This window comes from Exiguobacterium sp. N4-1P (assembly GCF_002214325.1).
In genome coordinates this window covers 1-113,613 of record NZ_CP022236.1, presented here as the reverse complement: position 1 = coordinate 113,613, position 113,613 = coordinate 1, and the positions used below count along the sequence as shown (strand labels likewise).

Annotated in this window: 128 protein-coding genes, 5 tRNA genes, 3 rRNA genes, 1 other RNA gene and 5 other annotated features (1 of these 142 only partly in view); of the genes, 6 read left to right on the top strand and 131 right to left on the bottom strand. The window is 46.9% G+C overall.

Annotation, left to right across the window (positions count from 1 at the left end; genetic code table 11):
• From rplM to metG, 101 genes are all read right to left on the bottom strand, one after another.
• A protein-coding gene (rplM, locus tag A0126_RS00690; RefSeq protein ID WP_012369041.1) for a 50S ribosomal protein L13 crosses the window boundary here: on the bottom strand, positions 1–369 show its 5' portion. The gene continues 69 nt to the left of window position 1, outside the view; 369 of the gene's 438 nt are visible here — the first part of the coding sequence; it begins with the start codon at positions 367–369; its stop codon lies beyond the left edge, outside the window.
• Positions 370–524: 155 nt separating this feature from the next.
• Positions 525–1,274 (bottom strand): tRNA pseudouridine(38-40) synthase TruA, encoded by a 750-nt coding sequence (truA, locus tag A0126_RS00685; RefSeq protein WP_029332277.1) that lies wholly within the window; start codon positions 1,272–1,274, stop codon positions 525–527.
• Positions 1,274–2,065, bottom strand: a complete 792-nt coding sequence (locus A0126_RS00680) for an energy-coupling factor transporter transmembrane component T family protein (RefSeq protein ID WP_088836011.1) — start codon at positions 2,063–2,065, stop codon at positions 1,274–1,276. The genes truA and A0126_RS00680 overlap by 1 nt, the downstream gene beginning before the upstream one ends.
• Entirely contained in the window at positions 2,062–2,919 is an 858-nt protein-coding gene (locus A0126_RS00675; protein WP_029332275.1) for an energy-coupling factor transporter ATPase, read from the bottom strand. The genes A0126_RS00680 and A0126_RS00675 overlap by 4 nt, the downstream gene beginning before the upstream one ends.
• On the bottom strand, positions 2,907–3,737 hold the full coding sequence (locus tag A0126_RS00670; RefSeq protein ID WP_088836010.1) for an energy-coupling factor ABC transporter ATP-binding protein: 831 nt from the start codon (positions 3,735–3,737) through the stop codon (positions 2,907–2,909). The genes A0126_RS00675 and A0126_RS00670 overlap by 13 nt, the downstream gene beginning before the upstream one ends.
• A gap of 95 nt (positions 3,738–3,832) precedes the next feature.
• Positions 3,833–4,204, bottom strand: coding sequence for a 50S ribosomal protein L17 (gene rplQ, locus A0126_RS00665; protein WP_023466649.1), 372 nt, complete (start codon positions 4,202–4,204; stop codon positions 3,833–3,835).
• Between the two features lie 34 nt (positions 4,205–4,238).
• Entirely contained in the window at positions 4,239–5,183 is a 945-nt protein-coding gene (locus A0126_RS00660) for a DNA-directed RNA polymerase subunit alpha (RefSeq protein ID WP_029332273.1), read from the bottom strand.
• A 137-nt stretch (positions 5,184–5,320) separates the two neighbouring features.
• On the bottom strand, positions 5,321–5,716 hold the full coding sequence (gene rpsK, locus A0126_RS00655) for a 30S ribosomal protein S11 (protein ID WP_029332272.1): 396 nt from the start codon (positions 5,714–5,716) through the stop codon (positions 5,321–5,323).
• A gap of 16 nt (positions 5,717–5,732) precedes the next feature.
• Positions 5,733–6,098, bottom strand: a complete 366-nt coding sequence (gene rpsM / locus A0126_RS00650) for a 30S ribosomal protein S13 (RefSeq protein ID WP_012369033.1) — start codon at positions 6,096–6,098, stop codon at positions 5,733–5,735.
• Between the two features lie 20 nt (positions 6,099–6,118).
• On the bottom strand, positions 6,119–6,232 hold the full coding sequence (gene rpmJ / locus A0126_RS00645; RefSeq protein WP_003156543.1) for a 50S ribosomal protein L36: 114 nt from the start codon (positions 6,230–6,232) through the stop codon (positions 6,119–6,121).
• Between the two features lie 33 nt (positions 6,233–6,265).
• A complete protein-coding gene (gene infA, locus A0126_RS00640; protein ID WP_012369032.1) occupies positions 6,266–6,484 on the bottom strand; it encodes a translation initiation factor IF-1 in 219 nt (72 codons plus the stop codon).
• Between the two features lie 150 nt (positions 6,485–6,634).
• Positions 6,635–7,387: a type I methionyl aminopeptidase gene (gene map / locus A0126_RS00635; RefSeq protein WP_088836009.1), complete on the bottom strand. Its 753-nt coding sequence runs from the start codon at positions 7,385–7,387 to the stop codon at positions 6,635–6,637.
• On the bottom strand, positions 7,387–8,034 hold the full coding sequence (locus A0126_RS00630) for an adenylate kinase (protein WP_026834297.1): 648 nt from the start codon (positions 8,032–8,034) through the stop codon (positions 7,387–7,389). Before A0126_RS00630 ends, map begins: the two co-directional genes overlap by 1 nt.
• 72 nt (positions 8,035–8,106) lie before the next feature.
• Positions 8,107–9,396 carry a preprotein translocase subunit SecY gene (secY, locus tag A0126_RS00625; RefSeq protein ID WP_088836008.1) on the bottom strand — a complete coding sequence of 430 codons (1,290 nt, stop codon included), beginning with the start codon at positions 9,394–9,396 and terminating at the stop codon, positions 8,107–8,109.
• Positions 9,396–9,836 carry a 50S ribosomal protein L15 gene (gene rplO / locus A0126_RS00620; protein ID WP_029332269.1) on the bottom strand — a complete coding sequence of 147 codons (441 nt, stop codon included), beginning with the start codon at positions 9,834–9,836 and terminating at the stop codon, positions 9,396–9,398. Before rplO ends, secY begins: the two co-directional genes overlap by 1 nt.
• A 35-nt stretch (positions 9,837–9,871) precedes the next feature.
• The gene (rpmD, locus tag A0126_RS00615; protein WP_012369027.1) at positions 9,872–10,057 is read right to left on the bottom strand and encodes a 50S ribosomal protein L30; all 186 of its coding nucleotides are present in this window, start codon (positions 10,055–10,057) and stop codon (positions 9,872–9,874) included.
• A gap of 18 nt (positions 10,058–10,075) precedes the next feature.
• On the bottom strand, positions 10,076–10,576 hold the full coding sequence (rpsE, locus tag A0126_RS00610) for a 30S ribosomal protein S5 (protein ID WP_012369026.1): 501 nt from the start codon (positions 10,574–10,576) through the stop codon (positions 10,076–10,078).
• A 22-nt stretch (positions 10,577–10,598) separates the two neighbouring features.
• Positions 10,599–10,949: a 50S ribosomal protein L18 gene (gene rplR, locus A0126_RS00605; protein WP_029332268.1), complete on the bottom strand. Its 351-nt coding sequence runs from the start codon at positions 10,947–10,949 to the stop codon at positions 10,599–10,601.
• Between the two features lie 37 nt (positions 10,950–10,986).
• Positions 10,987–11,523 carry a 50S ribosomal protein L6 gene (gene rplF, locus A0126_RS00600; protein WP_029332267.1) on the bottom strand — a complete coding sequence of 179 codons (537 nt, stop codon included), beginning with the start codon at positions 11,521–11,523 and terminating at the stop codon, positions 10,987–10,989.
• A 31-nt stretch (positions 11,524–11,554) separates the two neighbouring features.
• Positions 11,555–11,953: a 30S ribosomal protein S8 gene (rpsH, locus tag A0126_RS00595; protein ID WP_012369023.1), complete on the bottom strand. Its 399-nt coding sequence runs from the start codon at positions 11,951–11,953 to the stop codon at positions 11,555–11,557.
• A 31-nt stretch (positions 11,954–11,984) separates the two neighbouring features.
• The gene (gene rpsN / locus A0126_RS00590) at positions 11,985–12,254 is read right to left on the bottom strand and encodes a 30S ribosomal protein S14 (RefSeq protein ID WP_012369022.1); all 270 of its coding nucleotides are present in this window, start codon (positions 12,252–12,254) and stop codon (positions 11,985–11,987) included.
• 14 nt (positions 12,255–12,268) lie between these two features.
• Entirely contained in the window at positions 12,269–12,808 is a 540-nt protein-coding gene (rplE, locus tag A0126_RS00585; protein WP_029332266.1) for a 50S ribosomal protein L5, read from the bottom strand.
• 31 nt (positions 12,809–12,839) lie between these two features.
• On the bottom strand, positions 12,840–13,151 hold the full coding sequence (gene rplX / locus A0126_RS00580; protein ID WP_029332265.1) for a 50S ribosomal protein L24: 312 nt from the start codon (positions 13,149–13,151) through the stop codon (positions 12,840–12,842).
• A 34-nt stretch (positions 13,152–13,185) separates the two neighbouring features.
• A complete protein-coding gene (gene rplN / locus A0126_RS00575; protein ID WP_012369019.1) occupies positions 13,186–13,554 on the bottom strand; it encodes a 50S ribosomal protein L14 in 369 nt (122 codons plus the stop codon).
• A 48-nt stretch (positions 13,555–13,602) separates the two neighbouring features.
• Entirely contained in the window at positions 13,603–13,866 is a 264-nt protein-coding gene (rpsQ, locus tag A0126_RS00570; RefSeq protein ID WP_014969155.1) for a 30S ribosomal protein S17, read from the bottom strand.
• Between the two features lie 31 nt (positions 13,867–13,897).
• Positions 13,898–14,101, bottom strand: coding sequence for a 50S ribosomal protein L29 (gene rpmC, locus A0126_RS00565; RefSeq protein ID WP_012369017.1), 204 nt, complete (start codon positions 14,099–14,101; stop codon positions 13,898–13,900).
• Complete coding sequence (gene rplP, locus A0126_RS00560; protein WP_012369016.1) at positions 14,088–14,525, bottom strand: 50S ribosomal protein L16; 438 nt, start codon at positions 14,523–14,525, stop codon at positions 14,088–14,090. The genes rpmC and rplP overlap by 14 nt, the downstream gene beginning before the upstream one ends.
• Positions 14,526–14,558: 33 nt before the next feature.
• Positions 14,559–15,215: a 30S ribosomal protein S3 gene (gene rpsC, locus A0126_RS00555; protein ID WP_026834299.1), complete on the bottom strand. Its 657-nt coding sequence runs from the start codon at positions 15,213–15,215 to the stop codon at positions 14,559–14,561.
• Between the two features lie 12 nt (positions 15,216–15,227).
• Positions 15,228–15,560, bottom strand: coding sequence for a 50S ribosomal protein L22 (gene rplV / locus A0126_RS00550; RefSeq protein WP_029332264.1), 333 nt, complete (start codon positions 15,558–15,560; stop codon positions 15,228–15,230).
• 20 nt (positions 15,561–15,580) lie between these two features.
• Positions 15,581–15,859, bottom strand: coding sequence for a 30S ribosomal protein S19 (rpsS, locus tag A0126_RS00545; protein WP_012369013.1), 279 nt, complete (start codon positions 15,857–15,859; stop codon positions 15,581–15,583).
• A 63-nt stretch (positions 15,860–15,922) separates the two neighbouring features.
• On the bottom strand, positions 15,923–16,753 hold the full coding sequence (gene rplB / locus A0126_RS00540; protein ID WP_029332262.1) for a 50S ribosomal protein L2: 831 nt from the start codon (positions 16,751–16,753) through the stop codon (positions 15,923–15,925).
• Between the two features lie 32 nt (positions 16,754–16,785).
• On the bottom strand, positions 16,786–17,070 hold the full coding sequence (gene rplW, locus A0126_RS00535; protein WP_029332261.1) for a 50S ribosomal protein L23: 285 nt from the start codon (positions 17,068–17,070) through the stop codon (positions 16,786–16,788).
• A complete protein-coding gene (gene rplD / locus A0126_RS00530) occupies positions 17,070–17,693 on the bottom strand; it encodes a 50S ribosomal protein L4 (protein ID WP_029332260.1) in 624 nt (207 codons plus the stop codon). Before rplD ends, rplW begins: the two co-directional genes overlap by 1 nt.
• A 29-nt stretch (positions 17,694–17,722) precedes the next feature.
• Positions 17,723–18,349, bottom strand: coding sequence for a 50S ribosomal protein L3 (gene rplC / locus A0126_RS00525; RefSeq protein WP_029332259.1), 627 nt, complete (start codon positions 18,347–18,349; stop codon positions 17,723–17,725).
• Between the two features lie 68 nt (positions 18,350–18,417).
• A complete protein-coding gene (gene rpsJ / locus A0126_RS00520; RefSeq protein WP_029332258.1) occupies positions 18,418–18,726 on the bottom strand; it encodes a 30S ribosomal protein S10 in 309 nt (102 codons plus the stop codon).
• A gap of 316 nt (positions 18,727–19,042) precedes the next feature.
• Positions 19,043–20,230 carry an elongation factor Tu gene (tuf, locus tag A0126_RS00515; RefSeq protein WP_088836007.1) on the bottom strand — a complete coding sequence of 396 codons (1,188 nt, stop codon included), beginning with the start codon at positions 20,228–20,230 and terminating at the stop codon, positions 19,043–19,045.
• Between the two features lie 117 nt (positions 20,231–20,347).
• Positions 20,348–22,426, bottom strand: coding sequence for an elongation factor G (gene fusA / locus A0126_RS00510; protein ID WP_029332256.1), 2,079 nt, complete (start codon positions 22,424–22,426; stop codon positions 20,348–20,350).
• A gap of 124 nt (positions 22,427–22,550) precedes the next feature.
• Positions 22,551–23,021 (bottom strand): 30S ribosomal protein S7, encoded by a 471-nt coding sequence (gene rpsG / locus A0126_RS00505; RefSeq protein WP_023466623.1) that lies wholly within the window; start codon positions 23,019–23,021, stop codon positions 22,551–22,553.
• Between the two features lie 49 nt (positions 23,022–23,070).
• Positions 23,071–23,493, bottom strand: a complete 423-nt coding sequence (gene rpsL, locus A0126_RS00500) for a 30S ribosomal protein S12 (protein WP_012369004.1) — start codon at positions 23,491–23,493, stop codon at positions 23,071–23,073.
• 125 nt (positions 23,494–23,618) lie between these two features.
• Positions 23,619–23,870 carry a ribosomal L7Ae/L30e/S12e/Gadd45 family protein gene (locus A0126_RS00495; RefSeq protein ID WP_088836006.1) on the bottom strand — a complete coding sequence of 84 codons (252 nt, stop codon included), beginning with the start codon at positions 23,868–23,870 and terminating at the stop codon, positions 23,619–23,621.
• 80 nt (positions 23,871–23,950) lie between these two features.
• Positions 23,951–27,550: a DNA-directed RNA polymerase subunit beta' gene (rpoC, locus tag A0126_RS00490; protein ID WP_088836005.1), complete on the bottom strand. Its 3,600-nt coding sequence runs from the start codon at positions 27,548–27,550 to the stop codon at positions 23,951–23,953.
• Between the two features lie 20 nt (positions 27,551–27,570).
• Positions 27,571–31,128, bottom strand: a complete 3,558-nt coding sequence (rpoB, locus tag A0126_RS00485) for a DNA-directed RNA polymerase subunit beta (protein ID WP_088838389.1) — start codon at positions 31,126–31,128, stop codon at positions 27,571–27,573.
• A 231-nt stretch (positions 31,129–31,359) separates the two neighbouring features.
• Positions 31,360–31,956 carry a class I SAM-dependent methyltransferase gene (locus A0126_RS00480; RefSeq protein WP_088836004.1) on the bottom strand — a complete coding sequence of 199 codons (597 nt, stop codon included), beginning with the start codon at positions 31,954–31,956 and terminating at the stop codon, positions 31,360–31,362.
• Positions 31,957–32,037: 81 nt separating this feature from the next.
• Positions 32,038–32,403, bottom strand: coding sequence for a 50S ribosomal protein L7/L12 (gene rplL, locus A0126_RS00475; protein ID WP_012368999.1), 366 nt, complete (start codon positions 32,401–32,403; stop codon positions 32,038–32,040).
• A 76-nt stretch (positions 32,404–32,479) separates the two neighbouring features.
• Complete coding sequence (gene rplJ / locus A0126_RS00470) at positions 32,480–32,986, bottom strand: 50S ribosomal protein L10 (RefSeq protein ID WP_029332251.1); 507 nt, start codon at positions 32,984–32,986, stop codon at positions 32,480–32,482.
• Positions 32,987–33,036: 50 nt separating this feature from the next.
• Positions 33,037–33,191: a sequence feature (ribosomal protein L10 leader region), on the bottom strand.
• A 54-nt stretch (positions 33,192–33,245) separates the two neighbouring features.
• A complete protein-coding gene (rplA, locus tag A0126_RS00465) occupies positions 33,246–33,932 on the bottom strand; it encodes a 50S ribosomal protein L1 (protein ID WP_029332250.1) in 687 nt (228 codons plus the stop codon).
• 117 nt (positions 33,933–34,049) lie between these two features.
• The gene (gene rplK, locus A0126_RS00460) at positions 34,050–34,475 is read right to left on the bottom strand and encodes a 50S ribosomal protein L11 (RefSeq protein ID WP_012368996.1); all 426 of its coding nucleotides are present in this window, start codon (positions 34,473–34,475) and stop codon (positions 34,050–34,052) included.
• Positions 34,476–34,624: 149 nt separating this feature from the next.
• Positions 34,625–35,176 carry a transcription termination/antitermination protein NusG gene (nusG, locus tag A0126_RS00455; protein ID WP_088836003.1) on the bottom strand — a complete coding sequence of 184 codons (552 nt, stop codon included), beginning with the start codon at positions 35,174–35,176 and terminating at the stop codon, positions 34,625–34,627.
• 18 nt (positions 35,177–35,194) lie between these two features.
• Positions 35,195–35,365: a preprotein translocase subunit SecE gene (gene secE, locus A0126_RS00450; protein ID WP_029332248.1), complete on the bottom strand. Its 171-nt coding sequence runs from the start codon at positions 35,363–35,365 to the stop codon at positions 35,195–35,197.
• A 44-nt stretch (positions 35,366–35,409) separates the two neighbouring features.
• Positions 35,410–35,556, bottom strand: coding sequence for a 50S ribosomal protein L33 (gene rpmG / locus A0126_RS00445; RefSeq protein ID WP_029332247.1), 147 nt, complete (start codon positions 35,554–35,556; stop codon positions 35,410–35,412).
• A gap of 156 nt (positions 35,557–35,712) precedes the next feature.
• Positions 35,713–36,357: an RNA polymerase sporulation sigma factor SigH gene (gene sigH / locus A0126_RS00440; RefSeq protein ID WP_088836002.1), complete on the bottom strand. Its 645-nt coding sequence runs from the start codon at positions 36,355–36,357 to the stop codon at positions 35,713–35,715.
• A 179-nt stretch (positions 36,358–36,536) separates the two neighbouring features.
• Positions 36,537–37,067, bottom strand: coding sequence for an NYN domain-containing protein (locus tag A0126_RS00435; protein ID WP_088836001.1), 531 nt, complete (start codon positions 37,065–37,067; stop codon positions 36,537–36,539).
• Positions 37,064–37,825, bottom strand: coding sequence for a 23S rRNA (guanosine(2251)-2'-O)-methyltransferase RlmB (gene rlmB, locus A0126_RS00430; protein ID WP_088838388.1), 762 nt, complete (start codon positions 37,823–37,825; stop codon positions 37,064–37,066). The genes A0126_RS00435 and rlmB overlap by 4 nt, the downstream gene beginning before the upstream one ends.
• A gap of 79 nt (positions 37,826–37,904) precedes the next feature.
• On the bottom strand, positions 37,905–38,309 hold the full coding sequence (locus A0126_RS00425; RefSeq protein WP_088836000.1) for a Mini-ribonuclease 3: 405 nt from the start codon (positions 38,307–38,309) through the stop codon (positions 37,905–37,907).
• Positions 38,306–39,703: a cysteine--tRNA ligase gene (gene cysS / locus A0126_RS00420; protein ID WP_088835999.1), complete on the bottom strand. Its 1,398-nt coding sequence runs from the start codon at positions 39,701–39,703 to the stop codon at positions 38,306–38,308. The genes A0126_RS00425 and cysS overlap by 4 nt, the downstream gene beginning before the upstream one ends.
• Positions 39,657–40,340 carry a serine O-acetyltransferase gene (gene cysE / locus A0126_RS00415; protein WP_088835998.1) on the bottom strand — a complete coding sequence of 228 codons (684 nt, stop codon included), beginning with the start codon at positions 40,338–40,340 and terminating at the stop codon, positions 39,657–39,659. Before cysE ends, cysS begins: the two co-directional genes overlap by 47 nt.
• Positions 40,341–40,385: 45 nt before the next feature.
• Positions 40,386–40,603, bottom strand: a binding site (T-box leader).
• Positions 40,603–42,048, bottom strand: coding sequence for a glutamate--tRNA ligase (gene gltX / locus A0126_RS00410; protein ID WP_088835997.1), 1,446 nt, complete (start codon positions 42,046–42,048; stop codon positions 40,603–40,605). Its footprint overlaps the feature before it by 1 nt.
• A gap of 44 nt (positions 42,049–42,092) precedes the next feature.
• Positions 42,093–42,575: a 2-C-methyl-D-erythritol 2,4-cyclodiphosphate synthase gene (gene ispF, locus A0126_RS00405; protein ID WP_029332239.1), complete on the bottom strand. Its 483-nt coding sequence runs from the start codon at positions 42,573–42,575 to the stop codon at positions 42,093–42,095.
• Positions 42,576–42,577: 2 nt separating this feature from the next.
• Positions 42,578–43,261, bottom strand: coding sequence for a 2-C-methyl-D-erythritol 4-phosphate cytidylyltransferase (gene ispD, locus A0126_RS00400; RefSeq protein ID WP_088835996.1), 684 nt, complete (start codon positions 43,259–43,261; stop codon positions 42,578–42,580).
• Positions 43,262–43,312: 51 nt separating this feature from the next.
• Positions 43,313–44,404, bottom strand: coding sequence for a PIN/TRAM domain-containing protein (locus tag A0126_RS00395; protein ID WP_088835995.1), 1,092 nt, complete (start codon positions 44,402–44,404; stop codon positions 43,313–43,315).
• 130 nt (positions 44,405–44,534) lie between these two features.
• On the bottom strand, positions 44,535–45,911 hold the full coding sequence (gene radA, locus A0126_RS00390; RefSeq protein WP_029332236.1) for a DNA repair protein RadA: 1,377 nt from the start codon (positions 45,909–45,911) through the stop codon (positions 44,535–44,537).
• Positions 45,912–45,988: 77 nt separating this feature from the next.
• The gene (gene clpC, locus A0126_RS00385; RefSeq protein WP_088835994.1) at positions 45,989–48,436 is read right to left on the bottom strand and encodes an ATP-dependent protease ATP-binding subunit ClpC; all 2,448 of its coding nucleotides are present in this window, start codon (positions 48,434–48,436) and stop codon (positions 45,989–45,991) included.
• Complete coding sequence (locus A0126_RS00380) at positions 48,436–49,509, bottom strand: protein arginine kinase (RefSeq protein ID WP_088835993.1); 1,074 nt, start codon at positions 49,507–49,509, stop codon at positions 48,436–48,438. The genes clpC and A0126_RS00380 overlap by 1 nt, the downstream gene beginning before the upstream one ends.
• Positions 49,502–49,930 (bottom strand): hypothetical protein, encoded by a 429-nt coding sequence (locus A0126_RS00375; protein ID WP_088835992.1) that lies wholly within the window; start codon positions 49,928–49,930, stop codon positions 49,502–49,504. The genes A0126_RS00380 and A0126_RS00375 overlap by 8 nt, the downstream gene beginning before the upstream one ends.
• Before the next feature lie 17 nt (positions 49,931–49,947).
• Positions 49,948–50,403 carry a CtsR family transcriptional regulator gene (locus A0126_RS00370; RefSeq protein WP_088835991.1) on the bottom strand — a complete coding sequence of 152 codons (456 nt, stop codon included), beginning with the start codon at positions 50,401–50,403 and terminating at the stop codon, positions 49,948–49,950.
• Between the two features lie 140 nt (positions 50,404–50,543).
• A 5S ribosomal RNA gene (gene rrf / locus A0126_RS00365) occupies positions 50,544–50,659 on the bottom strand.
• Between the two features lie 59 nt (positions 50,660–50,718).
• Positions 50,719–50,817, bottom strand: a sequence feature (23S ribosomal RNA rRNA prediction is too short).
• Between the two features lie 504 nt (positions 50,818–51,321).
• A complete protein-coding gene (lysS, locus tag A0126_RS00360) occupies positions 51,322–52,803 on the bottom strand; it encodes a lysine--tRNA ligase (protein WP_157898521.1) in 1,482 nt (493 codons plus the stop codon).
• Positions 52,804–52,973: 170 nt separating this feature from the next.
• On the bottom strand, positions 52,974–53,969 hold the full coding sequence (gene dusB / locus A0126_RS00355; protein ID WP_088835990.1) for a tRNA dihydrouridine synthase DusB: 996 nt from the start codon (positions 53,967–53,969) through the stop codon (positions 52,974–52,976).
• 31 nt (positions 53,970–54,000) lie between these two features.
• Positions 54,001–54,498 (bottom strand): 2-amino-4-hydroxy-6-hydroxymethyldihydropteridine diphosphokinase, encoded by a 498-nt coding sequence (gene folK / locus A0126_RS00350; protein WP_088835989.1) that lies wholly within the window; start codon positions 54,496–54,498, stop codon positions 54,001–54,003.
• Positions 54,495–54,866, bottom strand: a complete 372-nt coding sequence (folB, locus tag A0126_RS00345) for a dihydroneopterin aldolase (protein WP_088835988.1) — start codon at positions 54,864–54,866, stop codon at positions 54,495–54,497. The genes folK and folB overlap by 4 nt, the downstream gene beginning before the upstream one ends.
• A 2-nt stretch (positions 54,867–54,868) precedes the next feature.
• Entirely contained in the window at positions 54,869–55,660 is a 792-nt protein-coding gene (folP, locus tag A0126_RS00340; protein ID WP_088835987.1) for a dihydropteroate synthase, read from the bottom strand.
• Positions 55,657–56,496 carry an aminodeoxychorismate lyase gene (gene pabC / locus A0126_RS00335; protein WP_088835986.1) on the bottom strand — a complete coding sequence of 280 codons (840 nt, stop codon included), beginning with the start codon at positions 56,494–56,496 and terminating at the stop codon, positions 55,657–55,659. Before pabC ends, folP begins: the two co-directional genes overlap by 4 nt.
• Positions 56,480–57,061, bottom strand: coding sequence for an anthranilate synthase component II (locus A0126_RS00330; protein ID WP_088835985.1), 582 nt, complete (start codon positions 57,059–57,061; stop codon positions 56,480–56,482). Before A0126_RS00330 ends, pabC begins: the two co-directional genes overlap by 17 nt.
• Complete coding sequence (locus A0126_RS00325; protein ID WP_088835984.1) at positions 57,058–58,446, bottom strand: anthranilate synthase component I family protein; 1,389 nt, start codon at positions 58,444–58,446, stop codon at positions 57,058–57,060. The genes A0126_RS00330 and A0126_RS00325 overlap by 4 nt, the downstream gene beginning before the upstream one ends.
• 92 nt (positions 58,447–58,538) lie before the next feature.
• A complete protein-coding gene (gene cysK / locus A0126_RS00320; RefSeq protein ID WP_088835983.1) occupies positions 58,539–59,483 on the bottom strand; it encodes a cysteine synthase A in 945 nt (314 codons plus the stop codon).
• A gap of 80 nt (positions 59,484–59,563) precedes the next feature.
• A complete protein-coding gene (locus A0126_RS00315) occupies positions 59,564–59,875 on the bottom strand; it encodes a SurA N-terminal domain-containing protein (protein ID WP_029332222.1) in 312 nt (103 codons plus the stop codon).
• Between the two features lie 12 nt (positions 59,876–59,887).
• Positions 59,888–60,814 carry an Hsp33 family molecular chaperone HslO gene (hslO, locus tag A0126_RS00310; RefSeq protein WP_029332221.1) on the bottom strand — a complete coding sequence of 309 codons (927 nt, stop codon included), beginning with the start codon at positions 60,812–60,814 and terminating at the stop codon, positions 59,888–59,890.
• A gap of 11 nt (positions 60,815–60,825) precedes the next feature.
• Positions 60,826–61,587 carry a type III pantothenate kinase gene (locus A0126_RS00305; RefSeq protein WP_088835982.1) on the bottom strand — a complete coding sequence of 254 codons (762 nt, stop codon included), beginning with the start codon at positions 61,585–61,587 and terminating at the stop codon, positions 60,826–60,828.
• A 161-nt stretch (positions 61,588–61,748) separates the two neighbouring features.
• Positions 61,749–63,755 (bottom strand): ATP-dependent zinc metalloprotease FtsH, encoded by a 2,007-nt coding sequence (gene ftsH / locus A0126_RS00300; RefSeq protein ID WP_088835981.1) that lies wholly within the window; start codon positions 63,753–63,755, stop codon positions 61,749–61,751.
• A 120-nt stretch (positions 63,756–63,875) separates the two neighbouring features.
• Positions 63,876–64,421, bottom strand: coding sequence for a hypoxanthine phosphoribosyltransferase (hpt, locus tag A0126_RS00295; protein ID WP_012368964.1), 546 nt, complete (start codon positions 64,419–64,421; stop codon positions 63,876–63,878).
• A gap of 33 nt (positions 64,422–64,454) precedes the next feature.
• Entirely contained in the window at positions 64,455–65,699 is a 1,245-nt protein-coding gene (gene tilS / locus A0126_RS00290; protein ID WP_088835980.1) for a tRNA lysidine(34) synthetase TilS, read from the bottom strand.
• A 76-nt stretch (positions 65,700–65,775) separates the two neighbouring features.
• Positions 65,776–65,847: transfer RNA gene (locus A0126_RS00285), tRNA-Glu, on the bottom strand.
• A 9-nt stretch (positions 65,848–65,856) separates the two neighbouring features.
• Positions 65,857–65,933 (bottom strand) — tRNA-Met (locus A0126_RS00280).
• A 153-nt stretch (positions 65,934–66,086) separates the two neighbouring features.
• Entirely contained in the window at positions 66,087–66,611 is a 525-nt protein-coding gene (locus tag A0126_RS00275) for a S1 domain-containing RNA-binding protein (RefSeq protein WP_088835979.1), read from the bottom strand.
• 83 nt (positions 66,612–66,694) lie between these two features.
• Complete coding sequence (locus A0126_RS00270; RefSeq protein WP_088835978.1) at positions 66,695–67,075, bottom strand: FtsB family cell division protein; 381 nt, start codon at positions 67,073–67,075, stop codon at positions 66,695–66,697.
• Positions 67,076–67,140: 65 nt separating this feature from the next.
• Positions 67,141–67,413, bottom strand: a complete 273-nt coding sequence (locus tag A0126_RS00265; RefSeq protein ID WP_088835977.1) for an RNA-binding S4 domain-containing protein — start codon at positions 67,411–67,413, stop codon at positions 67,141–67,143.
• Positions 67,410–68,840, bottom strand: a complete 1,431-nt coding sequence (mazG, locus tag A0126_RS00260) for a bifunctional methyltransferase/pyrophosphohydrolase YabN (protein WP_088835976.1) — start codon at positions 68,838–68,840, stop codon at positions 67,410–67,412. The genes A0126_RS00265 and mazG overlap by 4 nt, the downstream gene beginning before the upstream one ends.
• A complete protein-coding gene (locus A0126_RS00255; RefSeq protein WP_088835975.1) occupies positions 68,837–70,387 on the bottom strand; it encodes a polysaccharide biosynthesis protein in 1,551 nt (516 codons plus the stop codon). Before A0126_RS00255 ends, mazG begins: the two co-directional genes overlap by 4 nt.
• On the bottom strand, positions 70,384–73,902 hold the full coding sequence (gene mfd / locus A0126_RS00250) for a transcription-repair coupling factor (RefSeq protein WP_088835974.1): 3,519 nt from the start codon (positions 73,900–73,902) through the stop codon (positions 70,384–70,386). Before mfd ends, A0126_RS00255 begins: the two co-directional genes overlap by 4 nt.
• A gap of 55 nt (positions 73,903–73,957) precedes the next feature.
• Positions 73,958–74,515: an aminoacyl-tRNA hydrolase gene (gene pth / locus A0126_RS00245; protein ID WP_088835973.1), complete on the bottom strand. Its 558-nt coding sequence runs from the start codon at positions 74,513–74,515 to the stop codon at positions 73,958–73,960.
• Positions 74,516–74,615: 100 nt separating this feature from the next.
• On the bottom strand, positions 74,616–75,572 hold the full coding sequence (locus tag A0126_RS00240) for a ribose-phosphate diphosphokinase (protein ID WP_029332210.1): 957 nt from the start codon (positions 75,570–75,572) through the stop codon (positions 74,616–74,618).
• Between the two features lie 69 nt (positions 75,573–75,641).
• The gene (gene glmU, locus A0126_RS00235; RefSeq protein WP_088835972.1) at positions 75,642–76,991 is read right to left on the bottom strand and encodes a bifunctional UDP-N-acetylglucosamine diphosphorylase/glucosamine-1-phosphate N-acetyltransferase GlmU; all 1,350 of its coding nucleotides are present in this window, start codon (positions 76,989–76,991) and stop codon (positions 75,642–75,644) included.
• Positions 76,992–77,317: 326 nt separating this feature from the next.
• Positions 77,318–77,629, bottom strand: coding sequence for a septation regulator SpoVG (spoVG, locus tag A0126_RS00230; protein ID WP_088835971.1), 312 nt, complete (start codon positions 77,627–77,629; stop codon positions 77,318–77,320).
• A 162-nt stretch (positions 77,630–77,791) separates the two neighbouring features.
• Positions 77,792–78,631: a pur operon repressor gene (gene purR / locus A0126_RS00225; protein WP_029332207.1), complete on the bottom strand. Its 840-nt coding sequence runs from the start codon at positions 78,629–78,631 to the stop codon at positions 77,792–77,794.
• A 69-nt stretch (positions 78,632–78,700) separates the two neighbouring features.
• Positions 78,701–79,561 carry a 4-(cytidine 5'-diphospho)-2-C-methyl-D-erythritol kinase gene (gene ispE / locus A0126_RS00220; RefSeq protein ID WP_088835970.1) on the bottom strand — a complete coding sequence of 287 codons (861 nt, stop codon included), beginning with the start codon at positions 79,559–79,561 and terminating at the stop codon, positions 78,701–78,703.
• 96 nt (positions 79,562–79,657) lie between these two features.
• A complete protein-coding gene (locus A0126_RS00215) occupies positions 79,658–79,897 on the bottom strand; it encodes a Veg family protein (RefSeq protein ID WP_012368950.1) in 240 nt (79 codons plus the stop codon).
• An 84-nt stretch (positions 79,898–79,981) separates the two neighbouring features.
• Positions 79,982–80,860, bottom strand: coding sequence for a 16S rRNA (adenine(1518)-N(6)/adenine(1519)-N(6))-dimethyltransferase RsmA (gene rsmA / locus A0126_RS00210; RefSeq protein WP_029332205.1), 879 nt, complete (start codon positions 80,858–80,860; stop codon positions 79,982–79,984).
• Positions 80,857–81,414 (bottom strand): ribonuclease M5, encoded by a 558-nt coding sequence (gene rnmV / locus A0126_RS00205; protein WP_088838386.1) that lies wholly within the window; start codon positions 81,412–81,414, stop codon positions 80,857–80,859. Before rnmV ends, rsmA begins: the two co-directional genes overlap by 4 nt.
• A gap of 69 nt (positions 81,415–81,483) precedes the next feature.
• Positions 81,484–82,764, bottom strand: coding sequence for a 3D domain-containing protein (locus A0126_RS19770; RefSeq protein ID WP_088835969.1), 1,281 nt, complete (start codon positions 82,762–82,764; stop codon positions 81,484–81,486).
• Positions 82,761–83,528 (bottom strand): TatD family hydrolase, encoded by a 768-nt coding sequence (locus A0126_RS00195; protein ID WP_088835968.1) that lies wholly within the window; start codon positions 83,526–83,528, stop codon positions 82,761–82,763. The genes A0126_RS19770 and A0126_RS00195 overlap by 4 nt, the downstream gene beginning before the upstream one ends.
• Positions 83,529–83,586: 58 nt before the next feature.
• Positions 83,587–85,539, bottom strand: a complete 1,953-nt coding sequence (gene metG / locus A0126_RS00190) for a methionine--tRNA ligase (RefSeq protein ID WP_088835967.1) — start codon at positions 85,537–85,539, stop codon at positions 83,587–83,589.
• A gap of 341 nt (positions 85,540–85,880) precedes the next feature.
• Between metG and A0126_RS00185 the strand changes: the two genes are divergently transcribed.
• Positions 85,881–86,177, top strand: a complete 297-nt coding sequence (locus A0126_RS00185) for a transition state genes transcriptional regulator AbrB (RefSeq protein WP_012368944.1) — start codon at positions 85,881–85,883, stop codon at positions 86,175–86,177.
• A 41-nt stretch (positions 86,178–86,218) separates the two neighbouring features.
• On the opposite strand, the gene rsmI is transcribed toward A0126_RS00185, so the two are convergent.
• The 16 genes from rsmI to tadA form a co-directional block, all read right to left on the bottom strand.
• Positions 86,219–87,076, bottom strand: a complete 858-nt coding sequence (gene rsmI / locus A0126_RS00180; protein ID WP_088835966.1) for a 16S rRNA (cytidine(1402)-2'-O)-methyltransferase — start codon at positions 87,074–87,076, stop codon at positions 86,219–86,221.
• Positions 87,073–87,327, bottom strand: coding sequence for a GIY-YIG nuclease family protein (locus tag A0126_RS00175; RefSeq protein ID WP_088835965.1), 255 nt, complete (start codon positions 87,325–87,327; stop codon positions 87,073–87,075). Before A0126_RS00175 ends, rsmI begins: the two co-directional genes overlap by 4 nt.
• Positions 87,320–88,057: a tRNA1(Val) (adenine(37)-N6)-methyltransferase gene (locus A0126_RS00170; RefSeq protein ID WP_088835964.1), complete on the bottom strand. Its 738-nt coding sequence runs from the start codon at positions 88,055–88,057 to the stop codon at positions 87,320–87,322. Before A0126_RS00170 ends, A0126_RS00175 begins: the two co-directional genes overlap by 8 nt.
• A gap of 49 nt (positions 88,058–88,106) precedes the next feature.
• On the bottom strand, positions 88,107–88,469 hold the full coding sequence (gene yabA / locus A0126_RS00165) for a DNA replication initiation control protein YabA (protein ID WP_029332197.1): 363 nt from the start codon (positions 88,467–88,469) through the stop codon (positions 88,107–88,109).
• Positions 88,466–89,296: a PSP1 domain-containing protein gene (locus A0126_RS00160; protein WP_029332196.1), complete on the bottom strand. Its 831-nt coding sequence runs from the start codon at positions 89,294–89,296 to the stop codon at positions 88,466–88,468. The genes yabA and A0126_RS00160 overlap by 4 nt, the downstream gene beginning before the upstream one ends.
• 6 nt (positions 89,297–89,302) lie before the next feature.
• A complete protein-coding gene (locus A0126_RS00155) occupies positions 89,303–90,295 on the bottom strand; it encodes a DNA polymerase III subunit delta' (protein WP_088835963.1) in 993 nt (330 codons plus the stop codon).
• Positions 90,295–90,624 (bottom strand): cyclic-di-AMP receptor, encoded by a 330-nt coding sequence (locus A0126_RS00150; protein WP_029332194.1) that lies wholly within the window; start codon positions 90,622–90,624, stop codon positions 90,295–90,297. The genes A0126_RS00155 and A0126_RS00150 overlap by 1 nt, the downstream gene beginning before the upstream one ends.
• Positions 90,621–91,259, bottom strand: a complete 639-nt coding sequence (gene tmk / locus A0126_RS00145) for a dTMP kinase (protein ID WP_088835962.1) — start codon at positions 91,257–91,259, stop codon at positions 90,621–90,623. Before tmk ends, A0126_RS00150 begins: the two co-directional genes overlap by 4 nt.
• Complete coding sequence (locus A0126_RS00140) at positions 91,256–92,677, bottom strand: aminotransferase class I/II-fold pyridoxal phosphate-dependent enzyme (RefSeq protein ID WP_088835961.1); 1,422 nt, start codon at positions 92,675–92,677, stop codon at positions 91,256–91,258. The genes tmk and A0126_RS00140 overlap by 4 nt, the downstream gene beginning before the upstream one ends.
• Positions 92,678–92,745: 68 nt before the next feature.
• Positions 92,746–92,861, bottom strand: a 5S ribosomal RNA gene (gene rrf, locus A0126_RS00135).
• Positions 92,862–92,921: 60 nt separating this feature from the next.
• Positions 92,922–93,020 (bottom strand) — a sequence feature (23S ribosomal RNA rRNA prediction is too short).
• A gap of 469 nt (positions 93,021–93,489) precedes the next feature.
• On the bottom strand, positions 93,490–93,708 hold the full coding sequence (locus tag A0126_RS00130) for a YaaL family protein (protein WP_029332191.1): 219 nt from the start codon (positions 93,706–93,708) through the stop codon (positions 93,490–93,492).
• Positions 93,705–94,304, bottom strand: coding sequence for a recombination mediator RecR (gene recR, locus A0126_RS00125; protein ID WP_029332190.1), 600 nt, complete (start codon positions 94,302–94,304; stop codon positions 93,705–93,707). Before recR ends, A0126_RS00130 begins: the two co-directional genes overlap by 4 nt.
• Before the next feature lie 18 nt (positions 94,305–94,322).
• Entirely contained in the window at positions 94,323–94,643 is a 321-nt protein-coding gene (locus A0126_RS00120) for a YbaB/EbfC family nucleoid-associated protein (RefSeq protein WP_012368932.1), read from the bottom strand.
• Positions 94,644–94,665: 22 nt separating this feature from the next.
• Positions 94,666–96,348 carry a DNA polymerase III subunit gamma/tau gene (gene dnaX / locus A0126_RS00115; RefSeq protein WP_088835960.1) on the bottom strand — a complete coding sequence of 561 codons (1,683 nt, stop codon included), beginning with the start codon at positions 96,346–96,348 and terminating at the stop codon, positions 94,666–94,668.
• 97 nt (positions 96,349–96,445) lie between these two features.
• Positions 96,446–96,712: signal recognition particle sRNA large type (gene ffs, locus A0126_RS00110), an RNA gene on the bottom strand.
• 47 nt (positions 96,713–96,759) lie between these two features.
• A complete protein-coding gene (tadA, locus tag A0126_RS00105; RefSeq protein WP_088835959.1) occupies positions 96,760–97,266 on the bottom strand; it encodes a tRNA adenosine(34) deaminase TadA in 507 nt (168 codons plus the stop codon).
• A 110-nt stretch (positions 97,267–97,376) separates the two neighbouring features.
• On the opposite strand from tadA, the gene A0126_RS00100 reads away from it, so the two are divergent.
• On the top strand, positions 97,377–98,006 hold the full coding sequence (locus A0126_RS00100; RefSeq protein WP_088835958.1) for a deoxynucleoside kinase: 630 nt from the start codon (positions 97,377–97,379) through the stop codon (positions 98,004–98,006).
• On the top strand, positions 98,003–98,680 hold the full coding sequence (locus A0126_RS00095; RefSeq protein WP_029332186.1) for a deoxynucleoside kinase: 678 nt from the start codon (positions 98,003–98,005) through the stop codon (positions 98,678–98,680). The genes A0126_RS00100 and A0126_RS00095 overlap by 4 nt, the downstream gene beginning before the upstream one ends.
• A 464-nt stretch (positions 98,681–99,144) precedes the next feature.
• Here A0126_RS00095 and A0126_RS00090 read toward each other — a convergent pair whose 3' ends face one another.
• From A0126_RS00090 to pdxS, 8 genes are all read right to left on the bottom strand, one after another.
• The gene (locus tag A0126_RS00090) at positions 99,145–99,609 is read right to left on the bottom strand and encodes a DinB family protein (RefSeq protein ID WP_157898458.1); all 465 of its coding nucleotides are present in this window, start codon (positions 99,607–99,609) and stop codon (positions 99,145–99,147) included.
• 105 nt (positions 99,610–99,714) lie between these two features.
• A tRNA-Ser gene (locus A0126_RS00085) sits at positions 99,715–99,804 on the bottom strand.
• A 34-nt stretch (positions 99,805–99,838) separates the two neighbouring features.
• Positions 99,839–99,929, bottom strand: a tRNA-Ser gene (locus tag A0126_RS00080).
• A gap of 35 nt (positions 99,930–99,964) precedes the next feature.
• A tRNA-Ser gene (locus A0126_RS00075) sits at positions 99,965–100,055 on the bottom strand.
• A gap of 137 nt (positions 100,056–100,192) precedes the next feature.
• A complete protein-coding gene (gene serS / locus A0126_RS00070) occupies positions 100,193–101,470 on the bottom strand; it encodes a serine--tRNA ligase (RefSeq protein WP_088835956.1) in 1,278 nt (425 codons plus the stop codon).
• A gap of 61 nt (positions 101,471–101,531) precedes the next feature.
• Positions 101,532–101,739 (bottom strand) — a binding site (T-box leader).
• 12 nt (positions 101,740–101,751) lie between these two features.
• Positions 101,752–102,996, bottom strand: a complete 1,245-nt coding sequence (locus A0126_RS00065; protein WP_088835955.1) for a D-alanyl-D-alanine carboxypeptidase family protein — start codon at positions 102,994–102,996, stop codon at positions 101,752–101,754.
• 87 nt (positions 102,997–103,083) lie between these two features.
• Positions 103,084–103,665 (bottom strand): pyridoxal 5'-phosphate synthase glutaminase subunit PdxT, encoded by a 582-nt coding sequence (gene pdxT, locus A0126_RS00060; RefSeq protein ID WP_088835954.1) that lies wholly within the window; start codon positions 103,663–103,665, stop codon positions 103,084–103,086.
• Complete coding sequence (gene pdxS, locus A0126_RS00055; protein WP_369834776.1) at positions 103,659–104,546, bottom strand: pyridoxal 5'-phosphate synthase lyase subunit PdxS; 888 nt, start codon at positions 104,544–104,546, stop codon at positions 103,659–103,661. The genes pdxT and pdxS overlap by 7 nt, the downstream gene beginning before the upstream one ends.
• Positions 104,547–104,675: 129 nt before the next feature.
• Between pdxS and A0126_RS00050 the strand changes: the two genes are divergently transcribed.
• A complete protein-coding gene (locus A0126_RS00050) occupies positions 104,676–106,067 on the top strand; it encodes a MocR-like pyridoxine biosynthesis transcription factor PdxR (protein ID WP_088835952.1) in 1,392 nt (463 codons plus the stop codon).
• A gap of 144 nt (positions 106,068–106,211) precedes the next feature.
• On the opposite strand, the gene guaB is transcribed toward A0126_RS00050, so the two are convergent.
• From guaB to mobV, 3 genes are all read right to left on the bottom strand, one after another.
• Positions 106,212–107,678 (bottom strand): IMP dehydrogenase, encoded by a 1,467-nt coding sequence (gene guaB, locus A0126_RS00045; RefSeq protein WP_029332179.1) that lies wholly within the window; start codon positions 107,676–107,678, stop codon positions 106,212–106,214.
• Positions 107,679–107,836: 158 nt separating this feature from the next.
• Positions 107,837–107,952, bottom strand: a 5S ribosomal RNA gene (gene rrf / locus A0126_RS00040).
• A 151-nt stretch (positions 107,953–108,103) separates the two neighbouring features.
• On the bottom strand, positions 108,104–108,940 hold the full coding sequence (mobV, locus tag A0126_RS00035) for a MobV family relaxase (protein WP_088835951.1): 837 nt from the start codon (positions 108,938–108,940) through the stop codon (positions 108,104–108,106).
• A gap of 388 nt (positions 108,941–109,328) precedes the next feature.
• Between mobV and A0126_RS00030 the strand changes: the two genes are divergently transcribed.
• Positions 109,329–110,027 (top strand): hypothetical protein, encoded by a 699-nt coding sequence (locus tag A0126_RS00030; protein WP_088835950.1) that lies wholly within the window; start codon positions 109,329–109,331, stop codon positions 110,025–110,027.
• Between the two features lie 55 nt (positions 110,028–110,082).
• Here A0126_RS00030 and A0126_RS00025 read toward each other — a convergent pair whose 3' ends face one another.
• The gene (locus tag A0126_RS00025) at positions 110,083–110,268 is read right to left on the bottom strand and encodes a hypothetical protein (protein WP_088835949.1); all 186 of its coding nucleotides are present in this window, start codon (positions 110,266–110,268) and stop codon (positions 110,083–110,085) included.
• Between the two features lie 584 nt (positions 110,269–110,852).
• Between A0126_RS00025 and A0126_RS00020 the strand changes: the two genes are divergently transcribed.
• Positions 110,853–111,398 (top strand): winged helix-turn-helix domain-containing protein, encoded by a 546-nt coding sequence (locus A0126_RS00020; RefSeq protein ID WP_088835948.1) that lies wholly within the window; start codon positions 110,853–110,855, stop codon positions 111,396–111,398.
• A gap of 62 nt (positions 111,399–111,460) precedes the next feature.
• Here A0126_RS00020 and A0126_RS19075 read toward each other — a convergent pair whose 3' ends face one another.
• The gene (locus A0126_RS19075; protein ID WP_157898457.1) at positions 111,461–112,399 is read right to left on the bottom strand and encodes a hypothetical protein; all 939 of its coding nucleotides are present in this window, start codon (positions 112,397–112,399) and stop codon (positions 111,461–111,463) included.
• Positions 112,400–112,754: 355 nt separating this feature from the next.
• Positions 112,755–113,513: a hypothetical protein gene (locus tag A0126_RS00005; RefSeq protein WP_088838384.1), complete on the bottom strand. Its 759-nt coding sequence runs from the start codon at positions 113,511–113,513 to the stop codon at positions 112,755–112,757.
• Between the last annotated feature and the right edge of the window lie 100 nt (positions 113,514–113,613).

Here is a 113,613-nt window from a genome sequence, read left to right as displayed (position 1 = left end):
GAGTTTGTTGAACATTTGACGACCGAGGCTACCTTTTGGAAGCATCCCTTTGATCGCGAGTTCAAGCATACGCTCAGGTTTGTTAGCGAGTAAGTCGCGTGCGACAGTCTGCTTCAAGCCGCCTGGATGACCAGAGTGACGGTAGTAGACCTTTTTGTCGAGTTTGTTACCAGTTAATACGATTTTCTCAACGTTGATGAGGATAACGTGATCCCCACAGTCAACGTGTGGTGTGAACGTAGGTTTGTGCTTACCGCGGAGAAGTGAAGCCACTTCGCTCGAAAGACGACCGAGTGTTTTGCCTTCTGCGTCGATAAGGAGCCATTTGCGTTCTACATCAGTAGCTTTCGCCATGAAAGTTGTGCGCATGTAAAATACCTCCTAAGGAATTTAAAAGTTTCTTTTTTGATTTTTCATTTATTCACTGTGTGAATCTATCAGAATCTTAGGTGTACGGGGCTAAGATTGTGGTTTCATAATAAATGAAATGCCAATAAACATTGTATGTTTTTTAGCGGCTAATGTCAAATGCCTTTTTTAGACTCTGGGTAGAAAACTTCCCAAAGGTACAACCCGTGCGGTGGTGCCGTCACACCAGCGACGTTTCGATCCTTCGCGGCAAGCATCTTCTTGATGTCCGTAGCGGCAAAACGTCCGCGTCCGACATCAAACAAAGTCCCGACCATGATACGAATCTGATTATAAAGAAAACCGCTTCCTTTAAACCGAAAGATTAGCTCTTCCCCGTACTCAATCAACTCCGCTTCATAAATCGTCCGGATTCGATTATCCGTTTCCGTCTTCGCGACACAAAACGAACTGAAATCATGGGTGCCGACTAAATACGTCATCGCTTGACGCATCACGTCGAGATCAAGCGCGTACGGAATCAATACCGATTGATGACGTCGAAACGCATCTTCGGTCCGGCGTACGAAGTACCGGTACTCTTTCCCCACTACATCATACCTTGCTTCGAAGTCAGAAGCGACCTCTTTACAGTCCCGGACACGAATATCGTCCGGTAATAACGTATTTAAGGCCTTGACCATGCTGTCCGGCGCAATCGCAAGTTCCGTATCGAAATGGATGACTTGCCCCTGTGCGTGCACACGAGCGTCTGTACGCCCTGATCCAATCACCTTGACCGGGTGCTTGTGCATCCGCGCAAGCGTCTTCTCGACGACCTCCTGGATCGTTACACCATTCGGTTGGACTTGGTAACCAGAGTAACCCGTCCCGTCATATTGAATCGTACATTTAAAACGTCGCATCAGAAACCTCCCCGTAAGTAAACAAGCAGGAGCGCGACGACGACGAGGAGACCCATCAAACCGGTATCACGTGCCGTCCATTTCGATTCCCGAAGACGCGTCCGTCCTTCTCCCCCACGGTAGCCGCGTGCTTCCATCGCAATCGCGAGGTCCTCTGCCCGCTTAAAGGCCGAGATGAACAATGGAATCAAAAGTGGGATGATTGCCCGCAGACGCTCTTTAATCGGTCCTGCCGCTAAATCAACACCACGTGCCTGCTGTGCTTTCATGATCTTCTCCGTCTCTTCTGCCAGTGTCGGTAAGAACCGCAGCGAAATCGAGAGCATCAAGGCAATCTCATGCGTCGGAACGCGGACGACCTTGAATGGCTTCAAAAGCAACTCAATTGCATCTGTCAGCTCGATCGGTGACGTCGTCAAGGTGACGAGTGTCGTGATCGAGACCAAATAGAAGAAGCGGAGCGAGACGATGATGGCGAGACGCAGACCTTCCGAATAAATTTTAAACCATCCAAATTCGAACAAGACGGTTCCTTCTCGCGTAAAGAACAGTTGAACGATGAAGGTGAAGACGATTAGGAAAAGAATCGGACGTAAGCCCTTCAAGACGTAGCGGAGTGGCAATTTACTACTCGCTAACGCTAAAAACGTAAAGATGAGTAAAAAAATGTTCGTCGCTGCATTGTTCGCGAGGAACACGAGCGGGATGAAACAAAATGCAAAAATAATTTTTGCAAGCGCAGAAGAACGATGAAGATAGGACGTACCCGGAATATGTTGTCCGACGATCATATACGTCCCCCCTGTACCTGTAGAATCCAATCCACGACTTCCGGTTCCGTTCGTAAGTTCGGACGCGAAAGTCCGAGTCGGTCTGCCACCGGCCAGGCAAGTGCTAAGACGTGCGGAAGATCAAGATGGAACTGCTTCAGCAGCTCCGCCTGTTGGAATAATCCAATCGGCTCTCCATCATACGCGACTTGTCCATGCTCCATGACGACGACACGATTCGTATATTCGAGCACTTGATCCATATCATGCGTGATCAAGAGTAATGTCAAACCCGTTTCCGCATGAAGCCGGGCGAAAAGACTCAGCATTTGCTTACGTCCTTGCGGATCGAGTCCAGCGGTCGGTTCGTCGACGATCAACACGTCTGGTTGACTAGCGAGTACGCCTGCGATCGCAACACGCCTCATTTGCCCACCAGACAAGTCAAACGGCGATCGGGACCAGAAGACTTCGTCTAGCCCTACTGTGCGTAATGCCTCTTTTGCGAGCCGTTCCGCCTCTTCCTGCTCATGCCCGAAGTTCATTGGACCGAACATGACATCCTTTAAGACTGTTTCTTCAAACAGCTGGTACTCAGGATACTGAAAGACGAGACCGACACGTTTTCGTAGTGCCTTTAAATCTTGTTTTCGTTTTGGTTCAATGATGATGTCATCGACTTGGACTTTTCCTCTCGTCGGTTTCAGCAATCCATTGATGTGCTGGACGAGCGTCGACTTCCCAGACCCAGTGTGCCCTACAAACGCAACAAGCGCCCCTGACGGAATCTCAAGATTCACATCACGCAGCGCGACTCGTTCGAACGGACTATTAAGTTGGTACGTATAGTTCAATTCCTGGATTAGGATTGGCATAAGCGGTTCACCAATTCACTTTCATCTAGTATCGTGTCCCCATACGAGAGACCTCGCGCCCGCAATTGCTCCTGAACTCGAACGATGAAAGGAACATCGAGACCGATTTCTTGGAGAAACGCCGATTTCGCAAAGACTTGTTGAGGTGTACCTTCTAATACGATTTTCCCGGCATCCATCACGATGACACGACTGGCCTGTAAGACCTCGTCTAATTCATGTGTAATGGCGACTACCGCCATCGGATGTCGTTCATATAATTCTTGAACGGTCGACATAACCTCTTCACGTGCGAGTGGATCAAGCATCGATGTTGCTTCATCAAGCACGAGAACATCAGGGCGCATCGCAAGTGCCGAAGCAATTGCGACACGCTGCTTCTGTCCGCCGGATAGTTGATGGGGTTCCCGATCAACAAAATCCGTAAGGCCAACGCGCGCTAGACTGTCGTCAATACGACGAACCATTTCCTCGCGTGGCACACCCCAATTTTCAAGGGCAAATGCCACGTCGTCGCGCACGGTCGTGCCAACAAATTGATTATCTGGATTTTGAAAGACGATGCCGATTGCCCGACGCATCTCCCATAGTTGCTCCGGATTCGCACTCGAGAATGTCTCGCCTACGGTCACCGTTCCTGATTCAGGAAGCAACAAGCCATTAAACAATTTAGTCAGCGTTGATTTTCCAGAGCCGTTGTGTCCAACGATGGCGACCCATTCACCAGAATGAATCGTCAGAGAGACATCTTGTAACGCAGCTTGTTCCTGTTCCGGATACCGATACGTAACGTGATCCAGTTCAATTAGCTTCGTCATGTCTACTCCTCCTTCATCAAATCAATTAATTCCATTTGTAACAAAAGGGCAGAAGCGAGTTACGCACTGCCCTTTTATAACGAATCATTTAAAAATTAAACGAGTTCGATGATGACCATTTCTGCGCCGTCACCACGACGTGGTCCCATTTTCATGATGCGTGTGTAACCACCTTGACGCTCAGCAAAACGTGGAGCAACATCAGCGAATAATTTTTGGATCGCGTCTTGTGCTTTGCCCTCTGCGTTTTGACCAGCAGCTTCACGGCGAACGAACGATGCAACTTGACGACGAGCGTGGAGATCACCGCGTTTACCTAAAGTGATGAGTTTCTCAACGACTGGACGAAGTTCCTTCGCTTTTTGTTCTGTAGTTTGGATACGCTCATTGATGATGAGATCAGTCGCAAGGTCACGCAAAAGTGCCTTACGTTGTGAGCTTGTACGGCCTAATTTCGAGTATGCCATGGATGGATTCCCTCCTTCGTGCAATTAATAGTTTTTAGTCTTCTTTACGCAAACCAAGTCCGAGTTCGTCGAGCTTCGCTTGAACTTCTTCGAGTGATTTACGTCCGAGGTTACGAACTTTCATCATCTCGTCTTCGCTCTTATTCGCGAGTTCTTGAACCGTATTGATACCAGCGCGTTTCAAACAGTTGTACGAACGAACTGAAAGATCGAGTTCTTCGATCGTCATTTCAAGTACTTTTTCTTTTTGATCTTCTTCCTTTTCGACCATGATTTCGGCATGGAGCGCTTCGTCCGTAAGACCAACAAAGATGTTTAAGTGTTCTGTCATGATTTTCGCACCGAGTGACACTGCTTCTTCAGGGCGGATTGAACCGTCCGTCCAAACATCAAGCGTCAATTTATCGAAGCTCGCATCTTGACCGACACGTGTTTTTTCAACTTGATAGTTTACACGTTGAATTGGCGTGTAAATCGAATCAATTGGGATCACACCGATTGGCATATCGTCCCGTTTGTTATCTTCAGCCTGAACATACCCACGACCGCGACGAGCTGTCAGACGCATATGAAGTGATGCACCTTCTGCAAGTGTTGCAATGTGAAGTTCTGGGTTGAGGATTTCGACGTCGCTGTCATGCGTAATGTTTGCCGCAGTAACAACGCCAGCGCCTTGAATATCGATCTCAAGTGTTTTCTCTTCTTCCGAGTAAACTTTGAGGGCGAGTTTCTTAAGGTTCAAGATGATTTGGGTAACGTCTTCTACAACGCCATCAATCGTCGAGAACTCATGAAGAACGCCATCGATTTGGACTGCAGTGACTGCAGCACCCGGAAGTGAAGATAATAGGATACGACGCAATGAGTTACCAAGCGTTGTACCGAATCCACGCTCAAGCGGTTCTACTACGAATTTACCAAACGTAGCGTTTTCGCTTAATTCGACCGTTTCAATCTTCGGTTTTTCGATTTCGATCATCTGAACCCCTCCTTGAATATCGTCCTGTTGGCCATCGCGTTCAATCGCCAACCGTCTCGTGTACGTGTCTACTGCTTGATTTGGTCAAACGATCAACAAAAGTCTACTCGATTTCCCGCTTTGCAGTACAAGACGGGTTACACGCGACGACGTTTTGGAGGGCGGCAACCGTTGTGTGGAACTGGAGTTACGTCACGGATCGCTGTAACTTCGAGACCGATTGCTTGAAGCGCACGGATAGCAGCTTCACGACCTGCACCAGGACCTTTAACGTTGACTTCTACAGTACGCATACCGTTGTCCATTGCAGTTTTTGCAGCTGTTTCAGAAGCAAGTTGTGCTGCGAATGGAGTCGATTTACGTGAGCCTTTGAAGCCCATGTTACCTGCAGTTGCCCAAGAGATTGCATTCCCTTGCACATCAGTGATCGTAACGATTGTGTTGTTGAATGTTGAACGGATATGCACGATACCAGACTCAATATTCTTTTTGACTTTACGTTTACTACGAACGTTCTGTTTACGTTTTGCCATATTAGTTTACCCTCCCTTACTTCTTCTTGTTCGCTACTGTACGGCGTGGGCCTTTACGAGTACGCGAGTTGTTTTTAGTGTTTTGACCACGAACTGGAAGACCACGACGGTGACGAACACCACGGTAGCAACCGATTTCGATCAAACGTTTGATGTTGAGTGAGATTTCACGACGAAGGTCACCCTCAACTTTTACTTTATCTAAACCATCACGAAGTTGGTTGAGTTGTTCTTCAGTCAATTCACGAGTACGAGTATCTTCAGAGATACCAGCTTCTTTCAAGACTTTCTGAGCAGTCGTTTTACCAACACCATAGATGTAAGTGAGTGAGATAACGATGCGTTTCTCACGTGGAATATCTACACCAGCAATACGTGCCATGTGTGCACCTCCTTGTTTAATTACCCTTGTTTTTGTTTATGCTTAGGGTTTTCGCAAATAACCATTACTTTGCCTTTACGGCGGATAACTTTACACTTTTCACAGATCGGTTTAACCGAAGGTCTTACTTTCATTGTGAATACCTCCTCCTGAAAAAATCGGAGTTTTTATTTGAAACGGTATGTGATCCGTCCGCGAGTTAAGTCGTATGGTGACAACTCAACTGTTACTTTATCTCCTGGTAAGATCCGAATGAAGTGCATCCGAATTTTTCCTGAGACGTGCGCGAGGACCGTGTGGCCGTTTTCTAACTCCACCTTAAACATCGCATTTGGAAGTGGTTCGATAACCGTACCTTCCACTTCGATTACATCTTGTTTCGCCATCAATTATACCCCTTTCTCTATAAAGTTGATTGGGAGCCCAGACGATTTGTAGCGCTTAGGGGCTTTCTACAGTAGCCGTTGAGAGATCATCGGTCACAAACACGAGTGGATAGCGGCTTATAGAAAGGTGACACCAATAACGCGCACAGCTCACTCTGCATCGACCGTTAAGATCTCGTAGCCGTCGTCTGTGATGGCGATGGTGTGCTCAAAGTGGGCGCACATGCTACCGTCCACTGTCACTACCGTCCAATTGTCGGATAGTGTGCGAACATAGCGTTTCCCGACGTTGACCATTGGCTCAATCGCCAGTGTCATGCCGGTTTTCAGGCGCGGCCCTTTCCCCGGTGGTCCATAATGTGGGATTTGCGGATCTTCATGCAAATTTTGTCCCACGCCGTGGCCCACATATTCGCGGACTACAGAAAAATTCGCTGCTTCGACATGTGACTGAATCGCATGCGAAATATCTGTCAGGTGCACACCAGCTTTGGCGCGCTCCAATCCTTTATACAGAGATTCTTCAGTTACGTCAAGTAACTGCTTTGTCTCTTCAGAGATTGTACCGACCGGATATGTCCAGGCTGAATCTCCGTGATATCCATTATACTCCGCCCCGATATCAATCGAGATGATGTCTCCATCGTGGAGTACGCGGTCACCCGGAATACCATGGACAAGTTCTTCATTTACTGATGCGCAGATGCTACCAGTAAACCCATTATAACCTTTAAACGATGGTGTTGCCCCTTGACTTCGAATATAACGTTCAGCGATCGCGTCGAGTTGCCCCGTCGTGATGCCTGGACGAATGTGAGCTTTAAGCGCCTTATGCGTCCGAGCGACGATTTGTCCTGCCTTACGCATAATGTCGATTTCACGCGGCGCTTTCGTAATGATCATTACTGACCACCAAGAAGTGCTTGAACATCGGAGTAAACTTCATTAATCGGACGATCACCGTCCAAATTACGAAGATACCCTTTTTCAGCGTAAAAGTCAATCAAAGGTTGCGCTTGCGCGACGTTGACTTCAAGACGACGGCGAACCGTTTCTTCTTGATCATCTTCACGTTGAACAAGTGCTGATCCGTCGATATCACAGACACCTTCCACTTTTGGTGGGTTATAGATGACGTGATACGTTGCTCCACATGTCGGGCAAATCCGGCGGCCTGTCAAACGAGGGACAAGTTTCTCCGGGTTGACACCGATGTGAATGACGTGATCGATTTGTTTGTTAAGATCCGCAAGTAATGCTTCAAGAGCATCTGCTTGTTTCACTGTGCGTGGGAAACCGTCAAGAAGAAAACCATTTGCACAGTCTTCTTTGGCGAGACGTTCACGTACGATGCCGATTGTGACTTCATCCGGAACGAGTTCCCCTTTATCCATGTACGATTTCGCTTCCTGCCCGAGCGGTGTTTGATCTTTGATCGCCGCGCGGAACATGTCGCCTGTCGAGATGTGTGGAATGGCGTAGTCTTCGATAATTTTCGCAGCCTGCGTCCCTTTTCCAGCACCCGGCAAGCCCATCAATACAAGATTCATGTCGGTAGCCTCCACTTCTATAGACTCTATAGACACAACAGAAAGGAAAGGGATGGTCCCCTTCCTCCCGCCTTATCGGATAAAGCCTTTGTAGTGTCGTTTAACCAGTTGACTTTCAATCTGTTTCATCGTCTCAAGACCTACACCGATGACAATCAGCAAGCTTGTTCCACCAATTTGCACCGAGTTCGGTAAACCAGCGAACTTAATAAAGAACGTTGGCGTTACCGCGATGACAGCAAGGAAGAGCGAACCGAAGAATGTCAGACGATAGAGGATCTTCGTGATGTATTGTTCCGTTTGCTTACCAGGACGGATACCAGGAATGTACCCGCCTTGTTTTTGAAGGTTCTCTGCCATTTGTTCCGGGTTGACCTGAACGAATGTGTAGAAGTACGAGAAGGCGATGATCAATGCAACATAAATCGACATTCCGATTGGACTCGTATAGTCGAAGATGTCACGAATTTTCGTCGCGTTTTCCGGACTCGCAAAGAAACTTGCAATCGTTGGTGGAGTCACCATGAACGATACCGCGAAGATAACTGGGATAACACCAGCAGCATTCAGCTTCATCGGCAAGTGTGTCGATTGGCCGCCTACTGGCGCACGGTTCACCGTACGCTTAGCGTACTGAATCGGAATCTTACGTGCAGCTTGCTGCACATAGATGACACCGACGATGACCGCAATGATGATTAAAAGCAACAGTACGATATAAAGCACATTGACGAACAAAGCATCCCCTGCATTTTGGAGCTTTGTTTCGTAAATCTGGCGGAACGCGTTCGGGAAGCCTGCGACAATCCCAGCGAAGATGATCATTGATATCCCGTTACCAATGCCCTTCTCCGTAATGAGTTCACCGAGGAACATCAAGAACGCTGTACCAGCCGTCAAAACAAGTGCAATCATAACGTACGTCCAGGTGCCAAAATCTTCATTGACAAGACCTGGATAGATACGGTTAAATCCAAGCGCGATTCCAAACGCTTGGACTAAGCCGAGTACGATCGTTCCATAGCGCGTTACCGTTGCTAACTTCTTACGGCCCGCCTCTCCTTGTTTTGCCCATTCGGCAAACTTTGGAACAACGTCCATCTGTAAGAGTTGGACAACGATCGAGGCCGTAATATACGGCATGATTCCCATCGCAAAGAGTGAGAAATTCTGCAAAGCATTCCCGCCGAAGGAGTTCAAGAATCCGAGAATACCATTCTCGTCAATCTTGAATACTTCAGTGTTTACCATCGGCACTGGGATATGCGCTCCGATCCGGAACACGATAATCAGGGCCAAGGTAAAGAGAATGCGCCGACGGATGTCGGCTACGCGCCACATATTGGAGATCGCTTGAAACATTAGATCACCTCAACCGTACCGCCGGCAGCTTCGATCGCTTGCTTCGCAGCTTCGGAGAACTTGTGAGCTTTTACTGTCAGTTTCTTTTCAATCTTGCCGTTTGAAAGGATCTTAACGCCGTCTTTCATACCTTTGACTGCGCGAGTCTCGATAAGAAGTTCAGGAGTTACTTCAGTTCCTTCTTCAAAACGGTTAAGTGTGTCAAGGTTGATAACCGCGAACTCTTTACGAGTCGGGTTGTTGAAGCCGCGTTTTGGTAAACGACGGAAAAGTGGGTTTTGTCCACCTTCGAAACCTGGACGAACACCACCGCCTGAACGAGCTTTTTGACCTTTGTGACCACGGCCAGAAGTCTTACCGTTACCAGAAGACATACCGCGACCTACACGGTTGCGTTCTGAACGTGAACCAGCAGCTGGTTTCAATTCATGGAGTTTCATAGTGGGGCACCTCCTCATAAAATTATATCGTTCTATTACTCTTGAATTTCTTTAACTGTCAATAAGTGTGACACGTGGTTAATCATCCCACGCATAGCAGCGTTGTCAGGTACGACAACCGTTTGGTGCATCTTACGGAGACCAAGCGTACGAGTAGTAACGCGTTGGTTCTCCGGACGACCGATCATGCTGCGTGTGAGGGTAACTGCGAGTTTCGCCATCTGTATTCCCTCCCTTTCTTAACCGCGAAGTTCTTCGACGGTTTTACCGCGGAGTTTCGCAACGTCTTCAGCACGTTTAAGTGAAGTGAGACCTTTAACAGTCGCACGAACCATGTTGATTGGAGTGCTTGATCCAAGTGATTTCGAAAGAATGTCGTTGATTCCCGCTAATTCGAGAACCGCACGAACTGGGCCACCAGCGATGACTCCAGTACCTTCAGAAGCAGGTTTCAAGAAGACGTGACCTGCACCGAAAATTCCGTTGATTTCGTGTGGAATTGTAGTGTTAACGATTGGGACGTTAACCATGTTTTTCTTTGCATCTTCGATTGCTTTACGGATCGCTTCAGGCACTTCCTGAGCTTTACCCGTACCGAAACCTACGTGACCATTCTTGTCACCTACGACGACGAGTGCAGCAAAACGGAAGCGACGGCCACCTTTTACTACTTTCGCGACGCGGTTTACAGTAACAACGCGTTCTTCGAGTTGATCCATGTTAATTTCTAACTGGCGCATGTAGAGGTTCCCTCCTTTTCTATTAGAATTTGAGACCAGCTTCACGAGCTGCTTCAGCTACAGCTTTGATACGTCCATGATAGAGATATCCTCCACGGTCGAAAACGACTGTTTCAATACCTTTTTCAAGAGCGCGTTCAGCTGCGAGCTTACCGACTGCTGTTGCAGCGTCAGCTGTGTTGCCTTTTTCAAGATCGAGTGATGATGCAGATGCGAGTGTTGCATGTGTTGCATCGTCAATGACTTGTACGTAAATGTTCTTGTTCGAACGGAATACGTTCATGCGTGGACGTGTTGCAGTCCCGATGATTGTACGACGTACACGACCATGACGCTTTTTACGCGTAGCGTTTTTGTCTGCCTTTGAGATCATTTATGCCACTCCTTTCCGGTCAATTCGTATCAACGAATTACTTACCTGTTTTACCTTCTTTACGACGAACGACTTCATCACTGTAACGAATTCCTTTACCTTTGTACGGCTCAGGTTGACGGTACGAACGAATCAATGCAGCAACGTGTCCAACACGCTCTTTGTTGATTCCGCGGATGATGATTTGCGTATTCGTAGGAACTTCGACTTCAATGCCTTGTTCCGGAGTGTACTCGATTGGGTGTGAGTAACCGAGGTTGAGTACGATTTTGTTACCTTGCTTTTGAGCACGGTAACCAACACCTTGGATATCAAGTGTCTTAGCAAAACCGTTGTTTACACCTTCGACCATGTTCGCGATAAGCGCACGAGTCGTTCCGTGAATTGTACGGTTAGCCTTTTCGTCGTTTGGACGAACGACAGTCAATTCATTACCTTCTACGTTGATAGCCATAGTCGGGTTGAACTCACGTGTGAGTTCACCTTTAGGACCTTTTACTGTAACTGTGCTGTTTTCAACTGTTACTGTAACGCCTGCTGGGATAACGACCGGCTTTTTACCAATACGTGACATTTAAGACACCTCCGTTCTTTTTATGCGTGAATTACCAGATGTATGCGATCACTTCGCCGCCGACTTTTTGTTGGCGAGCTTCTTTGTCTGTCATAACACCTTTAGATGTTGAAACGATAGCGATTCCGAGACCACCGAGTACTTTCGGGATTTCATCAGCTTTCGCGTAAACGCGAAGACCTGGTTTCGAGATACGTTTGAGTCCAGTGATAACGCGTTCGTTGCTTGCGCCATACTTAAGGAATACGCGGAGCGTACCTTGTTTGCTGTCCTCGAGATATTCAACATCGCGGATGAAACCTTCACGTTTGAGGATTTCAGCGACTTCACGTTTGATTGTAGAAGCTGGCATTTCCAACTTCTCATGGCGAACCATGTTTGCATTACGAATGCGTGTAAGCATATCTGCAATCGGATCTGTCATAACCATGCGATGTACCTCCTTTCACAACTTTAATGAATTACCAGCTTGCTTTTTTAACACCAGGGATTTGACCTTTATGAGCAAGATCACGGAACTTAATACGGCTGATACCGAATTTACCAATGTAACCGTGTGGACGGCCAGTGATACTGCAACGGTTGTGTAAACGAACCGCTGAAGAGTTACGTGGGAGTTTGCTCAAGCCGATGTAGTCGCCTTGTGCTTTCAATTCTGCGCGTTGTTCAGCGTAGCGCTCTACGAGTGCTTGGCGTTTTACTTCACGTGCGATCATTGATTTCTTAGCCATGTGTGCGGCCTCCCTTATTTTTGGAATGGCATGCCGAGTGCTGTGAGAAGCTCACGAGACTCTTCATCCGTATTAGCAGTAGTTACGATAACGATGTCCATACCACGGACTTTAGATACGCGATCGTAGTCGATCTCTGGGAAGATCAATTGTTCCTTCACGCCTAGCGTGTAGTTACCACGGCCATCGAATGATTTCTTCGATACACCACGGAAGTCACGTACACGTGGAAGTGACACGTTGATCAACTTGTCGAGGAATTCGAACATGCGCTCTCCGCGAAGTGTAACCTTCGCACCGATTGGCATACCTTCACGAAGTTTGAAACCAGCGATTGATTTCTTAGCTTTCGTGATGAGTGGCTTCTGACCAGTGAGGAGCTGAAGCTCTTCTACTGCCATGTCAAGTGCTTTCGTGTTCGTAACAGCGTCACCAACACCCATGTTGATTACGATCTTATCGACTTTCGGCGCTTGCATTACAGAAGTATAGTTGAATTTCTCCATCATTACTTTGACGATTTCGTCTTGGTATTTAGCTTTTAAACGGTTCATCAGAAAGTGGACCTCCTTTCTTTAAATCTTCTTATTTATCTAAAGCTTCGCCCGATTTTTTAGCGATACGTACTTTCTTGCCGTCAACCACAGTGAAACCAACGCGTGTTGGAGTTCCTGTCTTAGGGTCGATGAGCATAACGTTCGATACGTGAATCGGTGCTTCTTTCTCGACAATTCCGCCTTGCGGGTTAAGTTGAGAAGGTTTTGTGTGTTTTTTGATCATGTTAACGCCTTCGACGATAACGCGATCTTTTTTAGGCATAGCAGTAAGAATAACGCCTTGTTTGCCTTTATCTTTACCAGTCATAACCTGAACTTTATCACCTTTTTTGACATGCATCGTTAGAGCACCTCCTTGTAGGAATTCTTTGGAATTAAAGTACTTCCGGTGCCAACGAGACGATCTTCATGAAGTCTTTTTCACGAAGTTCGCGTGCGACTGGTCCGAAGATACGTGTGCCACGTGGGCTTTTATCATCTTTGATGATGACTGCTGCATTTTCGTCAAAACGGATGTACGAACCGTCTTTACGACGAACGCCACGTTTAGTACGAACGACTACTGCGCGTACAACTTCACCTTTTTTGACAACGCCACCTGGTGTTGCTTGTTTAACTGTGCAAACAATTACGTCACCGATGTTAGCAGTTTTGCGACCAGATCCACCGAGGACTTTGATCGTCAAGACTTCACGAGCTCCTGAGTTGTCTGCTACTTTCAAGCGAGATTCTTGTTGAATCATACGATTGTACCTCCCTCCGGATGTTTATTCATCCGAACTAATTAGAGTTTAGATGATTACTGCTTTTTCGACGACTTCTACGAGACGGAAACGTTTGTCCTTAGAAAGTGGACGTGTTTCTTGAATGCGTACAACATCACCGATTTTAGCTGTGTTGCTTTCATCATGCGTTTTATACTTCTTAGAGTAGTTTACGCGTTTGCCGTAGAGCTTGTGCTTTACTTTAGTCTCAACTGAAACAACGATCGTTTTATCCATTTTGTCAGATACGACGCGTCCAGTTAATACTTTGCGGTTGTTAGTGCGTTCCATTGAGTGTTCCTCCTCTCAGAATCCGAGTGAATTATGCGTTGTTGATGCCGAGTTCGCGTTCACGAAGAACGGTTTTCGCGCGTGCAATCGACTTGCGCACTTCACGGATACGAGCAGGGTTCTCAAGCTGACCAGTCGCGAGTTGGAAACGAAGGTTGAACAACTCTTCTTTCCACGAACCGACTTTACCGTTGAGCTCTTCTGTAGTTTGCTGACGGAGATCAGTTGCTTTCATTCGTATCACCACCATTTTCTTCACGTTTTACGAACTTACATTTTACTGGAAGTTTGTGTGATGCAAGACGGAGAGCTTCGCGTGCGATCTCTTCCGATACTCCTGCGATTTCGAACATTACTTTCCCCGGTTTAACGACTGCAACCCAGCCCTCCGGAGCACCTTTACCTGAACCCATTCGGACTTCAAGAGGTTTTTTAGTGTATGGTTTATGTGGGAAAATCTTGATCCACACTTTACCACCACGTTTCATATAACGAGTCATCGCGATACGCGCTGATTCGATTTGACGGCTAGTGATCCAGCTAGCTTCTTGAGCTTGGATACCGAACTCGCCGAAGTGTACTGTAGTACCACGTTTCGCTTTACCACGCATGTTGCCGCGGTGAACACGACGATATTTTACACGTTTTGGTAACAACATGTTGTGTTGCCTCCTTCCCTAGACGGATGTGGATTATTGTTCGTTAGATGCTGCTTTTTTAGTAGGAAGCACTTCACCGTGGTGGAGCCATACTTTTACGCCAATTTTGCCGTAAGTTGTATCAGCTTCAGCAGTACCGTAATCGATGTCTGCACGGAGTGTATGAAGTGGAACTGTTCCTTCTGAATACTTCTCTGAACGAGCGATATCAGCGCCACCAAGACGACCAGAAACTTCAGTCTTGATTCCTTTGATACCTGAACGCATAGAACGTTGGATTGATTGCTTCATTGCACGACGGAAAGATACGCGGCCTTCAAGTTGGCGAGCGATGTTTTCAGCGACAAGTTTAGCAACTGCATCCGGGTTTTTCACTTCAACGACGTTAACGTGAACGCGTTTGCCTTTTGCAAGGTTAGTGATGTCTGTACGAAGTGTTTCGATTTCAGAACCGCCTTTACCGATAACCATACCAGGTTTAGCAGTGTGAAGTGAAATGTTCAAGCGGTTTGCAGCGCGCTCGATTTCAATTTTAGAAACACTAGCGTCTTTAAGACGTTTTTCGATATATTCACGAACTACGTAGTCTTCATGAAGGAGATCAGCATAGTCTTTATCTGCGAACCAACGTGATTCCCAGTCTTTGATGATACCTACGCGAAGACCAGTTGGGTTAATCTTCTGACCCACGGTAATCCCTCCTTATTTTTCAGATACCACGATGTGAACGTGGCTCGTACGTTTGTTGATACGGCTTGCGCGACCCATTGCACGTGGGCGGAAACGTTTGAGCGTTGGACCTTCGTTGACGTAAGCCTCTGTTACTACGAGGTTTTCGATGTTCATGTCGAAGTTGTGCTCAGCGTTCGCGATTGCCGATTTCAATGCTTTTTCAACGATTGGCGTTGCTGCCTTGTTCGTGTAAGCAAGAATCGAAAGAGCTTCGCCGATTTGCTTCCCGCGGATTAAGTCTACTACGAGACGTGCCTTACGAGGAGCAATGCGAACCATATTAGCCGATGCTTTTGATTGCATAATGAGTACCTCCCCTCAGATTAACGTTTCGTCTTCTTATCGTTACCAGCATGTCCTTTATAAGAACGAGTTGGCGCGAATTCACCAAGTTTGTGACCGACCATATCTTCTGTCACGTAAACCGGTACGTGTTTACGACCATCGTAGACAGCGATCGTGTGACCGATGAACTCTGGGAAGATTGTCGAGCGGCGTGACCAAGTTTTGATAACATGCTTGTCACCAGCTTCGTTGGCTTTATCAACCTTAGCGAGCAAATGGTGATCTGCAAATGGACCTTTTTTCAAGCTGCGACCCATAGTTGTACCTCCCTTTGGCATGATTCAGGAACGGTTCCTACGAACCGTTCAGAAATCACGTAATTATTTTTTAGAACGGCGGACGATGTATTTATCGCTCGCTTTGTTTTTCTTACGAGTTTTGTATCCGAGTGCCGGTTTACCCCAAGGAGTAAGTGGGCCCGAACGACCGATTGGAGCACGTCCTTCACCACCACCGTGTGGGTGATCAACTGGGTTCATTACAGAACCACGAACTGTAGGACGTTTTCCGAGCCAGCGTGAACGACCAGCTTTACCGATATTGACGAGCTCATGCTCTTCATTACCGACAGCGCCGATTGTAGCACGGCAAGTAGCAAGGATCATACGTGTTTCGCCTGATTGAAGACGAACAATCGCGTATTTACCATCTTTACCGAGAAGCTGAGCAGAAGTACCAGCTGAACGAACGAGCTGACCACCTTTACCAGGCTTAAGTTCGATGTTGTGGATCAACGTACCAACTGGGATGTTTACAAGTGGAAGAGCGTTACCGACTTTAATGTCAGCTTCTGCTCCTGACATGATTTGCATGTCAACTTTCAATCCTTTAGGTGCGAGGATGTAGCGTTTTTCACCATCGATGTAGTGTACAAGAGCGATGTTTGCAGAGCGGTTCGGATCGTACTCGATTGTAGCGATACGGCCAGCGATGCCATCCTTGTTACGTTTGAAGTCGATGATACGGTATTTACGTTTGTGTCCGCCACCTTGGTGACGTACTGTCAAGCGACCTTGGTTGTTACGTCCGCCCTTTTTCGAAAGCTTTTCAGTTAACGATTTTTCAGGACGTGAAGCCGTAATTTCAGCAAAGTCGAGTGCAGTCATGTTACGACGACCGTTAGTGGTCGGTTTAAACTTTTTAATTCCCATCGAGAGTTCCCTCCTTTTCTACAGAGTACCGATTAACCGAGGTAATCGAGTTCTTTGCTATCTGCAGTAAGCGTGACGACCGCTTTTTTGCGGCGTGCTGTGTAACCAGCGTGACGACCTACGCGTTTTGCTTTTGGTTTTGAGATAAGTGTGTTGATTTTTTCAACTTTAACGCCGAAGATCGCTTCAACAGCATCTTTGATTTGAGTCTTAGATGCCTTCACGTCTACTTCGAACGTGTACTTTTTCTCAGCCATTTGGTTCACTGAGCGTTCAGTAATTACAGGACGTTTGATAATGTCGTGTGTATGTGCCATTATGCAAGCACCTCCTCTACTCTCGCAACTGCATCCTTCGTGAAGATGACTTTGTCGTGTCCGACAAGATCAAGGACGTTTACTCCAGCAGCGTCAACGACTGTGACACCAGGAATGTTGCGTGTTGAAAGAACGACTGTCTCGTTGTAATCAGCAGTAACGACAAGAACTTTACGTTCGATTGAAAGAGCAGCGAAGACCGAAATCATATCTTTTGTTTTCGGAGCATCGATTGTCAAACCTTCAAGAACGATGAACTCGTTGTTAGCGACTTTCGAAGAAAGTGCTGAACGTAATGCGAGACGACGAACCTTTTTAGGAAGTTTATAAGCGTACGAACGTGGTGTTGGACCGAAGACTGTTCCACCGCCAACCCATTGTGGCGAACGGATCGAACCTTGGCGTGCACGACCAGTACCTTTTTGTTTCCATGGTTTACGGCCGCCACCGCGAACTTCCGAGCGACCTTTTGTATCATGTGTACCTTGGCGACGTGAAGCTTGTTGCATGACGATTGCATCGTATACGACTGCTTCGTTTGGCTCGATTCCGAAAACGGCATCTGCGAGCTCAATATCTCCAACTTGTGTACCTGTTTGGTTAAGCAAAGCTACTTTAGGCATTCGTTATTCCTCCTTTCCTTGCAAACGGATTAGTTGCCTTTAACCGCAGTTTTGACGACAACTTGGCTCTTACGCGCGCCTGGGATAGCACCCTTGACGAGGAGTAAGCCACGTTCTACATCAACTTTTACGATTTCAAGGTTTTGAACAGTGATTTGTTCTCCACCCATGCGTCCTGGGAGCAATTTCCCTTTGAATACACGGTTTGGAGCGACAGGACCCATTGAACCTGGGCGACGGTGGTAACGCGAACCGTGAGCCATTGGACCACGTGATTGGTTGTGACGCTTGATTGCTCCAGCGAAACCTTTACCTTTCGACGTACCTGTTACATCAACCATTTCGCCTGCAGCGAAAGTATCTGCTTTAATCTCTTGACCGATTTCGAAATCTGTTACAGATGTACGGATTTCTTTAATGAAGCGCTTAGGTGTCGCACTTGCTTTCGCAGCGTGACCTTTTTGCGGTTTGTTTTGACGACCTTCTTTGATATCACCAAAGCCGAGTTGGACTGCTTCGTAACCGTCCACTTCCATTGTCTTCAATTGAAGAACAACGTTACCTTCTACTGAAACGACAGTAACTGGTACTACTTCGCCTGACTCGTTGAAGATTTGTGTCATACCGAGTTTAGTTCCTAAGATTCCTTTAGCCATGAGATACACCTCCTAATATTGAATGATTTTGATCTTCTGGCTAGTATCAACTATTTATAGAAGAAAAATTAAAGTTTGATTTCAATGTCAACGCCCGATGGAAGTTCAAGACGCATAAGCGCATCAACTGTTTTCGGTGTTGGGTTAACGATGTCGATCAAACGTTTGTGTGTACGCATTTCGAACTGCTCACGAGCATCTTTGTACTTGTGAACGGCACGAAGTACTGTGTAGATCGCTTTCTCCGTTGGGAGTGGGATCGGTCCAGATACAGTAGCACCAGAACGTTTTGCTGTGTCGACAATTTTCTCAGCCGATTGATCAAGCACGCGGTGATCGTATGCTTTCAAACGGATCCGAATTTTTTCATTTGCCATGTTGTTTCCCTCCTTTTCGCCTATTTCGTAAATAGACATTCTCCGCGGAAATTTCCACACTAGCCATGGCAATGCCGCCTGGTGTGTCATAACCTCCCGCTTCATCGCGTTGTGTTTGTGACCAACATATTCTAGTTTACTTAATTCCAAGCAAGAATGCAAGCAAAATAAATTAGAACTTGTTTTCAAGTCTCTCACCACTCGCACAAACACTTTCCTCAGTATATAAGATGTCTGACCATGTTGCAAGACTGTTTTTCAGAAAACAAAAAAAGGTCTTCCGTCACGGGAGACGGAAGACCTTTTTGCTTAAAAATTACTCAACGATTTCTGTAACTGATCCAGCGCCTACTGTACGGCCACCTTCACGGATTGAGAAACGAGTTTCTTTTTCAAGAGCGATTGGTGCGATGAGTTCAACAGTCAATTCGATGTTGTCCCCAGGCATAACCATTTCAGTACCTTCAGGAAGTTGGCACATACCAGTTACGTCAGTTGTACGGAAGTAGAACTGTGGACGGTAGTTACCGAAGAATGGCGTGTGACGGCCACCCTCTTCTTTTGAAAGGATGTAAACTTGCGCTTTGAAAGTTTTGTGCGGTGTGATTGTGTTTGGTTTCGCGAGAACTTGTCCACGCTCGATGTCGTCACGTGATACACCACGAAGAAGAGCTCCGATGTTGTCGCCAGCTTCAGCATAGTCAAGAAGCTTACGGAACATCTCTACACCAGTACATACTGATTTTTTAGTTTCTTCGTGAAGACCAACGATTTCGATCTCGTCGTTGACTTTAAGAACTCCACGCTCAACGCGGCCAGTAGCTACTGTACCACGACCAGTGATTGAGAAAACATCCTCAACTGGCATCATGAAGTCTTTTTCAGTGTCGCGAGTTGGCTCAGGGATGTACTCATCAACAGCTGTCATGAGTTCCATGATTTTTTCTTCCCATTTAGCTTCGCCGTTAAGCGCGCCGAGAGCAGATCCTTGGATAACTGGGAGGTCATCGCCTGGGAAGTCATACTCAGAAAGAAGTTCGCGGATTTCCATTTCAACGAGTTCAAGAAGCTCTTCGTCGTCAACCATGTCGACTTTGTTCATGAATACTACGATGAAAGGAACACCTACTTGACGTGAAAGCAAGATGTGCTCACGTGTTTGTGGCATTGGACCGTCAGTTGCAGAAACAACGAGGATCGCGCCGTCCATTTGTGCAGCACCAGTGATCATGTTTTTAACATAGTCAGCGTGACCTGGGCAGTCAACGTGTGCATAGTGGCGTTTTTCTGTTTCGTACTCGATGTGAGCTGTTGCGATAGTGATACCGCGCTCGCGCTCTTCTGGAGCACCATCGATTTGGTCAAACTTAGTTGCAGCTTTACCTTGTGATTTTGCAAGTACAGCTGAGATAGCTGCTGTTAAAGTTGTTTTACCGTGGTCGACGTGGCCAATTGTACCAACGTTAACGTGCGGTTTAGAACGGTCGAATTTTTCTTTACCCATTCTGAATTCCTCCTCTATGTGTCTAATAATTTTTTATAACTAGGAAGGTGAATCGTCGAATAACGTACACCTTCCTTAGCTTACACTAATCAAATAATCGTGACAACCTGTGAAGGATTAGCCGTTTGATTTTTTGATGATTTCTTCAGCAACTGATTTCGGTACTTCTTCGTAGTGATCGAAGTGCATTGAGTACGTACCGCGACCTTGTGTGCGCGAACGAAGTCCTGTTGCATATCCGAACATTTCCGAAAGTGGAATCATCGAGCGAACGACTTGTGCGTTCCCACGAGCTTCCATACCTTCAACGCGTCCACGGCGTGACGTAACGTCACCCATGATGTCTCCCATGTATTCGTCTGGGATGACGATTTCAACTTTCATCATTGGCTCAAGGATAACAGCGCCGCTCTTATCTTTAAGTTGTTTGACTGCCATTGAAGCCGCGATTTTAAATGCCATCTCGTTTGAGTCGACATCGTGGTATGAACCGAAAACGAGTGCTGCTTTAACGTCAACTACTGGATAACCAGCAAGGATACCGTTTTGAAGTGCTTCTTCGATTCCGTTTTCAACCGCTGGGATGTATTCACGCGGAACAACACCACCGACGATTTTGTTGTTGAACTCGAAGCCAGCACCTTCTTCGTTCGGCTCGAATTCTACGACGACGTGACCATACTGACCACGACCACCTGATTGACGAGCGAACTTAGAATCGATTTTCGCTGCTTGGCGAATCGTTTCACGGTAAGCTACTTGTGGAGCACCAACGTTAGCTTCGACTTTGAACTCGCGACGCATACGGTCAACGATGATGTCGAGGTGAAGCTCACCCATACCTGAGATGATCGTTTGACCAGTCTCTGGGTTTGTTTCAGTGCGGAACGTTGGATCCTCTTCAGCAAGCTTAGCAAGTGCTTGACCCATTTTATCTTGGTCGGCTTTCGTTTTTGGTTCGATTGCGACCGAGATAACTGGTTCTGGGAATGTCATTGATTCGAGAACGACGTTGTCTTTCTCAGAACAAAGCGTATCACCAGTAGTCGTATCTTTAAGACCTACAGCTGCAGCGATGTCACCAGCGAAGACCATTGGGATCTCCTCACGGCTGTTCGCGTGCATTTGAAGGATACGTCCAAGACGCTCACGTTTACCTTTTGTTGAGTTCTTAACGTATGATCCTGCCGAAGCTGTACCAGAGTACACACGGAAGAACGTTAATTTACCAACATACGGGTCAGTCATAACTTTGAATGCAAGTGCAGAAAATGGCGCTTCGTCAGTAGACTCACGAACGATCTCTTCATCTGTATCCATGTTAATTCCTGTGATTGCTTTTACGTCGACTGGTGATGGGAGGTAGTCAAGGACTGCGTCAAGCATAAGCTGGACACCTTTGTTCTTGAATGCCGAACCAACGAGTACAGGGTAGAAATCAACTGTAAGAGTCGCTTTACGGATACCCGCTTTTAACTCTTCGATTGAAATTTCCTCGCCCTCGAGGTATTTCATCATCATTTCTTCTTCGTAATCCGCAACAGCTTCGATTAATGATGCACGAAGTTCTTCAGCTTCGTCTGCGAATTCTGCAGGGAAACCATCCGTTACTTCGATATCAGTACCGATGTCGTTACCGTACATGTATGTTTTCTTTTCAACGAGGTCGATGATTCCTTTGAATTCATCTTCAGCGCCGATTGGAATTTGGATTGCGTGTGCGTTCGCTTGAAGGCGATCGCGGAGCGTTCCGACCGAGTACAGGAAGTCTGCACCGATTTTATCCATTTTGTTTACGAAAACGATACGTGGTACGCCGTAAGTTGTAGCTTGGCGCCATACTGTCTCAGTTTGTGGCTCAACACCAGACTGAGCATCAAGTACTGCAACCGCACCATCAAGTACACGGAGTGAACGTTCAACTTCAACAGTGAAGTCTACGTGTCCAGGAGTATCGATGATGTTTACGCGGTTACCTTTCCATTGTGCAGTTGTTGCTGCCGATGTAATCGTGATTCCACGTTCTTGCTCTTGCTCCATCCAGTCCATTTGTGAAGCACCTTCGTGCGTTTCACCGATTTTGTGGATACGACCCGTGTAATAGAGGATACGCTCAGTCGTTGTTGTTTTACCAGCATCGATGTGGGCCATGATCCCGATATTACGGGTGTTCTTAAGGGAGAATTCTCTTGCCATCTTTAAACATTCTCCTTTCGCATTTTAATTTAGTGTACGTGCGTTGCCACACGTCATGACTATACCCGAAAGCCACCTCATATTTCCATACAAAATGGCATAGATGAGGTGGTTAATTCCGGATTTACCAGCGGTAGTGAGCAAACGCTTTGTTCGCTTCCGCCATTTTGTGCATATCTTCGCGCTTCTTAACAGAAGCACCAGTGTTGTTTGCAGCGTCCATGATTTCATTAGCAAGACGAGCATCCATAGTTTTCTCGTTACGGAGACGTGAGTAGTTCACGAGGTAACGAAGTGCGAGTGTCGTACGGCGCTCAGGGCGGACTTCGACAGGAACTTGATAGTTAGCTCCACCTACACGGCGTGCTTTTACTTCAAGAACTGGCATGATGTTGTTCATCGCCTCTTCAAAAACTTCCATTGCATCGCGACCTGAACGTTCAGCGATAGTTTCGAAAGCTTTGTATAAGATTTGTTGAGCAGTACCTTTTTTACCATCTAACATAAGACGGTTGATAAGGCGGGTAACGAGTTTAGAGTTGTAGATCGGATCAGCCATTACATCACGACGTTCTGCTTGACCTTTACGTGGCATTCCGAGTCCCTCCTTTCATATAGTGAGGTGATATCTTCAGATATCTAGATTATTTTTTTGCTGCTTTTGGACGTTTAGTACCATATTTCGAGCGACCTTGCATACGGCCGTCAACTCCAGCTGTATCAAGTGCACCACGAACGATGTGATAACGTACCCCTGGTAAGTCTTTTACGCGGCCTCCGCGAATAAGAACAACACTGTGTTCTTGCAAGTTGTGGCCGATACCTGGGATGTAAGCTGTTACTTCCATTGTGTTCGTCAAGCGTACACGTGCGTACTTACGAAGAGCCGAGTTCGGTTTCTTCGGAGTCATTGTACCTACACGAGTACAAACACCACGTTTTTGTGGTGAGCTGATGTCAGTACGAGCTTTAATGAAGCTGTTGTACCCTTTGTTCAGCGCTGGCGAATCTGATTTCACAACTTTTGATTGACGTCCTTTACGGACCAATTGATTGATAGTAGGCATCTTTGAGATCCTCCCTTCCTGAATTCATGACAAGTTTCAAAACCACCGAGCCGGGTGGTTCATCGAAAGTCATAATGAAACGTTTTGCGTGGCTCAGGCATTCCATCGCCACACAAAACGTATTATCAAACTTTCTTAATGGCAACAGCAGTTGCCGCGACATCGATTCCACAAACCTTACCAAGCTCAAGCTTAGAAGGCACGTTCACAACCGGAACGTTAGCTTGTTTCGCCGCATCGAGCAATGCTTGTTTTACGTGTTCATCTGCGTCATCCGCGATGATCACTTCCGACGCCTTGCCAGATCGCAATGCTTTGAGCGTTTGCTTTTGACCGACAAACTTCAAATCTGCGCCGACTACTTTTTTGTAAGACATGAAGATATCCTCCAAAATAACACGGCCGGTTGGCAACACTATATCATAGTAGCACCGCCATACCGACGTGTCAAGGCGTTTTATTCTACAGGAGAATCTGCTTCTACAGGTGCTTCACCAGCTACTTCGAGTCCGATTTGACGGTAACGTGTCATTCCTGTACCAGCTGGAACTAGTTTACCGATAATAACGTTCTCTTTCAAGCCGCGAAGGTAGTCGCTCTTCCCTTTGATTGCTGCATCCGTAAGGACACGAGTAGTTTCCTGGAACGAAGCAGCTGATAGGAACGAGTCTGTCTCAAGCGATGCTTTTGTAATACCAAGGAGAACTGGTTTAGCGGAAGCGAGTGCTTTTCCTGCACGGAGCGCTTCTTTACATGCTTCTTTAAAGGTACTGATATCAACGAGTGAACCAGGGAGAAGTGTTGTCTCACCTGACTCGATGACGCGAACGCGGCGGATCATTTGACGAACCATGACCTCGACGTGCTTGTCACCGATTTCAACTCCTTGCATCCGGTATACTTTTTGAACTTCCTGAAGAAGGTAGTTCTGAACACCAGATACACCTTTAACGTTTAAGAGTTCTTTCGGATCAATCGATCCTTCTGTGAACACTTGACCGGCAATGACTTCTTCACCGAGTTGAACACGTAGACGCGATCCGAATGGAATCGTGTATGTGCGTGTTTCGCTCAGACCTTGAATCGTCAATTCACGTTTGTCACGCGACTCTGTAAAGTCGATGACTTGTCCGTCGATTTCCGAGATGACCGCTTGACCTTTCGGGTTACGGGCCTCGAACAACTCTTGGATACGTGGAAGACCTTGCGTGATATCATCTCCGGCAACCCCACCTGTGTGGAAGGTACGCATTGTAAGCTGCGTTCCTGGCTCACCGATTGATTGTGCCGCAATGATTCCGACTGCTTCACCGACTTCAACATCGTTACCCGTTGCAAGGTTACGTCCGTAACATTTCTTACAGACACCATGACTCGTGTTACAAGTGAAGGCAGTACGAATTTCAACGTTGTCGATACCAGCGTCCGTAATTGTACGCGCGATATCTTCGTCGATGAGTTCGTTAACAGAAACAAGAACTTCTCCCGTTTCCGGGTGAACGACTTTTTCGAATGCCGTACGTCCGACGAGTCGGTCGTAAAGACTTTCGATTTCTTCCGTTCCTTCGCGAAGAGCCATGACACGGATACCACGATCCGTTCCACAATCATCTTCACGAATGATAACATCTTGCGCTACATCAACGAGACGACGAGTCAGGTAACCTGAATCGGCAGTTTTCAAGGCTGTATCGGCAAGACCTTTACGCGCACCGTGCGTCGAGATGAAGTATTCCTGAACCGTCAGACCCTCACGGAACGAAGATTTGATCGGGAGCTCGATGATCCGTCCACTTGGAGCGGCCATGAGTCCACGCATCCCTGCAAGCTGCGTAAAGTTTGACGCGTTACCACGGGCACCAGAGTCACTCATCATGAAGATCGGGTTTAGACGGTTGAGGGATTTCATCAGACGAGACTGAATTTCATCCTTCGCGTCGTTCCACGACTTGACGACACGCTCATAGCGCTCGTCTTCCGTGATGAGACCACGGCGGTACGATTTCATAACGCGATCCACGTTATCTTGTGCTTCGACCAGGATTTCCTGTTTGTCCGGAAGTACGATGATATCCGAGATACCAACCGTGATACCGGCACGTGTCGAGTGTTTGAAACCAAGGTTTTTCATGCGGTCGAGCATACGGCTCGTCTCCGTCGTTTCGAAACGTTTGAAGACTTCCGCGATGACATTTCCAAGGAATCCTTTTTTGAATGGCTCAATGATTGGACGGTTCTTGATTTCAGCAGCAACATCCGTTCCATTTTCAAGGAAGTACTTCTCAGGCGTTGCTTCCTGTAAGTTGCTCATTGTTGGCTCATTCAAGTATGGGAAAGTCGTTGGGAGGATCTCGTTGAAGATCAACTTACCGACAGTCGTAACCAATAATTTCTCGTTTTGTGACTCTGTAAACGTCGGGTTCTTAAGAACGCCGGCAGGAATCGCAACACGTGAATGGAAGTGAACATACCCGTTTTGGTAGGCGATGAGTGCTTCATTCACAGTCGAGAAGATTTTACCTTCACCGATCGCGTTTTCGCGTTCGAGTGTGAGGTAGTAGTTACCGAGGACCATATCCTGCGATGGTGTAACAACAGGCTTACCGTCTTTCGGGTTCAAGATGTTTTGTGCAGCGAGCATGAGAAGACGTGCTTCTGCTTGTGCTTCTGCAGAAAGTGGTACGTGGACCGCCATTTGGTCACCATCGAAATCGGCGTTGTAAGCCGTACATACGAGTGGGTGTAGGCGAATCGCGCGACCCTCGACAAGTGTTGGTTCGAACGCCTGAATACCGAGACGGTGAAGTGTCGGTGCACGGTTCAAGAGAACCGGATGCTCGCGGATGACTTCTTCAAGTACATCCCAGATTTCAGGTTGAACGCGTTCGATTTTACGTTTCGCACTCTTAATGTTTGGTGCGATACCACGTGAGACGAGTTCTTTCATAACAAACGGTTTGAAGAGCTCAAGGGCCATTTCTTTTGGAAGACCACATTGATACATCTTCAAGTTTGGACCAACGACGATAACCGAACGACCAGAGTAGTCGACACGTTTACCGAGTAAGTTTTGACGGAAACGTCCTTGTTTCCCTTTCAACATATGTGAAAGAGATTTTAATGGACGGTTACCTGGTCCAGTGACCGGACGGCCACGACGACCATTATCGATCAAGGCATCAACCGCTTCTTGTAACATCCGTTTTTCATTCTGAACGATGATGTTCGGAGCGCCAAGGTCAAGAAGACGCTTGAGACGGTTGTTACGGTTGATAACACGACGGTATAAATCGTTTAAATCTGATGTCGCGAAACGTCCACCATCAAGCTGGACCATCGGACGAAGTTCCGGCGGGATGACTGGCAATACTTCGAGAACCATCCATTCCGGGTTGTTGCCTGAGTTGCGGAAAGCATCTAAGACTTCAAGACGTTTGATCGCACGTGTACGACGTTGTCCTTGAATCATTCGAAGGTCTTCACGTAAACCAGCTACTTCTTTTTCGAGTTCAACGTCGCGGAGCAATTTACGAACTGCTTCCGCACCCATTTCAGCTGTGAATGAGCTACCGAATTTCTCACGGTATGCACGGTATTCTTTTTCTGAAAGGAGTTGTTTTTTCTCGAGTGTCGATTCGCCCGGATCTGTAACGACGTACGATGCGAAGTAAATGATCTCTTCGAGCGCACGTGGTGACATATCTAAGACAAGACCCATACGACTTGGGATTCCTTTGAAGTACCAAATGTGCGAAACCGGTGCTGCGAGCTCGATGTGACCCATGCGCTCACGACGGACTTTCGACTTCGTGACTTCAACGCCACAGCGGTCACAAATGATTCCTTTATAACGGATTCGTTTGTATTTCCCACAGTAACATTCCCAGTCTTTCGTTGGACCAAAAATCCGTTCACAGAACAAACCGTCTTTCTCTGGCTTGAGCGTACGATAGTTGATCGTCTCCGGCTTTTTCACTTCCCCGAAAGACCACGAACGGATCTTTTCGGGGGAAGCGAGGCCGATTTTCATATATTCAAATCTATTAACATCTACCAAGGGGTGGACCTCCCTTTCGCTTATTCCTCTTCAGTAACAACTGGTGCGACAGGCGCTTGAACTTCTTCGAGTGCTGGAGTCGCGTTCGGGATGTTGTCCTCGTCGTCGTCCTTCATTTCGATCTCTTCGTCCTCAGCAGACATCATCTTAACGTCCATACCAAGTGATTGAAGTTCTTTAATGAGAACTCGGAACGATTCCGGTACGCCCGGTTGCGGTACATTTTCGCCTTTAACGATCGCTTCATACGCTTTAACACGACCGATCGTATCATCCGATTTGATCGTTAAGATCTCTTGGAGTGTATACGCGGCACCATATGCTTCAAGTGCCCAAACTTCCATCTCTCCGAAACGCTGTCCACCGAACTGGGCTTTACCACCGAGCGGCTGTTGCGTAACGAGTGAGTAAGGACCCGTCGAACGTGCGTGAAGCTTATCATCGACCATGTGGGCGAGTTTAATCATATACATGACACCGACCGAGATGCGGTTATCAAACGCTTCACCCGAACGACCGTCATAAAGAACAGTCTTCGCGTCGCGATCCATACCGGCTTCTTCAATCGTTGCCCAAACATCTTCCTCACGTGCACCATCAAATACCGGTGATGCGACTTTGATTCCGAGTTGGCGTGCAGCCATACCAAGGTGAAGCTCGAGCAACTGCCCGATGTTCATCCGTGATGGTACACCAAGTGGGTTCAACATGATGTCGATTGGTGTGCCGTCTGGCATGTACGGCATGTCTTCTTCTGGCAAGATACGTGAGATAACACCTTTGTTACCGTGACGACCTGCCATTTTATCTCCTTCGTGAATCTTACGTTTTTGAACGATGTACGCACGGATCAACTGGTTGACACCAGGAGATAGTTCGTCGCCGTTATCACGATCGAAGATTTTGACGTCAAGGATGATACCGTCGCCGCCGTGTGGTACACGGAGTGATGTATCACGCACTTCACGTGCTTTTTCACCGAAGATCGCATGTAACAGACGTTCTTCAGCTGTCAATTCCGTTACGCCCTTAGGTGTAACTTTACCGACTAAGATATCCCCATCTTTTACTTCAGCACCGACACGAATGATTCCGCGGTCGTCGAGGTTTTTCAGGGCGTCGTCACCGACGTTCGGAATATCACGAGTGATTTCTTCCGGTCCGAGTTTTGTATCGCGTGATTCACATTCGTATTCCTCAATGTGGATCGATGTGTAGACATCATCTTTCACAAGACGTTCGCTCATGATGACGGCATCCTCGTAGTTGTAACCATCCCATGTCATGAAACCGACGAGTACGTTACGACCGAGCGCAAGTTCCCCACCGTCCATTGATGGACCATCTGCAAGAATCTCGCCTTTATCGACAGGATCGCCTGCTTTGATGATTGGTTTTTGGTTATAGCACGTTCCTTGGTTAGAACGAATGAATTTTTGGATTTTATAACGATCAAGTTCACCTTGAACGATGTTGCCATCGACTTCCGTCGTACGACGGACAAGGATTTCACGAGCCGTTACGCGCTCAGCGATACCAGAGTGTTTTGCAACAACGGCAGCTCCTGAGTCTTTCGCAGACACGTACTCCATCCCAGTTCCAACAATCGGAGATTCTGGATCGAGAAGTGGTACGGCCTGACGTTGCATGTTTGCTCCCATGAGGGCACGGTTCGAGTCATCGTTCTCAAGGAACGGAATACATGCTGTCGCTGCCGAAACAACCTGTTTCGGAGAAACATCCATGTAATCGACACGTGATGGCTCAACAGACAAGTTTTGTCCACGGAAACGTGAGAGGACGTGTGTATCTTGGAACGTCTTCTCTTCCGTCAACAACATGTTTGCCTGCGCAACGACGTAGAGATCTTCTTCGTCTGCCGTCATGTAGTGAATTTCATCCGTGACAACACCCGTTTCCGGATTGACACGGCGGTATGGTGCTTCGATGAAACCATACTCATTGACTTTCGCGAACGAAGACAGTGAGTTGATCAAACCGATGTTTGGTCCCTCTGGCGTTTCGATTGGACACATACGGGAATAATGCGAGTAGTGAACATCTCGAACTTCAAAGCCAGCACGCTCACGTGTCAAACCACCGGGTCCGAGAGCAGATAGACGACGTTTGTGCGTCAACTCAGCGAGCGGGTTTGTTTGGTCCATGAACTGTGATAACTGTGAGCTACCGAAGAACTCTTTAATTGACGCGATAACAGGACGAATGTTGATCAATGCCTGTGGCGTGATCGCATTCTGATCTTGAATCGACATACGTTCCTTAACGACACGTTCCATACGTGAAAGACCAATACGGAACTGGTTTTGGAGCAATTCACCGACAGAACGGAGACGACGGTTACCGAGGTGGTCGATATCGTCTGTTGTTCCTACTTCATGCAACAAGTTGAAGAAGTAGTTGATTGCAGCAATCATGTCAGCAGGCGTAATGTGCTTGATGTCACGATCGATGTTACCGTTACCGATGATATTGATGATGCGTTCACCTTCAGCATCGTCCGGTGCGAACACCTTGATCGACTGTAAGTTGAAGGCTTCGCCTTGTGTTACGCCGCCAGTTGGCGTCGCTTCGATGTAACCGACAGATCCTTCAAGGAATGGCAAGACTTTGTCGAGCATACGACGGTCAAGAACCGTTCCAGCTTCTGCGATTACTTCACCTGTTTCAGGGTCAACGAGCGTTTCCGCAAGCTTTTGTCCGAACAGACGATTCTTCAGATGAAGCTTCTTATTGATTTTATAGCGACCAACGTTTGCCAAGTCGTAACGTTTCGGGTCGAAGAACCGTGACACGAGAAGTGCTTTCGCATTTTCAACTGTCGGTGGCTCACCCGGGCGTAGACGCTCATAGATTTCGATGAGGGCTTTTTCCGTTGATTCTGTATTATCTTTTTCAAGCGAATTCCGGAGGTACTCATCATCTCCAAGGAGATCGATGATTTCCTGATCCGTACCGAAACCAAGAGCACGTAAAAGAACCGTTACAGGAATCTTACGCGTGCGGTCGATTCGGACATATACGATATCTTTCGCATCTGTCTCAAGTTCGAGCCATGCTCCACGGTTCGGGATGACCGTTGCCGAGAATCCACGTTTACCGTTCTTATCTAACTTATTGTTGTAATACACACTTGGCGAACGAACAAGCTGAGAAACGATAACTCGTTCCGCACCATTAATAATGAATGTTCCCGACTCCGTCATAAGCGGGAAGTCACCCATGAAGACTTCTTGTTCCTTCAATTCACCCGTCTCTTTGTTTTGAAGACGGACTTTAACGCGCAGTGGTGCCGAATAGGTCACGTCGCGTTCTTTCGATTCATCAATCGAATACTTCGGCTCACCGAGCGAGTAATCGATGAATTCTAATACGAGATTTCCTGTGAAGTCGGAAATCGGCGAAATGTCATGAAACATCTCACGAAGACCTTCCCGTAGGAACCATTCGTATGAATTCGTTTGAATCTCAATTAGATTTGGAAGTTCTAATACTTCGCTGATACGTGCATAGCTTCTTCTCTGACGGTGACGACCGTACTGAACAAGTTGACCAGTCAACTGATTCACCTCTCAGACCCACTTCTTCTTCTAGAGAAGGACGGGTGTAATATCGAACATTGAAGCCATTTTTTGACCGATAAGCGCAAAAAAGCGACGTCTTGTCTACTCAATCATCTGTAGTCGAGAACGCCAGCTACTTTCAACCTGCTTATCCAAAAATCACTCCAATGGCATTTTATAATACTATCATAGACACAACACAAGGTCAACGACAAATCACCCGATTTGTCAAGACCGAATTGATTTAAATATTGAATACCCTTTATCGCGGGTTACTGTCTCGCAAGAACCGAAGACTTCTTCCATCAGTTTCTTCGCTGATGGTCCCCCTTGTTTTTTCTGAATGACGACCCAGAGGGCGCCCCCTACTACGAGGTGATCATAAGCTTCACGTAAAATCCGATGAACAACTGCTTTTCCTGCCCGAATCGGTGGATTCGTCACGATCGCTGCAAATGTCTCATCACCTACGCCAACATACCCGTCACTTACACCGGTCGTCACGGAAACACCATTCGCACGTGCATTTTCAGCCGCTAGTTCAAGTGCCCGTTCGTTAACATCAACGAGTTTCGCGTCACGCCCGGTCGCTTTTGCCAGTGAAATCCCCATCGGTCCATATCCGCAACCGACATCTAGAATCGCACCCGGTACATCCGGCTCAACGAATGCCTCAATCAATAGACGCGAACCAAAGTCGACGCCACCTTTTGAGAACACACCGTGGTCCGATGTGAAGCGGAATGTTTCGCCGCGTAGGACGAACTCCCATGATTTCGGATCTCGTTTTGAGGAGGGATCATTCGTATAATAATGGTCTGCCATGTTTCCTTCCCCTCTCTTGATTAAAGATGAAAACAAAAGAAGCCCGCAAAGCGAGCTTCTTTTGTCTGCGGAAGAAGAAAATTACTTAACTTCTACGCTTGCGCCAGCTTCTTCAAGCTTAGCTTTGATTGCGTCAGCGTCTTCTTTCGAAACGCCTTCTTTAACTGGAGCCGGAGTTCCGTCAACGAGTGCTTTCGCTTCTTTAAGACCGAGGCCTGTCAATTCGCGAACTGCTTTGATGACGTTGATTTTACCAGAACCTGCGCTAGTAAGGATTACGTCGAATTCAGTTTGCTCTTCAGCTGCTGCTGCGCCTGCACCTGCTGCTGCTACTGGAGCTGCTGCTGATACGCCGAATTCTTCTTCGATTGTTTTTACGAGTTCGTTAAGTTCAAGAACAGTCATGCCCTTGAGGTCTTCGATAAATTGCTCTTTGTTGAAAGCCATTATGGTTTTCCTCCTTTGATTTAGCCCACGTTGGGGTTTGAAAAATTGTGTGTTTGCCTATCCCGCTAAGCGGACATTAAGCAGATTGTTCTTCTTTTTGCTCTGCGATTGCGTTCGTTGCCACCGCGAGACCGCGGATTGGCGCTTGAAGCACGCTGAGGAGCATTGAAAGGAGACCTTCGCGTGATGGAAGTTCTGCAAGGGCTTTGACATCTTCTACTGAAGTGACTTTGCCTTCGATGATACCACCTTTAAGTTCGAGAGCCTTGTGTTCTTTAGAGAAGTTGTTCAAGATCTTAGCTGGCGCAATAACGTCTTCATTGCTGAATGCGATCGCACTAGGACCAGTGAATACTTCGTCAAGACCTTCAAGGTTGCTTTGAACTGCTGCGCGGCGAAGGAGACCGTTTTTGTAAACTTTGAATTCAACACCCGCTTCGCGGAGTTGTTTACGAAGTTCAGTGACTTCGTCTACTGTGAGACCACGGTAGTCGACGACGATTGTTCCAGCGCTCGCTTGCATTTTCTCAGCGATCTCAGATACGAGATCCGCTTTGACAGCGATAACTTTTTCGTTTGCCATTTCTGTTGCACCTCCTGGTAAATAAATTGTACCGGCGCGAGGGGCTGCTCGATTTCAAATAAAAAGCCTCCTTCTGCAGGGCAGAGGAGGCGTAATCGTCAAAAAGGATACCTGAACAAACAGGCTCTCTGAGCAAGAACACCTCGGAAGGGTTTAAGCTCAATCGATGAGCACCTTCTGTCTACGGTATGTCGAATATATCAACGTTTTATACTGTAACAGCGTTCTTAGAACGTTGTCAAGTTCGTTTTAGACGAAATTATTTCGCGAAGTCAGCTGAAGATACTTTAACACCAGGACCCATTGTAGAAGCGATCGCGATGTTTTTAAGGTAAACACCTTTAGCAGTAGCAGGCTTAACTTTTACGAGAGTTTCCATAACGGTAGTGATGTTTTCAACCAACTTCTCGTTATCGAATGATTTTTTACCGACAGGAACGTGGATGTTACCTGATTTGTCGACACGGTACTCAACTTTACCAGCTTTGATATCGTTGATTGCTTTTGTGACGTCAAATGTAACAGTTCCTGTTTTCGGGTTAGGCATGAGGCCTTTAGGTCCGAGAACACGACCGAGTTTACCAACTTCACCCATCATGTCAGGTGTCGCAACGATAACATCGAAGTCGAACCATCCTTTTTGGATTTTAGCGATATACTCAGAATCACCAGCGTAATCTGCTCCAGCAGCTTCCGCTTCTTTCAATTTCTCACCTTTCGCGAAGACGAGAACGCGTTGTGTTTTACCAGTACCGTGTGGCAATACGACTGCTCCACGGATTTGTTGATCTGCTTTCTTCGGATCGACTCCGAGACGAACAGCAAGTTCGATCGTTTCATCGAATTTCGCTGTTGCAGACTTTTTAGTTAAGTCTACAGCTTCAGCGAGTTCGTATGAAACCGTACGATCGATAAGTTTAGCAGCTTCTTTGTACTTCTTACCCATTTTAGGTTCCTCCTTTGTGGTTGTGCGGAAAATCCTCCCACATAATGAAAGGGTAGCAAGGCTTCAATTAACTATCCGCCTGCGACCCTCATCGTTGTTCATTGTAATTCGAAAGACTTAGTCTTCGATTACGATACCCATAGAACGTGCAGTACCTTCAACCATCAACATCGCTGTTTCAACAGATGCTGCGTTGAGGTCTGGCATTTTCGTTTCAGCGATTTCGCGAACTTTGTCACGTTTGACAGTCGCTACTTTCTTACGGTTAGGCTCGCCTGAACCGCTCTCGATTCCAGCTGCTTTCTTCAAGAGAACTGCTGCTGGTGGAGTTTTAGTAATAAACGTAAATGAACGATCTTCAAAAACCGTGATGACTACAGGGATAATCAAGCCGGCTTGGTCTTGTGTACGAGCGTTGAACTCTTTACAGAAGCCCATGATGTTCACACCTGCTTGACCGAGTGCCGGTCCAACTGGTGGAGCTGGGTTTGCTTTGCCCGCAGGAATTTGAAGTTTAACTAGTTTCATAACCTTCTTCGCCACGAGACACACCTCCTTAATTCTTTAATGTGGTTTAATTGGACGTTGCGCGTCCTCCCACTCATTCTATTCGACGAGTTATTTATCGAAATAAGCACAACATCAAACAGGAAAAATTGTACCATTAAAACAAAACATTCGCAATAGGAAACTTAATCGATTTTTTCAACTTGTGAAAAATCGAGTTCTACTTTCGTTTCGCGACCGAACATATCTACAGAAACTTTCATTTTTTCTGTTTCTGTATCAAGCTCTTCAACCGTTCCTTCAAGGTTCTCGAAGGCACCCTCTTTGATTCGGACGATTTGACCGAGTGAGTAGTCATAACGACTCTTCATGTCGACAAGTCCCATTGAACCAAGGATGTTTTCAGCTTCTTCAGGAAGAAGCGGCGTCGGTTTCGATCCACCACCCACTGAACCGAGGAATCCGGTTACGTTCGGTGTGTTACGAACAACATACCAAGAATCATCCGTCATGACCATTTCAACGAGGACATACCCCGGGAAAATCTTAACTTCACGCTCTTTGATTTTTGTTTCGCCTTTTTTATTCGTTACTTCTTCCTGTACCGTTTCAATCGGAACGAGTACACGGAAGATTTTCTCGTCCATGTTCATAGACTCGATCCGACGTTCAAGGTTAGCCTTGACGTTGTTTTCGAATCCAGAGTACGTTTGGACGACAAACCACTGTTTATCCATGGTACGCCACCTCTTCTTTTACTTAATCAACCAACTCATGAGTGCGCTGAGACCAGAATCGATACCAAAGATGAAGACGCCCATGAAGATAACCATACCGATTACCGTCAATGTGTACTTCGTCAATTCTTTTCGTTTTGGCCAGCTCGTCTTTTTCAGTTCATTCCATACGTCACGCAAAAATTTCATCGTACTTTCCCTCCAGGATGTATTAAATCGGGATAGATGAAGCCTTATTTCGCTTCTTTATGAATCGTATGCGCGTTACAACGCCGACAGAATTTTTTCAATTCCAAGCGGACTGTGACATCCTCTTTTTTCATCGTCGTATAATCGCGGGCACCGCAAATATCACAAGCAAGGCCTACTTTCTTCGCCATCTCAAAAGACCTCCTTCTTTGCCGCTCTCTCTCTCGAACGGAGGAGATTCCTCCAAAAAAGAGCGTAAAAAAAAACGCCTATGAGCGGCGTCTCGCTAGTAAGGCGCTATTTATACAGTAGCATACGGTAGTCGGATTGGTCAATCCACCTCGCGGTTAGACAATCAACTCACGTGCCTCGAGGTATCGCTCCAGTTTCCGTTTGACACGCTGTAACGCGTTATCAATTGATTTGACGTGGCGATCGAGATCATCCGAAATCTCTTGGTACGTTCTTCCGTCGAGATAAAGTGCCAACACTTTTCGTTCTAAGTCACTAAGGATTTCATCCATCTTCGTTTCGATGTCTGCATACTCTTCTCGGTTGACGATCAAGATTTGCGGATCCGATGGTGCCGTCGAAGTGATGATATCAAGCAACGTCCGTTCAGAAGATTCATCATCATAAATTGGTTTATCAAGCGAGATGTACGAATTGAGAGGAATATGTTTTTGACGGGTCGCCGTCTTGATTGCCGTGATCATTTGCCGTGTGATGCAGAGTTCGGCAAATCCTTTAAAAGAAGCCAACTTATCAGTCCGGTAGTCACGTACTGCTTTGTATAGGCCAATCATACCTTCTTGAATGATATCTTCGCGGTCCGCACCAATCAAAAAATATGACCGGGCCTTCGCACGTACGAAGTTACGATAGCGCTCGATCAAAAATTCAAGGGCATCGCTATTATCGAATACCTTCGCTTGTTCCACAAGCGCCTCATCAGACATGCACTCAAACTGGTCGAACGAAACCAAACTCATCCTTCATCCCTCCAAGCTTCTATGACGAACTAATCAATTGCCTACAATTATACAATAATTTCCTATCCTGCGACAGTGAAAATTGGCATGACCTCTTTTTATCTGTATTTCGCCCTTAAAAAAACCGCCTTCTCGACAGGTACGTCAAGAAAACGGTTTATTTTTAAGGGGAGACCCCCTTACTGATCTGAATTTTTTCTTCTTCGGATTTGTTCAAGCCGTTCGATGACATCTGCCGGCAAATCGATAGTCGACCGCGGTTTCTTGCTCGTCTTCGACATCGTCGTCTGTCCCTGAATGACGGCGACCGCTGCTTTCCAGTCCCGTCTCAACTCTTGTGCCGAGATGCGGAGTGCGCCGAGCGTAAAGATCACCCATTGTTCCGTGAAGTCGTTCGTCGCGACCGTCAGCTTGACACGGATGTCTTGTAACCACTCGGCTGCCGTTTTTTCAATCCATTCGTCAGCAGTTTCATTCTCGCGTGTATAAATGACCTCGAGTCCACTCTTTTTTAAGCGTGACTCGCGCCCCGGCTGAAGATAGGCATCAAAGACGATGGTGACACTAATTCCTGTCACTGCCTGATATTCCGCCATTGCATCGACCAATCGTTCCCGTGCTAATTCAAAATCTTGCTCCCGCAATGTCCGGAATTCCGGCCATGCGCCAATGATATTGTAGCCATCAACGATCAGACGGTCATATTTCATCGCGCGTACGGCTTTCTCGTCCGGTACACTTCATACAATAAGAGTGACGCGGCAACGGAAGCATTGAGTGACGTGACATGGCCCGCCATCGGAAGGTGGACAAGGAAATCACATTTCTCTCGGACGAGGCGACTCATCCCTTTTCCTTCACTACCAATGACGATTCCAAGCGGCATCGTTCCGTCAAGCGTCCGGTAATCATCACTTTCACGCGCATCCGTCCCGACGAACCAAAGCCCTTTTTTCTTGAGGTCTTCCATCGTCCGCGTTAAGTTCGTCACGCGAACGACCGGAATATGCTCGATTGCACCCGTCGATGCTTTTGCGACGACTTGTGTCAATCCGACCGAGCGGCGTTTCGGAATGATGACCCCGTGCGCTCCGACAGCGTCTGCCGTCCGAAGAATCGAACCGAGGTTATGCGGGTCTTCCAGCTCGTCGAGTAAGACGATGAGTGGTGTCTCATCCTTCTTCTCTGCTAGGGCAAAGATATCGTCGAGTTCCGCGTATTCATAGGCGGCAACTGCCGCAACGACACCTTGATGGTTGTCGCTCCCTGTCAGACCATGCAGTTTTGAACGGGGGACGATTTGAATTTGGACATTCGCTTCTTGCGCCATCGCGTGGATGACGGCGAGTGGACCTTTTTGTTGACCTTCCTGGATAAAGAGTTTATTCATTTCGCGTCCACTTCGTAACGCTTCGAGAACGGGATTTCGTCCGTAAAGGAAATCCTGCCCTTCCGCGAGTGGTTCGATGACGACCGGGTCCTCTTGTTTCTTTTCAACACGTTTTCGTTTTTCGCCAGTCTTAGGGCGCTGTCCTTGATCGACTGGGTTATTTTCCGTCTGTCGTTTCGGCTTCGAGTAATTCGAACGCTTGCCCGATGAGTTCTTCAAGACGATCCCCTCCTTCTGAAAGATAAATGTAGCCTAACAATGCTTCGAACGCCGTCGCGTAGCGGTACGTATGGACATCCGTACTTTTTGGTACAGAACCGGACTTCGCATTTTTCCCACGCCGGACGACGGCTTGTTCCTCTTCTGTCAGTGTTCCCTGATTGAGCCAATGTGTAACGACGGTCGCCTGTGCTTGCGCCCGGACATACTGGACCGCTGCTTGATGCAACTCGCCTGGTTTGACGAAACCACGGTCAAGTAGTCGCTCTCTTACATGCATCTCATAAACGACATCTCCCATATAGGCGAGCGCGAGCGCGTTCAATTGTTTATAGTTCTTCATCCGCGCTTCCACCGCATCCCTTGTGCTGTATCTTCAAGCAAGATGCCCTGGTCGCGTAACTGATCGCGGATTTCATCTGCCCGTCCGAAATCACGATTTTTCCGTGCTTCGTTTCGTTCTGTGATCAACTGTTCGACTTCTTCGTCGAGCAGTCCGCGGTCGACCGTCAACGTTACACCTAATACGCCCGACAATTCATTGAAAACGGTCAGGAAGCGCTCAAGAACTTCTTTTGACACTTGTGCTTCTGCAAGATAAAGATTTGCTTCTTTCGATAAATCGAACAAATCCGTTACAGCATTCGCTGTATTGAAGTCATCATCCATCGACGTGATGAAATGTTGCTTGATGTCTTCAATCCGCTTCAACCATTTTTCGTTTGCCGTTCCGAGATCTGCCGTCATCGCGAGACGATGCTCGACGTTTGCGACCGACTCCCGAATTCGCGCGAGACCGTTGACCGCTTGATCAATCAGCTCACGGCTGTAGTTGATCGGATGGCGATACTGAACAGACAGCATGAAGAAGCGTAAGACCATTGGATCGACGACTTGAATCGCTTCATGGACCGTCAAAAAGTTTCCGAGTGATTTCGACATCTTCTCGTTTTCGATGTTGACGAATCCATTGTGCATCCAGTAGTTCGCGAATTTTTGAGAATTGCATGCTTCCGACTGGGCAATTTCATTTTCATGGTGCGGGAATTTCAAGTCTTGTCCACCGGCATGGATATCAATCGTATCGCCAAGGTATTTCTTTGCCATCGCCGAGCACTCGATGTGCCAGCCCGGACGTCCTTCACCCCATGGACTTGTCCAAGACGGTTCGTCCGGCTTAACGGCTTTCCAAAGAACGAAATCGAGTGGATCTTCTTTTTTCTCGCCGACTTCAATCCGCGCGCCCGATTGTAATTCATCAATCGATTGCTGACTCAACTGACCATACGTCTCAAAACTCCGTGTCCGGAAGTAGACATCTCCGCCTGAAGCATAGGCATTCCCTTTTTCAACGAGAACTTTGATGAAGTCGATGATATCATCCATCGTCTCCGTAACGAGCGGATGGACGTCCGCTTGTTGGACGTTCAAAGCGCCCGTATCTGCATGATACGCGGCAATGAAACGTTTCGTTAAGTCATGATAATCTTCACCGAGTTCATTTGCCGTCCGAATGATTTTATCATCGACATCCGTAAAGTTCGAGACGTACTGAACCTCATAACCGCGGTACGTAAAGTAGCGGCGGACTGTATCGAAGACAATTGCCGGGCGGGCATTACCAATGTGGATATAGTTATAGACGGTCGGTCCACAGACGTACATCTTGACCTTACCTTCTTCTAACGGTTTAAATGGTTCCTTTTTTCCGGTCATGCTGTTGTAGAGTTGTATCATTCCGAAGTCCTCCTTTGATTCGTTCAATTTCCCGTTTTAGTTCTTCGATTTCAATTTCAATCCGTTCCTGGCACTCACTAACGGGATCCGGTAGACGGTGATCGAGAGGGGCCTCGACTTTCATTCCGTCCTGGATGACGACACGTCCCGGAATCCCGACGACGGTTGCGTTAGCAGGGACGTCTTTTAGGACGACTGAGCTTGCCCCGATTTTTGATGCATCCCCGACCGAAATATCACCGAGTACACGTGCTCCGGCTGAAACGAGCACGCCATTACCGAGCGTCGGATGACGTTTGCCCGTCTCTTTGCCCGTCCCGCCGAGCGTCACGCCTTGAAAAATCGTCACATCGTCGCCGATGATGGCTGTTTCTCCGATGACGACACCCATCCCATGGTCGATGAAGAAGCGACGACCAATCGTCGCACCCGGATGAATTTCGATCCCTGTCAAGAAGCGGCTGAACTGTGAAATGCTTCGCCCCAGTAACTTTAAGTTCAACTTCCATAACCGATGGGCTACACGGTGCATCCAAATCGCATGTAAGCCGGGGTACGTCAAGATGACTTCAATGCTACTGCGTGCAGACGGGTCTTGGTTGAATACATTGCGAATGTCTTCTCGTATACGTGTCATGTTCAATCTCCTCTCCATAAGAAAAAGCGCCTCCGTGCATCGCTGCACAGAGACGCTAATTAGCGCGGTCCCACTCTGTTTGGACGAATCAATCGTCCCTCTCCGTGTCCGTTAACGCCGGAGATACGTCTACGCCTACTCTCACTGATTTCGGGTAGCACTCAGAGGGGCATTTCATGGCAATTTTCTTCAAGCTCTCGCACCACACAAGCTTGTCTCTGGAGAAGAAACATTGACACTACTTTCCTCATCTACGCTTTATTTATACGTCTAGTCGCGCAAGTACGCGGTCTTTTCCTAATAGTTGAATCGTATTCGGAAGTTCTGGACCATGTGTTTGCCCCGTCGTTGCGACGCGGATTGGCATGAACAGATTTTTTCCTTTTTGACCGGTTGCTTTTTGTGTTGCCTTAATCGATGTTTTGATCGCTTCCGGCGTCCACTCTTCAAGTGTCCGCAATTGGTTCGCGAATTCAGCTAAGACGGTCGGAACCGTTTCGCCACTCAAGACAGTGTTTGCTCCTTCATCATACACCACTTCATCTTCAAAAAACATCTCTGAAAGCTCAACGACTTCCGCTCCGTGTGTCATCTGCTCACGGTAAAGTCCGACGAGGTTCTTCGCCCAGTCGAGTTCTTCTGCTGACGGCTCGTTTGAGACGCGTCCTGCTGCTTGAAGGAATGGAAGACTCGCTTCGAATACTTCTTCGAACGATTGATGTTTCATGTACTGCCCATTGATCCAAGCGAGTTTTTGTTGATCGAAAACAGCTGGACTCTTCGACAGGCGGGACGCATCAAAGATCTCGATGAATTCTTCTTTCGTAAAGATTTCTTGTTCTCCGACCGGCGACCAACCAAGCAACGTCACGAAGTTAAGTAACGCTTCCGGGAGATACCCGAGGTCTTTATACTGCTCGATGTACTGAATGATTGATTGATCACGTTTCGACAGTTTTTTATGCTCTTCGTTGACGATGAGCGTCATGTGACCAAATGTTGGATACTCCCAACCGAACGCATCATAAATCATCATCTGTTTCGGCGTGTTCGAGATGTGGTCGTCTCCACGTAAGACATGGCTGATTGCCATCAAGTGATCGTCGACGACAACGGCGAAGTTATACGTCGGAATCCCGTCTTTTTTGACGATGACCCAGTCCCCGAAGTCTTTTGATTCAAACGATACGTCTTCTTTGACGATATCGTTCCACGTATATGTCACGCTTTCCGGTACACGAATCCGAATCGATGGTGTCCGTCCTTCCGCGACGAATGCGTCTTCTTGTTCTTGCGATAAATCTCGGTGTGCACCTGAATAACGCGGTGCTTCACCACGTGCAATTTGTGCTTCACGTTCCGCCTCAAGTTCTTCCGAGGTCATGTAGCAACGGTAGGCGAGTCCTTTTTCAAGTAACTCGTCTGTGTATTTTTGATAAAGATCAAGCCGTTCCATTTGGAAGTAAGGACCGTAATCGCCACCGCGGCCTGGACCTTCATCCCAATCGATTCCGAGCCACTCGAGGTACTTCATCTGACTTTCAACGCCACCATCAATGTTTCGTTTTTGGTCCGTATCCTCAATCCGTAAAATCATTTTCCCGCCCGCATGACGTGCGAACAAATAGTTGAATAAAGCCGTCCGTGCATTCCCAATATGAAGGTGCCCGGTCGGACTTGGTGCATAACGTACACGTACTTCTGCCATTGCCGATCACTCCTTTAGTCTCAAATTCGCTTAATTAGTATACCTTATTCTTCGATTCGTTTCAGCAGAATCACAGCTTGGCACGCAATTCCTTCTTCACGCCCTGTAAACCCGAGCCATTCCGTTGTCGTCGCTTTGACATTGATCTGCTCGATGTCCGCTTCAAGCAGTTCCGCAATCCGCGCACGCATCGTATCGATGTACGGGCGTAATTTAGGCGCTTGCGCGATGACGGTCGCGTCTAAGTTACTCAATTCATATCCTTTACGCTTGACGAGTGCATAGACATGTTCGAGCAGTTTAGCAGAGTCCGCATCTTTGAACTCAGGATCGGTGTCCGGAAAATGTTTGCCGATATCCCCTTCTGCAATCGCTCCGAGTGCTGCATCCGCAATCGTATGGAGCAAGACGTCCGCATCCGAGTGACCGAGTAATCCTTTCGTATGTGGGATTTCAATCCCACCTAAAATGAGTTTCCGATCTTCTGCGAATGCATGTACATCAAAACCTTGTCCAATTCGAATCATTGTTATTTCCCTCGTTTCATTAAGATCGCTTCACCAAACCATAAATCATCCGGTGTCGTCACTTTAATATTTTCATACTGACCGGTGACGAGCGTCACCTTTCCTCCGTCCCATTCTATCAAACTTGCATCATCTGTACCTAAATAGTGTTCTGCTGCTTTTTGATGGACAGTTCGGATCGTGTCGAGATCGAAGGCTTGCGGTGTTTGAGCTGCCATCAGTTCGTCACGCGGAACCGTTTCGACGATCGTCTCTCCGATGATCCGTTTGACCGTATCTTTGACCGGGACGGCGAGAATCGCTGCTTTGTGCTCGACTGCCGCCGCGACGACGGCATGAATCGCTGTCTGTTCGATGAATGGCCGGGCGCCGTCATGAATCAACACGATACCGGGTGCTTCGATGACTTCCAGTCCGCGTAAGACACTTTCTTGCCGTTCCCGTCCTCCGGCAACAAGGCGTACAGGCGTTGCGTATCGGTCCGTCACTTGCTCAAACCAGACTTGTTCCGCCGGATTGATGGCAAGAATGATTTCTTCACATAAGGGATCGGCTTCAAACACATCGAGTGTCCACTCAATGATTGAACGGTCCCGTAACAGCAGCATCAGTTTATTACGATCTGCGCCCATTCTTTTTCCGGCACCAGCTGCCGGAATGACGACGCGGTATGTCTGTTCTATCACTGCATTCCCTCTTTTCTCATAAGTAAAGACTGCCACAGTTGTGGCAGTCCCTTATTTTTCTTGTGGCTTCGCAAAAATCATCCGTCCAGCAGACGTCTGAAGGACACTCGTCACGACAACACCAATCGTTTTCGAAATCAAGTGTTTACCACCTTCGACGACGACCATCGTGCCATCTTCGAGGTAGGCAATCCCTTGCTTTTGCTCTTTTCCTTCTTTGATGACAAGCACCATCATCTCTTCACCCGGAATCACAACTTGCTTGACGGCATTTGCTAAATCATTGATGTTCAAGACGGGTACGTTCCGGACTTCACACACTTTATTCAAGTTGTAATCGTTCGTAACGACAATTCCTTTCATCAACTCTGCCAGCTTAATCAGTTTGATGTCGACTTCTGGTACATCCTCGAAGTCACCATCATAAATTTCGACTTCCATTCCAGGGATTGATTGGAGTTCTTTTAAGACGTCAAGCCCCCGGCGTCCACGATTTCGTTTTAATGTATCCGATGAATCGGCAATGTATTGAAGTTCCCCAATCACGAACTGCGGAACGATCAGTTTCCCTTCAACAAATCCGGTCTTCGCGATATCTGTGATCCGTCCATCGATGATAACACTCGTATCGAGTACTTTACTGTTTGATTTTGCGACAACAACGGGTTCCGGTGTCGACTTTTTATCCGAGTTACTACTGTTTGACCGTAAAAAGATTTTCGTCAACTCATGCCGTTTGCGATATCCGACCGTAAAGCCGAGGTATCCGAATAAGGCAGTCGCGAAAATGGTTAAGACATTACTAAGCAGCGGAATCCCGACAAGTTCGATCAACATGCTGACGAGAAATGCCATCACGAGACCTAGCAAGAGGCCAAATGTTCCAAAGAATAAATCTGCAGCGGGCGCCTTTACTAGTTTTTCTTCTAAAAATCGGAGAAGTCGAATAACCGCATCCGTAATGAATAATCCAATTAATAAAAATATGAGTGCACCAATCGTTCCGGTTACGTATGTCGTCATCAACCATTCCGGGAAAGTCATCCCTGTCGCCGCTTCAATTAATTGAAATAACTGGGGCAATAACAAGACACCAAGCGCAAGACCGAGTAACGCGAAAAAGATTCGAATGATGATTTTCAATCTTCCCACCTCCTTCTATTATTTTAAGTTCATTGTAACATGTATTTATTTGAATCACCTACGCCTTAAGGTGGGGAAACTGTTTACATATCCATTACAGCCTCCCCATCTTTTCCTACATTTCAGGCGTTTAAAACGGGATGGTTTCGCGTAACGCTTCGTCAACACTTTCGACACCGATGACCGTGATGCCGTCCGGATAGGTCCATCCCCCGAGATTGTTTTTCGGAATGATGGCTCGTGTGAATCCGAGCTTCGCAGCTTCTGCGACGCGTTGCTCAATCCGTGAGACGCGCCGGACTTCTCCCGTCAAACCTACTTCACCAATGACGACATCTGTCGGACGTGTCGGCTTGTCGCGAAAACTCGAGGCAATCGCGACACAGACGGCGAGGTCAATCGCCGGTTCATCGAGCTTGACGCCACCAGCTGCTTTCAAATAGGCATCTTGTGTCTGGAGCAGTAAACCAGATCGTTTCTCAAGCACTGCCATCAGCAAGGCCACCTTGTTTTGGTCAATCCCTGTTGCCATACGGCGTGGATTACCGAATGATGTCGGTGAAATCAGGGCTTGTAACTCAACGAGAACAGTCCGTGTCCCCTCCATCGAAGCAACGATTGTCGAACCCGATACACCGGACGTCCGCTCCTCGAGGAAGATTTCCGATGGATTCAAGACTTCTTCTAAACCAGACTCCCGCATTTCAAAGATTCCAATCTCGTTCGTCGAACCAAACCGGTTTTTGACGGCACGGAGGATCCGGAACGTATGGTGACGTTCCCCTTCGAAGTACAGGACGGCATCGACCATGTGTTCGAGCAAACGAGGTCCGGCAATCGAACCTTGTTTCGTGACGTGACCGACGATAAAGATGGCAATGCCGCGACTCTTCGCGATTTTCATCAGCATCGCCGTACATTCACGTACTTGCGTGACGCTACCAGGGGCAGACTGAATTTCATCGATATAGACCGTTTGAATCGAGTCGATGATTAAAAAGCCTGGTTTTTCTTCGTCGACGACCCGCTCAATCATATTCATGTCCGTTTCACTGAGCACGAATAAGTCTTGAGTCGGTAAACCGAGCCGTTCAGCGCGGAGTTTTGTCTGTTTGAGCGATTCCTCACCTGAGATATAGAGGACTTTTTCGCCGCGTTGTGCAAGGCGCGCACTTGTCTGTAACAGAATCGTCGATTTCCCAATCCCCGGGTCACCTCCGACGAGGACCATCGATCCGGGCACAATCCCGCCGCCGAGCACACGGTCAAATTCACTACTCCCCGTGAAGACACGACTTTCTTCTTGTGAGACGATATTTGCGAGACGTTCCGGTTTCAATTGTTTCGTCGTCGTATGGACAAAAGCGGAACCGCGTCGTGCTTTCTTCTCCTCGACGACTTCTTCGACCATCGTATTCCATTCCCCACAGCCGGAGCAGCGTCCCATCCATTTCGGTGACTCCGTCCCACAGCTTTGGCAAACAAATTTCGTCTTCATTTTAGCCACTCTGTTCATCCTTTCTCTATCCAAGAAAAAGCCCAGCTTTCGCTTCGTACTTGCGAAAGCTGGACCCTGTTGATCACTTATTCTGTCGTTGCCGGTTCCACTTGGTGGCGGCGGACGATGAATTCATCGTTTTCTACATCAAGTGCAACACGTTCTCCTTTTTGAATGTCTCCCGCAAGCAATGCTTCCGACAAACGATCCTCAGCTTCTCGTTGAAGTGCACGACGGATTGGGCGAGCTCCGTATTCTGGGTCGTATCCGATGTCGGCAATCTTCGAAAGCGCGGCAGGTGTCAATTCAAAGTGAACCTGTTGTTCCGCAAGGCGTTTTTCGAGAGTCTTCGCCATGAGTTTGACGATTTCTTCGATGTGTTTTTTCTCAAGTGAGTGGAAGACGATCGTTTCGTCAATCCGGTTCAAGAACTCAGGACGGAAGGCTTTCTTCAGTTCGTCCATCACTTTCCCCTTCATGTCTTTGTATTCGCGGTCCGTATCGTCCGACACTGTGAACCCGACGTATTTATTCCGTTTGAGGGCACTTGCACCGACGTTCGACGTCATGACGATGATCGTATTACGGAAATCGACTGTCCGGCCTTTTGAATCCGTAAGACGTCCATCATCGAGCACTTGAAGCAAGATGTTGAAGACTTCAGGGTGAGCTTTTTCAATTTCATCAAGCAAGATGACGGAGTACGGTTTACGGCGTACTTTTTCAGTCAATTGACCGCCTTCTTCATATCCGACATATCCAGGAGGTGAACCGACGAGTCGGCTTGTTGCATGTTTCTCCATGTATTCTGACATGTCGATTCGGATGATGGCATCCTCGTCACCAAACATCGATTCTGCGACGGCACGGGCAAGCTCTGTTTTACCGACACCCGTTGGACCGAGGAAGATGAATGAACCGATTGGACGTTTAGGATCTTTGAGTCCGGCACGTGCGCGACGGATTGCTTTTGAGATTGATTTGACCGCTTCATTTTGACCGATGACCCGACTATGAAGAATTTCTTCGAGACGGAGCAAACGATCGGTTTCTTCTTCAGCGATTTTCGTTACGGGTACGCCCGTCCAGCTCGCGACGACCTGCGCGATATCATCTTTTGTGACTTCAAGCTTCTCATTGCCTTGTTTGTTCTGCCATTCTTCTTTTAAGCGCTCGAGCTCATCGCGAAGTTTTTGCTCTGTGTCGCGTAAGCTTGCTGCTTTTTCGAATTCTTGGCTTTGGACGGCTTCGTCTTTATCTTTTCGGATGCCTTCAAGTTTTGCTTCGACTTCTTTTAAGTTCGGTGGTGCTGTATATGAACGAAGACGAACTTTTGAAGCTGCTTCGTCAATCAAGTCGATTGCTTTATCCGGTAGGAAACGGTCTGAGATGTAACGGTCAGAAAGCGTCACCGCTTCTTGAATCGCTTCATCCGTGATCGTGACACGGTGGTGGGCTTCATAACGGTCACGAAGACCAAACAAGATTTGTGTTGCTTCGTTCGCTGTTGGTTCAGCGACTTGAATTGGTTGGAAACGACGCTCAAGCGCTGCATCTTTTTCGATATATTTGCGGTATTCGTCAAGTGTCGTCGCACCGATACATTGGAGTTCACCGCGCGCGAGTGATGGTTTTAAAATGTTTGACGCATCGATTGCGCCTTCTGCTCCACCTGCACCAATCAATGTGTGCAATTCGTCGATGAAGAGAATGATGTTTCCAGCTTGACGGATTTCATCCATGACCTTTTTCAAACGGTCTTCGAACTCACCACGGTATTTCGTCCCGGCGACGAGCGTCCCCATGTCGAGAACCATGACGCGTTTATTCCGTAACGTTTCCGGCACTTCATTGTTGATGATTTGTTGAGCGAGTCCTTCGACGACAGCTGTTTTACCAACACCTGGCTCCCCAATCAAAACCGGGTTGTTTTTCGTCCGACGACTCAAGACTTCGATGACACGTTGAATTTCTTTTGCGCGTCCGATGACTGGGTCGAGACGTGTCTCACGTGCTTGTTGCGTCAAGTCGCGTGCCAAGCCATCTAGCGTTGGCGTCGCGACGCCTGAGCCTGCTTGTGATGCGTTAGCTGTCGTTTCGCTGTTCCCAAGCAGTTGCAATACTTGCTGACGTGCTTTAGAAAGACTGATTCCAAGGTTGTTTAAGACGCGTGCCGCAACACCTTCACCTTCACGAATCAAGCCGAGTAAGAGGTGCTCCGTGCCGACATACGAATGACCGAGCTTACGTGCTTCATCCATTGAAAGTTCGATGACTTTTTTTGCGCGCGGCGTATAGTGAATCGTCGTCGCACCATCTTGTCCACGACCGATCAATGCTTCGACTTCCATTTGAATTTTATCTGAACTGAGTCCGAGTGCTGTTAAAGCTTTCGCAGCAATCCCGTCTCCTTCACGTACAAGCCCGAGTAAAATATGTTCTGTCCCGATATTATGGTGTCCGAGTCGTACTGCTTCTTCCTGTGCAAGTGCGAGTACGCGTTGGGCACGTTCTGTGAATCGTCCAAACATCATTACGCAAAACCTCCTTGTGTGTGATCCCTGTGTTTCTGTTCGGTTAACATCTGACGAATCACATTCGCTCGCTCGATGTCCCGTTCTCTTGTTGTTAATTGATTCCCGAAATGCTTTTGTAGAAAACCTGTTTGTAAGGATACAAGTAAATGATGAAACACATTCGGTGCGAGATTGACAGCTAATCCTAGCCCATCTGCTAAGCGAACATCGGATAGACGTTCCGTTGCTTCTCGTGCCGTAATTAAACGGGCGGATGTTAAAATGCCATACGACCGGTATAACCGGTCTTCTAGTTCTTCTTGATACATCTCCATTAATCCTTTTCTTGCGGCCTGTTCTGCCTCAATTAATGCTTCAACAGCAAAAAGATAATCCGTAATCAGCATATCTTCACTCGCTCCAAGAGTCCGTTGATTCGACAGTTGAAACATCCGCCCAGAGGCGTCGCTGCCTTCACCATACCGGCCACGAATCGCAAAACCAAGCTGTCTCAAGTGCTTGACGTATCCTTGAATTTGATTCGTCAAGACAAGTCCAGGTAGATGCAGCATGACAGAAGCGCGAAGTCCCGTCCCGACATTGCTCGGACAGGTTGTCAAATAACCGAGTGCATCATCAAAGGCAATCTTAAAACGTTCACTAATCAATTGATCGACTTGTTTCGCGATCCGAAAAGCTTCTTCGAGTTGTAGACCCGGAAACAATGTTTGAATCCGGAAATGATCTTCTTCATTCACCATGACGCTAATCTGTTCATCTTCACTAATGAACAATCCCGTCCGTGGATGGGATGCAAGTGCGGGACTGATTAAGTGTTTTTCCACTAAAGCAGTCCGTGTCAGCGCATCCGCCTGGTCGACCCGTCCAAATCGGAATCCTTTTAGTCCACTCAACTGGCGTTCCGTTTCATCAATCAGTTCATTCGCCTCTTTTTCCGACAGCATCGTCGAGAACGGATATTGCATCGCATTTCGAGCTAAACGAATCCGTGTCGAGACGACGATGTCATCATAAGGGGCTTGTTGATTCATTTTTTCACTTAAAGGATGCGTCAATAATTCTTTAAACATGGCGCAAATCCTCCTCGACGCTAACAATCTGTTGTTTAATCAGTTCAGCTTCTTCGTAATCTTCTGACAAGACCTTCCGATTGAGTTGTTCTTTTAACCGGCTTAACTGTTGCTTCAAACGCTTTTCGACTGATTCTTCATCAGGGCGTGATCCATAATGTTTGGAGTGGCCATGCTGGAATTGACGGACCATTCCATCGACTTCATCCTTAAATACGGTGTAACACGTCGCACAACCAACTTTTCTCAAATGCAACAACTGTTGTCGTGTCATACCACAAGAAGGACACGTTGTACCTTGATACTCGCGCGCAAGCTCTCGGACACATACAGAACATAAAACACGCTCTGCTCCTTCCGTTTCTTGTGGAAGTTTGACACGTACGATTGCCTCGCGCTCTAAACAACGTTGACATCGCATATGGCATTCCTCCAATGCTACAATCGCTTGATGGTTTGGAGAAGTGATTGCATCAGATGCGCTCGCATCCGGTGTTGATCTTCTACATCCATCGGTAGACTTTCTTTTCGTAACAACGCTTGGATGATAATCGCTTCACGTCGCGTTAATAATTGTTCATTCATTAATCGAATCAAATAATCTTCAGCAGCCTGTTCGGTTAATTGATCACCGACCCAGGCACTCATCTCGTCTAAGAGATCGTGACTATCTAGCAAAACGATTTTCTGAATCCGGATATACCCTCCACCACCACGCTTACTTTCGACAAAATAGCCTTTTTCGACTGTAAAACGTGTGTTGATGACATAATTGATTTGGGAAGGGACACAATCAAAACGCTGGGCAATTTCTTGACGTTTGATTTCAACTTTTGTTTCATCATTTAAGATTTGTTTTAAATAGGCTTCGATGATATCTGTGATGTTTTGCATGGGCACCACCTCTCTGACCATCTTTGACTATTGTTTGATTTAATAGTAATCATCTTAAAAGTGAATTGCAAATAATTTAACTCTAAATGAACATACACAAAAAGACCGACCTGCAAGATGCAGATCGGTCCTTTTCAATTGCCTGGCAACGTCCTATCCTCACAGGGGGAAGCCCCCAACTACTTTCGGCGTTCAAGTGCTTAACTTCCGTGTTCGGCATGGGAACGGGTGTGACCACTTGGCTATCGTCACCAGACGACAGGGCTCGCGCCCTCAAAACTGAAGTCATCAACAATCATCTGCTAGAACAAGGCCTCGACCGATTAGTATCACTCAGCTCCGCATGTCACCATGCTTCCACCCGTGACCTATCTACCTCATCGTCTCTGAGGGGTCTTTCTTGATTACTCAAAGGGAAATTTCCCTCCGAAGAGTTCCGTGAGCTTCCTGCGCTCGACTTGCATGTATTAGGCACGCCGCCAGCGTTCGTCCTGAGCCAGGATCAAACTCTCCATAAAGTGTTTGACTTGCTCGTTTTTGTGACTAAGAGTCACGTTGACGAAGCTTGCGCTTCATTCATTGTTTGTATCCGAAGATACGTTTTTTGCCTCATCGTTCAGTTTTCAAAGTTCGTCGTGTCGTTTTCAGCGACTTTAATATCTTACCAAGTTATCAACACAATTGTCAACAACTTTTTTTGATATTTTTTTCGGTGTGTCACAACCATTTGCGGCACAAGAAATAATATACCATGGCTTTTTCGATTGTACAAGCATTTTATTAGAAAAACATTTAAAAAGATTATTTACCCGTTTTATTGCTGATTGATTCCAATTCATCATGTCTTTTCGAGCCTTCATTTTTCATAATAAAGCTCCCTCTCTACTATATATAGAAGAAAGGGAGCAAACGTGTTTGTTAGTTTTGTTGGTGGCGCATCGTTGGGAATAAGAGAACGTCACGAATCGATGGTGCGTTTGTTAGCAACATGACAAGGCGATCGATTCCGATTCCAAGTCCACCTGTTGGCGGCATTCCGTATTCCAATGCTTCGATGAAATCATTATCCATCTCGTGTGCCTCATCATTTCCAGCTTCCTTTTCAACAAGCTGTGCTTCGAAACGTTCACGTTGGTCGATTGGATCGTTTAACTCCGTGAAGGCATTCGCATGTTCACGACGCACGATGAATAATTCGAAACGATCCGTAAAGCGTGGATCTTCTGGGTTTTTCTTCGCGAGTGGTGAAATTTCAACTGGGTGACCATAAACGAAAGTCGGTTGAACGAGTGTCTCCTCGATTTTTTGTTCGAAGAATTCATTTAAGATATGCCCCGTCGACATATGTGACTGAACTTCGATTCCGTGTTCATGGGCAAGTTCGTGGGCCCGCTCTTTCGAAATATCATCAAAGAAATTGATTCCTGTCGCTTCTTTAACGAGATCTGCCATATGGGCACGTTTCCAACCAACCGTTAAATCGATGACGTCTTCGCCATACGTAACTTTTGTTGTCCCAAGTACTTCTTGAGCGACGTGAGCAATCAGGTTTTCTGTTAAATCCATGATATCTTCATAGTCCGCATATGCCTCATACAACTCAATCATCGTGAACTCTGGGTTATGGCGTGTTGAAATTCCTTCATTTCGGAAGACACGACCAATTTCATATACTTTTTCGAGTCCACCGACGATAAGACGTTTTAGGTGCAACTCAATCGCGATTCGCATGTAAAGCGTCATATCAAGAGCATTGTGGTGCGTGATGAACGGACGGGCAGATGCTCCACCTGCGATTGTGTGTAACATCGGTGTTTCGACTTCCAAGTAGCCGAGACTATCGAGGTATTGACGGATGCCTCGAATTACTTTGCTTCGGGCGATGAATGTCTCCCGTGATTCCGTATTTGTAATGAGATCGAGGTAACGTTGACGGTACCGTTGTTCTACATCTTTTAATCCATGATATTTATCTGGAAGCGGACGAAGTGCTTTCGTCAACAATGTAAACGACGTGACATGGACTGATAACTCGCCGACGTTCGTTTTAAAGACATAACCACTGATTCCGATGATATCACCTAAATCACATGTCTTGTAAATTTCATACGCTGCTTCTCCGACATCGTCTTTCCGGACATATAACTGAATTTGACCTGTCACATCCTGAACGTTCGTAAATCCAACTTTCCCTTTACGGCGTGTTGTCATGACACGTCCCGCAATCGTTACTTCCGGTTTTAATTCAGCTAATTCCTCTTTTTCGTTCTCGCCGTAAGCTGAACGAATGCTTGCTGTATCCGTTGACCGTTCAAAACGAGCACCGAACGGGTCGAGTCCTTGCTCACGCATCGCGTTCATCTTACCGAGACGCACCTGCATTTGATCATTCATTTCCATGTCCTGACTCACTGTATTCACTCCTTCTAAAAATTGTTCACGACGGTCTTCATCATTCTGCATCAAAAAGCTGCCGGCATGACCGACAGCACCTTGAAAAAAACCGATTCGCTCATCTTTAATGCAATTAGCGTACCATAAAACGGGTAATGCCGACTATACTTTACCTGTCACGCATGTACTACGGTTGTTTCCAAGGTTTCGACATACTGACGTAACAACTCTTGAAGACCGGCATGGGTATCAATATCGAATAAGGCTTTTCGGACTTGCCCGTTCCCACTTAATCCTTTGAGATACCACGCGACGTGGGTACGCATTTCACGAACGGCTAGTTTCTCACCCTTCAGTGCAACGAGTCGTGCCGCATGCAACAAGCAAATATCAATCTTTTCACGTGGTGTCGGCTCGGCTGGTAACGTCCCGGATTCGAGATACTGGATGGTCTGATAGAGCATCCATGGATTGCCGAGCGCCGCCCGACCAATCATCACACCATCTACACCGATTTCATCAATCATCCGTTGCGCGTCTTGCGGCGTTTGCACATCACCGTTTCCGATGATCGGAATCTGCACTGCCCGTTTTGCTTCCCCGATGATGTTCCAGTCCGCAACGCCCTCATACTTTTGCGAACGGGTCCGCCCGTGAATAGCAACCGCCTTTGCTCCACCCGCTTCCGCTGCCCGGACATTATCGACACAATAAATATGATGACTGTCCCAGCCTGTCCGCATCTTGACCGTGACGGGCTTCTCGACCGCTTGCGATACAGCATGAACCATTTCATATACTTTATCGGGATCAAGCAACCATTTTGCACCGGCATCACATTTCGTGACTTTTGGAACCGGGCATCCCATGTTGATGTCAATGATATCCGCATTCGTGTTGGCATCGACATACTGTGCCGCCTTTACGAGTGTCTCCTTCGATCCGCCGTAAATCTGCAGACTGAGCGGCTTTTCGCGTTCGTCGACATACAGCATCTCTAACGTCCGTTCATTTTCATACAAAATCCCTTTATCGCTGACCATTTCCGCACAGACGAGTCCTGCCCCGAATTCTTTTGCAATCAAACGAAACGCAGGATTGCAGACGCCCGCCATCGGTGCGAGGATGACACGATTGTTCAGTTCGACGTCACCAATCTTAAAACCTGACATGTAGCGCTCTTCCTCTCTTCTTCAATACCCTCTATTCCTTCACGATTCGTCTGACGCCCGCTCGTTCCGTTTCCGGTAGTTGCGCGTAGAGTTCCTCGACCGTCCTCTTTAAATGCGGTACCTCATATTGCGGATTCAATTCCTGCAACGGCGCGAGGACAAATGCCCGCTCTTGCATCCGTGGATGCGGCACCGTTAATCCTTCTGAATGTATATCATCTGTATTATAAAGGATGATGTCAAGGTCTAACGTTCTCGGTCCATTCTTGAACAATCGCTTCCGTCCTTCTTGGCGTTCGATGCCCTGCAAGTGCTCGAGCAACACCTCCGCGGACCAACTCGTCTCAAGTTCGACGACCATGTTGTAGAATAAATCTTGATCGAGGTAACCGACAGGAACGGTCTCATAAATCGAGGACGGGCGAATCGCTTGAATCTCCGGGTACGCCGTCATCGCTTCAATTGCAGCATGTAAGTGCCCGGCCTTATCCCCGATGTTCGACCCAAGGGCGATGTAAGCACGGTTCATGCATAATCCCCCCGAACCCGATTGATTTCTACCGCGACATGCTCATAGTGCCCTGCGATCGGTGGATCAGGTTTGATGACTTTGACGGTCGCTTCCAAAATTCGTGGATCGAGCAAAAAGACGTGTCGGACGATTCGGTCCGCGAGCGCCTCGACCAACTGAACGGCCTCCCCTTCGACGACATGTTTCGTCGCTTCATAGAGTTCCGCATAATTGACACTTTCCCGTAAATCGTCCGTCTCGCCGGCGCGTGATAAATCAAGTCCGATGGATAAATCCACATTAAAGCGCTGTCCTAACTTCGTTTCTTCTGCGAACACTCCATGATAACCATAAAAACGCATCCCTGAAACGTGTATGCGATCCATCTTCATTCCCCCTTCGGTAATTCTGCTGCAAGCATCGCGTCCATCATCAGAGCGGCCCGCTTGATTTCTTTCACGTCATGGACACGCATCCACTCGCAACCTTGTTGGATGCCGTAACAGACGGTCGCAATCGTCCCTTCCACCCGTTCCGCCGCCGGGAGTCCGAGCGTCAATCCGATGAGTGACTTTCTCGACGTCCCGAGCAGGACGGGGTATCCGAAATCTGTCGCGATCGCGAGGTGACGCATCAAAAATAAATTCTCTTCATACGTTTTCATGAAACCAATCCCTGGATCGAGCCAAATCCGATTTTCCGAGACACCCGCCTGTTTCGCTAATCGGATTGATTCTTCAAGGTCGGCGCGGACTTCAGCTAAGACGTCTGTTCCGTGTGGTTCCGTCCGATTATGCATCAGGATGATTGGGACTTCGTGCCGGGCGGCGACCGTTACCATTGAACGATCCCCCCATTTCGAACCCCAGACGTCATTGATGAGATCTGCACCGGCACGGACAGCGGCTTCAGCGACTTCCGGTTTATACGTATCAATCGAAATCAAGACATCGAGCTCACGCTTCAAGCGACGAATCACTGGAACAACGCGGTCGATTTCATCTGCTGCTGAAACAAATGTCGCACCCGGTCGCGTCGATTCTCCACCAACATCGATTGCATCTGCACCGTCCGCAACAAGTTGCCTAGCATGACGAACAGCGAGTTCGACATCAACGTATTGTCCACCATCTGAAAACGAATCCGGCGTCACATTTAAAATTCCCATGATTTTTGTCAACGTTTTTCCCTCCTCGACCACCGCGTCTCGACGGCCTCATCGAATAGCTGACGCACACGTTGATAGCCGCTTCCCGATTGACCCGGGAACGTTCGTCCGTCAAGTGATGAAACGGCGACTGCTTCTTGAACGGAATTCGTGTAGAGAATTTCGTCTGCCTCCATCAACTGTGGCAATAAAGCAAGGCGTTCTTCGACCATAAGTTGCTCCATCAAGAACTGGCGGGTGATCCCATTCAAGGCACCCGTCTCAAGCGACGGTGTATACCACTTCTCCCCATAACGCCAAAAAATGTTCGAAGTGATGCCTTCACAAATGAATCCTTCCTTCGTCAAGAAGAGCCCTTCCGCTTCCGGATTAAACAGTTGGCGTTTCGCAACTAGATTGTTCATGTAGTGATGCGACTTTAAGCGATACGCCGTTTCCGGTGTACTGCGTGGCAACCGGACCGTTTCAAGCGCCCGCTCCGTCGCTTGTCGCGCACCAATCGGTCTCGCATAAATCACGACCGTCGGCGTGTCATACCGCTCAACGGAGAGTCCGATATCACGGGGACCAGCCGAGACATTTAAGCGGATGTATAAATCAGTCGTCGCATGGGCACGGTATAAGGTCTCAATCGCAACTAACAGTTCATCCCGCGTATAGGGGATGACGATTCCAATCGCGGCACAACTCATCTGTAGCCGTTTAATATGATCATCAAATAAAAATGGATGTCCTGCATACGTACGAAATGTCTCAAAAATCCCCATTCCATATAAATAACCATGGTCAAATGGTGAAATCCGAACGTCTTCTTCTTTTACTACCTGTCCATCATGCCAAAGATACATATCGATTCAACTCCAAAAAGTTTTTTAACATCCGTTTCCCGTCTCGGGTCAAGATTGCTTCCGGATGAAACTGGACACCGACGATCGGTAACTCGCGATGTCGCAGGGCCATGATTTCTCCCCCTGCTTCTGCTGTCACTTCCAGGGCATCCGGAAAGGTCTCCCGCTCGACGACAAGCGAATGGTACCGTGTCACTGGTGTATCTTGAGCGATGCCTTCAAACATCCCGGTCGCGTCGTGAGACAATAACGAAACTTTTCCGTGCATTAAGTCTTGTGCCCGGACGACTTGTCCGCCGAAGACTTGTCCGATTGCTTGATGACCGAGGCAGACACCAAGGATAGGCAACTTGCCTGCGAAGTATTCGATCGCAACAAGGCTGATGCCCGCCTCGTTCGGAGTACAAGGTCCTGGCGAAATCACTAGGTGATCGGGTTTGAGTTGTTCAATCTCCTCGAGTGTAATCGCATCATTCCGAAACACCTGGATCTCTTGCCCGAGCTCCCCAAAGTATTGGACTAAGTTGTACGTAAATGAGTCATAGTTATCAATCAATACAATCATGTCGTTCCCTCCGCCATTTCTTTTGCGACCCAAAGTGCCTTTGCCTTACTTAGTGATTCTTCATATTCGCTCACTGAACTAGAATCGGTGACGATTCCTGCTCCCGCCTGAATATAAGCGACGCCATCTTTGGCGACGAGCGTCCGAATCAAGATGTTGAAGATCGCATCGTCCGCCCAACTGATAAATCCGAGTGACCCTGTATAAATACCACGCCGGACCGGTTCTAACTCCTCGATGATCTCCATCGTCCGGATTTTTGGTGCACCGGTGATCGTCCCACCGGGGAACATCGCTGCGAGAACATCGCTCGCACCTTGGTGTTCCGCTACTTTCCCACGGACATTCGAGACGATATGTTGGACATGAGAATATTTTTCGATCACCATCAATTCATCGACATGAACGGACCCATACCGGCTGACCCGTCCTAAATCGTTGCGTTCTAAATCAACGAGCATGACGTGTTCCGCCCGCTCTTTTTCATTATCGAGCAGCGTCTTCGCAAGCGCTAAGTCTTCCGCTTCATCCTTCCCGCGCGGACGTGTCCCAGCAATCGGACGCGTCGCGAGATCGTCTCCAATTTTTTCGACGAGCAACTCGGGTGACGCTGAGACGAGCGTCAACTCTTCATCGACGAAGTAGCCCATGTACGGCGACGGGTTCACCTGCCGCAACACGTCATAGACATGAGCCGGCGATGTTAAGAGACGTTCATGTTGACGAACCGCAAGATTGACTTGAAAGACGTCACCCGCTTCAATATAACGTTTGACGCGGTCTGCCGCCTCGACAAAGTCGGCTTGTTCGAACGACCGACCCCGTTCTAACCGTTCATTCAAAACCGGGCGAAAGACTGGCGCAGGACTCTCCACTTTCCAAGCAAGTACTTCAGTTTCAAGTGCTGCTTCCGCTGCCTCGACCGTATCACGCGTCACGGCAACGAATAACTGACCTGCCTGTTCGTCATACACGGCGACTTCATCGTACCAATACAACGAAATATCTGCTGTTTCTAAATCGTCCTCCGCTTCGTCCGGTAATCGCTCTAAATACCGGACAGCGTCATAACTGACGTAGCCTGCCAGTCCACCGAAAAATGCAGGCATCCCGTCCGGACGAGCCGATGCATGACGCGCGCGTACTTCTTCAATTAATGAAAACGGAGAATCTGTTCGTTCTTCGACACCATCACGTGTTGTAATCGTCGTTTGTCCGGATTTCGTGCGTAACTGCCCGACCGGGTGCACACCAGCCATCGTATAGGAACCGATACGACCACTTTCGAGCCAGATATGACCGGTTTGTTCTTTTGTCCGCTCCACATAACGGTTATAAAATTGTTCCTTCGTCCATGTAAATGCTACATATCTCGTCTGTCGCACTTGCGTCCCCCACCTCTGTACGTATTCTGTCCTCATTATACGCAAAAAAAAGGCACGCGGGAGTCGAATGACTTCCGTGTGCCTGAAAAAAATTATAGTTTCGAACCTTCTTCTTCCTCGACTTGATAGAGTGGCGTACTGAGGTAACGTTCTCCATTCGAAGGAATGATCGCTAACACATTTTTGCCTTTTCCAAGACGTTTGGCCGTTTTAAGAGCTGCAGCGATTGCAGCACCTGAAGAAATCCCACCGAGAACTCCGTTTGATTTCGCGGCACGGCGCGCATGATCAAATGCTTCTTCCGTCGTGATTTGTTCGACACCGTCATAGATGTGTGTATCGAGAATCGAGGGTACGAATCCAGCACCAATTCCTTGGAGCTTGTGCGGACCCGGTTTACCACCCGAAAGAACAGGTGAATCCGTTGGTTCGACAGCGATGATTTCGATTCCCGGGAAGGCGTCGCGTAATACTTTACCAGCACCCGTGATCGTCCCACCTGTTCCGATTCCGGCGATGAAGGCATCCAGTGATAGTCCTTCGAACGCTTCAACGATTTCAGGTCCTGTCGTCTGTTCGTGGACGACGGGGTTCGCTCCGTTGTTGAATTGTTGCGGCATGAAATGACCATGTTCCTCTGCTTCCGCCGTCGCTCGCGCGATTGCACCCTTCATTCCTTCCGGACCAGGTGTTAAAATCAACTCCGCGCCGTACGCACGAAGAAGAGTTCGACGTTCCATGCTCATTGTTTCTGGCATGACGAGAATGGCCCGGTATCCTTTCGCTGCTGCGACCATCGCTAGACCAATCCCGGTGTTGCCACTCGTTGGTTCGATGATCGTATCGCCCGCTTTCAGTTTCCCAGCATCCTCTGCCGCTTCAATCATCGACAGCGCAATCCGGTCTTTGACACTTGACCCGGGATTCATGTACTCCAGTTTCAAGTAGACATCTGCATCCTCTGGTCCTGTCAGATGGTTCAATTTGACGATCGGCGTGCGGCCGACTAAATCTAGTACTGAATTTGCAATACGCATGACCATTCCTCCTCATAATGAAAAACCTTTAATTCCAAGTAATCCGATAAATCAATTATCAATGGACTGGATGAAATCTGTCAATCAAAGCGCTCCACGGTAGGTTTCGTTCCATTTTTGGATTGACGTTCTACCGCTTCTTGAATCAAACGATCGAGTGTATCTTGTTCGTGTTCTTTACGCATTACTTGATAGACATCCGCTCGTGTGATGTCTTCGTCTCCGACTGTCGCGACGACGTCTTCAAGCGGTCCACCGATACTTTCTTGGACGATCTTCGGAGAATCAACTTTCGGTAGTTCTCCCATGAAGGCATATGCTCCCGTTAAAAAGTTCGTCAACAGTAAGATGAAAATCAACATCCACAAGTACTTAGAGTTTACATTTCCCATTTTCAGACCCTCTTATGCTCGTTCGAGCGATTTTTCACGAAGTGATTGTAATTCTTCGACGCCATACTGATAGTGTTCTGAACAGAAATGACAAACTGCCTCTGCTCCACCATCTTCATCAATCATCGATTGAATCTCGTCAGGTCCGAGCGCCACGATGGCTGTCGCGAGCTTTTCGCGATCACATGTGCAACCAAACGTAACCGGCACTGTATCGAGGACTTCGTATGATTCACCGAGGACGAGTTCAAGCATTTCTTCCGGTGTTTTTTCTTCTCCGACAAGAATCGAGATTGGTTTTAATGCGGCCACTCGTGCTTCGAGTGCGGCAATCGTTTCTTCCGATGCACCTGGCATCAATTGCACGATTAACCCACCTGCTGCGATGACCGACTCATCTTCCGGATAAACGAGCACACCTGCACCGACGACAGATGGACTTTGTTCTGAGACTGCGAAGTAATACGTAAAGTCTTCACTGATTTCACCGGTTTGGATCGGTGATTGCCCTCCGACGAAGTCACGAAGTCCTAAATCTTTGATAACGGAAATATTTCCGCGACCGACTGCATCGCCGACTTTTAATTTCGTCAGACCGTCTGCATTGACGTACGTATCCATTTCGACACGTGGATGGCTGACGTATCCACGGACCGTTCCTTTTGCATCGGCATCGACGATGATTTTTCCGATCGGACCGTCCCCTTCAACTTTCAGGGTCACACGTGTGTCGCCTTTTTGCATCGTTCCCATCATCGCACCGATTGTCAGCGTCCGGCCAAGCGCCGCCGTGACGACCGGAGTCGTTTGGTGCCGGAGCTGTGCTTCATACACCGACTTTGTCGAACGGATTGCAAATGCACGGACTTCGCCGTTAAAACCGAGCGCCCGTACTAAATAATCATCTTTTAGTTGTGCTAATAATTCTTCACGTTTCATTATTTATTCCCTCACTTATTTCGTTCGTAGATAATACGCAACCCGTCAAGCGTCAAAAATGGATCGACGATTTCAATCGTTGCGGATTCCTCGCTGATTAATCGGGCAAGCCCACCAGTCGCGATGACTTTTGCTTCACCCATTTCTTCTTTCATCCGGTGGACAAGACCGTCCACTTGCGCGACATATCCAAAATACGTCCCTGACTGCATCGCATGAATCGTATTCCGCCCAATCGCGGATTGTGGTTTCGCAATCTCAATGCGCGGCAGTTTTGCTGCTTTGTTATAGAGTGCCTCAGTCGACACCATGACACCCGGTGAAATGATTCCACCGTAATAGCGTTTTTGTGAATCGATATAACAATAGGTCGTTGCTGTCCCAAAGTCGACGATGATCAATGGACCATCATATTTGACCGTCGCGGCGACCGCATTGACGATTCGATCCGCCCCGACTTCCCTTGGGTTATCGACTTTTAAGTCGAGCCCGGTTTTAATACCTGGTCCAATCACGAACGGGCGTCGATTGAAATAACGGACGCACATATTCTCCAGTGGAAACACGACGGGGGGTACGACAGATGATAACACGATTCCCTCGATTTCTTCCACGTTTAACTCTGCATCCCGGAACAAGGCTTTGACGAGCATCCCGTACTCATCGGTCGTCCGTGTCCGATCGGTTGCGATCCGCCAATGCTCGACCAATGTCTCGCCAGCATAGACACCCAGTACGATATTCGTATTTCCAACATCAATTACTAAGATCATTTGACTGATTCCCCACTTTTCTATACGATACCTGCAATATACGTTGTGATTATACCACGTCGTCTAAGCTTCACCTACCGAAGTGCGCAAGCATCACGGCATATAAAAACAGGACCAGCACCCGCATAGCGGGTACTGATCCTGTCTCGTTGTGTCAGCGATTAAATTTGATCATCACGGCGTGGTTGATCAGGCTTTTCTACATCCACATTTTGACCTTCGTCGATGACTGAACCACGTTGTGTCGGAGATTCTGTCGGTTCATCGATGACAGGAGTCGTCGATTCCGGTTTTTTCTCGTCTTCTGTTTGTTCAGCTACCACTTCTGGCTCGTTCTTTTTGTATTCACCTGTCTCAATGAGGTGGTGAATTTGTTTTTGATCCAGCGTTTCAACTTCAAGTAACGTTGTCGCAATCAAATCAAGCTGATCACGTTTTTCCGTTAAGATCGTTTTCGCTTTTTGGTAACAGCGGTTGATGATCGCTTGGATTTCTGTATCAATCTCATGCGCAATCGCGTCCGAATAGTTTTGTTCATTTTGGAAGTCACGTCCTAAGAAGACATTTCCGCCTTGACCTGAACCGAACTGAAGCGGTCCGAGTTTTTCACTCATCCCGAACTCCATCACCATCTTCCGGGCGAGTCCTGTCGCACGTTGGAAGTCGTTGCTTGCCCCAGTCGATACTTCACCAAAGACGATATCTTCCGCGACACGACCACCAAGCAATCCGGTAATTTTATCTTCAAGTTCTGGTTTTGTCATGAAGTAACGATCTTCTTTCGGAAGCATGACGACGTAACCGCCGGCATTCCCACGAGGAACGATTGTTACTTTATGCACTTCATCCGCATCATCAAGTGTGACACCGATGATCGTATGACCTGCTTCATGCCACGCAACGATTTTTTTCTCTTTCGGCGAAATGATCCGGCTCTTCTTCGCTGGTCCAGCGATAACGCGGTCAATCGCTTCTTCTAGATCGACAATGGAAATCTTATCCCGGTCGGTACGCGCTGCAACGAGTGCTGCTTCGTTCAACAGGTTTTCAAGATCAGCACCAGAGAATCCTGGTGTCCGCTGTGCGATTGCTTTCAAATCGACTGTTGAGTCGAGTGGTTTATTTCGTGCATGTACCTTAAGAACTGCTTCACGACCGACGACATCTGGACGCTCAACCGTAATTTGACGGTCAAAACGACCTGGACGAAGCAAGGCTGGGTCCAAGATATCAGCGCGGTTCGTTGCTGCGATCATGATGATGCCTTCATTTTCACTGAATCCGTCCATCTCAACGAGAAGTTGGTTCAATGTTTGTTCACGTTCATCATGTCCGCCACCGAGACCTGCGCCACGTTGACGACCGACTGCATCGATTTCATCGATGAAGATGATACACGGTGCATTTTTCTTTGCATTTTCGAAGAGATCACGTACACGTGACGCCCCGACACCAACGAACATCTCAACGAAGTCAGAACCTGAAATCGAGAAGAATGGAACGCCAGCCTCACCTGCTGCTGCACGTGCAAGTAACGTTTTACCTGTACCTGGAGGACCGACAAGAAGGACCCCTTTAGGGATACGTGCACCGAGACGTGCAAATTTACGTGGGTCTTTCAAGAATTCGACAACTTCGACGAGTTCTTGCTTCTCTTCGTCTGCACCAGCGACATCTTCAAACGTAATTTTCTTTTTCTCCGTATCATAGAGGCGCGCTTTTGATTTACCGAAGTTCATCACACGGCCACCGCCGCCGCCACCTTGTGCTTGATTAATTAAGAAGAAGAAGAGAATGAATATGATGATGAACGGGACGATCGTCGTCAGTAACGCGATCCAACCGCCATTCGTCTCTGCTGCTTTAAAGTCCATATTGACACCTTGACTGCGCAATTGTGTATAAAGATCCGTTAACTCCGTATCAACAGCTGGAACAACCGTTTCATACGTCGAATCCTTTTCACGTAAATCACCAGTCACATTATACGTCTGTCCTTCGTACTGGAAGGTAGCCGTCTTAATTTCACCTTTTTCAACCGACTCGACAAACTGTGTGTAATTGATTTCTTTGCTTTTGTTCACTGGACTCTGCAAGTATTGCAGAAACAAGATCAAAGCTAGAAAAATGACCCCAAACACGAGGGTATTCTTCACTGCTCGGTTCATCTTATGCCTCCTCTCCGCACCAACTGACATACCTTCATCAACTGATACGAATCCTGACGCGGCAAAGCGCGCTTTGTAATTGGTTTCATCTTATCATGTGACAGTCAAGATTAAAAATAATTAGCCACCGTAGACTGCCGGCTTCAACACACCAACATATGGAAGGTTACGATATTTCTCTTCATAGTCGAGACCGTAACCGACGACAAACTCGTGTGGAATCACAAATCCACTATAATCCGCGTGAAGATCATTTTTGCGACCTGACGGCTTATCGAGCAATGTCACGATTTTGACAGATTTTGCTTTACGGTACTTGAAGAGATCAACCAAGTATCCAAGCGTCAATCCACTGTCAATGATATCTTCGACAATCAGGATGTCACGTCCTTCTACAGATGTGTTCAAATCCTTTTCGATTTTAACTTCGCCTGTCGATGTCGTTCCACCGTGGTATGTCGAAACATCCATGAAATCCATCTCAAGGTGCATGTCCATCTTTTTGACGAGATCAGACATGAACGGCATTGCGCCTTTTAAGACACAGACGAGCAGTGGAAAACGATCACCATAATCTGCTGTCAGTTCACCCGCGAGTTCACCGACTTTATGTTGGATCTCTTCTTCCGAAATCAGTACTTTCTCCATATCATTCATTAAGGTCATGCTAGGTATTCCTCCTCCATTTTAAACACTACATTACCATTCTATCATTAAATAAGACCGTGCGAGGAGTTCAAATGACCCGAATTTTGCAATTCGATGTCCGACGACCGCTAAAACTTGACCCGTGGCGTCGACGACGACCGGAACTTCTGCCCGAAGATAACGTGGTACTTTCGCATCAATTAGAATCCGGCTTACTTTTTTCGTTCCGATTTCTAGCTGTATCCGGTCCCCTGGCAACTGACTTCGTACCGTCAGCGGGAAAGTAACTTCCGCTAACGGAATCCCTGCATCCCCGTATGAAAACGTCACATCTCGTTCACCATAACGGTATGTTCCCAAATCAGCCCCTACTTGAAACGATTCAAGTGCAGAATCTGTCGTATCTTTCTCGATACAGGTCAAGTATCCGTACGCGCGGCGAATCCTCCAGTTTCCATAATACACTTCGCTCGAGGGCATATCTACTCGGAGCCATGCTAAAAAGCGATCGAAATCCTCTGATGTCAACCGGACATCCGGTAAGAGCACTTGTAAAGCGAGTCGTCTCAAATCTGTCGGCAGCTGGTTGATCTCATCGATTACTATCCCATCCTCCGTCGTATGTCGCGCTACTAATGCTTCGACGTACGCTAAGTGCTCGTCCTGTATCGTTTGACGAAGCCGTGCGGCACGGACCGCCGCTTCTTCGAACCCCGGGCGCACTTGAGCGAGCCTTGGTAAAATATCGTGCCGGATTTGATTTCTTAAGTACTTCGTTTCCGCATTTGTCGCATCCTCACGCCACTCGATTTGTTGACGCGTCGCATAAGCCGTCAGTTCCTGTTTCGTCCAGTTCACCAGCGGACGATGCAACTGACCGGGACCGAACGGGCGATGAATCGGAATCCCGTCGATTGTCGCTTCACCCCGCAACAACTGAATCAATAACGTCTCGAGTTGATCATCACGATGATGTGCTAAGACTAAGTGACTCCGGTTCGTCTCTTCCATTAAATCTTCAAAAAACTGATACCGTTTCTCGCGACAACGGGCTTGACTCACCCGTTGTCCACCCCATTCTAAACGGGTCGTCCGGAACGGGAGATTACGTTCAAAAGCCCAGTTTTCGACAAACGCGGCTTCTTCATCCGATGCTGCACGAAGACCATGGTGGACATGGGCAATTAAAAGATCAAACTTCGCCTCGTGCAACAGATGCGCGAGCACCATCGAGTCGCAGCCTCCGGATACGCCGACGATGAGCGGTTCATTCGGAACAGGAGCAATCGTTTCCATGATGTACGCATCCCCTTTTCGAATCTACTATACTAAAAAAAGCCACCTCTATATAATAGAGATAGCTTTTAAAGAATGACCCGTACGGGAATCGAACCCGTGTTACCGCCGTGAAAGGGCGGTGTCTTAACCGCTTGACCAACGGGCCAAAAAAATATGGTAGCGGCGGAGGGAGTCGAACCCACGACCTCACGGGTATGAACCGTACGCTCTAGCCAGCTGAGCTACACCGCCATATTTTTAACTTGTGCGTCTTAAGCACATTTTCTATAATACGGTGGAGTCAAATGAAAGTCAACGCTTTTTATAAAAATAATTTCAAAAAAATAAAAGATGGAATGAACAGCGTCATTCCATCTCTATTCTTATAAAGAACAGGTCAGCAAGTTATTGACGTTTAGCACCGCGTCCGCCACGTTTTGAATCCGTTTGGCGTTTGAGTGTCGCAAGACGATCTTCACTGTCTTTGAGGAAACTCGTCATCAACGTATCGAACGTTTGCTCTTTACGTGGAGCAGGTGCTCCGCGACCACCTTTGTTGAATCCTCCACGATTTCCACCACCGCCGCCACTGCGCGGTCCTTTGTTATCAAACGGACGTGGTCCGCGATCTTGACCGGCCGGGCGTGGGCCACGGTCGAATTGACGTGCAGGACGAGGACGTTCGCCTTCAGGGCGGTCAACAGCCTTCTTGATTGAAAGACCGATTTTACCATCGTTTTCTACACTCAAGACTTTAACTGTGATTTCCTGTCCAACCGTCAAGACATCATTGATATCTTTAACGTAAGAATCTGCCACTTCGCTGATGTGAACGAGACCGGTTTTCCCAGTCGGTAATTCTACGAACGCTCCGAAATTAGTGATGCCTGTAACTTTCCCTTGCACTTTGCTGCCTACTTCAATCGACATAAATTGTATTGCTCCTTTTTAGTTGATTCATTTCTTATTATACGAGTGATTACATATTTTTTCAATCAATCGGCAACCATCGGTTAATCTTCAGGTGAGAAATAGAAAATTGTTTCGCCTTTTTTCGAGTACAACAACTCACTTCTCGCTAAGTTCGCAACATATTCTTTATCGTTCAGCCGTTCGATTTCCTCTTTCAGGCGTGCCGACTCTTTTTTCGCTTTTGTTTGCTCTTGTTGAGCGACCTGGAACGATTGATTTTGTTCAGCAATCAATTGTTTCTTTTCGATGTATGACCACCCCATGAGAGAAAGGACGATGAGAAAGATTGACATACAAATCAAGAAACGCTTTTTTAAGCGCGATCGGTTCTCAATCGCATTTTGGCTTAATTGCTTTTTACGATCATTGAGCGGTTTAATCTTTGGTGGTGTTTGACGACCTGATTCTAACGGTGCCGGCATATCATCCCTCCTTATCCGAGTGGTCATCTCTGACACTCTTTAGTATACTTCCTTTTTCAGGTAAATTACATTGATTCTTCAGAATTCACTTTTTCTTCACGAATAATCTTATACATGTCCGTCGCTTCTTCTTTTTTCGCATGCTCTTTAATGCCGTCGATTTGAACGGTGACGATTTTGTTTCCGAATCGAATCGTCATCTCATCTCCGACTGCGACGGTACTGCTTGCTTTTGCGACGAGACCGTTAATCGTAATCCGACCTTGGTCTGCTACCTCTTTTGCGAGTGTCCGTCGTTTAATCAAACGGGATACCTTTAAAAATTTATCGAGTCTCATGACTGTTCCTCCTGCTTCGCTTGATTCCATAACTGATCTTGTTCGTCGAGCGACAACTCTTCAATTGGTCGCTTTGCGAGTTGTTCCACCCGCGTAAAACGGCGAATGAACTTATCGTTCGTCAGCTGCAACGCTTCTTCTCCCGATAATCCCATATATTTTCCGACAAGTGCTAACGAAAATAAGAGATCTCCGAATTCAGCAAGTTGTTCTTTTGGCGCTGCTTCTTGTAGTTCACGTATTTCTTCTTGTACCTTTTCAAGCGCACCACTGACTGTGTCCCACTCAAAGCCGACTTTTGCGACTTTTTTCTGAATCTGTTCAGCACGCATCAAGGCAGGTGCCCCTTTTGTGACACCGTCGAGCAGATATTTCCGCTCTGGTTTCTCCTGCGACTTGATCGTTTGCCAGTTCGCAACGACGTCTGCCGCCGAATCAACCGTCTTCTCTGCAAAGACGTGTGGATGACGACGAATCATCTTATCGCTGACACTGCCGATGACGTCCCGGATATCAAAGTACCCTTCATCGAGACCGATTTGTGCATGTAACATGACTTGAAGTAAGACATCCCCTAATTCCTCTATCATTAAGTTATCGTCCTGAAGGTCGATTGCTTCCAGTAATTCGTAAGATTCTTCGATTAAATGTTTTTTGAGCGATTCATGCGTCTGTTCTTGATCCCATGGACACCCTCCTTCACCACGTAAACGGGCGATGATGTCCTTGAGCGTCGCAAAATCCCGATTCAGCGCCTTTTCCTCCGTCACCGGCGGCACATAGACCGTCGTCAAATTACTGAGCATCGTCACACGATCCAGTTCATAGAGCGGAACTGTCATGACGTGTTGCTTGCTCGTCCCCGCTGCTGTGACGAGCGTCACCGGGTGTTCATCCGGATAACGTTCCATCAACATGACTTTCAAGTCACCTGCGACAAACGCATCGTACACTTGTCCGATCAGTACGTGTTGACGAATTTGCGCTTCATCAACACGGAAGGCCGTTGCGTCAAGCAATTGAAATCCTTCAATCGGATCTACCCCGACCGCTGCGAACATCGGATCAAGAAAACTTTGTCCACCGACGATGTCGATGTCAGTCGCACGCGCAAGTAGTTGTTGAACGGTACTTTCTGCTACAAGCGGGTGTCCCGGTACCGCATAGATGATTGGCGTTTGTGTCGCCTGATCAAGCAGTGTTTCGACGATGTCCGTATAGACCGCTTCAAAACGGTCGTGCCGCTCATAAATCGAATCAAACGATGTAAATTTCATTCCCTCTGTCGCCAGTTCTGAAACGACGGGATGATCTGCTGTCCGTAAATAAACAGGTTGTGTTGTTTCTTTCAATAACTTATAAACGCCAAACGGCAATTGCTCTAGTTCGCCAACACCTAAGCCGACGACTGTAATACGGTGTGTCATATGATTTTCCTCCGATGATGAATTCGATAAAGTTTGTCTCCGAACGGCAATAAAGACCACTCCCGCTCTGTCAGGACCCGCCTGCGCAGTGCAAATATACAAAAGATCAATGCACCACCGATGACGAGTAGACCCACTTCAAACATCGCTCCAATCCGCGTCTCGAAACCTGCCCATTGAAACAGACGTTCGACCACGTACAAAAACAACGCCATCGGGATGATTGCTTGGAGCAATCGGACGTAGAAAATTCGTCCTGCTGTTACACGTCCGAATTTCCGATTCAATAAGATGAGTTGTGCTGATGCCATCATCGCGAATCCGCCGAATGTCGCCATTCCCGCCCCGATCATACCATAACGGGGCAACAAGTAGATGTTTAATAACAGCTTGACGACCAGTCCGAGCACGACGCCTGCAAAGGCATATTTTTCAGCATCGACGGACTGGAGACAAGAGATGATAATCATCGAGAGCGATGCCGTAAAGGCCGTCGCAGCAAGCCAACTGAGCGCAATCGTCCCTTTATCATCTTGATAGAGCGCGATGTTGAGTGGACGCATGACACTAAACAATCCGACCGTCGCAGCTGCCGCGACCAATAGACCAGAACGAAGGAGTGTTTCAAGGTGCAACCGTGTCGCCGCGTCATTTTGTTTACGATACTCCGTCAGCAACGTCGGAACACTGGCCAGACTGATTGACGTCGCAAATAAAATTGCGAACTGCAACAATGGATAACCACGATCAAAAATCCCCTTCTCGATTTTCGTCTCCATCGTATCCCCGAGCAAGTTGACGAACGTCAATCCATCAATCAACTGCATCAACAGTAAAGCAAGCGACGCGATACTGACCGCCATCCCACTCGTCAATAAGACTTTCCCGACACGTTTTAAATGACGCTTCGAGACGACCGGGCGACCAATCCGCCCTTTCGCGAAGCGAAGGAGCAACAACAATGAAGCGACGCTGCCACCGAGCGCCGTCACGTGTGCCGCAGCACCGATTTGATAAGGATTCGCTCCGATCGAGACACCATAATACGTCACGAGTAACAATAGACAGACACGCACGGCATTTTCCGTAATTTGTGAAAAGGCGGTCGGTCGCATCTCAAGGTCTGCTTGAAACATTCCTCGTAACACGGCAATGACCGGCAATAAATAAAACGTCAACGTCACAGCACGTAACGGAAGGACGAGCTTCGGATCTCCGAACAGTAAAGCAAGTTCTGGTGCGATGATCCAGCCGAGCAGACCGAACACTAACGAAAGACTCGCAAGGACAAAGAAAATCGACCAGAGAACCTCTCGTTTTTCTTCCGGGTGATGCAACGTCAACTTTGCGACGATGACGGGTAGCGCATAAATCCCCAGTGCTGCCGCAATCGCGAATAATGGATAGACCGTCTGATAGACGTACAATCCAAAATCCCCTGCCATGTTTTGATACGGAATCCTATAAAAAAAGCTCAGCAGCTTTGAGACGTAACTCGAGATCGCCAGGAGCGCTGCCCCTTGCGCAATCGTTCGCCGTTGACTCATCGCATCGAGATCCGGCGGTCAAGTTCAGCGAGCAACCGCTCTGCTTGTTCCGTTGTTTGTTGAACGGTTTGTTTGCCACGGTTCAACGTCAAAACAAGTTTTCCTTCTTGTTGTCCCATGCCGAGTCCGCGACCAATCGGTACCGTCCACTTGACGAAATCCGCAACATCGAGCGTCTGAGTCGTTTGTTCGGATAAGACGATCTCGATTTTCGGGTCCGTTTGTTTGACCCGCTCAATCCGAGCCCGTTCAGCAAAAATCCGCATCCGCGTCAACTGAATCAATCGTGCGACTTCATTCGGGAATTCACCGAAGCGCTCCAGCATCTCTCCTTCGAGTGCATCAAGACTTTCTGTCGTATCAACATACTTCAAGCGTTTATAGAACTCAATTTTCAGTTCAGAATCCGACATATAATGACTCGGAATATACGCATCGAGACTGAACGTAAAGTCTGGTACGAATTTTTGGACACGTTGTTTCCCTTTCATCCGTTCCTTCCGTTCTTCGACGGCTTCCGATAACATTTGTGAATACAAATCGAACCCGACTGAATCGATAAAACCGGATTGTTGGGATCCGAGCAGATTCCCGGCACCGCGAATCGACAAGTCACGCATGGCAATCTTGAAGCCACTTCCAAGCTCCGTAAATTCCTTGATCGCCTGAAGACGACTCTCGGCGACTTCGGTCAACCGTTTTTGCGGACGGTACGTAAAGTAGGAATACGCGACACGACTTGAACGTCCGACACGACCACGCAGTTGGTAGAGCTGTGATAGACCCATTTGATCGGCATCATTGACGATCAATGTATTGACGTTCGGAATATCGATCCCCGTTTCAATGATTGTCGTACTGACAAGAACATCGGCATCCCCCTCGAAGAAGGCAATCAATTGACTTTCAAGTTCCGTCTCCGTCATCCGACCATGTGCCGTGACGACACGTGCTTCCGGAACGAGCGCCCGGATTTCCTCCGCCTTCCGTTCAATCCCTTCAACGCGATTGTAGAGGAAAAAGGCTTGCCCCCCTCGACCAAGTTCACGTTCAAGTGCTTCACGCATGATGATTCCGTCGTACTCCATCACGTACGTTTGGACAGGATAGCGGTTTTCAGGCGGTGTCTCGAGGACCGACAAATCACGAATCCCGATCATCGACATGTGTAAGGTCCGTGGAATCGGTGTCGCCGTCAACGTCAAGACATCGACATTCGTTTTGAGTTGTTTCAATCGTTCTTTATGTTTAACACCGAAGCGTTGCTCTTCATCGATGATCAACAGACCAATGTCAGCGAACTGAACATCTTTTGATAAGACACGGTGTGTTCCGACAACGACGTCGATCGTTCCTTCTTTCAAGCCTTTTTTTGTTGCTTTCAGTTCTGACGCCGATCGGAACCGACTCATGACTGAAACATTGATTGGCCATTCGCTGAATCGCTCGAGCATCGTTTCATAGTGTTGTTGGGCAAGAACAGTCGTCGGTACAAGGAGAGCGACTTGTTTCCCTGCCATAACTGCTTTAAATGCCGCCCGAATCGCGACTTCCGTTTTCCCGTATCCGACGTCTCCACATAACAGACGATCCATCGGACGCGGCCGTTCCATATCTTTCTTAATCTCTTCAATCGACCGGACTTGATCGACCGTTTCCTCGTACGGGAACGAGGCTTCGAATGCCTGCATGCTGTCATCATCTTCCGGGAAAGCAAATCCAACTGCCGCTTCTCGTGTCGCATACAATTTGATTAGTTCATCTGCGATGTCCTCAACTGATTTTTGGACTTTCGCTTTGACTTTCTTCCAGTCCGTTCCGCCGAGTTTATAGATTTTCGGTTCTTTTCCTTCTGCCCCGACGTATTTTTGAATCAAGTCGATTTGGTCAACCGGAACATACAAGGAGTCGTCACCGGCATAGACAAGGTGCAAGTAATCTTTATGGTTCCCTGCGACATCAATCGTTTTGATGCCGTGGTAACGACCAATTCCATGGTGGATATGGACGATATAATCACCCGTCTTCAACTCTTGGTAACTTTTGATCCGTTCCGCGTTCGTCAATTTCGTAGTCTGTTTCCGGCGACGGGTCGGTTGCTTAAAGACTTCTTCTTCCGTCACGACGACGAGTCGTGCATTCGTCATTTCGAAACCACCATGAATGCCACCGATTAAAATCGACGGATGTCCCCGACGCATATCTTCTTCTGCCGTATGCAAGGACGCTTCGACACCGTAGTCGGAAAGTGTCTGCCGCATCCGCTCCGCCCGCTCTTTGTTACTCGCAAGAAAGACCATCCACATGTCTGCCCGGGCATACCGATCGATTTCCTGTTTCAGACGTTCCATTTGGCCATGAAACGGAGCGATCGGTTTGATGTTGAAGTGAATCGCTGCACTTTCAGGGACGCCGCTTCTGCGTGTCGGAAGGAGCGACAAGTAGAGTAGCTGACGTTGTTCGAAGACTTTGAGCATCGGAACCGAGAGAATGTAATCACTAACGCTTTGCCCCCGTTCAATCAACGAAGCCATCCATTCCGCTTCTTCCGCATCCTGAACTTCCGCCGCTTCTTCGATCCGTGCGATTTCATCGACGATCAAGACGGCATCTGTGATATCAGCCAGTAATGTCTTCTGATACAGTAACGGCGCGTATTTCGCGAGTTGTTTCGGTCGCTCCCCACTTTCGAGCAATTCGACGTCATAGGCGATCCCTTCTTCAAGTGCTGCAAGGACTTCCGTACTTTGGACACGTTCTTTCGTCGCTTCATAGAGTGCACGCAACCGTTCACCCGCGGCACGGAGATTTTCCGTCGTCGCAAAGTGTTCAGCTGCCGGTGGAAGCAACGCTTCTGCGACCACACCGAGTGATCGTTGCGTTTCTGCATCGAATGTATAAATCGAGTCGACTTCTTCATCAAATAAATCCAATCGATAGGGACGGTCGACCGTCAACGGATAAATATCGATGATACTCCCGCGAACTGAAAATTCTCCCGGTGTTGTCACGGTCGCCGTTCGCTCATATCCGGCGTCGACTAATTCTTGAATGAAGTCCGGAATTGCCAAGATATCGCCCGGCTTAATCCGTTTCGTATGTGCTAAGAAATCACTTGCAGGTGGAGCATACCGTCTGAGACCGACGAGTGGGATGATTAAAATACCATCATCGGTCGTCAGGAGCCGGTGCCGCGTTTCAATCCGTGTCGCCCGTAATTCCGGGCTCGCCCCGTACGATAATTCAGCAGCTAATGTCTCGTCGACCGGGTAGAGCATCACTTCCTGTTCAGGCACCAGTTCAATCAAATCATCATACAGTTTTTGCGCTTGAAACATATTGTGGGTGACGATGACGAACCTTTTTTTTGTTTCTTGATAAATGCCTGCGACGAACAACGCTTTCCCGCTATTCATCAAGCCTGTGATGAGTTGGGCATCGACCCCTTGTCGAAAACGCTCACGGACCGTTTTTATTTCTGGTATTCCGAGCAACAGATTTTGTAGTTGTTTCATAGTTTCCCCTCCTAAGACGACAGCAAAAACGCTTTGGAATTCCAAAGCGTTTCGTTCAGTTATAGCGATTCATCAAAGCCAAAAATGGTGTATCGGTAAAGTCTGTCGCGATTTTCACAGCGTCCGCCAATACTTCCCGCAAGACAGGTTGTTCTGCTTTTGAGAACGGCATCAAGACCCAATCGATGACTTGAATCGGAGCAGGCGGACGACCGACACCGAGTTTTAAGCGTTTAATTTCTTGTGTGCCTAAATGCTGAATAAGCGACTTGACACCATTATGCCCACCGGCGCTTCCTTTTGAGCGAAGACGCATCTTTTCAAGCGGCAAATCGAGATCATCATAGATGACGAGGACGTCTTCGACCGCGATTTTATAAAAATCCAGGAGCGGACGAACTGCTTCCCCGGATAGATTCATGTAAGTCAATGGTTTGACGAGCACAACACGTTCCCCATTTATCATTCCCGTTCCGAAGACTGCTTTAAACTTCGACTCGGATAATTTTATTCCGTGTTCCTCCGCCAACGCATCAATCGCGAGGAAACCGATGTTGTGACGTGTGTTCGTATATTTAGCTCCAGGGTTCCCTAGACCGACGATACATTTCATATCGCTACCTCCTTTTGTTCATTTCCTTTGATGAAAAAAAAGCACGAACAAGGGTCCGATTTCAAAAAACCGGACCTCATCGTTCGTATCTGTTTGTTGATCAGCTAAAGAGCGGGCTGATTGATTTTTGTTCATGGACACGGATGATTGCTTCTGCAAGTAACCGCGCGACAGAAATTTGTTTGATTTTGCTTGCGCATTCACGTTGCGTCAAGTCGATCGTGTTCAAGACGACGAGCTCTTCAATCGCTGAGTTCTCAATCCGTTCCATCGCTGGTCCAGAAAGAACAGGGTGCGTACAACAAGCATAAACTTGTTTCGCCCCATTTTCGATTAAAGCGTTCGCAGCAAGTGTAATCGTTCCTGCCGTATCGATGATGTCATCGATGATGATGGCGATTTTGCCATCGACTTGACCGACGATGTTCATGACTTCCGCGACGTTCGGTTTCGGACGACGCTTATCGATGATTGCGATCGGTGCTTTTAATTGTTCTGCTAATTTACGTGCCCGTGTAACACCGCCATGGTCTGGAGAAACGATGACGAGTTCATTTGGGTCGATGTTTTTCTTCTCGAAGTAAGTAGCAAGAAGTGGAACACCCATTAACTGATCTACTGGAATATCGAAGAAACCTTGGATTTGAGCGGCATGGAGATCCATCGTGACGACACGTGTCGCTCCTGCGACTTCAAGTAAGTTCGCAACAAGTTTTGCTGTGATCGGCTCACGCGAACGTGCTTTACGGTCTTGACGTGCATAACCATAATACGGCATGACGACGTTGATCGTCCGTGCAGAAGCACGTTTTAATGCGTCAATCATGATGAGGAGCTCCATCAAGTTCTCGTTGACCGGCTGACTTGTCGATTGGATGATGTAGATATCATCTCCGCGAACGCTTTCTTCGATGTTCATCGAGATTTCGCCATCACTGAAGTGTTTGACTGAACTTTCGCTAACGGGAATTCCGATGACCTTAGCGATTTCCTCTGCCAGTGGTTTGTTCGAGTTGAGTGCGAAAATACGAATTTCATGTTCTAAGACAGTAGACATGTTTAGGTGGCCTCCATTTGTTTGGTTTAGACGAGTAGAGCGACAAGTAATGAATAAGGTATAGCTGAATTAACGATAATCAGGTTTTGTCGTTTGACGCTCACGGGCGATCGCAAGACCGTTTTCCGGAACATCATCTGTCACTGTCGAACCTGCTGCGACGAGTGCATTTTTACCGACTCTGACGGGGGCAATCAAGTTGACGTTACAACCGATGAACGCATCATCCTCGATGACCGTTTCGAACTTGTTTGTTCCATCATAGTTGACGGTGATTGATCCACATCCTAAATTGACGTTTTTACCAATCGTTGCGTCTCCGACGTAACTCAAGTGTGCCGATTTACTTCCTTCACCGAACGTCGATTTCTTGACTTCAACGAAGTTACCGACACGCGTGTTCGCTCCGAGCACCGCTTGCTGACGCAAGTGCGCGAATGGACCGACTTGTGCCGCTTGCCCGATCCGGCTATCGGTTACGACCGACTGACGGACGACGGCAGCATCTGCCACTTCACTGTTACGGATGTCACTATTCGGTCCGATGATACATTCAGACCCGATGATCGTCTTCCCAAGCAATTGTGTCCCTGGGTAGAGCGTGGTATCCGAACCAATCGTAACATCTGGTCCGATATAGGTCGATGCCGGGTCGATGAATGTGACACCTTGACGCATCCAATGCTCGTTCGTCCGCTTACGCATCGACGTCTCAGCTTGCGCGAGTGCGACACGGTCATTGACACCGATTGTCTCTTCAAACGTCGGCGCCGCATAGGCAGCAATCGTTTCGCCATCGGCTTTCGCGATTTCGATGACATCCGGCAAGTAATACTCTCCTTGGACATTATCGTTCTTGACTTGTTTTAACGCAGCGAACAACAACTCATTATCAAACACGTACGTTCCTGTGTTGATTTCTTTAATCGCGAGTTCTTGTTCTGTCGCATCTTTATGTTCAACGATTTTTGAAACATGGCCCTCTTCACCACGAATAATCCGACCATATCCAGTCGCATCATCCGCATGAGCCGTCAAGACGGTCACTTTTGCACCCGTTTCTGCATGGTGGTCGAGTAACGCGGCTAACGTCTCACTCGTTAAGAGTGGTGTATCCCCACAGACGACAAGCGTCGATCCTTTTTCGTTTCCAAGTACCGGTTCTGCCATTTGAACAGCATGACCCGTGCCAAGCTGCTCACTTTGAAGCGCATATTCCACCGATGTGCCAAGCACTTCTTTTACAGACTCCGCACCATGCCCAACGATTACGACTTGACGCTTGACGCCAAGTGTCGCGAGTTGGTCCACGACGTGTTGTACCATAGGTTTCCCAGCTACTGGGTGGAGTACTTTGTAGAGTTTTGATTTCATGCGTGTTCCTTTACCAGCTGCTAGAATTACCGCGAAATGATTCATCCTTGTCGCTCCTCCACGTAAATTAGTGTTGATTTCGTTCAGAAATAGTACACTCGTACCAACTATAACGAAAATGAGGCCACTATTCAATCACAGGACCGAGTCAAATTGATGAAACATCCATTAAAAACAGACTGTAGACAACGTGAGGAGGCTGACTCATAAGTCGTTTTAAAATCAACCTTTGTGATGGACGGGCTTTTCTTTTCATTGCTTTCATCGGAAGAGGCACAACCCGTTGTTGTTTTGTAAGAAGATTGCAGCAAACCTTTTTAACAGCAAAAAAAAGACCGGTCCGCCGCAATACGGGAAACCGGTCTCCTCTATTAAGGGCGATCTGTCAATTCGACTGATGTCAGCTCTAAATCGAGCGCCTCTTCATTTTCTTCACGCAACACATATGCTTCTAGTACTGAATCTTCGACCTTTTTTCGCATTAATGCATTGATTGGATGAGCGACATCACGAAAGATGCCTTCTTGCGTCCGTTTGCTCGGCATTGCGACGAAGAGACCACTGTTCCCTTCAATCACACGTAAATCGTGTACTACGAATTCGTGATCGAGCGTAATCGAGGCGAGTGCTTTCATGCGCCCCTCTGCCACGACGCGACGAATTTTAACGTCCGTAACGTTCATTTTGTCCGCACCCCTTTTAGTAACCGATGTCACAACTCTTCGTTGTCTACTTCTACTTACGGTTCAAAACAAATAAAGGTTTAGCTTTTTCCAATCTTTTTAGGCATAATTTCCAAAAGTTTGATAATTACAGTATAGTTTCAAAGAAATCACGTGTCAAATTCAGGTATTCCCATCGCTTGTGAAATACTGGTCGACGTTCCCACGCTTCACTTGAATCTGTCCGAGATCGACATCGACGTCGGCAAGTTTCATTAAGCTGACGTATTCACTGACCATCTTTTTCTCGGCACCTTCTGCTTCAATCAAGACCCCGACACCGGCTACTTTCGCTTCGAACTCGCTCAGTAAACTCATCATCCCACGAATTGTTCCCCCAGCTTTCATGAAGTCATCAATCAACAAGACGTTCGCTCCGCGCGGAAGACTTCGTCGCGCCAGTGCCATCGTCCGAATCGCTTTTGATGAGCCTGATACGTAGTTGATGCTGACGGTCGACCCTTCCGTAACACGACTGTCCGAACGAACGATCACGAACGGTACACCGAGTTGTTCAGCGACGGCGTAAGCAAGCGGGATTCCTTTTGTCGCAATCGTCATGACGACATCCACTTTTTTCTGACTGAAGACAGATGCAAAAACTTGTCCCATCTGCTTGACCATCCGTGGATTGCCAAGTAAATCTGTCAGATACAAATACCCACCCGGCAACAGACGATCTGGCCGTGCGACGCGTTCACATAAATCATCGATGAACGGTAATGCTTTTTCGCTACTCCATGTCGGAATGAACATGACACCGCCCGCAGCCCCCGGGACTGTGACGAGTCGTCCTGTTCCTTCATGCTCTAACATTTCACTCACGATATCTAAATCTTCACTGATTGACGATTTTGCAGATTTATAGCGTTCTGCGAAAATTGTCAATGAGATCAGATGATGCGGATGGTCGAGTAGATAACGTGTCATATCGACTAACCGACCACTTCTCCGAATTTTCATCTAAATTGTTCCACCTCTCCGTAATTCCGAATATTCACTAGTGAATATATCATTTTCATACGGATATTATCAATGGTTTTCGCCTAAAAGACGAACGACGTAGACTTCGTTACAAAAACCTCTTAAGCCATTATAGAGACGTTGGGCCCGGTTTTCGTGTTCCGTCAACGCGAAGACCGTCGGACCACTCCCGCTCATCAAGACACCTTCCGCCCCGCAACTCGTCATGAAATCCTTGATTTGCTCGACTTCCGGGTGCATCGGTAACGTGACCGACTCAAGAACATTTCCGAGTGATTGACAAATCGCCGTAAAATCCTGCTCTTTAACAGCTGTAATCATCGCTTCGACATCCGGTCGTTTGGCCGTCGTCAAATCGAGTGCGCCATAAACGTCTGCCGTCGACACACCAATCGTTGGTTTCGCAAGCACGACCCAGCACGGAGGCGGAGCAATCAATTTTTCAAGCTTTTCACCACGTCCTGTCGCGATCGCCGTCCCACCCATGACACAAAACGGGACATCCGAACCGACTTCCGCGCCGATTTCTGCGAGTTGTTCGAGCGTCAATCCGAGCTGCCATAAATCATTCAAACCGCGTAATGTCGCGGCAGCGTCACTCGATCCACCCGCGAGACCGGCTGCGACCGGAATTTGTTTCTCAAGGTAAATCTCTACTCCAGCCTGGATGTTAAATTTTTTCTTCAAGACGGCTGCCGCCTTGTAAGCCAAGTTCCGCTCATCGTTCGGAACATAGGCGTGCTGTGCATTCATTCGAATCTCGCCTGACGAAAGTTCCGTCAACTCTAAGCGGTCTGCCAAGTCCACTGTCGTCATCACCATATGTACATCATGGTAACCATCTGTCCGCTTCGCCGTCGCATCCAACACTAAATTGATTTTCGCTGGTGCCTTTACAATAATCGTCATCGTGCCGTTCCTCCTCTAGTACGTATCCTGTACGAATTGTATCAACCTTTCCACAAAAAAAGAAGCGAACATTTCTGTCCGCTTCGGAAGGTAAGTTTACGAATTCGCAAATTCGATTTGTACGGAGTCGGTTAACACGTCAGCGTAGCTATAAGAAACTCGCTCGACATTGTGGCGCTCTGCGTCTAGCTTGACTACAAACACCGAAGGATACGTCTCAACGAGCGTTCCGATTCGGGTTACGACCTTTTTACGACCGCCGCTTGCTTTTAGCGTCAGTCTTTCACCAACATGTGTTTCGAAAACATGTCTGATTTCGTTCAACGTCTTTGGCATACGCTTCACCTCACTAATATTTATTATAGCATATTAATTAAATATTAGAAAGGGCAAATATTATATCTTTTCTTCCCGCTACCGTCAACGTTTTTTAATCGGCAAAAGTGCGTCCGCGAGCTGTGCGAATTCCTGCAAGCTGAGCGTTTCACCACGACGTCTTGGGTCGATACCTGCTTCATGCAACGCGGCTTCGACAGCTTCTTTTTCTGCTTTTCCGAAGTGGCTCGACAAATTATTTAAAATCGTTTTCCGGCGCTGGGCAAAACTCGCACGCGCAACTTCGAAGAATAATTTTTCATCTTTCGTTTGGACGGCCGGTTCTTTTCGGATGTTCAAGCGGATGACAGCCGAATCGACGTTCGGAGCGGGAATGAAGACTTGCTTCGGCACCGTGAAACAGACTTCCGCTTCCGCATAGTATTGAATCGCAATCGATAATGAACCATACGCTTTTGTACCTGGTTTCGCACCGATCCGTTCCGCGACTTCCTTTTGAATCATCATGATGAGTGTCCGGAATGGTGCTTTCGCCTCTAATATCCGCATGATGATAGGTGTTGTGACATAGTACGGTAAGTTTGCGACGACCGCAAGATCCGTAATTCCTTCTTGTGTGAACTCCTCGTTGACAATCGTTTCGAGATCCAGTTCAAGTGCATCTCCATGGATGATTTTGACGTTCGGATAAGGTGAGAGCGAATCATCTAAAATCGGTAACAGCCGTTGGTCGATTTCAAGGGCGACGACTTTTTTCGCCTGTTTCGCGGACTGTTCCGTCAACGACCCGATTCCCGGTCCGATCTCAAGAACACCGCTCTCCTTTGTTAACGAAGCAGCGCCGACAATGTTCGCGAGTACGTTCAAATCGATTAAAAAGTTTTGTCCTAAGGACTTCTTAAATGAAAATCCGTGTCGCGCGAGGATTTCCTTCGTCCGGTGTAGTGTTGCGATGTCTTTCAATCTTGTTCCTCCTCTAACTGTCTCAGTGCAGCTTCCCATTCCTCTTTTGTGATCCGAATCGAAGCGACGCGTTTGACGAGTTGTTTCGCATTCGGTTCACCGATTGCGAGCAACTGTCCGAGCCGACGTCTGCGTGACGATGCTGATGGACCACCGATTAAGTCTGCTGCAAGTATCATATCCCGTGTCACTTCTGCGACATGGACTTCTTCTGTTTCATAAACGGCTGCGAGTGCACGTTCGATTGCCTGCGGCGAAGCATGCTCGACACCGATTTTACCGCGTTTATCTTTTGCGTCCGCACGTGGCAGATAGGCTTGTTTGCATCCCGGAACACGTTCATTGATACGTGCGCGAATCCGGTCACCCGGAAAGTCTGGATCCGTGAAGACGATGACGCCTCGGCGTTCGAGTGCTTTTTCAATTCGTTGTAACGTTTGCTCATTGACGGCAGAGCCGTTCGTTTCAATTGTATCGACATTGAATACTTCCTGTAGTCGTGTCGTATCGTCACGTCCTTCGACGACGATGACTTCTTTTAAGCGTTTTTGCATCAATTCTTCTCCACCTTCTTCAAACACTTCCGTAATTGTACCTGTTTCCACGAAAAAAACAAGGAAGCGTCAACTGCCCGCTTCCGTGCCCGACTCATTCGGAATGACCCAAAGCTTGACGGTCTTCCGCCCGAACGTCTTCGCCGTCTGTTCGTCACTGACGAGGACATCAATTTTATTGCCTTTAATGGCACCGCCCGTATCGAGCGCGACCGCCAGTCCGACCCCCTCGACATACACTTTCGTCCCGAGCGGAATTACTTTCGGGTCGACGGCGACGATCGGTAACCCTTGATAGGTGATTGTATCCGTGACATCGTACCCCGTCGCTGTCAATGCGCGCCCATCATACAATTGACTCCCGTTCGATGCCGGGTCATTCGTATAGGCCGTCGCCTCGACCATCAGCGTCTTCGCATTCTTGAAGTCTAAGTCTGCCGTGACTTCCGGTGCGACCGTCAATGGCGTCGTTGCCTCCTCTTCATTGAAGACAGGTGCCGGTGTTTCTACTCGTTCAATCGGTTTTGTTCCGACTTTAATGATTTGTTTCACCGGTTCACTCGTTACTTCATCGGTCAGTAACTTCTTCTCTTTACTGAGCCCGTCAGCGAGCGTCAATTCGTACTTTTGGGTCCGGATTCCAGGACGCCCCGTCGTCGTTACAAGTTGTTGTCCTTTCGGTAATGTCGGATCTTCTACTTGCTCGACATCGAACGGAAGCAACTGTTCTTCCGTTAAGGTCGCCCGTCGCGTCGTATTGACGGTGACGAGCGTATCTTCCGAGACAACGGTATCAAGGCTCGGCGCAACACGGTCTGTTGCTTGTAACGTCACTCCTTGTTTCGCAAGGAGCTCACGGACGGTCGTTTGGTACGTATAGACTTGACTGGCTCGTCCTCCGATGACGATGTCAACCGGAAATGCTTCACGGAATCGGACTGTCATCCCGGTCGTCAAGACGGCATGAATCGAAGGGTATACATCATCGGTATCGGCTTGGACGATGCCACGTTCCTTCAATAAATCCGATACAAGACGAGCATGTGTCCGAACCGTCTGTGCTTGCCCGTATCCGACAATCATCGTAATTTCTTTTGCACGTTGGATGACAATCAAACCATTCTTTGGTAAATCCGCACTGCGCGAAGGTTCGATGTTATCCTCCGCTCGCACTTCGATTCCATTTTCACGTAAGACACCATAGACTGATGTTTCTATCGTCTTGACGTGTTGTTCTTGTCCGTCAATCATGATAGTGACGTCACGCGGATGATCCATCGCCAAGTAGATTAGAATCGCAATTAACAATAAGGCACACCCTGTCGCGATATAAGAGAACGAACGCATCATGGTAAACGGAAGACCCGCTTCGCGTTTTCTGTTGTCGCTTGTTCGATATCGGCATACATCATGCCACGCAGTTGCGCGATTTCTTCCGCCACGAACCGGACGTACGCCGGTTCATTCCGTTTGCCGCGGTATGGTGTCGGTGTCAGGTAAGGACAATCTGTCTCGACGAGTAACCGATCAAGCGGAACTTCTTGAGCGACACGTTTCGGCATCTTCGCATTTTTAAACGTTACCGGTCCACCGAGCGAAATATAAAAGTTCATTGCTAGGCAACGGGGTAAGAGCTCGGCACTCATGCTGTAGCTATGGAGAATCCCACCGACTTCTTTCGCGTCTTCTTCTTCGAGAATACGTAACGTATCTTCCGTTGCTTCCCGGTTGTGAATGACGATTGGCTTATTCTTTTTCTTCGCGAGTTGAATCTGTTTACGAAACGCAGCTTCCTGAACATCTTTTGGTGACGTATCCCAGTGATAATCAAGACCGATCTCACCGAGGGCGACGACTTTCTCATGGTCCATGAGGCGCTCGACTTTCGCGTACGCTGCATCATCGAAATCGATTGAATCGACGGGATGCCAACCGATGACGGCATACAGATCATCATACTGTTCAACAAGTTCCATCGCCCGGTCGATTGTCTTATGATCGAATCCGACGACGATCATTGGTGAGACTCCGTTCGCGCGTGCGCGTTCAATCGTTTCTTCGACGTCTCCGTCGAACTGATCGGAATTTAAATGTGTGTGTGTATCGATTAACAATATCCTCGACTCCTTTTTCAAAAAAATGCCTGTGACGTGAAGTCCACAGGCATCCGAATTATTTTACACTGGCACCGTTCGCCATCGTTGACGGGACGGTCGCTAGTTCAAGTTTACCTGATTTTTCAGCCGCAAGCACCATACCTTGCGATAATTCACCACGGAGAGTGACCGGCTTCAAGTTCGCGACGACGATGACCTTCCGACCGACCAGGTCTTCCGGCTCGTACCATTCAGCGATGCCTGAAACGATCTGGCGTGTTTCTTTCCCCATGTCGACCGTTAACTTTAACAGTTTTTTTGCTTTTTTGATTTTTTCTGCTGTGACGACTTCGCCGACACGCAGCTCAATTTGATCAAAAACATCAATTGTCGTTTCCGGACGAACATCCTCATCTGCTTCTTCGACTTCTTCTTCCTCAACTCGGGCAGCAGACGCCTGTTGCATCATTTCGACGATTGCTTCGACTTCCTCTTTCATGTCGCGGCGCGGGAAAATCGGTTCAGCAATCCCGACTTTTGTTCCTTCTTCAATCGACGCGAACTGTTCGAGTGCTCCCCAGTTCATCGGCTGACCAGCAAGACCAAGCTGACGGAACATCTCGGTCGGCGATTGTGTCATGAACGGTTGCAACATGATCGCGACGTGACGCAGCGTTCCGACGAGGTGGACCATGACCGAGCCGAGTTCATCCGTCTTCGTTTCGTCTTTCGCGAGTACCCACGGTTGTGTCTCGTCGATATATTTATTCGCGCGACTGATTAATTGCCAGACGTGCGCTAAGGCAACCGAGAATTCCATATGCTCCATCGAAGCCTCGACCTTCTCGACTGTTTCTTTCGCAAGCGTCGACAATGTCGCATCGAACGGCGTGACATTTCCCGCATAGGTCGGGATGACCCCATCAAAGTATTTCGTGACCATCGCAATCGTCCGGTTGAGTAAGTTCCCGAGATCATTCGCGAGATCGAAGTTCATCCGCTCAACGAATGCTTCCGGTGTGAACATCCCATCTGAGCCGAAAGGAACTTCGCGTAAGAGATAATAACGAAGAGCATCAAGACCATAACGGTCAATCATCGGAATCGGGTCAACAACATTGCCTTTTGATTTCGACATCTTCCCATCTTTCATCAACAACCAGCCGTGCGCGAAAACTTGTTTCGGCAATGGGAGATCGAGTGCCATCAAGAGTGCCGGCCAAACGATCGTATGAAAACGAACGATTTCTTTTCCGACGAGATGAACGTCTGCTGGCCAGTACTTGTCGAAGTTCCCTTGATCATCCGTTCCGTAACCGAGTGACGAGATGTAGTTCGTCAAGGCATCAACCCAAACGTAGACGACGTGTTTCGGATTCGACGGGACTTTGACGCCCCAGTCAAATGTCGTCCGTGAGACGGCGAGATCTTGGAGACCTGGTCTAATGAAGTTGTTGATCATTTCATTCTTCCGTGATTCCGGTAAGATGAATGATGGGTTCGCTTCAAAGTATTCGACTAAACGATCGGCATACTTACTAATTCGGAAGAAATAACATTCCTCACGGACGAGTTCGACGGGATGGCCGCTATCTGGGCTTTTTCCATCCACTAACTGCGATTCCGTGTAATACGTCTCGTCCGGAATCGAGTACCAGCCTTCATATTCACCAAGATAGATGTCACCTTTTTCAAGTAATGTCTCAAAAACGTGTTCGACGACTTTCTTATGGCGTGGTTCTGTCGTTCGAATGTAATCGTCATACGAGATGTCGAGACGATCCCACAGAACTTTAATCTGCTCGACGACACCGTCGACGAATGCTTGTTCAGAAATACCTGCTTCAGCTGCTTTTTCCTGAATTTTTTGTCCGTGTTCATCCGTTCCTGTTAAGTAACGCACATCGAATCCTTGAAGACGTTTATAACGGGCCATCGCGTCTCCTGCGACCGTCGTGTACGCATGACCGATATGTAGCTTCGCGCTAGGATAATAAATCGGTGTCGTGATATAAAATGTTTTTGACATGTTATTCCTCCGTTCTATTGTTCATTCCATTATTATACGCTGTTCTATCGCCGCTGTCGAAACTCGTTTTTTGTCGAATCAAAACATTTTTTGACATCAGACATCAAATTACAAAAAAACACACTCAATAGTTTGAATTCCTTTAAAAAGGGAAAATCTATTAATAAATCGTTTCAATTATGGCTTTTTTGAGAAATAAATGACATTTTGATTTCAAGCTATTCGGATTGGTTGACTACTTTTGGAAAGTTTAGTATTCTACATTCTATAGAAGTGATGTCGAATTTTGACGATTTTTAAAAAAATATAGAGACTTAGACATCCAGAGGAGGAACAACAAAATGAAATCAACAGGTATTGTACGTAAAGTAGACGAGCTCGGCCGGGTAGTCATTCCAATTGAACTTCGCCGCACACTCCAAATCGCAGAGAAAGATGCACTCGAAATCTACGTCGATAACGAGCAAATCATTCTTAAAAAATACAAACCAAACATGACTTGCCAAGTTACTGGTGAAGTATCAGAAGATAACTTCAAATTGGCAGACGGAAAATTAATTCTCTCTCCAGACGGCGCACAACGTGTCCTCGTTGAGTTAAAAGATTTCCTCGATCGTCATTACGCAGGAAACGAATAAAACCAAGAAGGAAGCGCGCCGATTCGGTACGCTTCCTTTTTTCATTTCGATTCGTGATAAGACAGGTATAAGGCTTGTCGGTCAAGTCCCCGTTCCTTCGCAACACGTTTTAACGCTGCATTCGGTTTTTCACCGTCTGCGATATACCGTTCGATTTGATCGAGTGGATTTGCCTCTTGCTGGATTTCACTCGGACGTTCTTCCGTCGTTCCTTCGACGATGACGACAAATTCGCCCCGGACCTCTTCTGACGCCCAGTCTAACGCTTCCGTCACCGATCCACGAATGTATTCTTCATAACGTTTCGTCAATTCACGGGCGAGCGTGAGTTGGCGATCACCGAGTATTTCGAGGACACCTCCAAGCATTTCCTTTAGCCGATGGGGTGCTTCATAAAATATCAATGTTCCTTGCTCATAACGTAACGTCTCGAGTGCTTCACGCCGCTCTTTTTTCTTGCGTGGTAAAAAGCCGTAATACAAAAAATGTTCCGTCGGTAGACCTGACGCGACGAGGGCCGTCAATGCCGCATTCGCACCCGGTAAGACGACGACCGGAATGTCTGCTGCAATCGCGAGTCGGATTAAGTCGCTCCCCGGATCGGAAATCCCGGGCATTCCAGCGTCGGAGACGAGGGCGACCTGTTTCCCCGACAATAAGTCTTCGAGCAGCCGTTCACCGCTAACTTGCTTATTGTGTTCGTGATAACTGACGAGTTTCGTGTCGATTTCAAAGTGATTGCACAATTTCATCGTCTGGCGTGTGTCTTCTGCCGCGATGATATCGGCCTCTTGTAAGATGCGGACGGCTCGATACGTCATATCCTCTAAGTTCCCGATTGGCGTCGGTACGATATATAAGCCGTTCGTTTGATCCTTAAAACTGCTGGTCGCCTTCATGACGTCCCTCCTTGAATAAGCTGTTCTTTTTTCGCACGCGTCAATTGTTTGATCGCATACTCGCGTTTCAGCGCTTCCGATTTCGTTTCAAACGTCTCTGTGTACGCAAGGACGACCGGTAGCCGCGCCCGTGTGTACTTGGCACCCTGCCCCGTGTTGTGCGTCGCAACACGCTTCTCGACATCGACGGCATATCCCGTATACAGACTCCCATCGCGGCAACGCACGATATACACCGCATGCTTAGACATTCAGATGTTCCCGCATTTGTAAGGTATACGTGTCATCTTGCTCGTAGACGATGAACGGGGGTAACACCTTCAAGCCCGGTTTTGCATCCTTGATGCCTTCAATCAACAGCATATTCGCTTCTTTCCCTGCCTTCGGATAAATCAATTGCATCCGCTTCGGCTCAATCCGGTACTGACGCATCAGCGTCACGATGTCGAGTAGACGTTCCGGACGATGGACGAATGCCGTTTTCCCGCCTTGTTTAAGTAAGTCGGCGGCTGAACGAATGCAATCTTCAAGTGTACATAACACTTCATGCCGGGCAATCGTATAGTGTTCACTCTCATTTCGGTTCGATGATTCATGTGCTAAAAAATACGGCGGATTGCAGGTCACGACATCATAGGCACCGTATCCGAGTTGTTTCCCGGCCGTTTTGACATCCCCCTCAATCATTTGGAGCTGTCCCGCTTTTTCGTTCAACTCGATACTACGGCGTGCCATCTCGACGAGGCGCGGTTGAATTTCGAGTCCCGTGATCGTTCCGTTCGTCCGGTACGATAAAAAGAGCGGAATCGCACCGTTTCCGGCACACAAATCGATCAACTTACCTTGGCGGATCGGGACCCAGACGAATTGCGCGAGTAACGCGGCATCCAGTGAATACGAAAAGACGGTCGGACTTTGAATGATGCGACCGTCTCTTCCGAGGAGATGATCGAGTCGCTCATCTGGTAATAATTCAAGCATAGGTGTCTTCCTTTCTGAAAAAAAGACTGACTCCTAGGAAGTCAGCCTCTCAATGTTTCGTTAACATGGACAAGCAGAACAGGCAATCCCCGTCTTTACGGACTTGACCGTAGTGCAAGTTACAAATGTGGAATCCTTCTTGATAGAGGCGACCGAGGTTATCGTATCCGGCACCTACTAACGCTTCGGCTTCCGCTTCTTCTGTAATCGGTTGTTGTTCGTCTCGCTCCACCTTCTCACGCAGGTGATGATTTTCGAGGTAGAGGTGTTGATTTTCCTCCATCATGTAAGCAAGCTGATCTTTTAATACGCTCAGATGCTCAGTCAGCAAATGAATCTGTTGCTCGATCGCATCGACACGCGTAATGATTTCTTTTTTATCGACTCTCTCCACGCGTATGCACCCCGTCATTCTTTTGGTCGTTTTTGTTTTACGGCACCGACGGATAACAATTCTTCCATCGAATAAGTCAGAACGCGGGAACGGTCTTTCAGTTCAATTTGAACTACTTGATCGAGGATGTTCAATCCGACGACACGACCTTCGCCTTCTGGTACAGTCAGACGTTTTCCGTAATCCGGTAGATCACGTCGCATTTCTTCATACGTATCGTTCTCGTATTTCAAACAGCACATTAAACGGCCACAGACCCCGGAAATTTTCGTTGGGTTCAGTGATAAGTTTTGATCTTTCGCCATCTTGATTGAGACCGGCTCAAATTCACCTAAGAACGATGAACAACAAAGGACACGGCCGCACGGACCGATTCCACCGAGCAATTTCGCTTCATCACGAACTCCGATTTGGCGCAACTCAATCCGTGTCCGGAAGACTGCTGCTAAATCTTTAACGAGTTCCCGGAAGTCGACGCGACCTTCCGCTGTGAAGTAAAAGATGACTTTATTACGATCAAACGTATATTCGACGTCCACGAGTTTCATATCGAGCTTATGTTCGCGAATCTTTTCGACACACACTGCATGTGCATCAAGTGCTGCTACTTTATTTTCACGGACGATCATTGCATCTTTATCATCAGCAATCCGAAGAATTGATTTTAATGGTAAGACCACATCTTCCTCGTCCATTTGTTTATCGGCGATTACCACTTCGCCATATTCAATGCCCCGTACTGTCTCCACGATGACGGCTTGTCCTCGTGATAATGACTCTTGTCCAGGTGCAAAATAATAAATTTTGCCCGCTTCTTTAAAGCGAACGCCTACTACTTCTAGCATATCGCTCTACCCTTTCTGTAAGTCAAACATGAGACGCTCAACTGTTAATTGAGGATTAACATTCGCTTCGACCCGTTTGACGGCTGCAAGTACTGCCTGCAACCAGCGGGTGATCGTCGCCTGACTCTTTCCACCCATCTGCTCAAGTAATGGTCGGCTATTCGTATACGTAATGATCTCCCATGATGGATTCAACTTCAGATGCAAGGCATCTTCGAAGAAACATGTCACGAGTTCTAGACCAATCCGGACGTCTTGCCGATTCTTAAATTGATTAATCCACTTCTCTTGAACGAACAAAGGCAAATCTGCCGGACGATTCGCTAATTCCTCCATCAATTGTAACACTGACGCTCGCGCATTTACAAACCAGTCTTCGATTAAGGCTTGCTCCGCATCATCAATTTTTGAATAGACGCGAGCTGCAAGTTGGGTTAACTCCGCATCTCGGGACGTTTTATCCGATAAAACTTGTCCAATCATCACACGATCGGCCGGTCGAAAACTTAACAGTTGTCCACGAGAACGAATCGTCGGTAATAACAGTTGCGGTTGATTCGTTAGTAGAATCGCTACTTTTCCTTCGCCCGGTTCTTCGAAGAACTTCAATAAACTATTCGCTGCTTGCGGAGTCATCCGGTGCGCTTGCGTCACGACATAGATTTGCCGATCCCCTTCTAACCCCCGAAGTGACAAGTCATGCATCAATTGCTGGATTTGTTCTTTTTTGATGGTTGCCCCATCTGGCTCAATCTGGTAGTAATCGACAAGGTTTCCGCTATCCATCCGTCGACAGCTTCGGCATTCATTACACGGCTCTACTTGATCTTTCCGCTCACAAAATAAACTCTTGGCGAACAATTGAGCCGCTTCCAAAAGAAGCGGCTCATAGTCTCCCGTAAAGATATAAGCATGATTGATTCGATTTGCTCGTAAAGAATTTTGAAGAATCGTCGAGATGACAGATTGTGTTTGTTCGAGCTCATGAAATGTCCGCATCAGAACTGATGAAACCCTTCAATCGGCAAGACAAAGACTGTCGCGCCTCCGACTTGAACTTCAACCGGATAGGGAATATACGAGTCGGCGTGTCCTCCCATTGGTGAGATCGGCGAGACCATTTGATCGCGGCTCGAACAATTTTTCTTGATCAAACGCATCAAATCGTCAACACGTTCACTTTGAACCCCAATCATGAATGTCGTGTTACCTTCTTTTAAAAAGCCGCCCGTCGTCGCAAGTTTGGTTGCCCGAAAATCATTTTCAACAAGCGCTTCTGCTAAACGTAAGCTATCTTTATCTTGAACAATCGTAATGACCATTTTCATGATAATCTCTCCCTTTTCTTCAAATAGGCTAACACATCTTCTAACAATAGCGACTGGACCGCTTCAATCGATTGATTGGCGTCAATTAATCGAATGCGTTCCGGTTCTGACGCGGCTAATGATAAAAAGCCATGATAGACACGCTCTCTGAATGCATCATCACGTTGCTCGATCCGGTCAAGCGCCCCTCGTTCAATCATTCGTCTTTTCGAGTCCATGACCGTCAAGTCAAACAAGTACGTTCGATCAGGGGTTAATCCTCCTGTTGCTTGCTGATTGACGTTACGGATCTGTTCAATTGAATACCCGAGTCCATATCCTTGATACGCAATCGAGGCATCAACGAAACGATCACATAAAACGACAGTCCCAGCTGTAAGTGACGGACGAATCAATTCATTGACGTGCTGCGCCCGTGACGCCGCATACAATAAAATTTCTGTCATTTCATCCATCTCCGTGAAATCTGGATTCAGAATCAACGAACGGATTTCATTCCCAACGCGTGTGCCGCCTGGCTCTCGTGTCATGATGACCTGATAACCCTCTTTTTTTAATGCTTCTGCCATCAATTGAAGCTGTGTCGTTTTTCCTGCGCCATCTGGTCCTTCGACTGTAATAAACGTTCCCTTCATTCAACAAACCCTTCCTCTATGACACGCAACGTACCTTCTTGCAAAGACTCTCCACCCTGAAGATGGACGGATGCGGCTATATGATGCTCAATACATACTATCTGTTCTTTTGTCACACGCTCTCCTCGCAACAAGACTGGAATACCTGGCGGATATGGAATAATCGTTTCAAGTGCAATCTGACCAATCGTTTCACGAAGCGGAAGATTCCGATATTCCCTCTCCTCTAACTGATCCAGTGGGCAAGCGAGTGATGATACTTTTATTTTACCCATAATTGATTGCTCGATATACCTTTTTGAGGGAATTCCTTTCATTTTCAACTTTTCAATCGCATCTTTTACCTGTGTTAACCACTGAGTTCGGACAGTTTCCGATAATTTGTGAAGAGGTAAAATGCAGACGACAAATGAAGCTAAAGCAAACTCTGCATCTATTTTTTCATTGGCTAATGCATCCAGTAACTGTTCTCCGGAATAGTCCTCATAGGAAAGAATCACGCGTGACCAATCATCAAAAGTAAAAGCATGCATTCCATCTAGTCCGTCGAGTTCGTCTTTGAACAGTTGATGACTGTTCCGGACCTCTTCCATTTCATCAATCGTCCACTGCTGTCGATAGTATCGAGCATAATCGAGTGAAGCCATGATGAGATACGAAGGGCTTGATGTTTGAAACGACTGGAGTGCATGGTGGAGCTTACGACGTTGTACATCCGTTAATCGCTCATGAATCCAAGCCCCCATCGTTAATGCCGGTAACGTCTTATGAGCAGATTGGACGACAGCTGTAGCACCCTGTTCAAAGGCTGAACGGATTCCAACTGCTTCTCCAAAATGTGCACCATGTGCCTCATCAACTAATAATGGTATTTTATAACGTGCTGTCACTGCTACGATTTCTTCGATAGCTGCTGTTTCTCCATAGTAACTCGGTGAAGTTAAAAATACCGCGACTCCACCCGGATAAGATGTTAACGCTTCCTTTAATGTTTCACGTGAAACATTGCCGGCGATTTGTGTTTCTTCATCATACTCAGGGCTCATGAAGATTGGAGACAATCCTAACCATTCGAGTGCATTAAAAATCGACTTATGTGAATTTCTCTGAACGTAGACGCGATCTCCTCGTTTAGTCACAGCCGCAAGCATTGCCCAGTTACCACTTGTTGAACCATTGATTAAAAAATGACTATCTTCCGAATCATAGACTTCACGCAACAATACTTTTGCTTCTAGAATCGCTTCTGTCGGATGGTGAAAATCATCTAAGCCAGCTAGTTCTGTTTTATCCCATTCCAAAAAACTAGGTAGACCTAATACGATTGATCCATTTTTATGACCAGGAACGTGCCAAGATGTTGCCTTACGTTCGACATGTCGCTTAAGTGCCTCAATGATTGGAAGCTGACTTTTCATGAAATACACCTCTTGTTTTTAAAATACAAAAGACCGACCTGCAAGATGCAGATCGGTCCTTTTCAATTGCCTGGCAACGTCCTATCCTCACAGGGGGAAGCCCCCAACTACTTTCGGCGTTCAAGTGCTTAACTTCCGTGTTCGGCATGGGAACGGGTGTGACCACTTGGCTATCGTCACCAGACGACGGGCTCGCGCCCTCAAAACTGAAGTCATCAACAAAATCATCTGCTAGAACAAGGCCTCGACCGATTAGTATCACTCAGCTCCGCATGTCACCATGCTTCCACCCGTGACCTATCTACCTCATCGTCTCTGAGGGGTCTTTCTTGATTACTCAAAGGGAAATTTCCACTTGCTTCCCTCCGAAGAGTTCCGCGAGCTTCCTGCGCTCGACTTGCATGTATTAGGCACGCCGCCAGCGTTCGTCCTGAGCCAGGATCAAACTCTCCATAAAGTGTTTGACTTGCTCGTTTGTGTGACTAAAAGTCACGTTGACGAAGCTTGCGCTTCATTCATTGTTTGTATCCGAAGATACGTTTTTTGCCTCATCGTTCAGTTTTCAAAGTTCGTCCGCGCCTGTTTTGGCGACTCAATTAGAATACCAAGTCTGGAACGATAAGTCAACAACTTTTTAAAAGAAGTTTTTTTCGTTCGTTTCAAGCGTGCGTCCTCTTTAGGACATGAATTAATATACCACGATAGTTAGGGGATGACAACTGTTTTATTAAAATAGTTTCATTTTTTTCGATTCTTCTTTTTAAGAACAGATTAAAGGCTGCAAACCACTCGGGCTCACAGCCTTCACTCGTTCACTTCATCATGATTGAAACGCGTCTTCGTTTTGCTTCGCTTATATAGAAGAAATACAACGACTCGGCTAATTTCATTTGTGCTTCAAGATCACCATAATCATCATAACTAATCTCAAGTAGATGACGTTTCATCAAGTAGTCTTCTTTTGCTTTAGACAATTCTGTAAGGAGACGCTCATCGTATTCGTTTCGGATTTTTTTTCGAAACCAACTCATAGTTCGCGTCTTCCCTCCATCGCACGGGATAATGTAACTTCGTCCGCATACTCTAAATCTCCCCCAACAGGAAGACCATGTGCAATTCGTGTCACACGAATTCCCGTCGGTTTCAGTAAACGTGACAAGTACATCGCCGTTGCCTCTCCCTCAATGTTCGGATTCGTTGCTAAGATGATTTCCGTAATGGCTTCGTCTTCTTGAAGACGTGTCAAAAGACTCGATACGTTAATGTCTTCAGGTCCAATCCCTTCCATTGGACTAATCGCCCCGTGGAGTACATGGTACAACCCTTGATAATCTCGCATCTTCTCCATCGCAATCACATCTCGCGAATCCTGAACAACACAGACAACCGTCCGATTACGATGTTTATCCGAACAAACATAACACGGATCTTTGTCCGTTATGTTTCCACACACGCTACAATAAGAAATATCGCGCTTCGCGCTGACGAGTGCCTTCCCGAACATCAACACATCATCTTCTTCCATGTCTAAGACATGAAAAGCAAGACGAACAGCCGTTTTCGGTCCGATCCCCGGTAGCTTCGTAAAACTTTCAATCAAACGACTGATTGCTTCAGGATATTGCAATTGATTTCCCCCTACAGTTTAAAACATTCCCGGCATGTTCATACCTTGCGTAAATTTACCCATTTTACTTGAAACAAGTTCATCGACTTTTTTCAATGCATCATTCGTTGCAGCGAGGACGAGATCTTGAATCATTTCGACATCGTCAGGATCCACTACTTCTTCTTTGATGATGACGTCGATGATATTTTTATGACCATCAGCTACGACAGATACCATTTCACCGCCAGCTGTACCTGTCACTGTCAAATCCTTAAGTTCTTCCTGAGCTTTCGCCATATCCTTTTGCATCTTTTGCATTTGTTTCATCATATTGTTCATGTTTCCCATACCACGCATATTTGTTCCTCCTCAAGTAAGATTAGTCTTCAAATTCTACGATATCACCAAAACGACCAAGCGTCTCGGATAATAAGCGATCGCTTTCCGATTCTTCAGCGACCTCTTTCTCTTCTATATTACTACTATTTCGCTTTGCAACAAACTCTGCCTTTAATTCATTCCAGTCTTGATCAAGAATTGCGAGAATCTCCCGTTTGACGCCACATACTTCAAACAGGGCTTCTTCGATAACGAAACGCGTTCGTTCATTCGTCATGACTTGTTCGAAATGCCAGCCCTTCCCGTTATCAAACTCAATCAATAACGTATCTCCCGAACACAAGACGGGTTTACTTTCATGGACAAGCGAATAGATCGGACCATCTTGCTTTAAGATGAGTTTTAGAATAGCATCCCAGCGCTCTTGGATTTCAAGCAATTGTGCTTTTTCTGCTCGCATCAGCATTTGTCGAATCCGCTCTTTCGCGATCCGCACGGTCGGACGACCTTGCTTCCGTTTAGCTGGTTGCGCCGCGACTGTTTCTGCTGCCGGTACACCGTTCGCTTTCAACTGATGCATCTGTTCCTTCATTTCTCTTACTTCCTGTTGCAATGACTGGACGATTTGTCCCGTCGTACGCCCCTGTTCCGTAATTTGGATGAAGGCAATCTCGACTAAGACACGTGGATGATTCGTCAATCGCATCTGTTGTTGGCAATCATGCAGTTGTTCGATGACATGGAAACATGTTTCCGCTTCAATCATTTCGACGAACTGTTTGAATTCCTCTGTCGGACGGGCGCGTTCTAACAAATCGACTGCCGTCGGTGAGGCTTTTAGCAGGAGCGTATCCCGATAAAAGAAGACCAGGTCCTCGACGAATCGCTTCAGGTCTTTTCCTGCCCGTTGCATCTGCTCAAGTGTCTGCAATAATTGATCGACTTGCTGATTATGAAGTGCGTTTGCAATCGCGAGCAACGCCTCGTCTTCTACGGCACCCGTTACTTCGAGTACGGCAGCATCCGTCAAATCCCCATTCGAGAAAGCGACTGCTTGGTCGAGTAAACTTAAGGCATCCCGCATTCCTCCGTCTGCTGCGCGTGCAATCAACCGTAACGCCGTCTCCGAGTAGGCAATTTCTTGATCGGATAAGATGAACTGCATCCGTTCGACTAGTTGGTCGACTTCATGGCGTTTGACATCAAAACGTTGGCAACGCGAAATGATGGTCGCCGGGATTTTATGGGGCTCTGTTGTCGCTAAGATGAAAATCGCATGTGCCGGTGGTTCTTCAAGCGTTTTTAATAATGCATTGAACGCTCCCGTCGATAGCATATGCACTTCATCGATGATATAAACTTTATAGGCTGCTTCTGAAGGCGGGTACTTCACCTTATCGCGGATTTCACGAATTTCGTCGACTCCGTTGTTTGAAGCCGCATCGATTTCGAACACATCCGGACTCGATCCTTCCGTAATCGCGAGACATGTCGGGCATTCATTACACGGTTCTTTTACAGGTGCGTGTTCACAGTTGATTGCTTTTGCGATGATTTTCGCAAGACTTGTCTTCCCCGTTCCGCGCGGGCCTGAAAATAGGTAGGCATGTGACATCCGTTCTTCCATCAATGCGTTTTGAATCGTCCGAGTGATATGTGCTTGCCCGACGACTTCATCAAAACGCTGCGGACGATACACGCGGTATAGTGCTTGATAGGCCAAATTTGCGCCTCCTCTTTTTTAAGATCCTTGTTCTATTCTACCTAAAAAAGTCTACAACCGAAACCGGCTGTAGACTTGTTTTATAAAAATTAAACTGCCGCGCACCATATTCTGAAATATGTTCAACATGCGTTACTCACGCAGCCTGCTCAGTTCAAGCACTCCTGCGGCACACAGAGAGCACCACTTAAGGCTGCTTCCTTCCGGACCTGACCTAGTTCATGGGTATCTGTTGCGCAGGACTCAAACGTCAACGCTACTTACGTAAGGCAGACCATACCAATCATATCCCTCGATATGGAATTCAGTCTCGCTATAGCGGATTGCGAGTGACAGGGAACCGCTACATCCCCACCTAGCACGGCAAATGATTTATCGTTTTTTAGTGGCACCCGTTCGAGTGCTTTTTCATTATACTGTTTCGTCTAAATTGTTGCAACCCATTGCACGTTTCTTTGCTTTCTTTTTCGCACGAAGTTCGCGAAAGAACGCCGTTAACAACTCACCACATTCTTTTTCTAATATACCACTCGTCAGACGTGAAACATGGTTAAAGCGCTCATCTTGGATGAGGTTCATCAAAGTTCCGCAACAACCACCTTTTGGATCAACGGCTCCGAAGATGACATGTTCAATCCGCGATAACATGATGGCTCCGGCACACATCGGACACGGTTCAAGCGTCACATACAGTTCGCACCCTTCCAGTCGCCAGTTTCCGAGCTTTTCACACGCTTGCTCGATGGCGAGTAATTCGGCGTGTGCCGTCGCCTGATGATTCGTTTCCCGGTGGTTATACCCGGTCGCAATGACTTGATCGTCTTTGACGATGACACACCCAATCGGCACTTCGCCGATGGCTTCCGCCTTTTTCGCCTCACCAATCGCGAGCTCCATATAATATTCGTGTCGCTCCACTTCTACTCACTCCCTATCTTTACAAAAATTCTCCCTCTGAAACTTCGGCAGGGGTCCCTGCTTTGTGCTAAAATATAAATTGCACTTTGCTGAACGGAGGGTAATTGAATATGTTCATAACGGTTGAAGGACCGATTGGTGTAGGCAAAACTTCACTTGCGAACGCCATCAGTCATCATTTCTCATTTTCTATGTTACGCGAAATTGTCGAAGAAAATCCCTTTCTTGGAAAGTTCTATGAGGACATCGAAGAATGGAGTTTCCAAACAGAGATGTTCTTTTTATGCAATCGCTTTAAACAGCTCGATGATATCGAACGTCACTACCTAAGTAAACAACGCTCTGTCGTCGCTGATTATCATATCTTTAAAAACCTGATTTTTGCTCACCGCTCGCTCAAAGTAGAGCACATCGATAAATATGAACAAATTTATTCGATCTTAACGACGGATATGCCAAAACCGGATGCCGTCATCTACTTGAATGCGAGTATCGATACACTGATGAAACGCGTCGCCTTACGCGGACGTGAAGTTGAAGAACACATGTCACGCGATTATCTCGAGCAACTCGCAGCAGACTACGAAACGTTCGTCACGGAGTATCAAATCAAACACCCGGAAGTCAAAGTCATCCGTTTTAACGGAGATGAACTCGACTTCGTCAAACGCCCAGAAGACTTGGATTATGTCTTAACTAAAATCCGCAATGAATTATATGAAGGAGCGAACCACGCATGAACTCGAAGTTACGTGAAAAATACAATATTCCGGCAGATGCCGTCATTACGATCGGTGGAATGGTCGGAATCGGAAAATCGACGATCACGAATGGTCTAGCAGACGCACTCGGCTTCCGGACATCTCTTGAAAAAGTCGATACGAACCCTTATCTCGATAAATTCTACCACGATTTCGAGCGCTGGAGCTTCCACTTACAAATCTATTTCTTAGCGGAACGGTTTAAAGAACAAAAGAAAATTTTCCAATACGGTGGTGGTTTCATCCAAGACCGTTCCATCTACGAAGATACAGGCATTTTCGCGAAGATGCACTTCGAAAAAGGAACGATGTCACCAACGGATTACGAAACGTACTCCAGTTTGTTCGATGCGATGGTCATGACGCCATTTTTCCCGCATCCGGACTTGTTGATTTATCTGGAAGGATCGTTTGAACAGGTGCTCGACCGGATTCGTCTCCGCGGACGCGAGATGGAACAGCAAACACCAATCGAGTACTGGGAAGAGATGTACGAACGGTATACGAACTGGATCAATAACTTCACGATTTGTCCGGTCCTTCGTTTATCCATCGATGAATATGATCTTCTCAATGAACCGGAGTCGATTGAACGTATCCTCTCGAAAATCGATAAACAACTTGAAGTCGCCCGGATTGCAAAAACACGTTGATTCCTCAAAAGCCCCTCGACAGTCGTCGAAGGGCTTTTGCGTGTAGACAAACTCTTATGAAGCGTGAACATGCGATAACGAAAGACAATCCGGTCGCGCTTCCCTGTCTCGCCTCGTCTTCAAAGCGGCAATCTTCCGCGCCGCTACAGCAAAGCTGCAGGGTCGCGACCGATTGCTTTTCGCGGTTCTAAGCGATTCGAGACGGATTGCGCCCTAAACCGTCTGCATGACTGGCTTTTCGTCATAGTGTTACCTAAAAAGCGTCACGTTTCGTTGACTCCTGCGGGGAAAAGTGCGTGTTTAACGCACGTTCAGAGGCAGGAAAGACCCTGCCTCTTGTCCGTTAGGACGAAGGAGCAACGGCTTGCGCCTCGCCCGAGGAAAGCAACGAAAAAAGACGCTTGATCTCCCGATGGCACTTTGTCTACAGCCTGAGCCCCTCGACAGTCGTCGAAGGGCTTTTTTTAGCGTGCTGTTACTTGTTTGATTTGGTCGATGTGATGTAAGTCGTGCTGTTTCATCGCGCCAAGCAAGTCGACGATCATCATCGTTTTCCCGTTCGAAGTGAACGTATCCATCAAACGTTCTTCCGGAATCAAATCAACGGCCCGGCTTAATAGGTCACGGCTGACTAAGAATTCATCAATCGTTAAGATTCGTTGCTGCTCGCGACTCATCTTCGCCGCTTCTTCGTTGACTTCCTGACTGTTCGGCTTCACACGGAATGGTTCGTCCGCCAACATGAATGGAAGACGTTCTGCCACCATGAAGCGGTCCCACGGTGACAAGTGACCTACGATTTCAGCAATCGTCCATTTGCCTTCCGCATATGAGCTACGCCACGCGTCTTCCGGGATGTGTTCGAGTTCACGGACGAAGTTCATCGTTTCTTTATAGTGAGTGAGTAAGGTTTCTTTTGTATTGGTCATATCAAGTGCTCCTTCTTCCTTTTTACATGTAGGAAAACATAGCATGCGAACGGATCTTGGTGCAATAAAAAAGCACCTCACACGATGTGAGATGCTCGATATAAGCGGAGTCGGTGGGATTCGAACCCACGCGGGCCTTACGACCCCTAACGGATTTCGAGTCCGTCCCCTTCAGCCGGGCTTGGGTACGACTCCATGTTAAATTTATTTTTGGGTAAAAAAAAAGAAGTGGAGGAGGCGGTGGGATTCGAACCCACGCACGGCTTTCGCCGCCTGACGGTTTTCAAGACCGTTCTCTTAAACCACTTGAGTACGCCTCCAAGTTATATGTAGTTTTCAGGTAAAAAAAAAGAAATGGAGGAGGCGGTGGGATTCGAACCCACGCACGGCTTTCGCCGCCTGACGGTTTTCAAGACCGTTCTCTTAAACCACTTGAGTACGCCTCCGTACTTATAATCGAGCAAATTGTAACGTGCTTGCCTTCCTGACATAAATTATAATAGCATCTTGGTTTTACTCTGTAAAGACCTTTTCTAAAAAAACTTTTTAAAAGTATAAAGGGGGAAGGCTCCCCCTTTTCTACTTATGCTTGAATCACTTTGAGTCCACCCATGTATGGACGAAGTACTTCTGGAATAATAACTGAACCATCTGCTTGTTGATAGTTCTCTAAGATGGCTGCGACCGTCCGGCCAACAGCAAGCGCAGAACCGTTTAATGTATGCACGAATTCCGGTTTTGCATTCGCTTCCCGGCGGAAACGAATTTGTGCCCGGCGCGCCTGGAAATCTTCAAAGTTTGAACAAGAAGAAATCTCGCGGTAAACGCCTTGGCTCGGCATCCAGACTTCGATATCGTATTTCTTCGCTGCTGTGAATCCAAGATCCGCTGTACACATGCTGAGGACTTGATACGGTAATTTCAATCGTTTAAGCACTTCTTCGGCTTGACCAGTCAACAGTTCAAGTTGTTCATAAGACTCTTCCGGCTTAACGAAACGAACGAGCTCCACTTTGTTGAATTGGTGTTGACGAATCAGGCCTCGTGTATCACGGCCGGCAGATCCGGCTTCTGAGCGGAAACACTGGCTGTATGCTGCATAACCGATCGGTAATTGGCTTGCTGCCAAGATTTCATCCCGGTGCATGTTCGTCACCGGCACTTCCGCTGTCGGCACGAGGAAGTAGTTCGTCTCTTCGACTTTGAACGCATCTTCTTCAAATTTCGGAAGTTGACCTGTTCCTGTCATTGATTCGCGGTTGACCATGAGTGGCGGTAAAATTTCCGTATAGCCGTTTTCATCTTGATGCATGTCCATCATGAAGTTGATTAACGCACGTTCGAGACGTGCACCTGCCCCACGATAGAAAACGAAGCGACTTCCTGTGACTTTCCCTGCCCGTTCCACGTCGACGATTTTTAATTGCTCCATCAAATCCCAATGCGGGACGGCGTCGAAGTCAAAGGCCGGTTTATCACCCACTTCACGGATGACGACATTATCATCCTCTGAAGAACCGATCGGGACGCTGTCATGCGGAATGTTCGGGATACCAAGCAACAGTTGATTCAACGTCGCTTCGACTTCGCGCAACTCGTCGTCGATTCCTTTAATCTCATCTCCGACAGTTCGCATCGCGGCAATTGCCTCGTCGGCATTTTCTTTATTGCGTTTGAGTTCTGCAATTTTTTTCGTCGCGTCATTTCGTTCCGCTTTTAAGACCTCGGTCCGGGCAATCAGTTCACGACGTTTTTCATCTAACGCGATGAACCGATTCATGTCCGTTAAATCTTCTCCGCGGTGTGCAAGTTTTTCTTGGATTGCGTCAAAATCCTGACGCAGACGTTTAATATCAATCATGTGTATTCCTCCTTTTTTTCAATAAAAAAAGGCAATCCATCCCTCTCCGGTATAAAAACCGAAGAGGGACGAATCACCTGGATCCGCGTTGCCACCCTCATTGCTAGTCGTACTAGCCAACTCAAAGACGCGATAACGGGCGTACCCGCACCTTGTTCGCAAGGTGTGCGATCCGGCTCGATTCAAGGCATCCTTCTGACTAGTTCACACCAACCACTAGCTCTCTTAACAGAATAAATTCCTTTACTTGGTCCGTTCATTGCATCGTTATGAGATTAGCTCTACTTTACACTATCCTGTTTGAGATTGACAAGTCCCGGTTTACGAATCGCATCATCAATTTTATCAGACCAGGCCGCAATCGCCCGGAACAAACGGGTCTTGAAGCTCGCCAAAGCGATTCGCTCCGCACTATAGAGAAGTGATCTCGGCACATCAAACCCCGGCAAGTACATGCCTTCATCCTTCACTTGAACCGTTCCGACACTTGCGCCATTCTTGATTGGAGCATGGGTCAGATTAAACGTAAATACGGGTGGACGGGTTGCTGCGTTCTTCGGCACCGTCACGTAAAGCGATGCATCCGTGATGACGTCATAGTCTGTTTCTTCCGCACCACGAATCGGGAAGACGTCTTTAATCCGCTCGCCTTTTCCGTAATAAGTCAACGGCTCAAACGATGAGAAGCCATAATCGAGTAACTTTTTTGTTTCTGCAAACCGCGCTTGATCGGATGTCGTCCGCATGACGACTGTAATGATCGTCATGTTATCTTTCGTCGCGACACCGGCAAAACAATATCCGGCAAGATCAGTCGTCCCTGTCTTCATCCCACGCATCCCGGGATACGCGTACTTTTGATCTTTCAACATCTTATCGGAGTTTTGGAGTGTGATGCCATCCAGTTTCATCGAAGAACGACTCGTGACATCTAAGACATCGGGATAATCTTTAATAAAACGAATGACGAGTAGTGCAATGTCGGTCGCTGTCATCAAGTTCGTCCCCGGTAAGGCTGCATCGACTGCATCGAGTCCCGATGCATTTGAGTATTCTGTATTGTCCATCCCAAATGTATTCGCCGTCTCATTCATCAGCTTGACGAATTTTTGTTCTATTCCGGCAACGACTTCAGCAAGTAATACAGCCGCATCATTAGCTGACTTGATGAACGCTGCATCATAGAGCTCACGAACGGTATATGTACGATTGCTTAACGGCACCCGTGCCAATCCTGGTGTGCCTGCTAATTTGAGTACTTTTTGGCTTGGTTGAACTTTTTTGTTCCAGCTTAGTTTCTTTTGTTCGATTTGACGTCGGACTAAGTAAAGTGTCATCAATTTCGTCATCGAAGCCGGAGGTAAAGCCAAATCGGCTTGTTCTTCTAACAATACTTTACCGGTCACAGCATCGACCATGATGTAGGATTCTGCCTTGATCGTCGGTACCTCGGCATAACTCGTCACTGGGAGTAGACTCGTCGTCAGTAAAAGGACGCTCAAGAAGAGTATGAAAAGTCGTTTCATCGTTCCTCTCCTTCAATTCATTTATACCCTCAGTGTAGCATAAAAAAAGTATCCGACAGCTTGAACTGAAGGATACTTTTTTTGTCGTTAGATGACGTGAACCGAACGTTGCTGTTTTACTTTTTCAATAAAGTAACGATGCAAACAGGTATCGTTCGTTAATTCCGGATGAAACGAACAGGCGAGATGCATGTCTGTTTCGACGACGACGATCTCGTCGTCAATGCGAGCGAGAACGCGGGTCGCTTGATCGATTCGTTCGACATAAGGGGCTCGAATAAAGACAGCTTCAATGTCCGCCCCGATTCCGTCGACGGCTAGCATCGTTTCAAAACTGTCCACTTGGCGACCGAACGCATTTCGTTTCACTTTCATCGGGATTGCCCCGAGGTGAACATCTCCTTGTTCAAGTTCCGTCGCTAATAAAATCATCCCGGCGCACGTCCCGAACATCGGTAACGTCTTTATTTTTTGTCGAAGGGGCACAAGCAAGGCGTAGCGATCAATCAATCGGCGCATCGCTGTCGACTCACCACCGGGCAAGACAAGTCCGGCGATTCCTTCTAAATCTTCCGCCGATTTGATGATTCGTGTTTTTACACCGAGCGATGCCAACATCTCAAGATGTTCCCTGACTGCCCCTTGTAGACCAAGTACCCCGATTACCATCCTCGTGGTGCCATCCGTTCCTCAAACGGCATCGACGTGACATCAATCCCCTTCATTGCTGTTCCGAGACCTTTCGAGAGATACGCAATTCGTTCGAAGTCATCCCGGTACGTCACGGCTTCGACGATCGCTTTCGCAAATTTTTCCGGTTGCTCCGATTTAAAAATGCCTGAACCGACGAAAACACCGTCAGCTCCAAGATGCATCATCAATGCAGCATCTGCCGGCGTCGCGATTCCACCGGCAGCAAAGTTAACAACGGGTAGACGCCCTTCTTGCTGAATCATCCGTAAGACTTCGTAAGGTGCACCCCACTCCTTCGCCCGTGTCATCAACTCATCCGGATTCGTATGTAAAATCTGGTTGAGTTCAGCTTGAATTTTTCGCATATGCCGGACGGCTTCGACGACGTTACCCGTTCCCGGTTCGCCTTTTGTCCGAATCATCGCCGCACCTTCCGCAATTCGGCGAGCCGCCTCTCCTAAATCGCGTGCCCCACAAACGAACGGTACCGTAAACGTCGACTTCAACAGATGGTACTCTTCATCAGCCGGTGTCAGGACTTCACTCTCATCAATGAAATCGACCCCCATCGACTCAAGGATCCGTGCTTCGACGATATGGCCGATTCGGCATTTCGCCATGACAGGAATCGTGACGGCATTTACGACCTCTTCCGTGATGGTCGGATCTGCCATTCGTGCCACACCTCCATCTCGGCGAATATCAGACGGGACACGTTCGAGTGCCATGACGGCGACGGCACCGGCTGCCTCTGCGATTTTCGCTTGCTCGGCATTGACGACGTCCATGATGACGCCCCCTTTTTGCATCTCAGCCATTCCTCTTTTGACACGATCCGTTCCTTGTTGCCGTTCCATCATTCTAAATTCCCCCTTGAACAATTTGATTGATAGCTCCTTACTTACGTTTTAGTATAGTCTCGATTGACTATTTTAAAAGTATCAGTTTATGATGAAATGAACAGGTCAGTTTTAGGAGGTACTTCAATGGATATGTTATCGTTCGAGTTAATACGAGAGGGCAATAAGCCGTTATACGAGCAATTGTATCAACAGATTCGTCAAGAAATCATCGATGGACGTCTAGAGTATGGTGTCAAATTACCGTCAAAACGAAAACTCGGTCAGTTCTTGAACTTGAGTCAAACGACGATTGAGCTCGCCTATCAACAACTCGTCGCCGAAGGCTATGTCGAGTCAGTTTCAAGAAAAGGGTATTTTGTCTTAGCACACGAAGAGCTTGCTTATGTAAAGAAAATACCACTAGCAACGAAGCAATACCTTTCTCCGTCCACCTATATCCGTCATGATTTCCATCCGAGTAAAATCGATGGATCATCTTTTCCTTTTTCACGTTGGCGAAAACATGCGAAGGATGTCATCGATGAACATAATCAATCCCTTGTTTCTCTCGGACACCCGCAAGGCGATCTCGCCTTACGTGTTGAAATTGCGACCTACCTATATCACTCAAGAGGTGTCATCTGTTCGCCTGAACAAATCATCATTGGGTCTGGGGTCGAACAACTTTTGCCCCAACTGATTTTCCTGCTAGGACAACACGTCACCTACGGAATCGAAGATCCCGGTTATCATGCGACCAGACTCATTCTTGAGAATCATGGACGAACAGCAATCCCGATTCCGGTCGATCAAAGTGGTGTCAAAGTCTCGACTTTAAGTCAGACTGATGTGGATATCATGTATGTGACACCTGCCCACCAATTACCGTCCGGAAGCATCTTATCCGTCAATCGGCGCCGGCAATTGGTGAACTGGGCTGCTGAATCCCCGACACGTTACATCATTGAGGATGACTACGACAGTGAGTTTCGTTATAGTGGCAAGTCGATTCCGTCACTCCACAGCATCGATAGTGAACGAGTACTTTATTTGAGCACCTTCTCCAAGTCGCTCATGCCTTCACTGCGGATTGGCTACATGGTCCTTCCGCCTTCTTTGCTTGAGCGCTATCAGACCGAACTCTCCTATTACACATGCAGTGTCTCACGTTTTGATCAAACGATTTTGACACGCTTTATGAAAGAAGGCGACTTCGAGAAACATTTGAATCGGATGCGAAAGATCTATCGGCGTAAGTTAGACATCGTCGTCAATTCGTTACGTGCTATCTCATCCCTGCGCTTGACCGGCGAAAGTGCGGGTTTGCATGTCGTCGTTTCTGTTGCGAACGGGATGACGGAAGAAGAATTAGTCAGGCGAGCACACGACGCTTCAATTCAGGTCTATGGTTTATCCCAGTATGCACAACTTCCGTTAGAAGCAATGCACCCACAAATCGTGTTAGGTTTTGCAAGTCTATCGGAATCAGATCTTGAAGAGGGGCTTGGGGAGTTGTTACAGTCTTGGCAGTTGTAACAGCAGTCTTTCGGACTGTGAACAAAACCAGCTTGAACGTGTCCGTGATTTTCATATAGGCTATGTCGTGAAACACCTTGAGCCGCCTAACATCATTAATCTATAAACAAAAAAAGGCCCCGCATCATCTGCAGGGCTTTCTTTTTATTGGCGTGTATAGTTCGATGCTTCTTTTGTGATTTGAATGTCATGTGGGTGACTTTCTTGTAAGCCAGCACCCGTCATGCGGATGAATTGTGTGTCTTCTCGCAATTCTTCTAATGAAGCTGCTCCACAATATCCCATTCCTGAACGAATCCCACCAACGAGTTGATAGACAGAATCACCGAGTTTTCCACGGTAAGCGACACGACCTTCAATTCCTTCTGGAACGAATTTCTTATCTGCTTCTTGGAAGTAGCGATCTTGACTACCACGTTTCATTGATGCTTCAGAACCCATACCACGGTATGTCTTAAATTGACGACCTTGGTAGATCTCCATTTCGCCCGGGCTTTCTTCAACACCAGCAAGCAGACTACCTAACATGACCGCATGACCGCCAGCTGCAAGTGCTTTGACGATATCGCCCGAGTACTTAATTCCGCCGTCGGCAATGATGGAGACACCATGCTTACGGGCCTCTGTCGCACAATCAAAGACTGCAGTGATTTGTGGAACCCCCACTCCCGCAACGACACGTGTCGTACAAATTGAACCAGGTCCAATCCCTACCTTGACGACCGATGCACCAGCTTCAATTAAATCGCGTGTTGCTTCTGCGGTTGCAACGTTCCCAGCGATGATTGGAAGATTTGGATATTCATCACGAAGCTCACGTACTTTTAAGAGTACGCCTTCAGAGTGACCGTGTGCCGTATCGACGACGAGTGCATCGACGCCTGCATCAACAAGAAAACGTGCGCGAAGAGATGCATCTTTCGTGACACCGACAGCTGCAGCGACGAGAAGACGTCCGAATTGATCTTTTGCTGCATGTGGATATTGTTCGACTTTTTCAATATCCTTTGTTGTGATTAAGCCTTTTAATACACCGTTCTCATCAACGAGTGGTAACTTTTCAATGCGATGTTTGTGGAGAATTTGTTCTGCTTCTTCGAGTGACGTACCAACTGTAGCAGTGACGAGTTCTTCTGTCGTCATGACCGTCTCAATTACCGTCGAATAGTCTTTAACAAAACGAAGATCACGATTTGTTAAAATACCAACGAGTTTCCGTTCTGTTTCGTTGTTAACGATCGGAACACCAGAAATACGATATTTACTCATTAAATATTCAGCATCGTATACTTGGCGTTCAGGTGTAAGATAAAACGGATTCGTGATGACACCATTTTCAGAACGTTTGACGCGATCGACATGTTCTGCTTGGTCTTCCATCGACATGTTTTTGTGGACGACACCTAGACCGCCTTGACGTGCCATGGCAATCGCCATTGGTGCTTCCGTCACAGTATCCATTCCTGCACTGATCAACGGGATGTTCAGTGTAATCCCTTCGCATAAGGATACAGATAGATCGACGTCACGTGGTAAGACACTTGAACGACGTGGTACAAGCAAAACGTCATCAAACGTCAAGCCCTCTTTAGCAAATTTATTCTCCCACATGTTTATCCACTCGCTTTCTCTTTGATAAAAGAATATTGATGTTATGGTAACAAGGAGAAACAGTCATGTCAATGACTCCAGTAATAATCAGAACAGTCTGAAGTTTCACACAACACAAAAAGACCGACCTGCAAGATGCAGATCGGTCCTTTTCAATTGCCTGGCAACGTCCTATCCTCACAGGGGGAAGCCCCCAACTACTTTCGGCGTTCAAGTGCTTAACTTCCGTGTTCGGCATGGGAACGGGTGTGACCACTTGGCTATCGTCACCAGACGACGGGCTCGCGCCCTCAAAACTGAAGTCATCAACAATCATCTGCTAGAACAAGGCCTCGACCGATTAGTATCACTCAGCTCCGCATGTCACCATGCTTCCACCCGTGACCTATCTACCTCATCGTCTCTGAGGGGTCTTTCTTGATTACTCAAAGGGAAATTGCTACCATCATCGCGAGGTCTTTCATTTGCTCAAAATCCTCTCGATCTATCACGATATTTCCTGTTTCCTTTCCAAAAATGGTCTTCTGTTCCTCGTATTCCAGGAGGTCGATCCGTTCAACCTTTTCGAATAACTCTTTTAAGTCCTCTCTTTTGGCTTCCAGTAGCTTGGTTTCGCTTTGAATCGCTTCCCGCTGCTGTTCGGCCATGAGAACTGCTTCTTGAGATTTGAGGACCTTGTATGTGGCCGTATCGATGTGTTGAGCCTTCGAACCCTCTTTCCCTCGTTCAATATCAAATCCGTGTTTCTGAAGGTATTGAGGTAGCTCTGATTGCAATGCCTTGAGTTCGTTCCGGTCAAATACGTTTTTGCTCTGAAGTTTACCGTCTCGCATGGGTACGATGCCGATATGAGCATGAGCGCCAGCACCCTTTAATTCATCGAAATGGGCAACGGAATACAGGACATTTTGTTCTCCATACCGCTCTTTGAAGAAATCAGTGGAGACTTTGAAGAACCGTTCTTTTTCTGATTGATCCATGTCCTTGAAGAAATCACGATCAGAGCCAACCACAAACTCATTGAAATAGACGGCATCTTTTCTTAGGGCACGTTTACTTTCATTTTGGGATTCGAATGCTTCTTTCCATTTTTCCATGTAGCTGATGTGTTGGGCATTGATATAGTCTCGATTGAGGTGGGATAGTGAAGCGTTGATGTCGGGATTGGTCTTACTTTCTCGTTCTCTTTGATTGTGGATCTGATAGCCTTTTACGTCATTTTTCTTTACCTTCTGCATTCTACAAACCAACTTAGAACCCATAGAAAGCCCCCCTGTTTTTCGCTCTTGAATTTGGTATAGTATAGCGCACTATACTTTACTTCGTAAAGATGCGCTCTCCGAGGGTAAAGATTGCCGTCGAATCGACGGTCGCTGCATGCATCGAAAGGTCAAGAACTCGACTCCCCAACCCCTCGATCCCGAGGGGCTCCCTCGCCGGTTGGCAGGTTCTCACGTGTAGAACGTGAGAACAGCGCAAGAGGGTGTAAACCAAGACTACGTGTCAACTCCTTAAATTCTCGGCCTCACGGCCTGCGATTTACCGTTGACACTAAAAAATAAAAAACAAAAAAATTGCTATAATATTTTCAGGAACAGTAAAGAAAGGGTGACAAATATCGTTAAACTACCGGAAAGAGCATATAAATATATGGAGCTTAAATGGCTACACCCTTTAAGAACTAAAAATGTAATTCGTATTAGCCATTTAAACAGTTACAAAGAAGATAAGTTTGGAACTGAAATTGGCGATGATGATGAAGGCAGAATTTTTTCGCAAATATCCGTAGGCAAATATCATTCTCCAGCTGATAAGAATGACGATCGGTTGTTAAGAGCAGGGGGGATAGTTGCAATCAATACAGATATCACATTTGAAAATTGCATATTTTCAGATGAACACGTAGATAAAAACTACTTTGTTTTTTGTGTCTGTTTAGAAAAAAATCCTGAGATACAGAAATCTTTTGGTTCAGGACTTCAAATAATTCATAATTTTAAAGCTTATATTCGAGCAATAACTCATGAATTAAATAAATTGGGTATTGTTCAGCATGACGCTGGACCATGTGAATACCTACTTGATAGAAAACAACATTTCACTGAAGAAGATTTTACTTCTGATGAAAAAGAAATAATTTTAAAAAAACCCTATTTAGTTAAAGACAAAAAATATGAATATCAAAATGAATTTAGAGTTGTATGGCGTTATAAAGATAATAGAGAAATCAAAAAAGAAGAATATATAAAAATAAGCAAGGAAGTCATTGAAAATTATTCATATTTAATTGATTTAGAAGAACAAGAAAGAAATAAGAATAAGAGAAAAAAGAAAAGAAAAAAGAAATGAATTTATTTTATAAGTTTAAAAAAGTGAACGCTCAGATCGTTATGAGCGTTCACTTTTAATCGTTTTCAAACCATTCTTTATGCAATGAATCATCTGGATCGAGCAAGATCCGACCTTCCGGATCTACTTTTAGCGTTTCTACGTTCATCGTAAGACCCTCGACGAGCTGAAGATACTTCAGTCTTTCAATGGCAGCCCACTTTTCCGGATCGTAATTCGCCGGATTCAAATTTACTTTCATCAAATCGCCTCCTAATTGCGCTTAAAACGCTCATATTTCGATTTTAAGCCCCTTCGCCACGTCTTGATAGCTTTTCATACGGCTCAAGCCGTAAATCCCCTTAAAATTGATTTTAAAGAACATTTAGAAGACTAAAACCTTCGTTACGAGGTAGAAAGAGAATATTCAACAAATTTATGTGTACTGGAAGATCGGTGGAGGTTCTTGAGCGTAGCGAGAGACACGTCAAGCGGTCTGACAGTCCGACAAGCGAAATGAAGGCTTAAAAGCCGGAATGAGTGCGTTCAGTTCCTTGTCTATTCTTTTATCTTAAAGTTACCGATTGGAAAGAAAGAAAGCGTTCTTAAAAGATATAAGAGGGATTTTTCGAGAAATAGCTTAATATCAACGCTAATTGAGTTTCTTAGTAATCATGGGGTGAACCCAATAGTAATCACCCCATGATTACTATCTGATTACACTATGATCAAAAAAGTTCTTTATTGATAAAGAGAAATATCATATTATAATCATAGATGATTACATCGTAGTCACAGATGATTACTATTGGGTTCACTGTATGATATATAAGGGGGAGATTTAAGATGCAAGAAACAATTGTTTCGTATGAAAAAAACTTAAAGAATCCGAATCAAATATCCTTTGAAGACAGGCAAGAACAGATAGATCAAGAGAAAAAACGGGAAGAAGAAGAAATACGACAACAAAAGAAAAGTCCCTATCGGAGGTGGGTCCAAATGAATAAGGATGCTTATAAAGCAGAAGATTGGCTAATGTCAAAATCGCCAATAGCTTATAGGATCTTCAAGTTCTTGATAAATAATATGGACTCATATAACGCTGTCATGTGTTCTTATAGCGTCTTCCAAGAACAATTTGGAGTAAGTAAACCTACTATCACAAGAGCAATTAAATTACTAAAAGAGAAACAATACATTGAAGTCTACAAATCTGGTACTTCTAACGTGTATGCAGTAAATAAAGAGATAGCATGGAATAGTTGGGGGAATAACTTTGTTCATGGGAAATTTGGAGCAAATATCATTTTGTCAGAGTCTGAGCAAGAAGAAACTATACAAGCAAAGATAAAAGCTGAAAGAATAAAAGAACTTTCAATCGATGAAAATTAAATTTAAATAAAAAAAGCTCAGACTGTTAAAGTCCAAGCTTTTTTTATTTAAATTTAATTGGATTATCTTTTCAAAAACTTATTACAAGCATACAATCCACCAACGCCTGTAATTTCAGCTGCTAAATTTTTAAGCGCTGATCCGCCATAACGGAGTTTTTCTTCCCAAGTTGCTGCTTTTGTAATAAGTTTAGCAGCTTCTTTAAATCCACCTAAAGCTTTAATGTATTTTTTTACTTTGATAATCTTAGCTGCGACAAAAAGATTTGAACCAACAAACCAAGTTAAAGCTGCTGCACATGCGCCAATAGCAACCCAATCCGGGTCGGCTAGAACAGGGAAAGCTGTATTTTCATTAAATTCTACCGTTTGAATTAAAGAATTACCTTTTACTTCATATTTCGTTGGAACATCCTGACCGTTAGCATCTTTAGCCCAAGCTTTCCCGAAAACACTTTGAATGACATTATTTTCATCAACAATAAAGACTTCTTCAGTGTCTAGCTCATCACCTGGAGTGCCTTCAAAGTATTCTGAAGACGTAATCAGTTTGTGTCCAAACGGTAAATCTAAATCATATTTGTATTCTTTCGGTGCATCAGCATTTTTAATATTTACAATGCTTCTCACACCAGCATCAGTTGGTTGTAAAATTAAATCTACAGGTGTAGTAGTTTTATATTCAAAACTACCAGCATCTGTTGTTACAGGGGTACCAAGCTTCATATCGTTAGGTACGCCAATTGATATATTAGTGTCATCTGTTTTGTTTTCAATGACTATTTTTTTATCGTTTTTCTCAGGAAGATTAATTGAATTTAAAGCATTTTCTAAGCTGTTGTTTTGATCAACCTTAATTAAATCTGTTGTATCTGTAATTTTTTCTGCTTCTAATGCAACATTCGGTGCAGAACTCTCAGCAATAGCTGTTTTTGATAAAGTTACCCCACTGATTAAGAACAAACATGTTACCCCACTTAAAACTTTAATTGGTAATTTCATAAAATCCTCCTGTTATGGTATAATTTTTACATCGGTTATTCCGTCAACAAACACAACACTAACATTATTGTAATAAAAAGGGAACTTAAAACTGGAAGGAAGTGAGAATATGTCTAAAAATAGCAAGACTGTGAGCTTCATAACTGTTTTAACGATAGCTGTATTAGCACTATTTTTACTAAATGAAATTACAACAACCTTATTCTTGATATTCTTCGTACCACTCTCTATAGCGATGTTAATATTTGGATCACTAGAACTGAAAAATGTTTTGAAAAGTGATCATGAAATCGAATCAAAAGCGCTAGAACTAAAGAACAGAAAATAAAAAAAGCCCTTAGAATAAGGGCTTTTTTTATCGTTCAAGATCCATATTTCGATTTTTTTCACGATTTTTGATCATAGCATCTCGTTCTTGTGTCACTTCAGGAATCAATTCTGTGGCTCTCTTGTTAATCTTCTTGGCGTCCATTGTATGATCGAGGACAAGTTTTTGATTATCCGTCTTATCAACTAACCATTCTCTCGTCGCTCTGTGAACCGCCGTTTTGAAGACATTCTTCCAGTTGGCTATTCTTTCGTCGACAAGTTTATCGAAACGTTCTTTCATCTCTTTTACGCTTTGAAACATTTTTTGAAATTCTGCATGTAAACTATTATTTGTCTCGACTAACTCTTTATTAGTCACTTTAAGTTCGTCATGTTCCTTCTCAAGCCCACGATATTCGCCCTCTAGAGCGTTGGCATGCCTTGTCATGGTCGTCAGTCTACGCTCCAATTTCTCCGCTTCTTCGGCAAACATATTCGTATCCAACATTTGTCTCTCCAGTTCTTTTGCATGATGCTCCTTCAATTCACTCACTTTCTCTTCTAAACGCTCTGTTACCAGTTCTTCTACAACGTCATCCAAGCCCTCTTTGTAGCGTTCTGCTTGGGCAGAAGCCCTTTCGTATTTCTTTTGAAGATTGTTTATCCCAATCTCATATTTCCTTTCGAGACTGGCGATTTTCTCGTCTTTTTCCTCGATTTTCGATTGTAAAATGTTCATTTCTCGTTTTAAGTCCTTGTTTTTGAACTCCATTTCGGGTGCTACCATCATCGCGAGGTCTTTCATTTGCTCAAAATCCTCTCGATCTATCACGATATTTCCTGTTTCCTTTCCAAAAATGGTCTTCTGTTCCTCGTATTCCAGGAGGTCGATCCGTTCAACCTTT

Excerpts from the sequence above, each read along its gene's own strand:
- truA (WP_029332277.1), bottom strand. The coding sequence starts at position 1,274 with ATGCGACGTTTTAAATGTACGATTCAATATGACGGGACGGGTTACTCT.
- A0126_RS00680 (WP_088836011.1), bottom strand. The coding sequence starts at position 2,065 with ATGATCGTCGGACAACATATTCCGGGTACGTCCTATCTTCATCGTTCT.
- A0126_RS00675 (WP_029332275.1), bottom strand. The coding sequence starts at position 2,919 with ATGCCAATCCTAATCCAGGAATTGAACTATACGTACCAACTTAATAGT.
- A0126_RS00670 (WP_088836010.1), bottom strand. The coding sequence starts at position 3,737 with ATGACGAAGCTAATTGAACTGGATCACGTTACGTATCGGTATCCGGAA.
- rplQ (WP_023466649.1), bottom strand. The coding sequence starts at position 4,204 with ATGGCATACTCGAAATTAGGCCGTACAAGCTCACAACGTAAGGCACTT.
- A0126_RS00660 (WP_029332273.1), bottom strand. The coding sequence starts at position 5,183 with ATGATCGAAATCGAAAAACCGAAGATTGAAACGGTCGAATTAAGCGAA.
- rpsK (WP_029332272.1), bottom strand. The coding sequence starts at position 5,716 with ATGGCAAAACGTAAACAGAACGTTCGTAGTAAACGTAAAGTCAAAAAG.
- rpsM (WP_012369033.1), bottom strand. The coding sequence starts at position 6,098 with ATGGCACGTATTGCTGGTGTAGATATTCCACGTGAGAAACGCATCGTT.
- rpmJ (WP_003156543.1), bottom strand. The coding sequence starts at position 6,232 with ATGAAAGTAAGACCTTCGGTTAAACCGATCTGTGAAAAGTGTAAAGTT.
- infA (WP_012369032.1), bottom strand. The coding sequence starts at position 6,484 with ATGGCGAAACAAGATGTAATCGAAGTGGAAGGTACGGTTATCGAACCA.
- map (WP_088836009.1), bottom strand. The coding sequence starts at position 7,387 with ATGATCATTACGAAAGCGCCGCGTGAAATCGACATTATGCGTAAGGCA.
- A0126_RS00630 (WP_026834297.1), bottom strand. The coding sequence starts at position 8,034 with ATGAATCTTGTATTGATGGGCTTGCCGGGTGCTGGAAAAGGGACGCAG.
- secY (WP_088836008.1), bottom strand. The coding sequence starts at position 9,396 with ATGTTTCAAGCGATCTCCAATATGTGGCGCGTAGCCGACATCCGTCGG.
- rplO (WP_029332269.1), bottom strand. The coding sequence starts at position 9,836 with ATGAAACTCCATGAATTGAAACCAGCTGCTGGTTCACGTTCAGAACGC.
- rpmD (WP_012369027.1), bottom strand. The coding sequence starts at position 10,057 with ATGGCGAAACTCGCAGTTACCCTCACACGCAGCATGATCGGTCGTCCG.
- rpsE (WP_012369026.1), bottom strand. The coding sequence starts at position 10,576 with ATGCGCCAGTTAGAAATTAACATGGATCAACTCGAAGAACGCGTTGTT.
- rplR (WP_029332268.1), bottom strand. The coding sequence starts at position 10,949 with ATGATCTCAAAGGCAGACAAAAACGCTACGCGTAAAAAGCGTCATGGT.
- rplF (WP_029332267.1), bottom strand. The coding sequence starts at position 11,523 with ATGTCACGTATTGGTAAAAAGCCGGTCGTTATCCCAGCAGGCGTTACA.
- rpsH (WP_012369023.1), bottom strand. The coding sequence starts at position 11,953 with ATGGTTATGACAGATCCGATTGCAGATATGCTTACACGCATTCGTAAT.
- rpsN (WP_012369022.1), bottom strand. The coding sequence starts at position 12,254 with ATGGCTAAGAAATCAATGATCGCACGTGAAGTAAAACGCCAAGCACTC.
- rplE (WP_029332266.1), bottom strand. The coding sequence starts at position 12,808 with ATGAACCGTTTAAAAGCTAAATACCAAGACGAAATCGTCAAAGTAATG.
- rplX (WP_029332265.1), bottom strand. The coding sequence starts at position 13,151 with ATGCATGTCAAAAAAGGTGATAAAGTTCAGGTTATGACTGGTAAAGAT.
- rplN (WP_012369019.1), bottom strand. The coding sequence starts at position 13,554 with ATGATTCAACAAGAATCTCGCTTGAAAGTAGCAGACAACTCAGGAGCT.
- rpsQ (WP_014969155.1), bottom strand. The coding sequence starts at position 13,866 with ATGGAACGCACTAACAACCGCAAAGTATTAACTGGACGCGTCGTATCT.
- rpmC (WP_012369017.1), bottom strand. The coding sequence starts at position 14,101 with ATGAAAGCAACTGATCTCCGTCAGCAAACTACAGAAGAGCTCAACGGT.
- rplP (WP_012369016.1), bottom strand. The coding sequence starts at position 14,525 with ATGTTGTTACCAAAACGTGTAAAATATCGTCGTGTTCACCGCGGCAAC.
- rplV (WP_029332264.1), bottom strand. The coding sequence starts at position 15,560 with ATGCAATCAAAAGCATCGGCTAATATGGTTCGCATTGCTCCTCGTAAG.
- rpsS (WP_012369013.1), bottom strand. The coding sequence starts at position 15,859 with ATGGGTCGCAGCTTGAAAAAAGGTCCATTTGCAGATCACCATTTGCTC.
- rplB (WP_029332262.1), bottom strand. The coding sequence starts at position 16,753 with ATGGGAATTAAAAAGTTTAAACCGACCACTAACGGTCGTCGTAACATG.
- rplW (WP_029332261.1), bottom strand. The coding sequence starts at position 17,070 with ATGGCACATACACACGACATTATCAAACGTCCTGTAATTACTGAACGC.
- rplD (WP_029332260.1), bottom strand. The coding sequence starts at position 17,693 with ATGCCTAAAGTAGCTTTGCTTAACCAAACAGGTACACAAGTTGGAGAT.
- rplC (WP_029332259.1), bottom strand. The coding sequence starts at position 18,349 with ATGGCTAAAGGAATCTTAGGAACTAAACTCGGTATGACACAAATCTTC.
- rpsJ (WP_029332258.1), bottom strand. The coding sequence starts at position 18,726 with ATGGCAAATGAAAAAATTCGGATCCGTTTGAAAGCATACGATCACCGC.
- tuf (WP_088836007.1), bottom strand. The coding sequence starts at position 20,230 with ATGGGTAAAGAAAAATTCGACCGTTCTAAACCGCACGTTAACGTTGGT.
- fusA (WP_029332256.1), bottom strand. The coding sequence starts at position 22,426 with ATGGCAAGAGAATTCTCCCTTAAGAACACCCGTAATATCGGGATCATG.
- rpsG (WP_023466623.1), bottom strand. The coding sequence starts at position 23,021 with ATGCCACGTAAAGGTCAAGCAGAACGTCGTGATGTAATGGCTGATCCG.
- rpsL (WP_012369004.1), bottom strand. The coding sequence starts at position 23,493 with ATGCCTACTATCAATCAATTGGTCCGTAAAGGACGTCAATCAAAAGTT.
- A0126_RS00495 (WP_088836006.1), bottom strand. The coding sequence starts at position 23,870 with ATGTCTTACAAAAAAGTAGTCGGCGCAGATTTGAAGTTTGTCGGTCAA.
- A0126_RS00480 (WP_088836004.1), bottom strand. The coding sequence starts at position 31,956 with ATGGCAGACCATTATTATACGAATGATCCCTCCTCAAAACGAGATCCG.
- rplL (WP_012368999.1), bottom strand. The coding sequence starts at position 32,403 with ATGGCTTTCAACAAAGAGCAATTTATCGAAGACCTCAAGGGCATGACT.
- rplJ (WP_029332251.1), bottom strand. The coding sequence starts at position 32,986 with ATGGCAAACGAAAAAGTTATCGCTGTCAAAGCGGATCTCGTATCTGAG.
- rplA (WP_029332250.1), bottom strand. The coding sequence starts at position 33,932 with ATGGGTAAGAAGTACAAAGAAGCTGCTAAACTTATCGATCGTACGGTT.
- nusG (WP_088836003.1), bottom strand. The coding sequence starts at position 35,176 with ATGGATAAACAGTGGTTTGTCGTCCAAACGTACTCTGGATTCGAAAAC.
- secE (WP_029332248.1), bottom strand. The coding sequence starts at position 35,365 with ATGAAATTTTTGCGTGACGTATGGAATGAACTGAAAAAGACGAGCTGG.
- rpmG (WP_029332247.1), bottom strand. The coding sequence starts at position 35,556 with ATGGCGAAGAAAGTAGGCCTTGCTTGTGATATTTGCGGTGCCCGCGAT.
- sigH (WP_088836002.1), bottom strand. The coding sequence starts at position 36,357 with ATGAGTTTGGTTTCGTTCGACCAGTTTGAGTGCATGTCTGATGAGGCG.
- A0126_RS00435 (WP_088836001.1), bottom strand. The coding sequence starts at position 37,067 with ATGAAATATGACCGTCTGATCGTTGATGGCTACAATATCATTGGCGCA.
- A0126_RS00425 (WP_088836000.1), bottom strand. The coding sequence starts at position 38,309 with ATGAAGAACTATAAACAATTGAACGCGCTCGCGCTCGCCTATATGGGA.
- cysS (WP_088835999.1), bottom strand. The coding sequence starts at position 39,703 with ATGATACAACTCTACAACAGCATGACCGGAAAAAAGGAACCATTTAAA.
- cysE (WP_088835998.1), bottom strand. The coding sequence starts at position 40,340 with ATGACACGTATACGAGAAGACATTCGCAATGTATTCAACCAAGACCCG.
- gltX (WP_088835997.1), bottom strand. The coding sequence starts at position 42,048 with ATGGCAGAAGTACGTGTACGTTATGCACCAAGTCCGACCGGGCACCTT.
- ispF (WP_029332239.1), bottom strand. The coding sequence starts at position 42,575 with ATGATTCGAATTGGACAAGGTTTTGATGTACATGCATTCGCAGAAGAT.
- clpC (WP_088835994.1), bottom strand. The coding sequence starts at position 48,436 with ATGATGTTTGGACGATTCACAGAACGTGCCCAACGCGTACTCGCACTT.
- A0126_RS00380 (WP_088835993.1), bottom strand. The coding sequence starts at position 49,509 with ATGTTTAAAGAATTATTGACGCATCCTTTAAGTGAAAAAATGAATCAA.
- A0126_RS00375 (WP_088835992.1), bottom strand. The coding sequence starts at position 49,930 with ATGCGATGTCAACGTTGTTTAGAGCGCGAGGCAATCGTACGTGTCAAA.
- A0126_RS00370 (WP_088835991.1), bottom strand. The coding sequence starts at position 50,403 with ATGCAAAACATCACAGATATCATCGAAGCCTATTTAAAACAAATCTTA.
- lysS (WP_157898521.1), bottom strand. The coding sequence starts at position 52,803 with ATGGAAATGAATGATCAAATGCAGGTGCGTCTCGGTAAGATGAACGCG.
- dusB (WP_088835990.1), bottom strand. The coding sequence starts at position 53,969 with ATGTCAGGTTTTAAGATTGGTGACGTCGAACTGAACAATCGTGTCATC.
- folK (WP_088835989.1), bottom strand. The coding sequence starts at position 54,498 with ATGAACCGTGCTTACATCGCCCTTGGGTCGAACATCGGGGATAAGGCC.
- folB (WP_088835988.1), bottom strand. The coding sequence starts at position 54,866 with ATGGATCGCATACACGTTTCAGGGATGCGTTTTTATGGTTATCATGGA.
- pabC (WP_088835986.1), bottom strand. The coding sequence starts at position 56,496 with ATGTATCTTTGGCATGATGGACAGGTAGTAAAAGAAGAAGACGTTCGG.
- A0126_RS00330 (WP_088835985.1), bottom strand. The coding sequence starts at position 57,061 with ATGATTGTATTGATTGATAACTATGACTCATTTACGTACAACTTAGTC.
- cysK (WP_088835983.1), bottom strand. The coding sequence starts at position 59,483 with ATGCGTATTGCAAATTCAGTACTAGATTTAGTCGGCCGCACGCCGATC.
- A0126_RS00315 (WP_029332222.1), bottom strand. The coding sequence starts at position 59,875 with ATGGGAAATGTAAACTCTAAGTACTTGTGGATGTTGATTTTCATCTTA.
- hslO (WP_029332221.1), bottom strand. The coding sequence starts at position 60,814 with ATGAAACGTGAAGAATTATTAGCACAACTAAAAGATGATTATTTAGTA.
- A0126_RS00305 (WP_088835982.1), bottom strand. The coding sequence starts at position 61,587 with ATGATCTTAGTAATTGATGTTGGAAATACGAATATCGTACTGGGTGTC.
- ftsH (WP_088835981.1), bottom strand. The coding sequence starts at position 63,755 with ATGAACCGAGCAGTGAAGAATACCCTCGTGTTTGGGGTCATTTTTCTA.
- hpt (WP_012368964.1), bottom strand. The coding sequence starts at position 64,421 with ATGACCTTAATGAATGATATGGAGAAAGTACTGATTTCGGAAGAAGAG.
- tilS (WP_088835980.1), bottom strand. The coding sequence starts at position 65,699 with ATGGAAACGATTGCTCCTGTTCCGAATGAACCGCTCATCGTCGGCGTA.
- A0126_RS00275 (WP_088835979.1), bottom strand. The coding sequence starts at position 66,611 with ATGTCGATTGAAGTAGGCAGCAAAGTGCAAGGGAAAGTTACAGGCATC.
- A0126_RS00270 (WP_088835978.1), bottom strand. The coding sequence starts at position 67,075 with ATGCCGGCACCGTTAGAATCAGGTCGTCAAACACCACCAAAGATTAAA.
- A0126_RS00265 (WP_088835977.1), bottom strand. The coding sequence starts at position 67,413 with ATGAGACTCGATAAATTTTTAAAGGTATCCCGTTTGATTAAACGACGG.
- mazG (WP_088835976.1), bottom strand. The coding sequence starts at position 68,840 with ATGACACACCGTATTACAGTCGTCGGCTTAGGTGTTGGCGAACTAGAG.
- A0126_RS00255 (WP_088835975.1), bottom strand. The coding sequence starts at position 70,387 with ATGAGTCAACGGCGAACGATTGCGCAAGGGGCAGCGCTCCTGGCGATC.
- mfd (WP_088835974.1), bottom strand. The coding sequence starts at position 73,902 with ATGAAACAACTACAAAATCTGTTGCTCGGAATACCAGAAATAAAAACG.
- pth (WP_088835973.1), bottom strand. The coding sequence starts at position 74,515 with ATGAAATGTATCGTCGGTCTAGGGAACCCTGGAGCTAAATATACGAAC.
- A0126_RS00240 (WP_029332210.1), bottom strand. The coding sequence starts at position 75,572 with ATGTCTACTGTCTTAGAACATGAAATTCGTATTTTCGCACTCAACTCG.
- glmU (WP_088835972.1), bottom strand. The coding sequence starts at position 76,991 with ATGAATCATTTCGCGGTAATTCTAGCAGCTGGTAAAGGAACACGCATG.
- spoVG (WP_088835971.1), bottom strand. The coding sequence starts at position 77,629 with ATGAACGTTACGGACGTTAAAATTCGTCGCGTCGTGGCAGAGGGGCGC.
- purR (WP_029332207.1), bottom strand. The coding sequence starts at position 78,631 with ATGAAAATTCGGAGAAGTGGTCGGTTAGTCGATATGACACGTTATCTA.
- ispE (WP_088835970.1), bottom strand. The coding sequence starts at position 79,561 with ATGACGATTATTGTAAAGGCACCAGCGAAAATCAATTTAGTGTTGGAT.
- A0126_RS00215 (WP_012368950.1), bottom strand. The coding sequence starts at position 79,897 with ATGCCAAAGACGTTGAACGAAATCAGACATGTTTTCGAAACACATGTT.
- rnmV (WP_088838386.1), bottom strand. The coding sequence starts at position 81,414 with ATGCAAAAACGCTTAAAAGAAGTCATCGTCGTCGAAGGACGTGACGAT.
- A0126_RS19770 (WP_088835969.1), bottom strand. The coding sequence starts at position 82,764 with ATGATGCGTTCGTTCTCTTATATCGCGACAGGGTGTGCCTTATTGTTA.
- metG (WP_088835967.1), bottom strand. The coding sequence starts at position 85,539 with ATGTCAAAAACATTTTATATCACGACACCGATTTATTATCCTAGCGCG.
- A0126_RS00185 (WP_012368944.1), top strand. The coding sequence starts at position 85,881 with ATGAAATCAACAGGTATTGTACGTAAAGTAGACGAGCTCGGCCGGGTA.
- rsmI (WP_088835966.1), bottom strand. The coding sequence starts at position 87,076 with ATGAAGGCGACCAGCAGTTTTAAGGATCAAACGAACGGCTTATATATC.
- A0126_RS00175 (WP_088835965.1), bottom strand. The coding sequence starts at position 87,327 with ATGTCTAAGCATGCGGTGTATATCGTGCGTTGCCGCGATGGGAGTCTG.
- A0126_RS00170 (WP_088835964.1), bottom strand. The coding sequence starts at position 88,057 with ATGCTTGAATTATTACCAGATGAGCGACTCGATCATCTCCTCGGAAGA.
- yabA (WP_029332197.1), bottom strand. The coding sequence starts at position 88,469 with ATGACGGGGTGCATACGCGTGGAGAGAGTCGATAAAAAAGAAATCATT.
- A0126_RS00160 (WP_029332196.1), bottom strand. The coding sequence starts at position 89,296 with ATGCTAGAAGTAGTAGGCGTTCGCTTTAAAGAAGCGGGCAAAATTTAT.
- A0126_RS00155 (WP_088835963.1), bottom strand. The coding sequence starts at position 90,295 with ATGCGGACATTTCATGAGCTCGAACAAACACAATCTGTCATCTCGACG.
- A0126_RS00150 (WP_029332194.1), bottom strand. The coding sequence starts at position 90,624 with ATGAAAATGGTCATTACGATTGTTCAAGATAAAGATAGCTTACGTTTA.
- tmk (WP_088835962.1), bottom strand. The coding sequence starts at position 91,259 with ATGAAGGGAACGTTTATTACAGTCGAAGGACCAGATGGCGCAGGAAAA.
- A0126_RS00140 (WP_088835961.1), bottom strand. The coding sequence starts at position 92,677 with ATGAAAAGTCAGCTTCCAATCATTGAGGCACTTAAGCGACATGTCGAA.
- A0126_RS00130 (WP_029332191.1), bottom strand. The coding sequence starts at position 93,708 with ATGAGTTGGTTTCGAAAAAAAATCCGAAACGAATACGATGAGCGTCTC.
- A0126_RS00120 (WP_012368932.1), bottom strand. The coding sequence starts at position 94,643 with ATGCGTGGTATGGGAAACATGAACAATATGATGAAACAAATGCAAAAG.
- A0126_RS00100 (WP_088835958.1), top strand. The coding sequence starts at position 97,377 with ATGTTCATAACGGTTGAAGGACCGATTGGTGTAGGCAAAACTTCACTT.
- A0126_RS00095 (WP_029332186.1), top strand. The coding sequence starts at position 98,003 with ATGAACTCGAAGTTACGTGAAAAATACAATATTCCGGCAGATGCCGTC.
- A0126_RS00090 (WP_157898458.1), bottom strand. The coding sequence starts at position 99,609 with ATGACCAATACAAAAGAAACCTTACTCACTCACTATAAAGAAACGATG.
- serS (WP_088835956.1), bottom strand. The coding sequence starts at position 101,470 with ATGATTGATATTAAACGTCTGCGTCAGGATTTTGACGCAATCCAAGAA.
- A0126_RS00065 (WP_088835955.1), bottom strand. The coding sequence starts at position 102,996 with ATGAAACGACTTTTCATACTCTTCTTGAGCGTCCTTTTACTGACGACG.
- pdxT (WP_088835954.1), bottom strand. The coding sequence starts at position 103,665 with ATGGTAATCGGGGTACTTGGTCTACAAGGGGCAGTCAGGGAACATCTT.
- pdxS (WP_369834776.1), bottom strand. The coding sequence starts at position 104,546 with ATGGAACGGCAACAAGGAACGGATCGTGTCAAAAGAGGAATGGCTGAG.
- A0126_RS00050 (WP_088835952.1), top strand. The coding sequence starts at position 104,676 with ATGGATATGTTATCGTTCGAGTTAATACGAGAGGGCAATAAGCCGTTA.
- guaB (WP_029332179.1), bottom strand. The coding sequence starts at position 107,678 with ATGTGGGAGAATAAATTTGCTAAAGAGGGCTTGACGTTTGATGACGTT.
- mobV (WP_088835951.1), bottom strand. The coding sequence starts at position 108,940 with ATGGGTTCTAAGTTGGTTTGTAGAATGCAGAAGGTAAAGAAAAATGAC.
- A0126_RS00030 (WP_088835950.1), top strand. The coding sequence starts at position 109,329 with ATGGAGCTTAAATGGCTACACCCTTTAAGAACTAAAAATGTAATTCGT.
- A0126_RS00025 (WP_088835949.1), bottom strand. The coding sequence starts at position 110,268 with ATGAAAGTAAATTTGAATCCGGCGAATTACGATCCGGAAAAGTGGGCT.
- A0126_RS00020 (WP_088835948.1), top strand. The coding sequence starts at position 110,853 with ATGCAAGAAACAATTGTTTCGTATGAAAAAAACTTAAAGAATCCGAAT.
- A0126_RS19075 (WP_157898457.1), bottom strand. The coding sequence starts at position 112,399 with ATGAAATTACCAATTAAAGTTTTAAGTGGGGTAACATGTTTGTTCTTA.
- A0126_RS00005 (WP_088838384.1), bottom strand. The coding sequence starts at position 113,513 with ATGAAAGACCTCGCGATGATGGTAGCACCCGAAATGGAGTTCAAAAAC.